134 protein-coding genes, 1 tRNA gene, 2 pseudogenes and 1 other annotated feature (1 of these 138 running past the window's edge) are annotated in these 115,343 nt (G+C 36.3%); of the genes and pseudogenes, 110 read left to right on the top strand and 27 right to left on the bottom strand.

Annotated features, from left to right (window positions below; genetic code table 11):
- Window positions 1-546, bottom strand: partial view of a DegV family protein gene (locus AR328_RS10730; RefSeq protein WP_066295011.1) — the 5' portion only. Its footprint begins 312 nt before the window's first position; only the first 546 of its 858 coding nucleotides appear in the window; its start codon is at window positions 544-546; the stop codon falls past the left edge of the window.
- 114 nt (window positions 547-660) lie between these two features.
- Here AR328_RS10730 and AR328_RS10725 point away from each other — a divergent pair, with 114 nt between their 5' ends.
- A complete protein-coding gene (locus tag AR328_RS10725; RefSeq protein ID WP_066295010.1) occupies window positions 661-1,491 on the top strand; it encodes a YitT family protein in 831 nt (276 codons plus the stop codon).
- A 20-nt stretch (window positions 1,492-1,511) separates the two neighbouring features.
- Window positions 1,512-1,943, top strand: a complete 432-nt coding sequence (locus AR328_RS10720) for a Gmad2 immunoglobulin-like domain-containing protein (protein WP_066295009.1) — start codon at window positions 1,512-1,514, stop codon at window positions 1,941-1,943.
- Window positions 1,944-1,965: 22 nt separating this feature from the next.
- On the opposite strand, the gene AR328_RS10715 is transcribed toward AR328_RS10720, so the two are convergent.
- The 3 genes from AR328_RS10715 to AR328_RS10710 form a co-directional block, all read right to left on the bottom strand.
- Window positions 1,966-2,166: a DUF3813 domain-containing protein gene (locus AR328_RS10715; RefSeq protein WP_066295008.1), complete on the bottom strand. Its 201-nt coding sequence runs from the start codon at window positions 2,164-2,166 to the stop codon at window positions 1,966-1,968.
- Window position 2,167: 1 nt separating this feature from the next.
- Window positions 2,168-2,320 carry a hypothetical protein gene (locus AR328_RS22820; protein ID WP_197414450.1) on the bottom strand — a complete coding sequence of 51 codons (153 nt, stop codon included), beginning with the start codon at window positions 2,318-2,320 and terminating at the stop codon, window positions 2,168-2,170.
- Window positions 2,321-2,442: 122 nt separating this feature from the next.
- Complete coding sequence (locus AR328_RS10710) at window positions 2,443-3,258, bottom strand: Cof-type HAD-IIB family hydrolase (RefSeq protein WP_066295007.1); 816 nt, start codon at window positions 3,256-3,258, stop codon at window positions 2,443-2,445.
- 245 nt (window positions 3,259-3,503) lie between these two features.
- Here AR328_RS10710 and yjfP point away from each other — a divergent pair, with 245 nt between their 5' ends.
- The 5 genes from yjfP to moaA all read left to right on the top strand — a co-directional run bounded on the left by yjfP (window position 3,504) and on the right by moaA (window position 7,519).
- Window positions 3,504-4,271 (top strand): esterase, encoded by a 768-nt coding sequence (gene yjfP, locus AR328_RS10705; RefSeq protein ID WP_066295006.1) that lies wholly within the window; start codon window positions 3,504-3,506, stop codon window positions 4,269-4,271.
- Window positions 4,272-4,368: 97 nt separating this feature from the next.
- Window positions 4,369-4,677: a metal-sulfur cluster assembly factor gene (locus tag AR328_RS10700; RefSeq protein WP_066295005.1), complete on the top strand. Its 309-nt coding sequence runs from the start codon at window positions 4,369-4,371 to the stop codon at window positions 4,675-4,677.
- Window positions 4,678-4,680: 3 nt separating this feature from the next.
- Complete coding sequence (locus AR328_RS10695; RefSeq protein ID WP_066295004.1) at window positions 4,681-5,019, top strand: DsrE family protein; 339 nt, start codon at window positions 4,681-4,683, stop codon at window positions 5,017-5,019.
- Window positions 5,020-5,315: 296 nt separating this feature from the next.
- Window positions 5,316-6,440, top strand: a complete 1,125-nt coding sequence (locus tag AR328_RS10690) for a TIGR04053 family radical SAM/SPASM domain-containing protein (RefSeq protein WP_066295003.1) — start codon at window positions 5,316-5,318, stop codon at window positions 6,438-6,440.
- A 62-nt stretch (window positions 6,441-6,502) separates the two neighbouring features.
- The gene (moaA, locus tag AR328_RS10685) at window positions 6,503-7,519 is read left to right on the top strand and encodes a GTP 3',8-cyclase MoaA (RefSeq protein WP_066295002.1); all 1,017 of its coding nucleotides are present in this window, start codon (window positions 6,503-6,505) and stop codon (window positions 7,517-7,519) included.
- Window positions 7,520-7,569: 50 nt separating this feature from the next.
- Here moaA and ric read toward each other — a convergent pair whose 3' ends face one another.
- Entirely contained in the window at window positions 7,570-8,265 is a 696-nt protein-coding gene (ric, locus tag AR328_RS10680; protein ID WP_066294998.1) for an iron-sulfur cluster repair di-iron protein, read from the bottom strand.
- Window positions 8,266-8,460: 195 nt separating this feature from the next.
- On the opposite strand from ric, the gene AR328_RS10675 reads away from it, so the two are divergent.
- The 3 genes from AR328_RS10675 to AR328_RS10665 all read left to right on the top strand — a co-directional run bounded on the left by AR328_RS10675 (window position 8,461) and on the right by AR328_RS10665 (window position 11,089).
- Window positions 8,461-9,726 (top strand): molybdopterin molybdotransferase MoeA, encoded by a 1,266-nt coding sequence (locus tag AR328_RS10675; RefSeq protein ID WP_066294996.1) that lies wholly within the window; start codon window positions 8,461-8,463, stop codon window positions 9,724-9,726.
- Window positions 9,720-10,250, top strand: a complete 531-nt coding sequence (mobB, locus tag AR328_RS10670; protein ID WP_066294991.1) for a molybdopterin-guanine dinucleotide biosynthesis protein B — start codon at window positions 9,720-9,722, stop codon at window positions 10,248-10,250. The genes AR328_RS10675 and mobB overlap by 7 nt, the downstream gene beginning before the upstream one ends.
- A 122-nt stretch (window positions 10,251-10,372) precedes the next feature.
- The gene (locus tag AR328_RS10665) at window positions 10,373-11,089 is read left to right on the top strand and encodes a YwiC-like family protein (RefSeq protein WP_082677190.1); all 717 of its coding nucleotides are present in this window, start codon (window positions 10,373-10,375) and stop codon (window positions 11,087-11,089) included.
- A 31-nt stretch (window positions 11,090-11,120) separates the two neighbouring features.
- Here AR328_RS10665 and AR328_RS10660 read toward each other — a convergent pair whose 3' ends face one another.
- Window positions 11,121-11,813, bottom strand: coding sequence for a Crp/Fnr family transcriptional regulator (locus AR328_RS10660; protein WP_066294989.1), 693 nt, complete (start codon window positions 11,811-11,813; stop codon window positions 11,121-11,123).
- 229 nt (window positions 11,814-12,042) lie between these two features.
- Here AR328_RS10660 and argC point away from each other — a divergent pair, with 229 nt between their 5' ends.
- From argC to clpB, 7 genes are all read left to right on the top strand, one after another.
- Complete coding sequence (argC, locus tag AR328_RS10655; protein ID WP_066294986.1) at window positions 12,043-13,074, top strand: N-acetyl-gamma-glutamyl-phosphate reductase; 1,032 nt, start codon at window positions 12,043-12,045, stop codon at window positions 13,072-13,074.
- 13 nt (window positions 13,075-13,087) lie between these two features.
- Window positions 13,088-14,320 carry a bifunctional ornithine acetyltransferase/N-acetylglutamate synthase gene (argJ, locus tag AR328_RS10650; protein WP_066294977.1) on the top strand — a complete coding sequence of 411 codons (1,233 nt, stop codon included), beginning with the start codon at window positions 13,088-13,090 and terminating at the stop codon, window positions 14,318-14,320.
- Window positions 14,321-14,332: 12 nt separating this feature from the next.
- Window positions 14,333-15,106, top strand: a complete 774-nt coding sequence (gene argB, locus AR328_RS10645) for an acetylglutamate kinase (protein ID WP_066294975.1) — start codon at window positions 14,333-14,335, stop codon at window positions 15,104-15,106.
- Entirely contained in the window at window positions 15,103-16,260 is a 1,158-nt protein-coding gene (locus AR328_RS10640; protein ID WP_066294970.1) for an acetylornithine transaminase, read from the top strand. The genes argB and AR328_RS10640 overlap by 4 nt, the downstream gene beginning before the upstream one ends.
- A 202-nt stretch (window positions 16,261-16,462) precedes the next feature.
- Window positions 16,463-17,416 (top strand): ornithine carbamoyltransferase, encoded by a 954-nt coding sequence (gene argF / locus AR328_RS10635; protein WP_066295240.1) that lies wholly within the window; start codon window positions 16,463-16,465, stop codon window positions 17,414-17,416.
- Between the two features lie 126 nt (window positions 17,417-17,542).
- Entirely contained in the window at window positions 17,543-17,722 is a 180-nt protein-coding gene (locus AR328_RS10630; RefSeq protein WP_066294967.1) for a YjzC family protein, read from the top strand.
- A gap of 93 nt (window positions 17,723-17,815) precedes the next feature.
- A complete protein-coding gene (gene clpB / locus AR328_RS10625) occupies window positions 17,816-20,413 on the top strand; it encodes an ATP-dependent chaperone ClpB (protein ID WP_066294965.1) in 2,598 nt (865 codons plus the stop codon).
- 34 nt (window positions 20,414-20,447) lie between these two features.
- Here the strand turns inward: clpB and AR328_RS10620 are convergent, their stop codons facing one another.
- Together AR328_RS10620 and AR328_RS10615 are read right to left on the bottom strand one after the other, a co-directional pair.
- Window positions 20,448-20,639 carry a DUF2929 family protein gene (locus AR328_RS10620; protein WP_066294961.1) on the bottom strand — a complete coding sequence of 64 codons (192 nt, stop codon included), beginning with the start codon at window positions 20,637-20,639 and terminating at the stop codon, window positions 20,448-20,450.
- A gap of 83 nt (window positions 20,640-20,722) precedes the next feature.
- Window positions 20,723-21,316: a polysaccharide deacetylase family protein gene (locus AR328_RS10615; protein ID WP_066294957.1), complete on the bottom strand. Its 594-nt coding sequence runs from the start codon at window positions 21,314-21,316 to the stop codon at window positions 20,723-20,725.
- Window positions 21,317-21,494: 178 nt separating this feature from the next.
- Here AR328_RS10615 and AR328_RS10610 point away from each other — a divergent pair, with 178 nt between their 5' ends.
- From AR328_RS10610 to AR328_RS10580, 7 genes are all read left to right on the top strand, one after another.
- On the top strand, window positions 21,495-22,424 hold the full coding sequence (locus AR328_RS10610) for a polysaccharide deacetylase family protein (RefSeq protein WP_066294955.1): 930 nt from the start codon (window positions 21,495-21,497) through the stop codon (window positions 22,422-22,424).
- A gap of 23 nt (window positions 22,425-22,447) precedes the next feature.
- Window positions 22,448-23,320 carry a polysaccharide deacetylase family protein gene (locus AR328_RS10605; protein WP_066294954.1) on the top strand — a complete coding sequence of 291 codons (873 nt, stop codon included), beginning with the start codon at window positions 22,448-22,450 and terminating at the stop codon, window positions 23,318-23,320.
- A 15-nt stretch (window positions 23,321-23,335) separates the two neighbouring features.
- Entirely contained in the window at window positions 23,336-24,523 is a 1,188-nt protein-coding gene (locus AR328_RS10600) for a glycosyltransferase family protein (RefSeq protein WP_066294953.1), read from the top strand.
- Window positions 24,524-24,543: 20 nt separating this feature from the next.
- The gene (locus AR328_RS10595) at window positions 24,544-25,752 is read left to right on the top strand and encodes a glycosyltransferase family protein (protein WP_066294952.1); all 1,209 of its coding nucleotides are present in this window, start codon (window positions 24,544-24,546) and stop codon (window positions 25,750-25,752) included.
- Window positions 25,753-25,803: 51 nt separating this feature from the next.
- Window positions 25,804-26,634, top strand: a complete 831-nt coding sequence (locus AR328_RS10590) for a hypothetical protein (protein WP_066294949.1) — start codon at window positions 25,804-25,806, stop codon at window positions 26,632-26,634.
- A 124-nt stretch (window positions 26,635-26,758) separates the two neighbouring features.
- Window positions 26,759-27,718, top strand: a complete 960-nt coding sequence (locus tag AR328_RS10585) for a BMP family ABC transporter substrate-binding protein (protein ID WP_066294947.1) — start codon at window positions 26,759-26,761, stop codon at window positions 27,716-27,718.
- Between the two features lie 25 nt (window positions 27,719-27,743).
- A complete protein-coding gene (locus AR328_RS10580; protein ID WP_066294941.1) occupies window positions 27,744-27,938 on the top strand; it encodes a ComZ family protein in 195 nt (64 codons plus the stop codon).
- A gap of 42 nt (window positions 27,939-27,980) precedes the next feature.
- On the opposite strand, the gene AR328_RS10575 is transcribed toward AR328_RS10580, so the two are convergent.
- Entirely contained in the window at window positions 27,981-28,364 is a 384-nt protein-coding gene (locus AR328_RS10575; protein WP_066294939.1) for a hypothetical protein, read from the bottom strand.
- Window positions 28,365-28,631: 267 nt separating this feature from the next.
- Here AR328_RS10575 and AR328_RS10570 point away from each other — a divergent pair, with 267 nt between their 5' ends.
- From AR328_RS10570 to AR328_RS10530, 9 genes are all read left to right on the top strand, one after another.
- Complete coding sequence (locus tag AR328_RS10570; protein ID WP_066294937.1) at window positions 28,632-29,564, top strand: beta-ketoacyl-ACP synthase III; 933 nt, start codon at window positions 28,632-28,634, stop codon at window positions 29,562-29,564.
- A gap of 80 nt (window positions 29,565-29,644) precedes the next feature.
- Window positions 29,645-30,883: a beta-ketoacyl-ACP synthase II gene (fabF, locus tag AR328_RS10565; protein WP_066294934.1), complete on the top strand. Its 1,239-nt coding sequence runs from the start codon at window positions 29,645-29,647 to the stop codon at window positions 30,881-30,883.
- Between the two features lie 117 nt (window positions 30,884-31,000).
- A complete protein-coding gene (locus AR328_RS10560) occupies window positions 31,001-31,798 on the top strand; it encodes a DUF2268 domain-containing protein (RefSeq protein WP_231734802.1) in 798 nt (265 codons plus the stop codon).
- A gap of 310 nt (window positions 31,799-32,108) precedes the next feature.
- Window positions 32,109-33,092: an ABC transporter ATP-binding protein gene (locus AR328_RS10555; protein WP_066294932.1), complete on the top strand. Its 984-nt coding sequence runs from the start codon at window positions 32,109-32,111 to the stop codon at window positions 33,090-33,092.
- Window positions 33,089-34,111, top strand: a complete 1,023-nt coding sequence (locus AR328_RS10550) for an ABC transporter ATP-binding protein (RefSeq protein ID WP_066294931.1) — start codon at window positions 33,089-33,091, stop codon at window positions 34,109-34,111. Before AR328_RS10555 ends, AR328_RS10550 begins: the two co-directional genes overlap by 4 nt.
- A gap of 144 nt (window positions 34,112-34,255) precedes the next feature.
- On the top strand, window positions 34,256-35,929 hold the full coding sequence (locus AR328_RS10545; protein WP_066294927.1) for a peptide-binding protein: 1,674 nt from the start codon (window positions 34,256-34,258) through the stop codon (window positions 35,927-35,929).
- Between the two features lie 131 nt (window positions 35,930-36,060).
- Window positions 36,061-37,011 carry an ABC transporter permease gene (locus tag AR328_RS10540; protein WP_066294926.1) on the top strand — a complete coding sequence of 317 codons (951 nt, stop codon included), beginning with the start codon at window positions 36,061-36,063 and terminating at the stop codon, window positions 37,009-37,011.
- A 21-nt stretch (window positions 37,012-37,032) separates the two neighbouring features.
- Window positions 37,033-37,938 (top strand): oligopeptide ABC transporter permease, encoded by a 906-nt coding sequence (gene opp4C, locus AR328_RS10535; RefSeq protein WP_231734812.1) that lies wholly within the window; start codon window positions 37,033-37,035, stop codon window positions 37,936-37,938.
- Between the two features lie 167 nt (window positions 37,939-38,105).
- Window positions 38,106-38,852 carry a YjbA family protein gene (locus AR328_RS10530; protein ID WP_066294919.1) on the top strand — a complete coding sequence of 249 codons (747 nt, stop codon included), beginning with the start codon at window positions 38,106-38,108 and terminating at the stop codon, window positions 38,850-38,852.
- Between the two features lie 180 nt (window positions 38,853-39,032).
- Here the strand turns inward: AR328_RS10530 and trpS are convergent, their stop codons facing one another.
- Window positions 39,033-40,022 carry a tryptophan--tRNA ligase gene (trpS, locus tag AR328_RS10525; RefSeq protein ID WP_066294918.1) on the bottom strand — a complete coding sequence of 330 codons (990 nt, stop codon included), beginning with the start codon at window positions 40,020-40,022 and terminating at the stop codon, window positions 39,033-39,035.
- A gap of 111 nt (window positions 40,023-40,133) precedes the next feature.
- Window positions 40,134-40,351, bottom strand: a binding site (T-box leader).
- A gap of 611 nt (window positions 40,352-40,962) precedes the next feature.
- Here trpS and AR328_RS10520 point away from each other — a divergent pair.
- From AR328_RS10520 to AR328_RS10500, 5 genes are all read left to right on the top strand, one after another.
- On the top strand, window positions 40,963-42,609 hold the full coding sequence (locus AR328_RS10520) for a peptide ABC transporter substrate-binding protein (RefSeq protein ID WP_066294916.1): 1,647 nt from the start codon (window positions 40,963-40,965) through the stop codon (window positions 42,607-42,609).
- Between the two features lie 132 nt (window positions 42,610-42,741).
- Window positions 42,742-43,677: an ABC transporter permease gene (locus AR328_RS10515; protein WP_066294911.1), complete on the top strand. Its 936-nt coding sequence runs from the start codon at window positions 42,742-42,744 to the stop codon at window positions 43,675-43,677.
- 3 nt (window positions 43,678-43,680) lie between these two features.
- Complete coding sequence (locus tag AR328_RS10510) at window positions 43,681-44,595, top strand: ABC transporter permease (protein WP_066294909.1); 915 nt, start codon at window positions 43,681-43,683, stop codon at window positions 44,593-44,595.
- Window positions 44,596-44,630: 35 nt separating this feature from the next.
- Window positions 44,631-45,698 carry an ABC transporter ATP-binding protein gene (locus AR328_RS10505; RefSeq protein ID WP_066294906.1) on the top strand — a complete coding sequence of 356 codons (1,068 nt, stop codon included), beginning with the start codon at window positions 44,631-44,633 and terminating at the stop codon, window positions 45,696-45,698.
- 2 nt (window positions 45,699-45,700) lie between these two features.
- Window positions 45,701-46,636, top strand: a complete 936-nt coding sequence (locus tag AR328_RS10500) for an ABC transporter ATP-binding protein (RefSeq protein ID WP_066294904.1) — start codon at window positions 45,701-45,703, stop codon at window positions 46,634-46,636.
- A 207-nt stretch (window positions 46,637-46,843) separates the two neighbouring features.
- Here the strand turns inward: AR328_RS10500 and AR328_RS10495 are convergent, their stop codons facing one another.
- Window positions 46,844-47,029, bottom strand: a complete 186-nt coding sequence (locus tag AR328_RS10495; RefSeq protein WP_066294902.1) for a hypothetical protein — start codon at window positions 47,027-47,029, stop codon at window positions 46,844-46,846.
- A 567-nt stretch (window positions 47,030-47,596) separates the two neighbouring features.
- Here AR328_RS10495 and spxA point away from each other — a divergent pair.
- The 5 genes from spxA to pepF all read left to right on the top strand — a co-directional run bounded on the left by spxA (window position 47,597) and on the right by pepF (window position 53,715).
- Window positions 47,597-47,992, top strand: coding sequence for a transcriptional regulator SpxA (spxA, locus tag AR328_RS10490; RefSeq protein ID WP_066294900.1), 396 nt, complete (start codon window positions 47,597-47,599; stop codon window positions 47,990-47,992).
- A 252-nt stretch (window positions 47,993-48,244) separates the two neighbouring features.
- Entirely contained in the window at window positions 48,245-48,907 is a 663-nt protein-coding gene (gene mecA / locus AR328_RS10485) for an adaptor protein MecA (RefSeq protein WP_066294898.1), read from the top strand.
- Window positions 48,908-48,964: 57 nt separating this feature from the next.
- Window positions 48,965-50,482 carry a cardiolipin synthase gene (gene cls / locus AR328_RS10480; protein WP_066294897.1) on the top strand — a complete coding sequence of 506 codons (1,518 nt, stop codon included), beginning with the start codon at window positions 48,965-48,967 and terminating at the stop codon, window positions 50,480-50,482.
- 102 nt (window positions 50,483-50,584) lie between these two features.
- Window positions 50,585-51,784, top strand: a complete 1,200-nt coding sequence (locus tag AR328_RS10475; RefSeq protein ID WP_066294894.1) for a competence protein CoiA — start codon at window positions 50,585-50,587, stop codon at window positions 51,782-51,784.
- Between the two features lie 113 nt (window positions 51,785-51,897).
- Window positions 51,898-53,715: an oligoendopeptidase F gene (gene pepF / locus AR328_RS10470; protein ID WP_066294893.1), complete on the top strand. Its 1,818-nt coding sequence runs from the start codon at window positions 51,898-51,900 to the stop codon at window positions 53,713-53,715.
- A 233-nt stretch (window positions 53,716-53,948) separates the two neighbouring features.
- Here the strand turns inward: pepF and AR328_RS22525 are convergent, their stop codons facing one another.
- The 5 genes from AR328_RS22525 to AR328_RS10450 all read right to left on the bottom strand — a co-directional run bounded on the left by AR328_RS22525 (window position 53,949) and on the right by AR328_RS10450 (window position 57,157).
- Window positions 53,949-54,098 (bottom strand): hypothetical protein, encoded by a 150-nt coding sequence (locus AR328_RS22525; protein WP_442854445.1) that lies wholly within the window; start codon window positions 54,096-54,098, stop codon window positions 53,949-53,951.
- A 328-nt stretch (window positions 54,099-54,426) separates the two neighbouring features.
- Window positions 54,427-55,314, bottom strand: coding sequence for a ClpXP adapter SpxH family protein (locus tag AR328_RS10465; protein ID WP_066294892.1), 888 nt, complete (start codon window positions 55,312-55,314; stop codon window positions 54,427-54,429).
- On the bottom strand, window positions 55,311-55,718 hold the full coding sequence (locus tag AR328_RS10460) for a globin domain-containing protein (RefSeq protein ID WP_066294890.1): 408 nt from the start codon (window positions 55,716-55,718) through the stop codon (window positions 55,311-55,313). The genes AR328_RS10465 and AR328_RS10460 overlap by 4 nt, the downstream gene beginning before the upstream one ends.
- A 194-nt stretch (window positions 55,719-55,912) precedes the next feature.
- On the bottom strand, window positions 55,913-56,551 hold the full coding sequence (locus AR328_RS10455; RefSeq protein ID WP_066294888.1) for a lytic transglycosylase domain-containing protein: 639 nt from the start codon (window positions 56,549-56,551) through the stop codon (window positions 55,913-55,915).
- A 3-nt stretch (window positions 56,552-56,554) separates the two neighbouring features.
- Window positions 56,555-57,157, bottom strand: a complete 603-nt coding sequence (locus AR328_RS10450) for a CYTH domain-containing protein (protein WP_197414449.1) — start codon at window positions 57,155-57,157, stop codon at window positions 56,555-56,557.
- A gap of 176 nt (window positions 57,158-57,333) precedes the next feature.
- Here AR328_RS10450 and AR328_RS10445 point away from each other — a divergent pair, with 176 nt between their 5' ends.
- From AR328_RS10445 to AR328_RS10430, 4 genes are all read left to right on the top strand, one after another.
- Window positions 57,334-57,705 (top strand): hypothetical protein, encoded by a 372-nt coding sequence (locus AR328_RS10445; protein WP_066294883.1) that lies wholly within the window; start codon window positions 57,334-57,336, stop codon window positions 57,703-57,705.
- 97 nt (window positions 57,706-57,802) lie between these two features.
- On the top strand, window positions 57,803-58,453 hold the full coding sequence (locus tag AR328_RS10440; RefSeq protein ID WP_066294881.1) for a GTP pyrophosphokinase: 651 nt from the start codon (window positions 57,803-57,805) through the stop codon (window positions 58,451-58,453).
- Between the two features lie 25 nt (window positions 58,454-58,478).
- Complete coding sequence (locus AR328_RS10435; protein ID WP_066294878.1) at window positions 58,479-59,273, top strand: NAD kinase; 795 nt, start codon at window positions 58,479-58,481, stop codon at window positions 59,271-59,273.
- A 35-nt stretch (window positions 59,274-59,308) separates the two neighbouring features.
- The gene (locus AR328_RS10430) at window positions 59,309-60,205 is read left to right on the top strand and encodes an RluA family pseudouridine synthase (RefSeq protein ID WP_231734800.1); all 897 of its coding nucleotides are present in this window, start codon (window positions 59,309-59,311) and stop codon (window positions 60,203-60,205) included.
- Window positions 60,206-60,239: 34 nt separating this feature from the next.
- On the opposite strand, the gene prpE is transcribed toward AR328_RS10430, so the two are convergent.
- A complete protein-coding gene (gene prpE / locus AR328_RS10425) occupies window positions 60,240-60,974 on the bottom strand; it encodes a bis(5'-nucleosyl)-tetraphosphatase PrpE (RefSeq protein ID WP_066294877.1) in 735 nt (244 codons plus the stop codon).
- A 298-nt stretch (window positions 60,975-61,272) separates the two neighbouring features.
- Here prpE and mgtE point away from each other — a divergent pair, with 298 nt between their 5' ends.
- From mgtE to AR328_RS10405, 4 genes are all read left to right on the top strand, one after another.
- Window positions 61,273-62,616, top strand: a complete 1,344-nt coding sequence (gene mgtE, locus AR328_RS10420; RefSeq protein WP_442854444.1) for a magnesium transporter — start codon at window positions 61,273-61,275, stop codon at window positions 62,614-62,616.
- Between the two features lie 74 nt (window positions 62,617-62,690).
- Window positions 62,691-64,553, top strand: coding sequence for a monovalent cation:proton antiporter family protein (locus tag AR328_RS10415; RefSeq protein WP_066294875.1), 1,863 nt, complete (start codon window positions 62,691-62,693; stop codon window positions 64,551-64,553).
- 103 nt (window positions 64,554-64,656) lie between these two features.
- Window positions 64,657-65,427 carry an enoyl-ACP reductase FabI gene (gene fabI / locus AR328_RS10410; RefSeq protein WP_066294871.1) on the top strand — a complete coding sequence of 257 codons (771 nt, stop codon included), beginning with the start codon at window positions 64,657-64,659 and terminating at the stop codon, window positions 65,425-65,427.
- A 138-nt stretch (window positions 65,428-65,565) separates the two neighbouring features.
- The gene (locus AR328_RS10405; protein ID WP_066294866.1) at window positions 65,566-66,138 is read left to right on the top strand and encodes a CotO family spore coat protein; all 573 of its coding nucleotides are present in this window, start codon (window positions 65,566-65,568) and stop codon (window positions 66,136-66,138) included.
- 55 nt (window positions 66,139-66,193) lie between these two features.
- On the opposite strand, the gene AR328_RS10400 is transcribed toward AR328_RS10405, so the two are convergent.
- On the bottom strand, window positions 66,194-66,811 hold the full coding sequence (locus tag AR328_RS10400) for a CotY/CotZ family spore coat protein (RefSeq protein WP_066294864.1): 618 nt from the start codon (window positions 66,809-66,811) through the stop codon (window positions 66,194-66,196).
- A 132-nt stretch (window positions 66,812-66,943) separates the two neighbouring features.
- Here AR328_RS10400 and AR328_RS10395 point away from each other — a divergent pair, with 132 nt between their 5' ends.
- The 7 genes from AR328_RS10395 to AR328_RS10370 all read left to right on the top strand — a co-directional run bounded on the left by AR328_RS10395 (window position 66,944) and on the right by AR328_RS10370 (window position 70,643).
- Window positions 66,944-67,300 carry a DUF1360 domain-containing protein gene (locus AR328_RS10395; protein ID WP_066294862.1) on the top strand — a complete coding sequence of 119 codons (357 nt, stop codon included), beginning with the start codon at window positions 66,944-66,946 and terminating at the stop codon, window positions 67,298-67,300.
- Window positions 67,301-67,686: 386 nt separating this feature from the next.
- The gene (locus AR328_RS10390) at window positions 67,687-68,163 is read left to right on the top strand and encodes a YhcN/YlaJ family sporulation lipoprotein (RefSeq protein WP_066294860.1); all 477 of its coding nucleotides are present in this window, start codon (window positions 67,687-67,689) and stop codon (window positions 68,161-68,163) included.
- 13 nt (window positions 68,164-68,176) lie between these two features.
- Entirely contained in the window at window positions 68,177-68,653 is a 477-nt protein-coding gene (spoVAC, locus tag AR328_RS10385; protein ID WP_066294858.1) for a stage V sporulation protein AC, read from the top strand.
- On the top strand, window positions 68,653-69,672 hold the full coding sequence (spoVAD, locus tag AR328_RS10380; RefSeq protein WP_066294856.1) for a stage V sporulation protein AD: 1,020 nt from the start codon (window positions 68,653-68,655) through the stop codon (window positions 69,670-69,672). Before spoVAC ends, spoVAD begins: the two co-directional genes overlap by 1 nt.
- 15 nt (window positions 69,673-69,687) lie before the next feature.
- Window positions 69,688-70,044: a stage V sporulation protein AE gene (gene spoVAE / locus AR328_RS10375; RefSeq protein ID WP_066294855.1), complete on the top strand. Its 357-nt coding sequence runs from the start codon at window positions 69,688-69,690 to the stop codon at window positions 70,042-70,044.
- A 102-nt stretch (window positions 70,045-70,146) separates the two neighbouring features.
- Window positions 70,147-70,281 (top strand): sporulation protein YjcZ, encoded by a 135-nt coding sequence (yjcZ, locus tag AR328_RS22220; protein ID WP_082677186.1) that lies wholly within the window; start codon window positions 70,147-70,149, stop codon window positions 70,279-70,281.
- Window positions 70,282-70,388: 107 nt separating this feature from the next.
- On the top strand, window positions 70,389-70,643 hold the full coding sequence (locus AR328_RS10370) for a stage VI sporulation protein F (RefSeq protein WP_066295237.1): 255 nt from the start codon (window positions 70,389-70,391) through the stop codon (window positions 70,641-70,643).
- Between the two features lie 40 nt (window positions 70,644-70,683).
- On the opposite strand, the gene AR328_RS10365 is transcribed toward AR328_RS10370, so the two are convergent.
- On the bottom strand, window positions 70,684-73,002 hold the full coding sequence (locus AR328_RS10365; RefSeq protein ID WP_066294852.1) for an ATP-dependent helicase: 2,319 nt from the start codon (window positions 73,000-73,002) through the stop codon (window positions 70,684-70,686).
- 149 nt (window positions 73,003-73,151) lie between these two features.
- Between AR328_RS10365 and AR328_RS10360 the strand changes: the two genes are divergently transcribed.
- Entirely contained in the window at window positions 73,152-73,415 is a 264-nt protein-coding gene (locus tag AR328_RS10360; RefSeq protein WP_066294850.1) for a hypothetical protein, read from the top strand.
- Between the two features lie 49 nt (window positions 73,416-73,464).
- On the opposite strand, the gene AR328_RS10355 is transcribed toward AR328_RS10360, so the two are convergent.
- From AR328_RS10355 to AR328_RS10345, 3 genes are all read right to left on the bottom strand, one after another.
- Complete coding sequence (locus tag AR328_RS10355) at window positions 73,465-73,887, bottom strand: GNAT family N-acetyltransferase (protein WP_066294849.1); 423 nt, start codon at window positions 73,885-73,887, stop codon at window positions 73,465-73,467.
- 9 nt (window positions 73,888-73,896) lie between these two features.
- Window positions 73,897-74,409, bottom strand: a complete 513-nt coding sequence (locus AR328_RS10350; protein WP_066294848.1) for a YjcG family protein — start codon at window positions 74,407-74,409, stop codon at window positions 73,897-73,899.
- Window positions 74,410-74,529: 120 nt separating this feature from the next.
- The gene (locus AR328_RS10345; protein WP_066294847.1) at window positions 74,530-75,270 is read right to left on the bottom strand and encodes an alpha/beta hydrolase; all 741 of its coding nucleotides are present in this window, start codon (window positions 75,268-75,270) and stop codon (window positions 74,530-74,532) included.
- Between the two features lie 341 nt (window positions 75,271-75,611).
- Here AR328_RS10345 and AR328_RS10340 point away from each other — a divergent pair, with 341 nt between their 5' ends.
- From AR328_RS10340 to AR328_RS10325, 4 genes are all read left to right on the top strand, one after another.
- Window positions 75,612-76,637: a TAXI family TRAP transporter solute-binding subunit gene (locus AR328_RS10340; RefSeq protein ID WP_066294845.1), complete on the top strand. Its 1,026-nt coding sequence runs from the start codon at window positions 75,612-75,614 to the stop codon at window positions 76,635-76,637.
- Between the two features lie 76 nt (window positions 76,638-76,713).
- Window positions 76,714-77,235 carry a DUF1850 domain-containing protein gene (locus tag AR328_RS10335; RefSeq protein ID WP_066294841.1) on the top strand — a complete coding sequence of 174 codons (522 nt, stop codon included), beginning with the start codon at window positions 76,714-76,716 and terminating at the stop codon, window positions 77,233-77,235.
- Window positions 77,222-79,174 (top strand): TRAP transporter permease, encoded by a 1,953-nt coding sequence (locus AR328_RS10330; RefSeq protein WP_066294840.1) that lies wholly within the window; start codon window positions 77,222-77,224, stop codon window positions 79,172-79,174. The genes AR328_RS10335 and AR328_RS10330 overlap by 14 nt, the downstream gene beginning before the upstream one ends.
- A gap of 189 nt (window positions 79,175-79,363) precedes the next feature.
- A tRNA-Val gene (locus AR328_RS10325) sits at window positions 79,364-79,435 on the top strand.
- A gap of 132 nt (window positions 79,436-79,567) precedes the next feature.
- Here the strand turns inward: AR328_RS10325 and AR328_RS10320 are convergent.
- Entirely contained in the window at window positions 79,568-80,680 is a 1,113-nt protein-coding gene (locus AR328_RS10320; protein WP_066294838.1) for a tyrosine-type recombinase/integrase, read from the bottom strand.
- 388 nt (window positions 80,681-81,068) lie between these two features.
- Between AR328_RS10320 and AR328_RS10315 the strand changes: the two genes are divergently transcribed.
- The 10 genes from AR328_RS10315 (at window position 81,069) to AR328_RS10270 (ending at window position 88,806) form a co-directional block, all read left to right on the top strand.
- Window positions 81,069-81,836: a DUF5986 family protein gene (locus tag AR328_RS10315; RefSeq protein WP_066294836.1), complete on the top strand. Its 768-nt coding sequence runs from the start codon at window positions 81,069-81,071 to the stop codon at window positions 81,834-81,836.
- A gap of 30 nt (window positions 81,837-81,866) precedes the next feature.
- The gene (locus AR328_RS10310) at window positions 81,867-83,048 is read left to right on the top strand and encodes a helix-turn-helix domain-containing protein (RefSeq protein WP_066294835.1); all 1,182 of its coding nucleotides are present in this window, start codon (window positions 81,867-81,869) and stop codon (window positions 83,046-83,048) included.
- Between the two features lie 138 nt (window positions 83,049-83,186).
- The gene (locus AR328_RS10305; protein ID WP_066294833.1) at window positions 83,187-83,477 is read left to right on the top strand and encodes a hypothetical protein; all 291 of its coding nucleotides are present in this window, start codon (window positions 83,187-83,189) and stop codon (window positions 83,475-83,477) included.
- A gap of 218 nt (window positions 83,478-83,695) precedes the next feature.
- On the top strand, window positions 83,696-84,064 hold the full coding sequence (locus tag AR328_RS10300) for a hypothetical protein (protein WP_066294831.1): 369 nt from the start codon (window positions 83,696-83,698) through the stop codon (window positions 84,062-84,064).
- A 160-nt stretch (window positions 84,065-84,224) separates the two neighbouring features.
- Window positions 84,225-84,614 (top strand): hypothetical protein, encoded by a 390-nt coding sequence (locus tag AR328_RS10295; protein ID WP_066294829.1) that lies wholly within the window; start codon window positions 84,225-84,227, stop codon window positions 84,612-84,614.
- 113 nt (window positions 84,615-84,727) lie between these two features.
- Window positions 84,728-85,207: a crossover junction endodeoxyribonuclease RuvC gene (locus AR328_RS10290; RefSeq protein WP_066294824.1), complete on the top strand. Its 480-nt coding sequence runs from the start codon at window positions 84,728-84,730 to the stop codon at window positions 85,205-85,207.
- Between the two features lie 93 nt (window positions 85,208-85,300).
- On the top strand, window positions 85,301-85,726 hold the full coding sequence (locus tag AR328_RS10285; protein ID WP_066294823.1) for a hypothetical protein: 426 nt from the start codon (window positions 85,301-85,303) through the stop codon (window positions 85,724-85,726).
- Between the two features lie 566 nt (window positions 85,727-86,292).
- Window positions 86,293-86,793: a hypothetical protein gene (locus AR328_RS10280; RefSeq protein WP_066294821.1), complete on the top strand. Its 501-nt coding sequence runs from the start codon at window positions 86,293-86,295 to the stop codon at window positions 86,791-86,793.
- 670 nt (window positions 86,794-87,463) lie between these two features.
- On the top strand, window positions 87,464-87,691 hold the full coding sequence (locus tag AR328_RS10275; protein ID WP_066294807.1) for a hypothetical protein: 228 nt from the start codon (window positions 87,464-87,466) through the stop codon (window positions 87,689-87,691).
- Between the two features lie 629 nt (window positions 87,692-88,320).
- Complete coding sequence (locus AR328_RS10270) at window positions 88,321-88,806, top strand: hypothetical protein (RefSeq protein WP_066294805.1); 486 nt, start codon at window positions 88,321-88,323, stop codon at window positions 88,804-88,806.
- 39 nt (window positions 88,807-88,845) lie between these two features.
- On the opposite strand, the gene AR328_RS22215 is transcribed toward AR328_RS10270, so the two are convergent.
- Together AR328_RS22215 and AR328_RS23030 are read right to left on the bottom strand one after the other, a co-directional pair.
- A protein-coding gene (locus AR328_RS22215; protein WP_156422672.1) for an IS3 family transposase occupies window positions 88,846-90,023 on the bottom strand; the annotation gives its coding sequence in 2 pieces (ribosomal slippage) (window positions 88,846-89,735 and window positions 89,735-90,023; 1,179 coding nt in all).
- A 235-nt stretch (window positions 90,024-90,258) separates the two neighbouring features.
- Window positions 90,259-90,483: pseudogene (locus AR328_RS23030) on the bottom strand (CoA-disulfide reductase); the annotation flags it as partial.
- A 159-nt stretch (window positions 90,484-90,642) separates the two neighbouring features.
- Here AR328_RS23030 and AR328_RS10255 point away from each other — a divergent pair.
- The 7 genes and pseudogenes from AR328_RS10255 to AR328_RS10225 all read left to right on the top strand — a co-directional run bounded on the left by AR328_RS10255 (window position 90,643) and on the right by AR328_RS10225 (window position 94,445).
- Window positions 90,643-90,963 carry a rhodanese-like domain-containing protein gene (locus AR328_RS10255; RefSeq protein WP_066294797.1) on the top strand — a complete coding sequence of 107 codons (321 nt, stop codon included), beginning with the start codon at window positions 90,643-90,645 and terminating at the stop codon, window positions 90,961-90,963.
- A 20-nt stretch (window positions 90,964-90,983) separates the two neighbouring features.
- Window positions 90,984-91,556, top strand: a complete 573-nt coding sequence (locus AR328_RS10250; RefSeq protein ID WP_066294795.1) for a sulfurtransferase TusA family protein — start codon at window positions 90,984-90,986, stop codon at window positions 91,554-91,556.
- 16 nt (window positions 91,557-91,572) lie between these two features.
- Window positions 91,573-91,962, top strand: a complete 390-nt coding sequence (locus AR328_RS10245; RefSeq protein ID WP_066294792.1) for a DsrE/DsrF/DrsH-like family protein — start codon at window positions 91,573-91,575, stop codon at window positions 91,960-91,962.
- A gap of 14 nt (window positions 91,963-91,976) precedes the next feature.
- Window positions 91,977-92,215: pseudogene (locus AR328_RS10240) on the top strand (glutaredoxin family protein).
- Between the two features lie 13 nt (window positions 92,216-92,228).
- A complete protein-coding gene (locus tag AR328_RS10235; RefSeq protein WP_066294787.1) occupies window positions 92,229-93,365 on the top strand; it encodes an MBL fold metallo-hydrolase in 1,137 nt (378 codons plus the stop codon).
- Window positions 93,366-93,377: 12 nt separating this feature from the next.
- A complete protein-coding gene (locus AR328_RS10230) occupies window positions 93,378-93,605 on the top strand; it encodes a sulfurtransferase TusA family protein (RefSeq protein ID WP_066294785.1) in 228 nt (75 codons plus the stop codon).
- Window positions 93,606-93,665: 60 nt separating this feature from the next.
- Window positions 93,666-94,445, top strand: a complete 780-nt coding sequence (locus tag AR328_RS10225) for a sulfite exporter TauE/SafE family protein (RefSeq protein WP_066294783.1) — start codon at window positions 93,666-93,668, stop codon at window positions 94,443-94,445.
- Here AR328_RS10225 and AR328_RS23025 read toward each other — a convergent pair.
- Window positions 94,442-94,621: a hypothetical protein gene (locus AR328_RS23025; protein WP_066294780.1), complete on the bottom strand. Its 180-nt coding sequence runs from the start codon at window positions 94,619-94,621 to the stop codon at window positions 94,442-94,444. The genes AR328_RS10225 and AR328_RS23025 overlap by 4 nt on opposite strands.
- A gap of 111 nt (window positions 94,622-94,732) precedes the next feature.
- Here AR328_RS23025 and AR328_RS10215 point away from each other — a divergent pair, with 111 nt between their 5' ends.
- The 20 genes from AR328_RS10215 (at window position 94,733) to AR328_RS10120 (ending at window position 105,627) form a co-directional block, all read left to right on the top strand.
- Entirely contained in the window at window positions 94,733-95,134 is a 402-nt protein-coding gene (locus AR328_RS10215; RefSeq protein WP_066294778.1) for a DUF2892 domain-containing protein, read from the top strand.
- A gap of 152 nt (window positions 95,135-95,286) precedes the next feature.
- A complete protein-coding gene (locus tag AR328_RS10210; RefSeq protein WP_231734798.1) occupies window positions 95,287-95,670 on the top strand; it encodes a hypothetical protein in 384 nt (127 codons plus the stop codon).
- A gap of 13 nt (window positions 95,671-95,683) precedes the next feature.
- Window positions 95,684-95,947, top strand: a complete 264-nt coding sequence (locus AR328_RS10205) for a metal-sensitive transcriptional regulator (RefSeq protein ID WP_066294775.1) — start codon at window positions 95,684-95,686, stop codon at window positions 95,945-95,947.
- Between the two features lie 121 nt (window positions 95,948-96,068).
- Entirely contained in the window at window positions 96,069-96,548 is a 480-nt protein-coding gene (locus AR328_RS10200) for a DsrE/DsrF/DrsH-like family protein (protein WP_066294773.1), read from the top strand.
- Between the two features lie 45 nt (window positions 96,549-96,593).
- Window positions 96,594-96,956 carry a rhodanese-like domain-containing protein gene (locus AR328_RS10195; protein ID WP_066294769.1) on the top strand — a complete coding sequence of 121 codons (363 nt, stop codon included), beginning with the start codon at window positions 96,594-96,596 and terminating at the stop codon, window positions 96,954-96,956.
- A 15-nt stretch (window positions 96,957-96,971) separates the two neighbouring features.
- Window positions 96,972-97,268: a rhodanese-like domain-containing protein gene (locus AR328_RS10190; RefSeq protein ID WP_066294766.1), complete on the top strand. Its 297-nt coding sequence runs from the start codon at window positions 96,972-96,974 to the stop codon at window positions 97,266-97,268.
- 60 nt (window positions 97,269-97,328) lie between these two features.
- Window positions 97,329-97,904 (top strand): sulfurtransferase TusA family protein, encoded by a 576-nt coding sequence (locus AR328_RS10185; RefSeq protein WP_066294764.1) that lies wholly within the window; start codon window positions 97,329-97,331, stop codon window positions 97,902-97,904.
- Between the two features lie 15 nt (window positions 97,905-97,919).
- Complete coding sequence (locus AR328_RS10180) at window positions 97,920-98,153, top strand: glutaredoxin family protein (protein WP_066294762.1); 234 nt, start codon at window positions 97,920-97,922, stop codon at window positions 98,151-98,153.
- Window positions 98,154-98,165: 12 nt separating this feature from the next.
- The gene (locus AR328_RS10175; protein ID WP_066294760.1) at window positions 98,166-98,558 is read left to right on the top strand and encodes a DsrE/DsrF/DrsH-like family protein; all 393 of its coding nucleotides are present in this window, start codon (window positions 98,166-98,168) and stop codon (window positions 98,556-98,558) included.
- 48 nt (window positions 98,559-98,606) lie between these two features.
- A complete protein-coding gene (locus AR328_RS10170; RefSeq protein ID WP_066294758.1) occupies window positions 98,607-99,734 on the top strand; it encodes an MBL fold metallo-hydrolase in 1,128 nt (375 codons plus the stop codon).
- 25 nt (window positions 99,735-99,759) lie between these two features.
- The gene (locus tag AR328_RS10165) at window positions 99,760-99,987 is read left to right on the top strand and encodes a sulfurtransferase TusA family protein (RefSeq protein ID WP_066294756.1); all 228 of its coding nucleotides are present in this window, start codon (window positions 99,760-99,762) and stop codon (window positions 99,985-99,987) included.
- Window positions 99,988-100,040: 53 nt separating this feature from the next.
- Window positions 100,041-100,817 carry a sulfite exporter TauE/SafE family protein gene (locus AR328_RS10160; protein WP_066294755.1) on the top strand — a complete coding sequence of 259 codons (777 nt, stop codon included), beginning with the start codon at window positions 100,041-100,043 and terminating at the stop codon, window positions 100,815-100,817.
- Between the two features lie 52 nt (window positions 100,818-100,869).
- Window positions 100,870-101,217 (top strand): DsrE/DsrF/DrsH-like family protein, encoded by a 348-nt coding sequence (locus AR328_RS10155; RefSeq protein WP_066294754.1) that lies wholly within the window; start codon window positions 100,870-100,872, stop codon window positions 101,215-101,217.
- 14 nt (window positions 101,218-101,231) lie between these two features.
- Entirely contained in the window at window positions 101,232-101,612 is a 381-nt protein-coding gene (locus AR328_RS10150; RefSeq protein ID WP_066294753.1) for a peroxiredoxin family protein, read from the top strand.
- 319 nt (window positions 101,613-101,931) lie between these two features.
- On the top strand, window positions 101,932-102,324 hold the full coding sequence (locus tag AR328_RS10145) for a rhodanese-like domain-containing protein (RefSeq protein WP_066294751.1): 393 nt from the start codon (window positions 101,932-101,934) through the stop codon (window positions 102,322-102,324).
- A gap of 225 nt (window positions 102,325-102,549) precedes the next feature.
- Window positions 102,550-103,212 carry a hypothetical protein gene (locus AR328_RS10140; RefSeq protein WP_066294749.1) on the top strand — a complete coding sequence of 221 codons (663 nt, stop codon included), beginning with the start codon at window positions 102,550-102,552 and terminating at the stop codon, window positions 103,210-103,212.
- A gap of 19 nt (window positions 103,213-103,231) precedes the next feature.
- Window positions 103,232-103,957 (top strand): cytochrome c biogenesis CcdA family protein, encoded by a 726-nt coding sequence (locus AR328_RS10135; RefSeq protein ID WP_082677184.1) that lies wholly within the window; start codon window positions 103,232-103,234, stop codon window positions 103,955-103,957.
- Entirely contained in the window at window positions 103,954-104,520 is a 567-nt protein-coding gene (locus tag AR328_RS10130; protein ID WP_066294748.1) for a peroxiredoxin family protein, read from the top strand. The genes AR328_RS10135 and AR328_RS10130 overlap by 4 nt, the downstream gene beginning before the upstream one ends.
- Window positions 104,521-104,546: 26 nt before the next feature.
- Window positions 104,547-105,146, top strand: coding sequence for an SAM-dependent methyltransferase (locus AR328_RS10125; RefSeq protein WP_066294746.1), 600 nt, complete (start codon window positions 104,547-104,549; stop codon window positions 105,144-105,146).
- Window positions 105,147-105,303: 157 nt separating this feature from the next.
- Complete coding sequence (locus AR328_RS10120; RefSeq protein ID WP_066294742.1) at window positions 105,304-105,627, top strand: hypothetical protein; 324 nt, start codon at window positions 105,304-105,306, stop codon at window positions 105,625-105,627.
- A gap of 83 nt (window positions 105,628-105,710) precedes the next feature.
- On the opposite strand, the gene AR328_RS10115 is transcribed toward AR328_RS10120, so the two are convergent.
- Window positions 105,711-106,535 (bottom strand): tyrosine-type recombinase/integrase, encoded by an 825-nt coding sequence (locus tag AR328_RS10115; protein WP_066294739.1) that lies wholly within the window; start codon window positions 106,533-106,535, stop codon window positions 105,711-105,713.
- A 397-nt stretch (window positions 106,536-106,932) separates the two neighbouring features.
- On the opposite strand from AR328_RS10115, the gene AR328_RS10110 reads away from it, so the two are divergent.
- The 10 genes from AR328_RS10110 (at window position 106,933) to AR328_RS10065 (ending at window position 115,298) form a co-directional block, all read left to right on the top strand.
- Entirely contained in the window at window positions 106,933-109,572 is a 2,640-nt protein-coding gene (locus AR328_RS10110) for a hypothetical protein (RefSeq protein WP_066294734.1), read from the top strand.
- A 542-nt stretch (window positions 109,573-110,114) separates the two neighbouring features.
- Window positions 110,115-110,423, top strand: a complete 309-nt coding sequence (locus AR328_RS10105) for a hypothetical protein (RefSeq protein ID WP_066294732.1) — start codon at window positions 110,115-110,117, stop codon at window positions 110,421-110,423.
- A gap of 53 nt (window positions 110,424-110,476) precedes the next feature.
- Window positions 110,477-110,767, top strand: a complete 291-nt coding sequence (locus tag AR328_RS10100) for a hypothetical protein (RefSeq protein ID WP_066294727.1) — start codon at window positions 110,477-110,479, stop codon at window positions 110,765-110,767.
- Between the two features lie 189 nt (window positions 110,768-110,956).
- Window positions 110,957-111,295: a hypothetical protein gene (locus AR328_RS10095; protein WP_066294726.1), complete on the top strand. Its 339-nt coding sequence runs from the start codon at window positions 110,957-110,959 to the stop codon at window positions 111,293-111,295.
- Window positions 111,296-111,584: 289 nt separating this feature from the next.
- The gene (locus AR328_RS10090; protein WP_066294722.1) at window positions 111,585-112,010 is read left to right on the top strand and encodes a hypothetical protein; all 426 of its coding nucleotides are present in this window, start codon (window positions 111,585-111,587) and stop codon (window positions 112,008-112,010) included.
- Window positions 112,011-112,119: 109 nt separating this feature from the next.
- Window positions 112,120-112,482, top strand: a complete 363-nt coding sequence (locus AR328_RS10085) for a recombinase family protein (protein WP_066294721.1) — start codon at window positions 112,120-112,122, stop codon at window positions 112,480-112,482.
- Window positions 112,483-112,549: 67 nt separating this feature from the next.
- On the top strand, window positions 112,550-112,813 hold the full coding sequence (locus AR328_RS10080; protein WP_066294717.1) for a hypothetical protein: 264 nt from the start codon (window positions 112,550-112,552) through the stop codon (window positions 112,811-112,813).
- A gap of 123 nt (window positions 112,814-112,936) precedes the next feature.
- On the top strand, window positions 112,937-113,188 hold the full coding sequence (locus tag AR328_RS10075; protein ID WP_066294716.1) for a hypothetical protein: 252 nt from the start codon (window positions 112,937-112,939) through the stop codon (window positions 113,186-113,188).
- Between the two features lie 172 nt (window positions 113,189-113,360).
- Window positions 113,361-113,558 (top strand): helix-turn-helix domain-containing protein, encoded by a 198-nt coding sequence (locus AR328_RS10070; RefSeq protein WP_066294715.1) that lies wholly within the window; start codon window positions 113,361-113,363, stop codon window positions 113,556-113,558.
- Between the two features lie 114 nt (window positions 113,559-113,672).
- On the top strand, window positions 113,673-115,298 hold the full coding sequence (locus AR328_RS10065; RefSeq protein ID WP_066294712.1) for a hypothetical protein: 1,626 nt from the start codon (window positions 113,673-113,675) through the stop codon (window positions 115,296-115,298).
- Window positions 115,299-115,343 lie beyond the last annotated feature (45 nt).

The raw sequence follows: 115,343 nt of genomic DNA, 5'->3' as shown, positions 1-115,343 counted from the left end.
CAAAAAAGCTGAAGCCTTTGAAACACGGCCCCCTTTTGCCAGATAATCGAGATCATGGACCGTAAATAAAGACTCCATATGCTTACAGCGGTATGTAATGTCTTCTAAAATAGTTTCTTTGGATGCATTATCCTTCGCTAATTTAACAGCTTCTTGAACGATTAAGCCAAATCCAAGTGAAGCACCTTTTGTATCGACTATAGTTAGTTTGAAGTCTGGGTATGTTTCCTTTACTTGTTCAAGCATCATTACTGCGGTTTGGTATGTACCTGATAATTCGGATGAAAAAGCAATATAAATGCCATCTTCATTATTTTTTGCCATGTTTGTAAATGCTTCTTCAAAGGCCAGAGGAGAAGCTTGTGACGTTTTTGGCACTTTTCCTTCACGGATGGCTTCATAAACTGTCTTAGGGTCTATCGTAACTAAATCTTCATATTCATGATCGTTTAAATGAACTTTTAATGGAAAAAGTGTTACATTATTTTCTTCAAAAAAATTTAAAGGTAAGTCACTGGCACTGTCTGTCAAAATTTTTACTGACATACATATTCACCTGCTTTCCATACTGTTTATTCATAAGTTTATAGAAATTAGGATAAAAAGACAATAAAAATACCATTTTTGGGTAATAACTAATAATTTAGATGGGTGATACTTATGTTTTGGTTAAAAACAAAGAAATTAATCGTTGTTTTGATTGGTGCATTTCTTGCAGCAATCGCAATGAACTTCTTTCTTATTCCGGCAAATGTTTATTCAAGCGGGTTTGCTGGTGCTGCACAGCTCTTATCCAGCGTTTTTGGAGGGCGAATTTCTACTGGAATTTTCCTCTTTATTTTAAATGTCCCGGTTGCTCTTCTAGGTTGGAAGAAGGTAGGGCGGTCATTTACGCTATATAGTTTTATTAGTGTTTTGGCCATGTCGATCTTTTTAGAAGTGATTCCTGTATGGAAATATACGGATGATATTTTATTAAATGCTGTTTTTGGCGGAGTAATTGGAGCTGTTGGAGTAGGAATAACTCTAAAGTGGGGGGCTTCAACAGGGGGAATGGACATTATTGCAATGGTCCTTTCACGAATGAATGATAAACCAATTGGCACGTATTTCTTTCTATTAAATGCGATTATCATTATAACAGCAGGCGCCCTTTACGGCTGGGAAAAGGCATTGTATACGATTGTAACGCTTTACGTGTCAACAAGGGTAATTGACGCGATTCATACAAGACATGAGAAACTAACAGTTATGATCATTACGAAGAAATCAGAAGAAATGAAGAAAGTCATTCATGAACAACTACTTAGGGGAATCACGATTGTACCAGCTAAAGGTTCATTTACAAATGAAGAAAAGGAAATGCTCATTATAGTGATTACTCGTTATGAATTATTTTATTTAGAAAGAATAATAAAAGAGATAGATTCAAATGCTTTTACTAATATTGTGCAAACTATTGGCGTATTAGGCTTCTTCCGCAAGGATTAATTTACCTTTGGAGGGATAAAATGCTTCAGACAATTATTGCCTATTTATTCATGATTGGCTCCTTTTCGACATATGCTGGAGAAATGATGACCCATTCTTTCATCGGCTATAAACAACTGGAGGAGGCAGCCATGGAAAACAATGCATTTCGAAAAATAGAAGTAAGCGGCGGGAAAGGCACTTACACAGTTACAGGAGAAGCGCGGTCAAGCAGCGGAGAGTTATTCTATCTCGTTGAGGACGGACATATTGAATTTATTTCCGAAAAGAAGCTGGCAGCAAAGGGGAAATTTCCTTCATGGTCAACAATTAAATTAGACATAAATATTCCCGAAGAGAAATTCCCTGAGAGTGGGACTATCGTTCTTTATTTGTATGAGCGAAATAATGAAGGAAAATTGATAAATGCACTTCCAGTAATCCTAGAGAAAGTTCAACAAGCTGACAATTAGAATGTCAGCTTGTTGTTTCTTGTTATGATTGAGGATTTGAAGGAATTTCGTCTAACGCTTGCTGCATGCCAGCTAACTGTTCCTGCTCTGCTCTTGTTGAGTTTGCATAAGCAGAACTTAAAGCGTTTTTGGCTACTGCAACTGCGCTTGCCTGTTCAGAGGGGAATGCCGCTATTGCCGTGTTTACAGCCTGTTGCGCTTCTTGAAATAGTCTATTCCCCATGTTAAATTCCCCCTAAAGAGGATTCTTTCACATTTGCCATTTTTTCGGCTTCAGCCTCTGCATATGTTGAGTGATAAGGGATACGTTCTGCATGCTTAGTAACGGAATCTACACCCTGCTGAACAAAGCGTTTCGATTTATTACGTTTTCCCAATCGAATCCCCTCCAAAAAAGAAATTGTTGAAACAGCTAATTTGCTGCCTCGTTGATTAGTATGCTCTAATCGAATCTTTTAAAAAGGGAAAAATCTTGGTCTTTTTCTAATATGAGGCATCATTACAGCTTCAAATTTAATAATTCATTTAAATAAACGGCAACACCGTCTTCTTCATTTGTTAAGGTAACTTCTTTCGCCACTGATTTAACCTCGTTTATTCCATTCCCCATTGCAATTCCATATCCTGCAAATTCAAGCATTTCCAGATCATTGTCCTCATCGCCGAAAGCGATTATTCTGTCGGCAGGAATCTGGAAGTAATCAGCCGCTCTTTTTAGCCCGACAGCTTTATTTAATCCGGCCTTTACGATTTCAATAACATGAAATGGGGCCGCCCAACTTCTATGGTCAATAACTTCCGCGTGAAGACTCGATAAATGATCACGAATCGTTTGTACATGCTCCTGATCGGTATGAATTAACATACTTGTAGGAGAGGCATTCAGAAAATTGCGCAGGTCACCAGTCGTCACATTCGGCTCTCCGAAGCCAAATATTTCAATAAGCTTTTTATCCTGATAATGGAAGTACACATCATCAATGACCTCTGCAATAATGTTATGAAAATGAAAGGAGCTGCACGCCTCAACAATTTCTTTGGCAATATTTACTTCTAGCGGGGAATGATAAACTCCCCACTTTTTATCCTTTGGATGGTGCACAAAAGCTCCGTTGAAATTGACAATTGGCGTATCAAGATTCATTTCTTTATAATATATTTCACTTGAACGAAAAGGTCTTCCAGTTGCAATCATGACAATATGCCCTTCTTCACGGGCTTTTTTAATCACTTTTTTTGTCTTTAATGATATTGTTTTATCATCCTTTAGCAACGTCCCATCTAAATCTAGCGCGATCAAATGCTTTTCTGCCATAATAACAACCCCTTCTTTATACAATTTTTTCTATTTCAAGTGTTAAGCTTTAGAAAAAAGAAAGTCCTCATGGTACACTAAATGAGAAATATTCCTTCTTTCGTACCCATCATACATAGTTCAAAACCAAATAATTAACTATAACCACTATGTTAACAAATTATTCGTTTGTTTTGAAATAATATAACGATTAATTTTAATCTTAACATAATATATAGATTGGCTTAACATTAGGAGGCTTTACAATGATTACTGTAAAAAATTCCAAAATTAACGAAATCCCCTTTCTGCATATTGCGGATTCTAATAAATGGGAAGAAAAACTTCCATCTATCATCTTTATTCACGGATTCACAAGCAGGAAGGAATTTAATTTGCACTATGCTTATTTACTAGCAGAAAAAGGGTTTCGCGTGATTCTTCCTGAAGCGCTCTACCATGGTGAAAGGAGTAATGGACTGTCGGGAAACGAACTAAATTTACATTTCTGGGAGATCATCATTCGAACAATTGAAGAACTGGATATCGTAAAAAGATCTTTTGAAGATGAGCAATTGATAGACCCTGAAAGAGTAGGTGTTGTTGGGACGTCGATGGGGGGAATCGTTACATTAGGTGCCCTTACACAGTATCCATGGATAAAAGTAGCGGCAAGCTTAATGGGAATGCCTTACTATGAGAAGTTTGCTTTGCACCAAATAGATGAACTTCAGCGTCATGGAGTTGATATTCCACTCACAAAAGACGAGATGGCTCAATTAATGAACAAAATTAGAGAACTTGATTTAAGTAAGCAAACTGATAAACTTGGAAATAGACCATTGCTTTTCTGGCATGGCAAACAGGATTCCGTCGTTCCATATACACCTGCCTTTCATTTTTATGAAATGATTAAGCCTTTATACGATAATCAGCCAGAAAGTCTATCATTTATTAGTGATGAGAAAGCTGGACATAAAGTGAGTACAACAGGGGTTATGGAAACAGTAAAATGGTTTGAAACGTATTTATAAAGTAAATTTACTGTCCGATGTGATGCCCGTCATTCATATTCAAGAATATTTTTGATAAGATATAATTAGAACCATAGAAGAAGGAGTGTTATAGCAGATGGATCAAGATGTAAAAGATAGTATTATGGGTGCTCTAGAGCTAGTAGTTGACCCTGAACTCGGTGTAGATATCGTTAATCTTGGATTAGTATATGATGTTAAGATGGATGAAGAGGGAAAGACGACTATTGATATGACTTTAACGTCCATGGGCTGTCCCCTTGCTGGAACAATTGTAGAAAACGTAAAGAGTGCTCTAGCAGATATTCCTGAAGTGAAAGAGACGGAAGTAAATATTGTTTGGAATCCGCCATGGTCAAGGGATAGAATGTCGCGCTACGCTAAGATTGCTTTAGGAGTTCGTTAAAGGATGAAGAATAAAGTCATTCTAGTTAGCTCTGATCAGCTTGGCAAAGGAGATAAGGAGCTTGGTGAAGGTGTCCTCGAAACCTTTTTTACATTGTTGAAGCAAAGAGAGGAATTACCAGCAGCGATTTTTTGCATGAATAGCGGGGTATTTGCGTTAACTGAACAATCCTTTGCCTCAGTTCATATTAAAGAGCTCGAGGAAAAGGGAGTAGAAGTAATTGCCTGCAAAACCTGTGTAGACTATTACGAAGTAGAAAATAAATTAATTGCCGGTAAAATTAGCGGGATGCCAGCCTTTCTTGACCTAGCATCCAAATACGAAGTCATTACAATATCATAAAACAGCAGGGGCTTATGCTCTTGCTGTTTTTATTTATAGAGAAAAACGAACATTTGCACGATAAACAGGATATATGCGCGATAACCAGGATATTTGCACGATACCCGGGTTTTATGCACGATAATCAAGATATATGCACGATAACTATTTCCTCTTAAGAATGGCCATCTCAATGTGAGATATCTCACTTTTATATATTGCATTTTCCCTTATACTACAATTGCAATCCATATTTAGATCAATATCCTTGCAATCAATTGCAATGGAAATAGCGAAATAAGAGAGGAAGGATTCTCATGTCCTTTAGCCGCGATTTTAATAAAGATCCTTTTATTGTAATTTGGGAATTAACGAGAGCTTGTCAATTAAAATGTCTTCATTGCCGGGCTGAGGCTCAATATAGAAGAGATCCCCGTGAATTATCTTTTGAAGAAGGAAAAGCATTAATTGATCAAATTTATGAAATGAATAATCCAATGCTCGTCTTTACCGGCGGGGACCCATTGATGAGGGAGGATGTTTTTGATATTGCTAAATATGCAGTGGACAAAGGTGTCCGCGTCTCAATGACCCCGAGTGCAACGCCGAATGTGACAAAGGAAGCAATTGAGAAAGCAAAGGAAGTGGGATTATCACGCTGGGCTTTCAGTCTTGATGGCCCAACCCCTGAGATTCATGATCACTTTCGAGGAACTGCCGGTTCGTTTGATTTAACAATTGAAAGAATTAAGTATTTGCATGAACTTGAAATTCCTGTTCAAATAAATACGGTTATTTCTCGTTACAATATTGATTACTTAGATGAAATGGCGAAGGTTGTAGAAGATTTAAAATGTGTTCTTTGGAGTGTCTTTTTCCTAGTACCAACTGGCAGGGGACAGGAAAGCGATATGATTTCACCAGTTGAACATGAAAAGGTATTTAAATGGTTATATGATTTAAGTAAAAGGGTATCCTTTGATATAAAGACGACAGCGGCACAGCATTATCGCCGTGTTGTTATTCAGAATAAAATGAGAGAGGAACAGGCACAAAACGGTGATATTCAATATTTAGATGCGTTGACTCAACAAGGATTAACTGGGTCTATTGATGGTCTAGGAAGGGCTCCTAAAGGCGTCAATGATGGGAATGGCTTCGTGTTTATTTCTCATATTGGGGATGTCTACCCAAGCGGACTCCTGCCAATTAAAGCAGGGAATGTTAGGGAGCAGCCTTTAGCTGAAATTTATCGGGAATCACCTGTTTTCAAAAACTTAAGAAATCCTGATCAATATAAAGGCAAATGCGGAGTATGTGAATTTAGGTATGTTTGCGGAGGCTCTCGTTCCCGCTCCTATGCAGTCACAGGAGATTATATGGAAAGTGAACCTTTCTGCGTATACATTCCTAAAGCATTAAGAAAAAAAGCAACATCTTAAAAATTAGTTAGAAAATATGCTACAATGTTTCAAAAGAGGTCATCCTCATTGGAGTTGATAGGATGGAAAAATCAATCGTTAAAGATCAATTGAATCGACCATTAAGAGATCTGCGGATTTCGGTAATTGACCGCTGTAATTTTCGCTGCACGTATTGTATGCCCGCGGAGAAATTTGGACCGGATTTTGCCTTTTTGCCGAAAAGCGAGCTATTAACATATGAGGAAATTGAACTTCTTGCAAAAATATTTGTAGGTCTTGGTGTAGAAAAAATTAGACTTACTGGCGGAGAACCGTTGCTTCGAAAGGATTTGCCGATTCTCGTGAAAAAGCTTGCAGAATTAGATGGGCTAAAGGATCTTGCGCTAACGACAAACGGAGTCTTGCTTCCAAGGCTTGCAAATGATTTAAAGGAAGCTGGGTTACAAAGGGTAAATGTTAGCTTAGATTCATTAAACGACGAGTTATTCGGAAAAATAAATGGCAGAAATGTTGCGGTACAAGAAGTCCTTAATGGGATTAAAGCTGCCAAAGAGGCAGGGCTCTTCATCAAAATTAATATGGTCGTCAAAAAAGGATTAAATGAATCTGAAATCGTACCGATGGCAAAGTTTTGCAAGGAAAACGAATTGCAGCTTCGGTTTATAGAATATATGGACGTGGGCAGCACTAATGGATGGAAAATGGATGATGTGATCACAAAGAAGGAAATCTATGAAATCTTGAAGGCGCACTACTTATTGGATCCAGTAGACCCTGATTATTATGGCGAGGTTGCCAAACGATATCGGTATGAAGGGACTAATGTGGATGTAGGGTTTATTCCATCTGTATCAGAATCCTTTTGCTCAAGCTGTACTCGGTCAAGATTGTCCGCAAATGGACAGATTTTCACCTGTCTGTTTAATGGGGATGGGCATGATATGAAAGCGTTTATGAGAAGCGGTGCGTCAGAAGACGAAATTAGAAACAAGATCATCGATATTTGGAGCGGAAGAAAAGACCGTTATTCAGATGAACGTACTGAAGAAACAGCAAGAAATCGCAAGAAAATTGAAATGTCCTATATAGGCGGTTAAAAAAACATCCCTGACTCGGTTTCTCCAGTCAGGGATGTTTTTAAATAGAATCAAAAATATCTCGGGAATAAAATGTTATTTTCTAGATGTACATGCATGAATGTTTGACCTTCGAGCGCTTCAAGACGCTTGTACACAAGTGTATATGTTCCGCAAGCATCTAGTGGAAGCTCATAATCAGAAGTCGTTTCTCTAAGTTGTCTTAAAATTTCCCCCGCATGGTCATGTTCCTTCTCGAGCTCTTTAATATACTTAATAATCTCTTCGCGGTTAGGAACTTCAGGATCTTCTAATTTTTTTAGCAAAGGAAAAACAGTTTCTTCCTCTTTAGCTGTATGTTCAATCAATTCTTTCTTGAATTCATTGAATAGCTCATACACCTTTAATAGCTCTTGGTGACGGTCACCATGTACCTTTGATACCTTTGTTACATATGGACTTAATTGGGCAAGTTCATCTAATAGAGGAACATGATAATGCTGAATGACATGGTTGATAATTTCTTCCGATGAACTGTCCGTCCATACTTCCATATTGTCCTTTTGATTTTCTTCTTTAACATATACCTCATTTAAGTCTTCCATTAATTGCTCCATATTAACAGAAAGCTCAGTTGCTGCCGTTATTAATGGAATGTTGCCGCCACAGCAAAAATCTATACGATACCGTTTAAATACATCGCTTGTTTTCGGTTGTTCATTCACTATATCCCTTACTAATGTTGTTTCTGAAAATGCCATAGTCATAATAAATCCTCCTTTGATCAAGCTTTATTTACATATACAGCATAAACGATATTTCATTTCTAGCAGGTGACTGGAATCACACTTTTGAATAGTAAAGACAAATATTAGGAATTAAGTGTGAGCTATATTATATTAATTCATTCCCAATACACCTATAATATAAGGATAATGATGTCTCTATAGGAGCTGATATAATTGGTTGAAAGAAGAAATCCGATTCCCGTTCGTGAAGCTGTTCAGCGGGTAATGAACTTTGAAAAAACAGGTCAAATAGAATACGTCTCAATAAATGATAGCTTCGGCAGGTATTTGGCTGAAGATATCACTGCCACAAATGATGTGCCTCATTTTGATCGATCTCCATATGATGGATTTGCTGTTAGAGCAATCGATACAAAAGAAGCATCACCAGACAATCCAATTGAATTTGAAGTCGTTGATCATATTGGCGCCGGATACGTGACAAATAAGGTTGTTGGCGCATTTCAGGCGGTTCGCATTATGACAGGGGCGCAGATGCCTGCAGAATGTGATGCCGTTGTGATGCTTGAGTTAACGAAAGGGTTTGGAAAAAACGGGAAAAATTATATGTCCATTAAACGCTCATTCAATTCAGGTGATAATATCTCATTCCGAGGTGAGGATACAAAAGAAGGGGAAGTCCTTATTAAAAAAGGGGCAAAAATAAATCCGGGAGTTCAGGCGATCCTTGCCACGTTTGGCTATGCAAAGGTTCCGGTTGCCAAAAAGCCGGTAGTTGGTTTATATGCTACAGGAACAGAGCTGCTAGAAGTAGATGATCAGCTGCAGCCTGGGAAAATAAGAAACAGCAACTCTTATATGATTGCTGCACAAATAGAACGCGCAGGCGCCGAGGTTGTTTATTTTGGTAAACTTCCTGATGAGTTTGATACATGCTATGAAGCGGTAAAATCAGCTTTAGATAAGGTGGATATGCTGATCACAACTGGCGGGGTTTCAGTTGGGGACTTTGATTACCTTCCAGCCATCTATAGTAAATTGAGTGCAGAGGTGCTTTTTAATAAAGTTGCCATGAGACCCGGCAGTGTAACGACAGTAGCACAGTTAGAAGGAAAGCTCTTATTTGGTTTATCGGGAAATCCTTCTGCTTGCTATGTTGGTTTCGAACTATTTACCCGTCCAATCATAAGGAAAATGCTATTTGTTGAAAAACCTCATCTTAGGAAAGAGAAGGCTGAGCTTACGGTTGAATTTGCAAAAGCGAATCCTTTTACCCGCTTTGTTAGAACGACTGTCACTGTAAAGGATGGGAAATTAAAAGTTTTTCCGAGCGGTGTAGACAAATCCAATATCGTAATGAGCCTTGCTGGTGCTAATTCCTTAATGATTCTGCCAGGGGGAACAAGAGGATTTCAAGCAGGCTCTGAAGTGGATGTATTGCTGATTGAGGATTTTGATGGAAGCGAGTGGCCATGGTAAAGTCTCCGTATGTTCTTCAAGTAGTTGGCTACCAAAACAGCGGGAAAACAACACTTGTAAATAAAATAATTACTCATCTTGGGAAACATGATTATATAGCCGCAACAGTTAAGCATCATGGGCATGGAGGAAAGCCTGATCTGGTTGAATCGAAGGATTCTAGCCAGCATATTTCTTCTGGGGCTCGCGCGGCTATTGTGGAGGGGGATGGCAGACTTATCCTCCAAGCAGAGAAAAAGACTTGGACTCTTGATGAGCAGCTTTCGATCCTAAATCATTTTAGCCCGGACTTTATTATAGTTGAAGGCCATAAGCGTGCAAGCTATCCGAAAATTGTCATCTTGAAATCGGTGGATAACGAGAAACTTCTTACAACCTTAACGAATATTAAAGCAGTTTTGTATTGGAATGAGGAAAATGCCGCGTTAAGAGATGCCTATCCTGCCATCCCGTTTTTTTCGATTCATGATATGAAAGGGGAAGAATGGATAACCAAGTTCCTTATAAATCAGCTAAGTAAATAAAATGGATATGCCTCAAAACCGTCACAATTTGGCGGTTTTATTCCTTTCTGTGATAATTTTCACTTAACGAAAATGAAATAGCCGATATAGTAAAGTCAGCATTCCAAAGGGAGGAGAAAATAGTGAAGCTATTTTTACCAAAACAGCACGGGGCTTGGGCGATGCTAATAATCCCGTTCTGGCTGGGAGTTGCTGCAAATGAGTTCATGTGGATACATATCCCGTTTTTCTTTGGCTGGCTATTACTATATTTAGCTACCTATCCAATGCTCCTTTTATTTAAAAGGAAAAAGATAAACTTCTATCGAAAATGGACGATTACCTATATAGTGCCGGCTTTAATATTGCTTTTGATCCCGTTATGGGAAAGACCTGCCATCGTGATATTTGGACTCGCCATGATTCCTTTCTTTATCCTAAATGCCTATTATTCATCGAAAAACAGGGATCGTGCATTAGGCAATGATTTGAGTGCGATTATTGTGTTTTCAATAGCGGGATTAGCTAGCGGCTATCTTCCTAAAGGGGACCTTGTCAGTGAGGTTTGGACAGTCTTTTTTGCCTCCATTTTATTTTTCACTGGCAGCACCTTTTTTGTAAAAACAATGATAAGAGAAAAGAAAAACCAAAAGTATAAATGGATCTCCTGGATTTTTCATATGGCAATTATTGCAGCCACGATTGTGACAGGTAAATGGGTACTGGCAGCAGCCTACATCCCAAGCTTAATTAGAGCCGTCGTTTTTTACGGCAAAGGTTTGACAATGGCCAAATTAGGTATTCTTGAAATTGTTAATGCTTCTTATTTTTTCATCATCGCAATAATTGCCGTGCAATAAAAAAAACGCTTCGAGTAAGCGTTTTTTTGAGTTATTCAATATTACAAATTTCAACTGGGCAGTTTTCACAATCTATTTCGTTTTTTAAATAGGTAAGGCTGTGGATTGTAATGATTCCTTTTTCTACTGAAATAATTTCTTTTTTTCGAAGTACCCCTAACATCCGGTTAACAACTTCTCGGGATGTTCCGCAAAAATTGGCAAGCTCTTGATTTGTTAATGGGATGCTTAACGTAATTCCATGTTCGGAAATTACTCCATAGCTATTGGATAGTCGAATTAATGTTGAATACAGGGCACCCTTTTTTCCATGAAGAATGAGGTCTCTAAATTTGGTTTGCGTTTTTCGATATTGCAGGCTTGTCCACTTCATTAATTCAAGAGCTAGCTGATGCTCCTGCTTTAATCTTTCCTCCAATTCATTTTGAGAGATAACTGCAACCTCTCCAGACTCGATTACCTTTGCACTCAGCATATACCTTGGCGCTGAACAGAAAAGTGTAAGCTCCCCAATAATATCACCTGTAGAACACATTCTTAAAGTAAGCTCACGCCCATCCGGAACGATTTTGCTTATTTGAATTAAACCGCTTTCAATAATAAACAGCTCGTTTGCTTCCATCCCTTCTTGAAATAGAAAGGTGCCTTTTTCAATTTTTCTATTATGATTAACAGTCAGTAATAACTCTTTAAGCTCATGAGAAAACCCAATTTGGGACTCCATATGATAAACCACCTTTTCCCGTAGTGTCTGTCCGTGGGAAAAACGAACCTTTAACGTTAGAATAATTCAATCTTTTTGGGATAATAACACTATTATATTGTAAAGATAAAAAACTTCAATAAAAACAGTTGATTTTATCCTCCATCCTTTCTATAATAAGAGAAATATCAATTCATAAATATAAATAAAAATGATTAAATATACATTTTGCTGAATGAAGGGAGAAGCTATGAACGTTTCAATTATTGGAACAACGGGATATGGGGGAGCAGAGCTGCTGCGGATATTACATAGGCATCCTGAATTTAAGATACAATCAATCCACTCATCTAAGAAGGACTTTCCAATTTGGAAAGAATATCCCCACCTTTTTGAAATCATTGACGACAATTTGCAAAACATTAATTCTAGTAAGATCGCTGAACAATCTGATATTGTTTTCCTAGCTACACCGTCGGGGATTTCCGGACAATTAGCTGCAGAATTTGAAAATAAGAATATATCCGTTATTGATCTATCTGGCGATTTAAGATTACCAGCTGTGACATATAAGAAATGGTACAAACATGAACCTGTAAATGAATCTTTATCTTCTAAAGCTGTCTATGGACTTTCGGAGTGGTACAAAGAAGAGATTAAAGCTTCCAGATTAATTGCCAATCCTGGTTGTTACCCGACTGCTACACTATTGGGCCTAGCTCCAGTCGTTAAAGAAAAGGTGATTAGTCCATCTAGTATTATTATCGATGCCAAATCAGGAGTATCAGGTGCTGGAAGATCATTAGCACGGAATACTAGTTTCTCAGAAGCAAATGAGAATTTTAGAGTTTATAAGGTGAATGAACACCAGCATACACCTGAAATTGAGAAACAGCTTTCAAGATGGAACAACGATATTAGTCCAATTACCTTTACAACTCATTTATTGCCAATTACGAGAGGAATTATGATCACAGCCTATGTTCAACTATCAGAAGATTTAAATACCTCCCAACTGCTAGAGTTGTATCAAGAAACTTACCGTGAAAATCAATTCATTCGCATCAGGCCGGAAAATACTTTCCCATCGGTCAAAGAGGTGGCTGGCTCCAACTACTGTGATATTGGTCTTCATGTCGATCCAAGGACCGGAAGATTAACGATTATTTCTGTTATTGATAATTTAATGAAAGGTGCAGCAGGTCAGGCTGTGCAAAATGCAAATATTATCTGTGGTTTTGAAGAAACAACGGGTTTAGATTTCATTCCCATGTATCCATAAGGAGGAAGAAGACATGCAAGCTGTTACTCAATCTGTATCCATAAAAGAGGTTAAAGGGGGAAGTATTATTTCTCCAAATGGATTTAAAACTTCCGGGGTGCATGCAGGTTTAAGGTATTCAAAAAAAGATTTAGGGATGATCATTAGCGAAATTCCAGCAAATTGCGCTGCTGTATATACGACAAGCCATTTTCAGGCAGCACCATTAAAAGTAACACAGGAAAGCATTGAAGTTGAAAGAATGCTGCAAGCTGTGGTCGTAAATAGCGCTTGTGCAAATGCTTGTACCGGGGAAAAAGGAATAAAAGACGCCTTCCAAATGAGAAAATGGACAGCTGAAAAGTTTGGTTTAAAAGAGCACTATGTAGCAGTCGCATCAACGGGAGTAATTGGTGAGTATTTGCCAATGGATAAGATTGAAGCCGGGATTCAGACTTTACAGCCGGGTATTGACTTTACGCATGCTGAAGACTTCCAAACAGCAATTCTAACGACAGATATTGTCATGAAGAATTGCTGCTATAGTACAGAAATTGATGGTTTAACGATTACAATGGGCGGTGCTGCTAAGGGCTCTGGGATGATCAATCCGAATATGGCTACAATGCTAGGATTTATCACTACCGATGCTAATATTGAAAGTGAATACCTTCACGCGGCTCTAGGACTTGTGACAGATACGACCTTTAATCAAATAACAGTTGATGGGGATACATCGACAAATGATATGGTTCTTGTCATGGCCAACGGTATGGGCGGAAATCAGTCTCTCACACCTAATCATCCTGAATGGGATAAGTTTGTGCAACTGCTTTCGAATACATGTGAAAGCCTAGCAAAGCAAATCGCGAAAGATGGCGAAGGGGCAACGAAATTAATCGAAGTGAATGTATTGGGTGCGGAAACTGATCTTGAAGCACGACAAGTAGCTAAGCAAATTGTTGGATCAAACCTTGTGAAAACAGCAGTATATGGAGAAGATGCGAACTGGGGAAGAATTATCGGAGCTATTGGCCAATCAAAGGTTCGTATAAACCCTAACACTGTCGACATTGCGATTGGGCCAGTTACAATGCTTAGAAATAGTGAGCCACAGCCATTTTCAGAAGAAGAGGCAAGCGAATATTTGCGAAAGCCTACCATTCATATTCATGTTGATCTTCATCAAGGAACTGGAGCAGGTAAAGCTTGGGGCTGTGACTTAAGCTATGATTATGTCAAAATTAACGCAAGTTACCGTTCGTAAGGGGGAAGTCGCATGAAAACAATCGTTATTAAATGCGGTGGAAGTGTGATGGATGAACTAACCCCAGATTTTTTTGAAAGTTTAATAGATTTGGAAAAGCAAGGCTACCAGCTTATTTTCGTACACGGGGGAGGACCTGATATTAATAAAATGCTTGATCTTTTTCAGGTCCCTCATGAATTTGTTCAAGGACTTCGTAAGACGACTTCACAGGCACTTGAAATTGTCGAAATGGTATTGTCCGGTCAAACAAACAGAAAACTAGTAGCTAAACTCCAGTCTTATGGATTAAAGGCGTTTGGTTTAAATGGAAGTGACGGAGGGGTCTTGCAAGGGGAGTTTATTGACCAGGAGCAGCTCGGATTTGTCGGTGATGTTACGAAGGTGAACAAAGAAGTAATCACCATGCTGTTAGAAGACAAATATATTCCTGTCATTACGCCAATTGCTGTTGCCGAAGACGGATCAAAGCTTAATATAAATGCCGATTTTGCTGCTGCAGCTGTAGCTAATGCATTAGAAGTTGAACATTGCATTTTTGTTACTGATGTAGATGGAATTATGATTGATGGAAACATCGTGCTACAAACAAATACGGAAGAGATAGATAGATATATTAGTGAAGGACAAATCACTGGCGGAATGATTCCAAAGGTTAAATCAGCTGTAGCTTCTATTGAAAAAGGAATCAAAAGTGTGATGATCGTTTCAGGAAAAAAGAAGTTTTTTGATGGTGTACAATGGATTGGAACAGAAATCAATGCCAAAGAGAGGGTATTAAAATGAGCCATTTATTTCCGACATATGCCCGTTGGGACGTTGAGCCAGAACAGGCAGAAGGCTGTATCATGATAGATAAAAACGGGAAAAAGTATTTGGATTTTACAGCCGGAATTGGAGTTTGTAACTTAGGTCATCGCCCTGAGGCAGTCCAAAAAGCAATCAGCAGCCAGCTGGATCGATTCTGGCATGTTTCCAATTTATTTATGCAAGGGGAGCAAGAGAAGGCTGCAAAACTGTTAGCTGAAGGCGCCAAGATGGATTTGGTGTTTTTTGCAAACAGCGGCGCTGAAGCGAATGAAGCGGCAATTAAGCTCGCAAGAAAAGCTACTGGCCGAAAGAAAATCATTACCTTTACGAACTCTTTCCATGGACGGACTTTTGCTACGATGTCGGCAACAGGCCAGGATAAAATAAAAACCGGTTTTGGCCCTATGCTCGAAACATTTGTCTACTTGCCTTTTAATGATTTAGATGCACTAAAAGAGGCGATGGATAACGAAACAGCTGCCATCATGCTTGAAGTTGTTCAAGGTGAGGGCGGAATTCATATTGGAGATGATGAGTTTTTACAAGGTGTTCAGGAATTATGTAAAGAATATAATGCGCTTTTCATTATTGATGAAATTCAAACTGGGATTGGACGGACAGGTGTTCCGTTTGCATTTCAGCAATTTAACTTAACACCTGATATTGTCACCTCTGCAAAAGGGTTAGGAAATGGCTTGCCAATTGGAGCAGTAATAGGGAGAAAGGAACTCGAAACAGTCTTTGGACCTGGAAGCCATGGATCAACCTTTGGCGGAAATCCGCTATCCATTGCTGCAGCTATTGCAACAATGGAAACTATATTTCAAGAGGAATTTTTACAGAAAGTCCTGAATAACAGCCAATATTTGTACGAGAAAATATGCAGTGATTTAGGCTCCTTTGAAGAGATTAATGAAGTTAGAAATCTTGGTTTCATGTTTGGAATTGAAACGTCTGTTGACTTGCCTGTTTTATTAAAGGAGCTTAGGGAAAATGGATTGTTAGCCTTGCCGGCAGGTAGTAATGTATTACGGCTTTTGCCGCCTTTAACAGTATCGATTTCCGAAATGGATGAAGCAGTAAATATAATTAAAACAGTTATGAAAAAACACTCTAAAACAGCCGTATAGGCTGATAATTTTTAAAATAAATTGCATAAAAATAGATTATATTAAATAAAAATACAAAGAAAAAATAATTTTATAGCTGCTTTGCTTATTACTTAATATGCTCTTATTAAATCAAATTCATCGATGCTTCGACGACAATAAATTGCTTGGGAAATATAAAAATGGAAAAAAATACAAAATAAAAGGAGTGATTGAATTGGCTATTTCAATTCAAACAGCAGATAACAAACTTAATATTAAAGGAAATGACTTTTTGGCTTTAGCAGATTTCTCCCCAGAGGTTATTAGCGGTTTACTTCAAAAAGCTAAGAAGCTTAAGAACGCAGCATTGCTTGGTGAACATATAGCTCCCTTACAGGGTAAAATTTTAGGAATGATCTTCGAAAAATCATCTACACGTACAAGAGTTTCATTTGAAGCTGGCATGATCCAGCTTGGGGGTCAGGCTTTATATTTAAATAGCCAGGATCTTCAATTAGGAAGAGGGGAGTCTATTGCTGATACAGCTAAGGTTCTTTCACATTATGTAGACGCCATTATGATTCGTACTTTTTCACATAGTACGATTGAAGAACTTGCCTTACATGCCACGATTCCAGTCATTAATGGGCTGACAGATTTATATCACCCATGTCAGGCATTAGCAGATTTATTAACTTTACATGAAACGAAAGGTGAATTAGCCGGGTTAAAGCTTGCATATGTTGGTGATGGAAATAATGTTGCCCACTCATTAATGATTGGCGCAGCAAAGCTAGGCGTCAATATTACGGTCGCCACGCCAGCTGGTTATGAACCAAATGCAGATATTGTTAATAAGGCAAAAGGATTTGCTGCTGCAAGCGGAGGAAGTGTAGCTATTACAAATAATCCGTATGAGGCTGTAAATGGTGCGGATGCCATTTATACAGACGTGTGGACGAGTATGGGGCAAGAGGCCGAAAATGAAAAAAGACTTAAAGTATTTTCAGATTTTCAAGTAAACGAAGGTCTTGTTCAAAATGCGAAAAAAGACTTCACTTTCCTTCATTGCTTGCCGGCACATAGAGGAGAAGAAGTTTCAGCAAATGTGATTGATGGACCGAACTCAGCTGTATTCCAACAGGCTGGAAACAGACTTCATGTTCAAAAAGCTCTTTTATCAGAAATTTTATAATAGTAAAAAGGCCTTCTTATTGTATAGAGGGCCTTTTGCTTTTTTTATGGTAAAAAGTTCTATCTTGATGAATTTTTATGATGGAAATAATAGTAGTGATTCTAGAAATAAAGGAGGAGTTCATGTATGGGGCAAAATCGTCAATTTAAACCGGGTCAGAAAGCACCTAATAATGGCGTTTATATTGAAATTGGAGAAACCGGAAGCACTGTTAATAATCCACAATTGCTAAAGCTTAAGGCAGGAGATAGATTTCCTGAAAACTCCAACCATAATCGCGTTTGGACATATCAAAGAAAACCTTAAGCACTAATTATTATTCAGGCCATCCATTTGAGGATGGCTTTACATATGTTATAATAAATTAAAGGTCAAAGAAGGTCAGAGGGGAGGGTTTGTATGGATATTAATAAAATGACGGAACGGATGCAGGACGGCATTTTGAATGCGCAAAATCTAGCCATAAGGGCACAGCATCAGGAAGTGGATGATGTTCATTTATTATTGGCTCTTCTCGGACAGGACAACAGCCTAATGGCATCTATTCTGGAAAAATTACATGTTTCAATTGAAAATATGAAAAAAGGTTTAGAACGGATCCTTAGGAAAAAGCCGCAAGTTTCAGGAACAGGTATTGAACAGGGAAAGCTATATATTACGGGTAATCTTCAACGAAGTTTAGCAGCGGCAGATGCAATTAGAGAAAAATTTAATGATGATTTTATTTCAGTGGAACACGTGCTATTAGCAATTGCGGAATCAACCTCTGAAGCGTCGGCAGCCTTCAAAAATGAGGGGATTGATAAACATAAGCTTAATGATGCGATTAAGGAAATAAGGGGGAATCAAAGAGTGACATCACAAAATCCAGAGGCAACATATGAAGCCTTAAAAAAATATGGGAGAGATTTAGTTGCAGAGGTAAAGGCCGGAAAGATGGACCCTGTAATCGGGAGAGATAGTGAAATTAGGAATGTCATTCGGATTTTATCTAGAAAGACAAAGAACAATCCAGTTTTAATCGGAGAGCCGGGGGTAGGGAAAACAGCCATAGTCGAAGGTCTTGCCCAAAGAATTGTACGAAGAGATGTTCCAGAAGGGTTAAAGGATAAAACAATATTCTCCTTAGATATGAGCTCTCTTATTGCCGGAGCAAAATTTCGAGGAGAGTTTGAAGAGCGTCTTAAAGCGGTTTTAAATGAAGTGAAAAAAAGCGAAGGAAGGATTCTCCTTTTTATTGATGAGATCCACACCATCGTCGGAGCAGGGAAAACCGAGGGCGCAATGGACGCAGGGAATATGCTAAAACCGATGCTCGCCCGAGGCGAATTGCATTGTATTGGTGCGACTACCCTAGATGAACACCGAAAATATATTGAAAAGGACCCGGCATTAGAAAGACGGTTTCAGCAAGTTCTTGTTCAGGAGCCAGATGTGGAGGATTCTATCTCGATCCTTAGAGGGCTTAAAGAAAGATATGAAATTCACCACGGCGTCAATATACATGACCGAGCTCTCGTTGCAGCAGTTACTTTATCGGACAGATATATAACAGACCGCTTTCTTCCTGATAAAGCAATTGATTTAGTTGATGAAGCTTGTGCTATGATTCGCACGGAAATTGACTCTATGCCACAGGAACTTGATGAGGTTACGAGAAAAGTCATGCAGCTTGAGATCGAGGAAGCCGCATTAAGGAAAGAAAGTGATGAAGCAAGTAAAGCTAGACTATTGCTTTTACAGAAGGAATTAGCCGATTTTAAGGAAAAAGCCAATCATATGAAAGCGAAATGGCAGAACGAGAAAGAAAGCATTCAGAAAATCCGTGAAAAAAGAGAGCGGCTGGAAAAACTGCGCCGTGAACTCGAAAAGGCTGAAAATGAATATGATTTAAATAAAGCAGCAGAGCTTCGGCACGGAAGAGTACCTGCATTGGAAAAAGAATTAAAGCAGCTTGAGCAGGAAGTCAATGAGAAAGATGGGGAACGCTTATTAAGAGAAGAGGTAACAGAAGAGGAGATAGCGGACATTGTTGCAAGATGGACAGGCATTCCAGTAGCAAAGCTTGTTGAAGGGGAGCGCGAGAAGCTCCTAAGACTAGAAAATATTCTTCATGAAAGAGTGATTGGGCAGAATGAAGCAGTTGAACTTGTGTCCGATGCTGTTCTTCGTGCAAGAGCAGGGATTAAAGATCCAAATCGTCCAATAGGCTCTTTTATTTTCCTAGGTCCGACAGGGGTAGGAAAGACCGAGCTTGCGAAAGCTTTAGCACAAAGCCTGTTTGACAGTGAAGAGCATATTATTCGGATTGATATGTCTGAATATATGGAGAAGCATGCTGTTTCAAGGTTGATTGGTGCTCCTCCCGGCTATGTCGGCTATGAGGAAGGCGGACAGCTGACTGAAGCAGTTAGGAGAAAGCCATATTCTGTTATCCTGCTTGATGAAATTGAAAAGGCACACCCAGAAGTCTTTAATATCCTTCTGCAGATGCTCGATGATGGCAGGATTACGGATTCGCAGGGAAGAACAGTTGATTTTAAAAATACAGTGATTATCATGACATCTAATATTGGTTCACAGTATTTGCTTGAACGCGTTAGTGGAGAAGAGTATATAAATGAAGAATCTCGAAATAAAGTGATGAGCACATTAAGAGGACATTTTCGTCCTGAATTCTTAAATCGGGTAGACGAAATCATCCTATTTAAGCCTCTAGCTTTGACAGAAATCAAGGAAATCGTGTCCAAGTTAATTAAACAGCTTCAAGAGAGATTATCAGACCAGCATATTGGCTTAAATATTTCAGAGACAGCCAAAAAGTACATTGCTGAAAATGGATTTGATCCTGTTTATGGGGCAAGGCCGTTAAAGCGTTTTATCCAAAGAAATGTAGAAACGATTTTAGCCCGCAAAATTATCGGAGGGGAAATTAAAGATTACAGTGAAGTATCGATAACGATTGAAAACGATGAATTAACATTAAAAATCCAATAAAAAAAGGGAGTGACTTATAAAGTCACTCTCTTTTTTAATGAATACCTTCTTTTTCCACTGGTCCTTCAGGAAGGATAGTTGAAATGACGAAAATTAAAATTGTTGCACCAACTGCAAGAATGGATCCTGTTTTGAAATCAAAAGCTAAACCGACCATGGAGCTTACTACATAAGTTAACATTTGAACAAGAAGAAAAGTCCAGAAAAACGTCCAAAAGAATCTCATCGTATTCACCTCTACATTATTAAATCCCTCTCATATTACCATAATCGGATAAATTAATAAATGAATAGAGGAAAAATTATGTCTTAAGAAAGTAATTCGCTAATCGTACACGTTTTTATTCCGCTTTTCAATGCATGATTCAAGATGATGGGGAGAGCTTCAAGTGAAGATTTTGTTGGATGCATAAGAATAATAGAGCCATTCTGCAAATGAGGGACAATTCTATCGATAATTTCATGATGGATCTTGAGTTTCCAATCCAAAGTATCTAACGACCAAAGAATCGTTTTCATTTTTTCCTTCGAAGCGGCTTTGATGACTCTTTCATCAAAATATCCATAGGGAGGCGTGAAAAAGGCTGGTTTAATTTTCAGATGTTTTTCAATAACATTATTCGTGCTCGTAATCTCATTATGAATTTCTTCATCCGAAAGTGTTGTCATATTCGGATGTGAATAGGCATGGTTTCCAATCTCATGGCCGGCAAGCTGTATCATCAATGCAGATTCGGGATTGTTCTTGACCCATCTGCCCTCAAGGAAAAAAGTAAGGTTAATTTGATAGTCCTTCAAAATTAATAATAAAGCCTTCAAATATTCATTACCCCATGCAACATTGACTATAAAGGCGATTTTCGCTGAATTAGAATCGCCTTGATAGATAGGAATATTCTCCATTAAACCTTGTCCCCTCTTCATCTTATTTCAATAGATTATGCTGTCCAATAGGAATTTGTTTGTATGAGTTAACAGGTTCTTAATTCTTTTACTTGTTTAGTCAGATGTACTACACAATTTATATGGCTTAACATACTGTGGATTAGAATATTTGAAAGCTTGTACTGGGGACGATTAGATGATGGAATTACAGAAGATAGAGATATTCGTTGATGGCTTCCCATTGGAAACACCCTATTATTATTGGAAATCCGCTATGATGGTTCCAGCCTTATTATTTAAACACTTTGGTGCATTCGTTGAATTTAATGAAGTAAACGGGTCAATTATCTTTCAAAGTGAGGAAAAGATATTTACTCTATTTAACAAAAAAGTCGCCAAAGGAACTAGCTGCATGTACGGAAATAGCTATGTGCCTTTTTTTCATGTAGCCAAAAAATTAGGCATGAATATTGAAATATATGAAAATACAATCTTTGTTCATTTGAATTCAACAAATTGCCTTCCCGTCATGTATAAAGGAGAAACGGTCAAAAAATTAGTCGCCTTAACTTTTGACGATGGACCAGCTAGCCTTTATGCCCCAAAAATATTAGATATTCTAAAGGAGAAAAAAATTTCCGCAACTTTTTTCGTTATTGGCGATCAAGTTAACATGTTTCCTCATGTAATAAAAAGGATCCAACATGAGGGACATGCCATTGGGAATCATACATGGAGCCATCCTAACTTGCTGGGGCTGACAACTTCACAATTATTAAAAGAGCTCCAGCTCACAGATGAAGTGATTTTTGCCCATACGGGGATAAGATCCACGCTATTCCGGCCCCCATACGGCTACTATGCAAAAAGCGACCTTCAAATAATTAGTAAAGCAGGATACAAAGTGATTATGTGGTCGATTGATACTGTTGATTGGTCAGGAATACAGAAGGAAGAAATTATTGAAAAAGTAAACATGGAAGAATCACCAGGTGCGATCATCTTGCAGCATTGCTTTGGAACGACTACTGGCGTTCTTGAGGGTACAGTAAGGGCATTGCCTTTCATAATCGATAATTTATTAAAAAAAGGTTATGAATTTGTCACAATCGACCAATTCATTTAAGAAGAGATAAGGAGTGTGTTACAGTGCGTAGAGTAAAAGCATCTCAGCCTCTTAAATTAAACGAAATCAAGCCAGATGTCATTCAGTCAGGGCTACCCTTAAAGGCAAGAAAGAGAAATTACGATTTTTATACAGTTTGTTATGGTGACACACTTGGCCAAATTTCAAAAAAGTTTTCTATTCCGATTGAGCAGTTAATAGGAGATAATCAATTAAAAAGTGATTATTTATATGCTGGACAACTTATAAAAATAAAAAGAACAGATTCAACAATGGCTAGATCCATGCCTTCGGTCTTAATTTCAAAAGGGTTTACAAATAAAAAGGAAATTTCCTTAACCTTTGATGCAGGTGCGGGCGCTGAACAAACTGGGAAGATTTTAAACGTTCTTAAAAAGCACCGTATTCAAACTACGATGTTTTTAACTGGAAAATGGGTCGAGCAATTTCCGGAACTTTCGCGGCGTATTCTCCAGGATGGACATGAAATTGCCAACCATTCATACAGCCACCCAGATTTTACGAAAATTACTCAAGAAAAAATGACTGAAGAATTACAGAGAACAGAAGAGTGTTTCGAGAAAAATCTTGGGACGAAAGGAATTCCGCTATTCCGGCCCCCATTTGGAGCATGGGATCAATCCGTCCTAGAAACAGTCGGGAAAATGAATTTACCTTATACTGTCTATTGGAGCATCGACACGATTGATTGGCAGGAACCGCCAGTTGAAAAAATGGTCGAGCGAATTATGACAAAGGCAAAAGGAAATGACATCGTCCTTGCTCATTTAAATGGGAAATTAACGGCAGAAGCGATCGACACTGTTATTCCAATGCTTTTAAACAAAGGATTTAAAATTGTTAAAGTAAGTAAGATGTTAAGAAATTTGATATGAAAGAGGGTGATTACATTGCGAATTTTATTTTTAGAAAGTGATCCAATGTGGATCTATGGGCTGCCAAACGGGTTTTCGGACGCTGGACATGAAGTGATGATATCAGGACCATTGATGGACGGGATTCTCAGTGAAATGATTACAAGCTTTAAACCTGATTTGATTTTTACGATGGGACACACTAGAGAACATTCGCTTCAAAAAAGATTATTAATTAAAAAGCATGTACTAGATTTAGGTATTCCTCATATTTATTGGGCCACAGAAGACCCCGGATACACTCATACTTTTTCACTTCCGCTAATTGAAACAATTCAACCTGATTTTATCTTTACAATTTGCCCGCCACGTGTCGACTTTTATAGAGAAAAAGGATATAAAGCAGCTCATTTAGATTTTGGCTATCATCCAAAAGTGCATTTTTCGACTGATTCAATATCTAAATATGTAGCCTCACTTGCTATAGTGGCAAATGGATACCCCATGCTTTACAAAAAAAGTCCTCGTTATTTCCGTTTTGAATCCCTTAGAACCTTGTTGAGCCCTTTTGTACTGGAAAATCTCCGAATTGATTTTTGGGGGCGATATTGGGATTCAATGGACAATATCATTGGTAAAAAGATACCTAAAGAATGGATCCATGGATTTTTACCCTATATAGATGCCAATAAGGTGTATAGCTCAGCAGATATTATTTTAGGGGTCCAAAACTTGGATTCCCAAGTGACCCAAAGGACTTATGAAATATTAGGATCAAGCGGGTTTTTATTAACAAATAACACCACAAAAATTCAGAGCCTTTTCACGCCAGGTCAGGATCTTGTAGTGACTTCCTCTCCTGAAGAAACGATTAAACTAGTAAAACATTATTTAAACCATCCAGAAGAGCGAATTGAAATACAAAAGGCAGGTGCCGAGGCGGTAAAGAAATATTCCTATATTGAGCGTGCAAAGTATATTCTTGAAATAATCACGAACGCCGGTCTCATTTCTAAAGAAATGTCTGCTCCAGGCGAAGGAAAATGGAGTTATTACGTCGACAACTTAAGAAAAAATTACGAAATTCATATCGTAAAGCCGAAGGAAACCCTTACGTCGATTTCAAAAAAGTATGGAGTTAGTGTGAAGCATATAAAAAAATTAAATAGACTGGCAAATGAAAAAATTTATATCAAGGATTATTTAAAAATAAGAGAGAAGTAGAATAGAAAGGAGGAAGAGCAATGAGAGTTCTTTTTATTGAAAGCGGTAATCTGTGGCCTCATACACTGCCAAAAGGCTTTTATGTAAATGGGCATGATATTATGATATCCGGCCCCATTACCAAGTGGAATCTGTCTAAAATGCTTGCAGAATGGCAGCCTGATCTTGCTGTTACTATTGGATGGGGATACGAACATACATTAAAAAAACAAATATTAATCAGGGAACAGTTAAAAACTAGGAATATTCCATTAGTATATTGGGCTGTCGAGGATCCCGCCTATACAAAAAATTGGACGTTGCCATTAATCGAAAATATGAAGCCGGATTTCGTATTTACCATTTGCATGGAAACATCATATGAATACAAACAGCAAGGAATTCTATCTGCATTTTTAGATTTTGGGTTTGAAGAAACCATACATTTTCCGACTCGTAAATATCCGGAATATAGTGCCAAAATTGCGGTCGTTGCTAACGCTTATCCAGATATATTATCGAAATATCCAGACCATTTTCGTCATCAATCGATTAATCAATTAATAAAGCCACTTCTTAAAAATCAGTTTAGAATCGACTTTTGGGGCAATCACTGGGATCAAATGGGCTCATATTTAGATTTTGACATCCCAAATGACTGGATTCACGGGCATCTTGCCTACAGTGAAACAAATAAATTATATAGTTCTGCCGACATTATCATTGGTCTGCAAAACTACCCAAATTTAGTTACTCAGCGCACATATGAGATTCTTGGATCTGGAGGATTTCTTTTAACACAAGAAACACCAGGTGTCAGAAGTAAGTTCAAACCTGGAATTGATCTTGCTGTATCATCATCATCTAAAGATACTGTTAAAAAGGTAAAGTATTATCTCGAAAATGCGGATAAACGAAGAGTAATTCAAAGACAGGGACACAAATCTGTTCAACCGAACTCGTATAAAGCTCGGGTAAGGGAAATGATTGATATACTAGTGGAGAATAAAATTATTGATGCAGAAGCTGCGGCTGCCACTGAAAGCCCTAAATTTATTTATTTTCAACAAAAAATCGATCAGCAATATTTAATGTATACAGTTAAATCAGGTGATACGTTATTGAAAATCTCCCAATCCTTTGGGGTATCAGTTGAAGATCTTAAAAAGTTAAACTCTCTTACAAATCATTTAATTTTCGAGAATCAAATATTAAAGATAAAAAAGGAAGAAACAGACAAAAAGAAATAAATAGTAGTGCATGTGCATAGGATACACTGAGAAAGGTAAGGGAGGCTTTGTATGGACAGGGCAGTCATAATTGGGGCATTTCAATTTTTAGGTTTTCATTTTTGTCGGTCTTTGCTGGATCTAGGTTTTGAAGTGGTAGGTGTTCGATCAGAAAATGAAGAAAAAGATGCTCATCTTATCGAAAAACGAATGGAAATTGGCCGCAACGCAAATTTTTCGGAAATAAATATGTCTGAATTGCTCTCTCAAGTTGAGCTTCATGCACAAACATTAATTCTTATTGATTACTATAGTTTTTCTGCTGCTGGACAAAGGGTTTTATCCAAAGAAGATCATGTTCTTGAAAGATTTATAATAAACAACAAACAGAAAATAGCTGAAACCGATACTAGAATCATCTCTCTTTTGCCTGTACAATGGCTGCATCAAAAGAATAAAAATATCCAGCACATTTTGGAAAATGAAATAATCAGTCACCGCATCTTTCTCCCCACAATCTACGGACCTTGGCAGCCAAACTCCTTTTTATTTCAACAATATTTAATGAAATTATCAAATCCAGACCGGGAATTATCCATTCATGACTGTGAATGGGTTCATGACACTTTGTACATTGGAGATATCGTGGAGCCCATTTTGAAATTGGCTGAAACAACCTCTGCCGATGCTTACACCTTGAAAAGTGATATTCCACATTATTGGAAAAAATGTGCTGAATATCTTTCCATTCCAGCTGATGTTTTAGAAATGATTCCAAATAAGGACGCGCCAGAGCGGTCTGAAATAAAGATAAAGACCGTAAAGAACCGCACCCTTTTTTCTGAGGGAATCGAGAATCAGAAAAGACATCTAAAGATGATTGATGATGGCGGAATTTATTAGAATAGGAATAAAGTCTTTCAAAACTTCGGTGATAAGGGTAGAATGAAAATAGCTGGAAGTTTATTCTGGATTTTTTTGTTTAGAAAAACGTTATGGCTATTTCGGAGAGGCGGAACAAAGGAAGATGCAAAAATTATTTGTACGATTTGGGATCCTTCTTTTAAGCCTTCTTTTATTGGCCTCGTGCGGACAAGCAATGTCCTCAGGTAAACTAAAGAAAGCGGGCTTACTAATCCCTGATACGATAAATGATCAAGTATGGGGAACAAAAGGCTATAAAGGAATGTTAAAGATTCAATCCCATTATAATATCGAGGTTTACTATAAAGAGGGTATGAATTCTCAATTAGTCGTCGAACGTGCGGTTAAAGAATTCGACCAAAAAGGTGTTAATATTATTTTTGGCCATGGCAATGAATATGCGGAATACTTTAATCAGATTTCACCTAATTATCCCCATATTCATTTTGTCAGCTTTAACGGAGATGCTGAAAATACCAATACGACAAGTTTAAATTTCGAAGGGTATGCAATGGGTTTTTTCGGTGGGATGATTGCAGGACATATGACAAAGACTAATGCTGTAGGAATTATTGCAGCCTATGAATGGCAGCCTGAAATCGAGGGCTTCTATGAAGGGGCAAATTATGAAAATCCACAAGTAGATGTCATGATCTCGTATGTAGGCAATTGGGATGATGATCGAAAAGCAATAGAACTATTAGATAAGATCATGGCTAGAGGTGCCGATGTTATTTATCCAGCCGGAGACGGCTATAACGTTCCTGTCATCGAGCAGGTTAAAGAAAGGGGCTTTTATGCGATCGGGTATATTTCCGATCAGTCAGATTTAGGTGAGTCCGCCGTTTTAACTAGCACGATTCAGCATGTGGACGTTCTTTATGAATTAGTGGCAGAATTGTTCAACAAAGGGGAACTTAAATCAGGAAATCTGTCATTCGATTTTCAAGATGATGTAATTACCCTCGGAAAATTTAGCTCAGACATTGATCAAGAATTTATTAACAAAATAAATGCAGCCATTGCAAAGTATAGAGAAACTGGGGAATTACCAAGTAAATAAAGAAGAGAAGGAGTTACATAAAATAATGCAAACAACAGACAAAACAATGGAATTCATGCATATTGCCATGAAATATCTTCCAGAAGCAAAACAGCAATTAGAAGAAGCAGGAGTAGAATTATCATTGGAAATGATCCAGCCATTCATGAGTCTTTTTACAAAGGTAATGAATGAAGCATATGAAATGGGAAAAGCTGATGCGTTGGCAGAAAATAAATAATGAAAACCGGTCTTCATAAAGAGGGCCGGTTTTTATTATTCACTAATCTTTCTTTTTGAAAAACTGATCAATAAGAGGAGTGACTTGCCGATATAATGGTTTTAATTGCTTAGCAGAACTAACGAGGGTGTCTATATTTTCCATTAGCTCAAAGAAATTGATGTTATTAACGACATCATTGAGCTGGTTAGAAAGGGAACGATCGTTATTATTTCCTTTTGGTGAAGGATGATGTCTTTCCCCAAGCATCAAGCTATCAAGACGACTATGACCATTCCTTCTATTAGAATGTTCATACTCTATTTCTTCATATGTTTCTTCAATTTCCATGTTCTCGCTCGAAGGCTGTTCGAATGAACGGAACATTAATTGGTCAAGCCGGCCAAGTTTTTTGAAATCGTGTTCGCTTTTCAATTCATTATTCACCGGTTCTCCATCCCCTTTATATATAAGCTTTTATATTAATTTATGTGAATGATGCATCAATGTTTAGACGAAGGCGGATAAATACTTATAAATAGACCTTTATTAAATCTTGCTTATTTACCTATATATTTGATAAAATTAGTACCAAGTCATAATATTTGATAATAATATAAACGATTGTATATTGTATAAAAGCTTTATGATTGAGCCAGTGTATATTTGTTATGGCTTTTACATTGATAAAGTAGATAATAAGGGGTGGACTCCATGAATGCAGGGATTATTGGAATTGGCAGATGCTTGCCAGAGAAAATACTTACTAATGCGGATTTAGAAAAAATGGTTGATACATCAGATGAATGGATTAGAACTCGTACCGGTATTGAAGAAAGAAGAATAGCGGATGATGATACTGATACATCTGATCTTGCTTTCGAAGCGGCAAGGAAGGCGATTGAGAACGCAAATATTTCACCTGAAGATTTAGATATGATTATCGTTGCAACAGTTACACCTGACCGTCCTTTTCCATCTGTAGCCTGTATACTTCAGGAAAGGCTAGGGGCAGTCAAAGCTGCCGCAATGGATGTTAGTGCTGCATGTGCTGGATTTATGTATGGAATTGTTACAGCAAAGCAATTTGTTGAGGCCGGTACTTATAAGCACGTATTAATAGTAGGGGTTGAAAAGCTTTCAAAAGTCACTGATTGGGAAGACCGCAATACGGCTGTCTTATTCGGGGATGGGGCTGGTGCCGCTGTCATTGGCCAAGTTTCTGAGGGCAGAGGAATTCTATCGTTTGAGCTAGGTGCAGATGGGACAGGCGGTAAGCATTTATACCAGGAAGAGTACATCATTATGAACGGACGCGAAGTATTTAAATTCGCAGTCCGCCAAATGGGCGAAAGCTGTGTAAACGTACTTGAAAAAGCAGGTCTTACGAAAGAAGATGTTGATTTCTTAATCCCGCACCAGGCCAATATCCGGATTATGGAAGCATCAAGACAGCGTCTTGATTTGCCCGAAGAAAAAATGTCAAAGACGATTCAAAAATATGGAAATACATCTGCGGCGTCTATTCCTATTTCCATCGTTGAGGAATTAGAGGCAGGAAAGATTAAAGATGGAGACTTACTTGTGATGGTCGGTTTCGGCGGCGGATTAACATGGGGTGCCATCGCTATGCGTTGGGGAAGATAAGCAGAATTCCACTAAATACTCTAATTATTATGGGTAGAATGTTCGTTAAATATTTATAAGAGCAAAGGAGATATCAACTAATGAATAAACGTAGAGTTGTTGTTACGGGCATCGGTGCTGTAACACCGCTAGGGAATGAAGTAGAAACTACTTGGAAAAATATCCTTGCAGGTGTATCTGGTGTAGGGCCTCTAACGAGAGTTAATGCGGATGAATATCCGGTAAAGGTTGCTGCAGAAGTAAAGGATTTTAATGTCGAAAATTTCATGGAGAAAAAGGATGCTAGAAAAATGGACCGCTTTACACATTATGCGGTTGCAGCGGCTTTAATGGCAGTGAAGGATGCAAATTTATCGATCAATGAAGAAAATGCTGATCGTGTTGGTGTTTGGATTGGCTCGGGAATCGGCGGCATGGAGACATTCGAAAATCAGTTCGAAACTTTTCTAAATCGAGGGTATAGAAGGGTTAGCCCATTCTTCGTCCCAATGATGATACCTGATATGGCAACAGGGCAAGTGTCCATCACTCTTGGGGCTAAAGGATTTAATTCATGTACAGTTACAGCGTGTGCAACGGGTACAAACTCAATTGGCGATGCCTTTAAAGTCATTCAGCGCGGTGATGCAGACGCAATGGTAACAGGTGGAGCCGAAGCACCAATTACGAAAATGTCTGTAGCGGGATTTTGTGCAAACACTGCATTATCAACAAACCCTGATGCGAAAACAGCAAGCCGCCCATTTGATAAAAACCGTGATGGGTTTGTTATCGGCGAAGGTGCTGGAATCGTTGTTCTGGAGGAGCTTGAACATGCTCTTGCCAGAGGTGCAAACATCTACGCTGAAATAGTTGGGTATGGTGCTACTGGTGATGCATACCATATTACAGCGCCGGCGCCAGAAGGAGAAGGCGGAGCTCGAGCGATGAAAATGGCGATCAATGATGCAGGTTTAGCGCCAGAGGATATTGATTATATAAATGCCCATGGAACAAGCACGGATTACAATGATAAATATGAAACAATGGCAATTAAACAGGTATTTGGAGACCATGCATATAAATTGGCTGTAAGCTCAACTAAATCTATGACTGGTCACCTCCTTGGTGCAGCTGGCGGAATAGAAGCCATCTTTACAGTGTTAGCTCTGAAAGAAGGCGTATTACCGCCAACGATTAACTACGAAACACCAGATCCTGAATGTGATCTAGACTATGTTACAAATGAATCTAGAAAGCAAGAAATTAAAGCAGCAATCAGTAATTCATTAGGCTTTGGCGGCCATAACGCAACGATTGCATTTAAAAAATACGAATAATGATAAAAGAGGAAGGTCAAATCTGCGGATTTTGATCTTCTTCTTTTTTATTTAGAGAACAAAAGAAAATCCAATTCATAAACTAAATATTATCATGGGAAGGGCGGTGTTCACATAGTGGGGGTAATTCGTACGGACCTGTGGCTTGAAGAGGATTTCTATAACTATGAGAAAATATGTGCGAGGCTTGCGAAATCATTTTCTGATAACAGCCCTAATAAAATTTATAAATACTTAAGTCAATTTGGTATGTACAAACCGAATAGGCAAAGCTATGAAAATTTTACTGAACTAAAAAAGCGGAATTACTGGGAAAAAACTGAGGAGATTTTTCGAAAATACAAGAAAAAATGGAAGGGTTCAGATATTCCTATCTATATTTTTCCAATGGCATCCATAAATTCGTTATTTTCCAGGTCGAAAAAAGCAAAATCCGGTGTAGCCTTTAACGATAAAATATTCCTTTTTCTTTCACCATTTGAAAATGATCTGGAACTGGAGGCTTTATTCATACACGAGTATCATCATACATGCAGGCTAAACCATCAAAATAAAAAGATAGAGGATTCCACATTGATCGATTCTATCATATTAGAAGGGCTAGCAGAGCACGCAGTTAAAGAATACTGCGGGAAAGAATATGTAGCCCATTGGAGCGAAAATTATTCTAAGAAAGAAATTCTGTATTTTTGGGAAAGGTTTTTAAAACAGCAAATTACTACGAAGAGGTTGTCAAAATTGCATGATGATATTCTATATGGCAGGGGAACATATCCTAAAATGCTAGGGTATTCCGCTGGTTTTGTAATCGTTTCCATGTACAAAGAGGAAAAGGATTTAACATTGCAGCAATCATTTAGATTAGATTCAGAATCTTTCATTACTGGCCTTTTAAAAGAAAAAACAGCTGAATAAATGCCTGATTTAAGCTGGATCTAAACATGATTCAGCTTTTTATATTTTACTGGATATAAACAGTGCAATTTTTAATTTTTGAATTTTACATTAAATATATTGTGTATAAAAAATGGAATATTATAAAAAATTCTTGAATTCGTAATCTTTCTGTAATAATATACAATTAGGCACCCGAATAATTCCATTTAAGATAATATTTATAAAATATGTAAAAAAGGTATTTTTGAATATTAACTAAGGATGTTTGGAGGCTCTTTTCTATAAAGACAAGTTGCCCAAAATTATCGATTTTTGGACGGAGGGTATTATGACAGCATTACTGGAATTAAGAAACTTAAAAACTTACTTTATGAAAAAGAAAATAAATATTCCGGCTGTTGACGGTGTTGATTTAAAAATACATAAAGGTGAGACGGTTGCACTTGTAGGAGAATCAGGGTCAGGAAAGAGTATTACTTCCCTTTCAATTATGCGCCTAATCCCAAGTCCGCCCGGAAAAATTGTGGACGGCGAAATCCTTTTTGACGGAAAGGATTTAGCGAAGCTTTCCGAAAATGAAATGTGTAAAATCCGTGGGAATGACATCTCAATGATTTTCCAGGAGCCTATGACATCGTTGAATCCAGTTTTGACAATTGGGGAACAGATTATTGAGGTTTTGATGTACCATCAAAAAATGTCAAAAAGCATCGCGAGAAATCGAGCAATCGAAATGCTTGAACTCGTAGGATTTTCTCGTGCTAAAGCGCTCATTGATGAATATCCTCACCGGCTTTCAGGAGGCATGAGGCAGCGTGTCATGATTGCCATTGCCATGAGCTGTAATCCAAAGCTTCTTATTGCAGATGAGCCGACCACTGCTCTTGACGTAACAATCCAAGCTCAGATTCTAGATTTAATGAAAGACTTAAGCCAAAAATCAGAAACGTCTATCCTAGTCATTACCCATGATTTAGGTGTTGTTTCTGAAATTGCCGATCGTGTAGTTGTTATGTACTGTGGTCAAGTGGTAGAAGAAGCTAGTGTAGATGATCTATTTGATGAACCGCTGCACCCTTATACAATTGGATTAATGGGATCGATTCCCTCACTTGATGGAGATATAGATCGCCTTTATTCAATCGAAGGAACGGTTCCGCCACCAGAGCACTTTCCGAAAGGATGCCGTTTTGCACCCCGCTGTCCACATGCGTTTGATCGATGCCATAGTGAAGCACCTGAGTTAAAGCCAATTAAAGGCTCAAGATCGGTACGCTGCTTTTTACATGTGGAAAAGGAGGCTGCAGTATGAGTGCAACAAAACCTTTAATTAAAAAGGAGCAAGCATACACGAAAGATCCGGAATATATATTAGATGTTAGGGACTTAAGAAAGCATTTTCCTATTAAAGCGGGCTTTTTGCAGAGGACGGTAGGCTCTATTAAAGCTGTAGATGGATTAAGCTTTAATGTAAAAAGAGGAGAAACGATTGGAATTGTTGGTGAATCGGGCTGCGGAAAGTCAACTGCAGGAAGGACACTAATTCGACTGTATGAACCGACTAGCGGAGAGATTATCTTTAAGGGTCAGAATATTTCAAAAATGAATGAAGGAGATCTTCGCCGGACAATCAGAAAAGATATTCAGATGGTTTTTCAGGATCCATATGCGTCGCTGAATCCCAGGAAAACATTGAAATCTATTCTAAGTGAGCCAATGATTACTCATAATTTATACGGCGGGAAGGAAAGACAGGAGAAAATTCAAGATCTCCTTGATAAGGTAGGGCTTAATCCTCTGTTTATTAATCGATACCCGCATGAGTTTTCCGGAGGACAAAGACAAAGGATTGGCATTGCCAGGGCCCTTGCTGTAAGTCCTGATTTAGTCATTGCGGATGAGCCCGTGTCCGCACTCGATGTGTCCATTCAAGCGCAAATTATTAACTTAATGGAGGATTTGCAAGCTGAATTAGGATTAACATATGTGTTTATATCCCATGATCTAAGTGTCGTTCGTCACATTAGCGACAGGGTTGGAGTCATGTATTTAGGAAAAATCATGGAATTTGCGGGTAAAAAGGATTTGTATGACGATCCGCTTCATCCTTACACACAGGCACTTATGTCAGCCGTTCCAGTACCAAAGAAAAAAGGTGTACAGGCAAGGGAAAGAATTATTCTAAAAGGCGACTTGCCTAGTCCGGCAAATCCGCCCCAAGGCTGTGTTTTCCACACCCGCTGCCCAGCAGCAACGGAAATTTGCAGTCAGAAGGTACCTGATTATAAAGAGGTTAAACAGGACCACTTTGTAGCCTGCCATTTATATTAATTTCTGTTATTAAATGCTTGATAAACTCATTCTATGAGATTTATGCATTTAGTATATAAATCTTTGAAGGGGGGCGGTATGTTTACACTCGTTTCTCTGAAAAAGGATTTAAGATTTAAAAAATAAACCTAAGGGGGAAAATGAATGAAAAAGCCAGCGTGGTTACTAGTAAGCCTTATGCTAGTATTGTCTATGTTTTTAGCGGCATGTTCCGGCGGACAGCAGACAACCCAGCCAAAAGAAGAAACACCGGCAAAAGAAGAAACGCCTGCAAAAGAAGAACCGAAAAATGAAGGGCCCGTTACTGGTGGAGACCTAGTAGTAGGTTCAACAGGTGCACCAACAATGTTTAACCCTTTATATTCAAATGATGCATCTAGTTCGGATATTGAGGATATGATTTTTAGCAGTTTAACAGGTTCAGATATTGAACTTAATACAATTACACAAGGCAATCTTGCTGAGTCTTTAGAGGCTTCAGAAGATGGGAAAGAATTTACTGTAAAAATTGTGGAAAATGCAAAATTCCATGATGGTGAGCCATTGGATGCGGACGATGTTGTATTTACATACAGCATTCCATTAAGCCCAGATTATGATGGTGTTCGTAAATCTTATTTCGAAAACATCGAAAAAATTGAGAAAATCGATCAATATACAGTTAAATTCACTTTAAAGCAAGTAGATGCTCAATTCCCTGTAGTCAGTCTTGGATTCGGAATTCTTCCTGAGCATATCTTGAAGGATGTTCCGATTGCTGACCTTGGTGAGCATGAGTTTAACACGAAAAACCCAATCGGTTCAGGTCCATTCAAGTTTGAAGAGTGGAAAGACGGCGAGTATGTAAAAGTTGTAGCTAATGATGATTATTTTGATGGCCGTCCATATTTAGACTCTGTCACTTACAAGCTTGTTCCAGATGCAAACGCAATCCTAGCTCAGCTTCAAGCTGGAGATATCGATTATTATGCTGGTATAGCACAGCCTGACGTACCAACAGTTGAAAGCTTTGCTGATGCTTCTGGCCTTCGTTTAGAATCAGGCTTAGCTCTTTCTTACACTTATCTTGCGTTGAACCAGCGTGATGATAAGTTCAAGGACAAGGCAGTTCGCCAAGCTATTACACATGCAATTGACCGTAAAGCAATTGTTGAAAACGTAATGGCTGGATTAGGTGAAGTGGCTCACGTTCCAGAAAGTCCATTAAGCTGGGCATATAACCCAGATGTACCAAAGTTTGAATACGATGTAGAAAAAGCAAAACAAATGTTAGCAGATGCTGGCTGGACTCCTGGTGCTGACGGCATTCTAGAAAAAGACGGCAAGAAATTCTCGGTTGAAGTAAAAACGAACCAAGGAAACAAAGTTCGTGAAGATATCGTTGTTATTCTTCAGCAACAACTTAAAGAGGTTGGTATTGAAATTAAGCCTCAAATCGTTGAATTCAGTTCATTAATTGCTGATATCGACCCAGGTGTATGGAATTTCGAAGCAATCGTATTAGGCTGGAGCTTAGGTATTGATCCAGACCCAAGCGGTATCTTCCATACGAAAGAAATTGAACAAGGCCTTAACTTTACAGGCTACTCAAATCCAGAGCTAGATGTATTAATGGATGAGCAGCTGCAAGAGCTTGACAAAGATAAGCGTAAAGAAATGATTGGTAAGATTCAAGCTGGTCTTGCTGAAGATCAAGCATATACATTCCTATATTATCCGAAAGAATTCCGTGCACTTCCTGCAAATCTAGAAGGCTATGAATTCCATCCGAAAAACCAAATGTACAACATCCACAAATGGTGGTTAAAACAAGAATAGAGTCAAACTTATTTAAGAAGTAAGGGATTGGGAACCCTTCCCTTACTTCTTTTTAAATACCGAAAATTCTACTGGTTAAAAATAGCCATGTATTTGAATAAACTGAAATCCTTCGAAAGGGAGAATAGGCGATGATTTCATACATTTTTAGAAGAACTTTAATGGCTATTCCCTTATTATTCGGAATTACCATTTTATCATTTGCCATTATAAAAGCTGCACCAGGCGGACCTGTAGCAATGCTTATGGATCCAAAAATGAAGCCGTCAGATAAAGCAAAATTTGAAGAAAAATATGGTTTAAACGATCCTATTCATATTCAGTATGTTAAATGGCTAGGAAATATGGCAAAAGGGGATTTCGGAGAATCTTTAATTAAACGGGGAACCCCGGTTAGTGAACTTATTCTTAATAGACTTCCAAATACGCTATTATTAATGGTTGTTTCATTTGTAATTGCAGTGCTCATCGCGATCCCAATTGGCATATACTCGGCAATGCGACCCTATTCGCCGCTGGATTATTCGTTTACGGTTGGTTCTTTTCTCGGAGTTGCAACACCAAACTTCTGGCTGGGACTCATTTTAATTATGTTTTTTTCAGTTAAATTAGGGTGGTTCCCAACAGGGGGAGTAGCAACATTAAATCAGCCATTTAGTATATGGGACCGGATACACCATTTAATTCTTCCAGGCTTCGTTCTTGCAACAGCGGATTTAGCAGCATTGACACGTTATACAAGATCTTCCATGCTGGATGTCCTAAAGCAGGATTATATTCGTACAGCGATGTCGAAAGGGTTTAAAGAAAAGAAAGTGGTTATCAAGCATGGAGTTAGAAATGGGATGATACCAATCATTACCCTTTTCGGTTTAATGCTTCCATCATTTGTTGGCGGAGCGGCAATTACAGAGAAGGTTTTTGCTTGGCCAGGCCTAGGTCAATTATTTATTGACTCTGCGTTTCTTCGCGACTACCCAGTCATTATGGCGTTAACGGTTATTTCAGCGGTATTTGTTGTAATTGGAAATTTGCTAGCGGATATTTTGTACGCAATTTTCGATCCGCGCATCGAGTATTAAGGAGGGGTTTTTTTGTCACAAATAAATGTTGAAATTTCACAAGATGATTTAAAATTAAACCCCCATTTGAAAAGCAAGCCAGATACTCTAACCAAAATATTTTTCCGTAAATTTATGAAGAATAAGTTAGCTGTTATTGGAGCCATCGTGTTGTTTATAATTATCATGTCAGCCATATTGGCTCCAGTCATTGCACCATATAAATTTGAGGATATGAATTTATTGCACAAGCTAAAAGCGCCGGGTGCGGAATATTGGCTTGGAACCGATCGCTATGGACGTGATATTTTCACAAGGCTATTATATGGAGGACGGATTTCTTTACTAGTAGGCTTTGGTTCTGTTTTAGGGGCTCTAATAATCGGAGTTAGCGTTGGGGCTATTGCTGGTTATTTTGGCGGTATTATAGATGCAATGCTCATGAGATTAGTTGATATTGTCATTTCAATACCAAGTCTCTTTTTATTAATCACAGTCGTCTCTATTTTTAAGCCAAGTACGTTTAACTTAATTCTTGTTATTGCTTTAATAAGTTGGACAAGTACTGCAAGACTTGTGAGAGGGGAGTTTCTATCGTTAAGAACAAGGGAGTTTGTGCTTGCCTCGAAAACGATAGGGACTAAATCCTACAAAATTATTTTTAGTCACATATTGCCAAATGCGATGGGGCCAATTATTGTTTCTGCATCTCTATTAATTGGAAATGTCATTTTGACAGAAGCGGCTTTAAGTTATTTAGGTCTCGGTATTCAGCCTCCTACTCCTAGCTGGGGAAATATGCTTCAAGATGCACAAGATTTTACAGTTTTGAAAACAGCACCTTGGTATTCCTTTTTCCCGGGATTGCTCATATTGATTACTGTTCTATGCTTTAACTTTATCGGAGATGGACTTCGAGATGCGTTAGATCCAAAAACCCAAGATTAAAGATGAAAAGTCTCTGCCTGATTTTTACATAGGGGAGACTTTATTTTTTGTTTATTTATCGTTATTCTGATTGAAATATTTCCCTACCTCTTACTATTTTAGGAATAATTTTACTTCCCGCTGCCCATACTGAGTGACAAATAGCTTGTTGAAGCGGGGGGTAAAAGATGTTATATCTTCACGATGTTTGGGTGAACTGGTTTGAAGGAGAAGAAAATGGATACAATGTTTGCCACTTTCATGAATGGCGTAAAGATGATGGGGTAGAACTATTAGACCAAGTACCATTAATCAAAATTGATCCTGTTCTATTTAACTATATTGAAAATGATTTATCGGAATTGCCTCAACAACTGTTAGATGATATTTATCAAAAGGCGTATTTAAGGAAAAATCATGAGCGCGTCCAATTAGACTATTGCTTTGTTGTATCAGATGGGGAGGGAATATTAGCCGTTGATACGATCGGCTACAATATTCCTATTCGAAAAAGCAGGCTCATTCCTAGACAGGAACAACTAGCCTATGAAATGCTTTCTAATCATGATGTCATCCCATATTCATTTAATGATCAAAGGGCCTTAAAGAATTTTCATATTCTTTCTCCCTCACCTGAATTGATGGCAGGATTGACTAGAAAGGAAAGACAATTAAAGCAACTATTATTTATGGCGCTAGATCAGCTTTATTCTTCCAAAAACGTAGCAGAAGTCCGTTATTGGTATACGGAGTGGAGTCCAGAAAGCTATAAAGCTATTCAGCAAATGGCTTTTGAGGATGCTTGGCTTCAGTTATTTGAACAGAGTAAATATGGATGGACAAACAAGCATGAGCAATTCTGCGAGAATTTAATTAAAGGGCAGCCGTTTTTTGAGAAATTATGGGAAATGGAGCACGGTCCTAAAGTAAATTAGAAGGAAGCAAAAAAAATCTATCATCAATGTGATAGATTTTTTTTGCTTATAGAATTGTCTAGCTGCAGCGCCTACCCCCTCGAGGTCACAAGCCAATCCTCCCAGAAAGGCAAAGGACACCTTTCCGTGAGGCTCGTCTTGTGCTTGTCGGGGGTGAGCAAGGCGCTTCCGCATTTCTGATTATCTTCTTTTTCTTCCAAGTCCCATTGCATTTTCCATCTTTTTCAGCATTTTATTTGCAACAGCTGCAGCTTTTTCAGCACCTTGATCAAGAATGTCATCCAGCTCATTTGATTCCATAAGGGCATAGTATTTGTCTTGAATTGGTTTGATTTCATTGACAACTACTTCAGCTAAATCAGATTTGAAATCCCCGTACCCTTTTCCTTCATACATATTTTCAATTTCACTAATTTCTTTTCCAGAGAAAATCGAATAAATAGAAAGAAGATTAGATACACCAGGTTTATTTTCCTTATCAAATTTGACGATTCCTTCAGAATCGGTCACAGCGCTTTTTATTTTCTTTTCAATTTGCTTAATATCATCAAGAAGGGTAATAGATGCCTTCTTATTTGGATCGGATTTACTCATTTTTTTAGTTGGCTCTTGAAGTGACATAATGCGAGCGCCAACTTTAGGCATTCGTATTTCTGGAATAGTGAAAATCTCATTATATTTTTTATTAAATCGTTCAGCCAAATCACGAGTTAATTCGATATGCTGTTTTTGATCCTCGCCAACAGGAACGAGATCAGAGCTATATAGAAGAATATCTGCAACCATTAAAGGCGGATACGTTAATAATGCGGAAGGAACCGCATCTCTTCCAGCTGCTTTGTCTTTAAATTGTGTCATTCTTTCAAGCTCGCCAATATAGGAAATACATTGCATCATCCATCCGGCTTGTGCATGTGCAGGTACTTCGGATTGGATGAAAAGGGTAGCTTTTTCTGGGTCAATCCCAACGGCTACATAGAGTGCAGCTAAGCTTCGAATATTCTTCCTTAATTCCATTTTGTCTTGCGGGACTGTAATCGCATGCTGATCCACAATACAAAAATAACAATTATATTCATCTTGCAGTTCAACAAATTGCTTAAGGGCACCAATATAGTTCCCAAGTGTTATGGTACCGCTTGGCTGTATGCCAGAAAAGATCGTTTTCATTCAATTTCCTCCTTTAAATTTGGCTGAAAAAGAGTCAGTACAAAAGAGTAACGTTCGAAATAATATTTTGAAAAAATTTTCGGACAAAAAAAAGACCATTCATCCCTAATAGATAGGGACGAATGGTCCGCGTTGCCACCCTAATTACTCAATATGAGTCACTCTTTACTATGCTTAAAGCGCATAGAACCCTCTGTAACGTGAGGATACGTCATTCGTATAATTGAGGGGCTCAAAAGTCCATTCGATCTACATGGTTACCTGTTTACACCAGCCACAGGCTCTCTCGAAACCATAGTAAATGTACTACTCTTTCTCATTGCCGCTAACATTTATTTTATTACTCTTAAGAATATAACAAATGAAATAAATAATCAAGAATATAACATAATAAGTAAAATAGAAAACATTATATTCAGAAAATATTCAGAAAGTTCGTTTTTCTAAGAGAGAAAAAAATCGACATAATAACACAAAAAAATCATATTTTTTTAATTTTTTTATTGGTGTAAGAAATCCCGTGTTATAAGTATTTTCTGTAAAAATAAAATGCTAGATTGCTATAATCCTAATAAAACAACTTGCAATAATTTTTTTATGAATTTATAATTAATTTAGCAAGTGGAATCTTTACAAAATGATTACAATTATTACGAAGTGTTTACAGTATAAATGTGAGGTTTTTTATTATACTAAAAAAGTAAGTTTACCTACTAAAAATAAAGATGCTAAATTCCAGCTCTCTGATTAGTTGTCAGAATTTAGGGATAATCATTTTATTATAAGTACAAACTTACTTTTTTATTTGCTATCACAATGTCTGTTTATCAAACTCGATTTAATTTACAGACTTTTTTGGTAATCTACCCACGATGTACACTTGTATTTGGAATCAAAAGTAAAGAAAACGTTTGCAGAAAAAAATAGGGGGTTTCACACCGTGAAAAAAAGATTATCGATCTTTTTTAGTATGCTGTTAGTACTAAGTATGTTCCTTGCTGCTTGCGGAGGAAAAGATAATGCTGACAGTGGAGACAAAGGCGCAGATAAAGACGCAGCAAAGTCTGATGTGCCGCAAGAATTAAGAGTTAATATCAATACTGAACCACCATCTTTACACCCTGGACTTGCAAAGGATTCAACTTCTGGTACAGTTCTTCGCCAAACTCTTGAAGGCTTAACACGCATTGGGAAAGATGGCAAGCCAGAAAATGCAATGGCAGAAGATGTACAAGTATCTGATGACCAAAAAGTGTACACGTTTAAAATCCGTGACGCAAAATGGTCAAATGGAGATCCTGTCACTGCAAATGACTTCGAAGCTGCTTGGAAATGGGCTTTAGATCCAAACAATCAATCAGAATATGCGTACCAGCTTTATTACATTAAAGGTGGAGAAGCAGCTAACACTGCTGGCGGTTCACTTGATGAAGTAGGAGTTAAAGCTTTAGACGAGAAAACGCTTGAAGTTACTCTTGAAAACGCAACTCCATTCTTCTTAGAGTTAACAGCATTCTATACTTACCTTCCATTCAACAGCAAAATTGCCGAAGCAAACCCAAATTGGGCTAATGATGCTGGTGAAAACTATACAACTAACGGTCCTTTCGTAATGACTGAATGGGCTCATAGTGATAAAATTGTTCTTGAAAAGAGCGAAACTTATTGGGATGCAGATGCAGTAAAATTAACTAAGATTGAAATGATCATGATTAATGATCCAAATACAGAATTATCAATGTTCGATAATGGTGAGCTTGATTGGGCTGGTGCTCCAACAGGTGCGCTTCCAACTGATGCAATGCAAGCACTTAAAGACGAAGGCCGTTTAACAACACAATCAATCGCTGGTGTTTACAAGTACAAGTTCAATACTACAGTTGCACCATTTAACAATGTAAATATCCGTAAAGCTTTTGCTTTATCAATTAATCGTCAAGAACTAATTGACAACATCCTTCAAGGTGAGCAGCAGCCAGCTATGGCGCTTGTACCGCCATCAATGTTTAAAGAAAATGAAAAAGGCTATTTCAATGATAATGATGTTGAAAAAGCAAAAGAATATTTACAAAAAGGTTTAGAAGAAATGGGTCTTAAAGATGCTTCTGAGCTTCCTGCAGTAACGCTTTCTTACAATACTTCTGAAGCACATCAAAAGATTGCTCAAGCAATTCAAGATATGTGGAAGAACAATCTTGGTGTAGAAGTAAATCTTGATAACCAAGAGTGGGCTGTATACCTAGATAAAGTACATTCACTTGATTATCAAGTTGCTCGTATGGGCTGGTTAGGCGATTTCAACGATGCAATCAACTTCCTTGAAATGTTCCGTGACGCTAAAGGCGGAAACAACGATACTGGATGGGAAAACAAAGAATATCAAGAATTACTTGCAAAATCTGCAACTGAAGGAGATCCAGAAGTTCGTCAACAAATGTTAAAGGATGCAGAGGCTATCTTTATGGATGAAATGCCAATCGCACCAATTTACTACTACACGAACAACTGGGTTCAAGATCCAAAGTTAAAAGATGTTGTCGTATCTGGCTTAGGTGATGTACAGTATAAATGGGCTTATTTTGAATAAGAATAAGTAGTTAAACTAAAGGTATATGGGGTATCTCCCTGTATACCTTAGTTTTCTGTTTTGCTGCAGCGCCTGAAAATGGCGCTTCCGCTTTTCTAGATGACAAAAGTAAAAAATTGGAGGTGTTAGTCAATGGCTAAATATATTGGAAAGCGCTTACTGTATATGCTTGTTTCCTTATGGCTGATCGTAACAGCGACGTTTTTCTTCATGCGCATTGCACCCGGAAACCCATTTACATCTGAGAAGCAGCTGCCTCCCGAAATTGAAGCGAATTTAAATGCTCACTATGGTTTGGACAAACCTTGGTATGCTCAATACGGGGAATATTTACTAAGAGTTGCAAAATGGGATTTCGGCCCATCATTTAAGTATAAGAGCCAAACAGTAAACGATTTAATCAATGATGGATTCCCTGTTTCTTTCGTGCTTGGAATGGAAGCAATCTTTTTAGCAATTGCATTTGGGGTTCTATTAGGGATTATCGCTGCATTAAGGCATAATAAATGGCCAGATTACACGGCTATGGTCATTGCTGTTTTGGGGATCTCTGTTCCGTCCTTCATTATGGCTTCCGTTCTTCAATATGTATTTGCGATTAAACTGGGCTTATTCCCAGTCGCCCGCTGGGAAACCTTTATGCATACTGTTCTTCCAGCGATAGCATTAGGTTCGACACCAATGGCATTTATTGCACGGTTAACTCGTTCAAGTATGCTTGAAGTAATGAGCAATGATTATATTAAAACAGCAAAAGCAAAAGGTTTAAGCCAAGGAGTTATTACAGTAAGGCATGCAATTCGTAATGCACTTTTACCAGTTGTCACGTATTTGGGGCCTTTAACTGCTAGTATCTTAACAGGAAGCTTTGTTATCGAAAGAATTTTTGGTATTCCAGGTTTAGGTGCGCATTTCGTTACAAGTATTACAAACCGCGATTACACTGTTATTATGGGTGTAACAGTCTTCTATAGTGTATTGCTACTTGTATCTATTCTCCTTGTTGACATTGCATACGGATTCATCGACCCACGCATCAAACTTGCTGGCGGGAAGAAAGGAGAGTAAACAATGCAGATTTCGAAAGATAAATTTCAACTTGTCGGATCCCAATTAGAAAACGCTGAAAAAATTTCAAAGCCAAGTCTTTCATTTTGGAAAGATGTTTCCATCCGATTCCGAAAAAACAAGCTTGCTATGTTCGGGTTAGTTCTATTACTTTTACTAATCATTATGGCGGCTTTTGGACCACATATGACAGAATATGATTATCGTACAAATGATTTAGCAAATAAAAACCAACCTCCATCTTCAGAGCACTGGTTTGGTACAGATGATCTTGGTCGTGATGTATTCGTACGTACTTGGGAAGGTGCCAGAATTTCTATCTTTATTGGAGTTGCTGCTGCACTTATTGATTTATTCATCGGTGTAATTTGGGGTGGTATCGCTGGCTATAAAGGCGGACGCACAGATGAATTTATGATGCGTTTTGCTGATATCCTATATGGAGTTCCATACTTATTGCTAGTTATCCTATTAATGGTAGTACTAGGGCAAGGACTTGGGACAATGATTCTAGCAATGACCATTACCGGCTGGATCAATATGTCGCGTATTGTCCGTGGACAAGTATTGTCATTGAAAAGTCAAGAGTATGTCCTAGCCGCGAAAACACTTGGTGCAAACACGTCAAGAATTATGGGTCGACATTTAATACCAAACGCGATGGGACCAATTATGGTTACTATGACGTTAACTGTTCCATCTGCCATTTTCACTGAAGCGTTCTTAAGTTATATTGGCCTTGGCTTAACGCCGCCTCTAGCCAGCTGGGGAACAATGGCTAATGACGGTTTGCCAGCTTTACGCTATTATCCATGGCGTCTATTCTTCCCAGCTACGTTTATTTGTTTAACTATTTTTGCCTTTAATGTAATTGGGGACGGATTACGTGACGCACTTGACCCAAGACTTCGCAAATAAACTAGAAATGCCGGAGCTAGAAAAGGAGTGAGAAAATGGAAAAAATACTTGAAGTGAAAGATTTAGAAGTCTCGTTCCAAACATATGGAGGAAATGTGAAAGCGGTCCGCGGGGTTAGCTTTGACCTTTATAAAGGAGAGACACTCGCTATTGTTGGTGAATCAGGGTCCGGTAAAAGTGTTACCTCCCAGACAATTATGAAATTAATTCCGATGCCTCCAGGAAAAATTACTGGTGGACAGATTCTTTTCAACGGTGAAGACATTGTTCCAAAAACAGATAAAGAAATGGAAAAAATCCGCGGAAAAGAAATCAGTATGATTTTCCAGGATCCAATGACTTCCTTAAATCCAACAATGAAGATTGGCTATCAGATTATGGAAGGTCTCATTAAGCATCAAAATATGTCGAAGCAGGCTGCTAAAGCACGTGCTGTGGAACTGCTTAGTCTTGTTGGTATTCCAATGCCGGAAAAACGTGTCAACCAATATCCACACGAATTTTCGGGTGGGATGAGACAGCGTGCGATGATCGCTATTGCACTTGCTGCAAACCCGAAGCTATTAATTGCTGATGAGCCAACTACAGCTCTTGATGTAACAATTCAAGCACAAATTCTTGATTTAATGAAAGACTTACAGAACAAGATGGATACGTCTATTATCTTTATTACCCATGATCTTGGCGTTGTTGCAAACGTAGCAGATCGGGTAGCTGTTATGTATGCCGGACAAATTGTGGAGATGGGTACTGTTGATGAGATTTTCTATGACCCTCGCCATCCTTATACATGGGGGTTACTTGCGTCAATGCCGAGCTTGGACAATGATGATAAAGCAGATCTTGCTGCAATCCCAGGGACACCGCCAGACTTAACCAATCCTCCAAAAGGAGATGCTTTTGCAGCGAGAAATAAATATGCGCTTGCGATAGACTTTGAAGAGGAACCGCCAATGTATCAAATTTCTGAAACGCATTTCGCTAAAACATGGCTTCTTCATCCAGATGCACCAAAGGTAGAACCGCCTGCAGCAGTTCAAAAACGGATGCGCACATTATCCTCCACATTTAAACAACCAGTCTTAGTGAAGGAGGGTAACTAAACATGGCTGAAAAATTATTAGAAATAAAGAATTTAAAGCAGCATTTCAATGTTGGGAGACCAAACATGGTTAAAGCTGTCGATGGCATTACTTTTGATATTTTCAAAGGTGAAACATTAGGACTCGTTGGTGAATCAGGATGTGGAAAATCAACTACAGGCCGAACGATTATTCGCCTGTATGATGCTACTGATGGCCAGGTCCTCTTCAATGGGGAAGATGTACACGGCAGGAAATCAGCAAAAGAATTAAAGAAATTCAACCGAAAAATGCAAATGATATTCCAAGATCCTTACGCGTCACTTAACCCTCGTATGACCGTTGCAGATATCATTGCTGAAGGCATTGATATTCACGGATTAGCGAAAGGCAAAAAAGACCGGATGGAAAGGGTCTATAGCCTATTAGAAACGGTTGGTTTAAATAAAGAGCATGCTAACCGCTATCCTCATGAATTCTCTGGCGGTCAAAGACAGCGTATTGGTATTGCACGAGCATTAGCTGTTGAACCAGACTTTATTATCGCTGATGAGCCAATTTCTGCACTTGACGTTTCTATTCAAGCTCAAGTGGTTAACTTAATGAAAAAGCTGCAGCGTGAAAAAGGATTAACATACCTATTTATCGCTCATGATCTTTCAATGGTTAAATATATTAGTGATCGTATTGGTGTGATGTATTTTGGAAAGTTGGTTGAGCTTGCGAGTGCAGAGGATCTATATAATAGTCCTATCCACCCTTACACACAATCATTATTGTCAGCGATTCCGCTTCCAGATCCAGATACAGAGCGTACACGCAAACGTATTTCGTATGATCCGAAGGTCCATAACTATAGTGAAAACGAAAAGCTTGAAATGCGTGAAATTACACCGGGACATTTCGTGTATTGCTCAGAAAAAGAAGAAAAACAATACAAAGCACAATATGCTAAATGATAAAAACGATCTCTTGGATGAGATCGTTTTTCTTTTTAAGAAAAACTAATCCTTTCACGCTTTTCCGCTTTTCTTTAATAAAGAGCTCCTTTTTAAAAGTATACAACAAATTAATTAAAAATACTATTGAAAATTTTTAATTAATTTATATTTTAAAAAAACAAAAAGGGACTGAGTTTCAGTCCCTTTTCAGATCTATATATGAGTTTATTTCTTTTTTCCTCCAACTGCTTTCCAGCCCGTTTGGAATTTTGCACATTGATCAACGAATTCATTTTTATTTTTTCCGCCGAAGAACTTCTCGCCAATCCCATTCGTAATGACACCAAGTGTTGCAGTTAATCCAATTATTAGAAGTGCTACAATCGTTAAGTCAAATATGTATCCTGTCATTGTAAACCCCCCATTTCCCATTTTCACATATAAAAATTATGAACCGCAATCATCATATCCCCACACTCTTATTGTATTAGAAGTTGGGATGCAATAAAAGGGGAAAAAGAAATTATCTTACATTTAATATAAATAAATAATTTTTTCAATTCAACGAAGTTAATTGAGAATTAATGAGGGTTGGAAAGGTTTCACAATTTAAAAAAAGGGTAAGTAAAAGTTAAATAATAAAAAAGTCATTCTAATTACAGCGACCACTTAATGATTCGCGAATTGTGTATTTTATGTGGCGGGTAAAATAATAATTAATTTTATGAAACTTTTTTCATCTTCATTCGTCTTATATACTAGATTTGCAAAAAAAGTGATTTGTTTAATGAATATTGTAGACTTTAATCTAATTATAAAAAGTTATATCCAAACACGTATTCTTCGTGTATAATAATTAATATAAATTACTTTTTTAAAGTTATTGTAATTTAGGGATTAGCTATATGTTCATTATTAAACAAATAACCAATCAAATATTGATTATATGTCTAAATTTTAAGGGAGTGAAATTGTAAAATGGTTACATTATACACTTCACCAAGTTGTACTTCTTGCAGAAAAGCGAAATTATGGCTAGAAGAGCATGATATAGCTTATAAAGAAAGAAATATTTTTTCTGAACCGCTGTCAATTGATGAAATTAAAGCAATCCTTCGCATGACAGAGGATGGAACAGACGAAATTATTTCAACGAGATCGAAAATTTTTCAGAAATTAGATGTTAATTTAGAAGCGATGCCTCTTCAAGATTTATTTGAATTAATCAAAAAGAATCCTGGGCTGCTTCGCCGCCCGATTATTATTGATGAAAAGAGACTGCAAGTTGGATATAACGAAGATGAAATCAGACGCTTTCTTCCTAGAAAAGTCCGTACATTCCAGCTTCGTGAAGCACAGCGCTTAGTAAATTAATAGGACAGGGCCTTCTTTCTAATGAAGAGGGTCCTTTTAATATATTTTTAGATAAGCAATAAGTTTGTGAAAGCAAAAGAATTTTGCTAAAATGTGAAGACAATTTGTTTTACCCAAATGAAGCAAATAATAAAGTATTGGGTGTTTAATGGTTTTTAAAAAGTTGTGACATTTTAATTCCCTTTATATCCTTTTTATCATAAAATACAAGTACAAGGTGCAATATCCTACTCCGGAAGGGAGAGTTGCAAAATGGAAATTGAAAGAATAAATGATCATACAGTGAAGTTTTATATTTCTTATGGTGATATAGAAGAAAGAGGCTTTGAGCGTGATGAAATTTGGTATAACCGCGAACGCAGCGAAGAACTTTTTTGGGAAATGATGGAGGAAGTCCATGAAGATGAAGAGTTCTCTGTGGAAGGTCCATTATGGATTCAAGTTCAGGCATTAGATAAAGGGTTAGAAATTCTTGTTACAAAGGCACAGCTTTCAAAGGATGGCCAAAAATTTGAATTGCCCGTACCAGATGAAAAATTAAAGGATATTCCTGTTGATGAGCGAATTGAAGATCTGCTTGATCAGCATTTTAATCCAAATTCGGATGAGGAATTAGAATATGAGGAAAATCTTGATTTTCTATTGAGTTTTAAAGACTTTGAGGATATTATTTCACTATCTAAGCAGCATGGTCTTGATTCCATTCCAACAAAATTATATTCCTTTGAGGGAAGATACTTTTTATTCGTTGAATTTCCTGAGGACATCTTCAGTGAAGAGGATGTTGACAATATGCTTTCGATTTTATTGGAGTATGGCATCGAAACTCAAATTACCATTCATCGCGTTGAGGAATATGGAAAACTAATCATCGCTGAGGATGTATTTGAACAATTAAGATTGTATTTTAAATAGAAAATCCGATTTCAGTTTTGAAATCGGTTTTTTTTATGGCAACTGGCAGGTGAGAAGGTGAAGAACACAGTTAGAATTATCTTATTTCTAGGAATAATGGTCGGTCTTGTTTATCTGTATGATCATTATGTCATGCAAACAGGCGGCTATTTAGGCTATATCAGTATTTTGATGTCGTTTTCAGTGATATTTATTGCTTTTATTATATTTTTAGAAAATCGGCATCCTGCTCAAACATTGACGTGGCTCGTTGTTTTAGGAAGTTTTCCGCTAGTCGGGTTTATTTTCTATGTTTTATTTGGGCGAAATTATAAGAAAGAAAAAACGTTTAGACAGAAATACATTCTCGATAAACAAGCTTTTATAAGGGTGGAAGGTGAGAATGATCCTTCAAATGAGGACAAAATGAGACAGTTGGGGGATCATCAGAGAAAATTGTATCATTTGGCACAAAAATTAGGACATAGTCCAATATCCTTTGCCACACAAACAAAGGTACTAACGAATGGGGAAGAAACCTTTCAGCATATTTTAGATGCATTAAAAGTAGCGACTCACCATATTCATTTAGAATATTATATTGTACGTCATGATGAAATTGGTCAGGAAATAAAAAATCTCCTTATACAAAAGGCTCATGAAGGAGTTAAAGTCCGTTTTCTCTATGATGCCGTTGGTTCATGGAGATTATCAAAGAAATATATAGAGGAATTAAAGAGAGCAGGCATCGAAATCGTGCCCTTCGGACCTGTTAGACTTCCATTTCTCAGCAGCAAAATAAATTTCCGCAACCACCGTAAAATTATCGTTATTGATGGAAGTATTGGATTTGTTGGCGGATTAAATATAGGTGATGAATATTTAGGAAGAGATGAGAGCTTTGGTTTTTGGCGCGATACTCATTTATTTATGAGGGGAGAGGCTGTGAGAAGCCTGCAAATGATTTTCCTTCAAGATTGGTATTATATGACAAATGAAAGCATCCATTCACCGGAGTATTTATCTCCTGATTTGGAGGAAAGTATTCACGGAGGCGTACATCTAATTGCTGGAGGCCCTGATAATGAGTGGAGCGTTATAAAAAATATCTTTTTCTCCATGATTACATCAGCTGAAAAATCAGTATGGATTGCTTCGCCATATTTTATTCCGGATGAAGATATATTTTCTGCACTGAAAATTGCGGCCCTAAGCGGAATTGACGTAAGACTTCTTGTCCCGAAGAATCCTGATAAAAGAATTGTTTTCTATGCGTCACGTTCTTATTTTCCAGAATTGCTAGAGGCGGGTGTAAGGATCTTTGAATATGAGAATGGCTTTATGCATAGCAAAATAGTCATCGTTGACGAAGAACTGGCGTCCATCGGGACAGCTAATATGGATATGAGAAGTTTTCATTTGAATTTCGAGGTAAATGCCTTTTTATATCGAACTAGAAGTACTGACAAGCTTGTTAAAGAATACCTAAATGATATCCAATACTCTAGTGAGATTGATTTAGATAAATTCAAAAAAAGGAAGATAGGGTACCGTATCATTGAATCAACTTCAAGACTGTTATCCCCATTTCTATAAAGGAGCTGCGCCTTAAAGGTCAGCTCCTTTATTTTTTATGAAATTTAAAGGTAAATGAAGTAATTTGTCGAATAGTATCCGTAAAAGAAAGGAGATGATCTTTTGCTAGTTTCAAAAACAAAGCAAGGAGAATGGTTTAGTTTAGCAAATAATCAAAGTCATGAAATGCTTAGAGAGTTAAGAAAAACTGAAAGCTTCTATTGCCCAGAGTGCGACGAGCGGGTCCTATTAAAAGTCGGCAAGATAAAAATTCCTCATTTTGCCCATGAAAAAGGAGCAGTCTGTTCAGAGAAGTACGAAAGAGAATCCGAATACCATTTAAAGGGGAAGCTTTCCTTATATAAATGGCTTCAACAGCAGGGGCTGTCTCCTCAGCTAGAGCCATATTATAAAGAAATTGCCCAAAGGCCTGATATTGGATATACGTATAATGGTCTTTCATACGCATTAGAGTATCAATGCTCTACGATCCCAGAGGAACTGTTCGTGAAAAGAACTGAAAGCTATTATTATGCTAATATTACTCCTATATGGATCATAGGAGGCAAAAATATTAAACGGAAAAGTCAAAATCTAGCTGCACTTTCGAGATTTGATTATCTTTTCCTAACACAAAGCTCATCCGGAACTTGGTTTCTGCCCGCCTATTGTCCAGTTACAAATAACCTCATTCTTATTCACCACATCATGCCCATTTCAGTTAAACATTCCTTAGCACAATTTTCTATCACGACTTTAAGCAATTTAACGATATCAAATCTATTAAATCCAGGGAGCAGGCACTCAAATCGATTAGATGATTGGATTAAAGAAATTAGAAAGGCAAAAAACATTACGATTCCTCTATATGGGTCCGTCCACAATAAATTCCTCCAAGAACTTTATACTCATTCCCTTACACCTTCACTGCTTCCGCCTGAAATCGGCTTACCAGTTCCACATCTGCATTTTATTGAAACTCCAGCAATTGAATGGCAAAGCTACTTATTTATGGATGTCCTAAAACAATATAAATTGATTTCGATGGGGCAAATTTTGCATTCTTTTAAAAGGAGAGTACGAAATCGCGATATAAAAATTAGACAGTTTCCCCAAGCCCGAGAAGGAAGCGCACTTGTAGCTGTGAAGGAATATATCGATTTACTTGTCCAAATAAAAACACTCAAGCCCGCAGGTCAAAATTCATTTAAGATGGTTAAGCCAATTATCGTAGATGAAACAATAGGAAACCAGTATGAAAGTGAGAAAATTTTTTATCAATCATATAAGGGAATTATTAGTAAGAGTTTAAGCTGGGTATGATAAAAATATCGATTCAGAAATACACTGTACATAGAAGGGATTTCATACATGTAAAGCGAAATATTAATTTGCACCCTTTTTCGGTACACGAAATATTGAATGGAGGATGGAAAATGTCGAGTGAAACGGCTGTAAAAAAACTTCCTGCGAGAAGTGAAATCAATGTTGAGGACACTTGGAAGCTAGAGGATATTTTCTCTAATGATGAAGCATGGGATAAGGAATTCAATGATGTAAAAGCACTTATACCTGGAGCAAGCAAGTATCAAGGGAAGTTGGGGGAAAGTGCTAATTTATTATATGAGGCATTACAATATCAAGATCATTTACTTGAGCGTCTTGGCAAGCTCTATACATATGCTCATATGAGGTATGATCAGGATACAACAAATTCTCATTATCAGGGGATGGATGACCGAATAAAAAATTTATATTCACAGGCTGCGAGCAGTCTCGCCTATATTGTACCTGAAATTCTTGCCGTTGATGAGGAGAAGATTAATGGTTTCTTAGAGGAGAAGGAAGAACTCCAGCTTTATAGGCAATCGTTGGACGAAGTTAATTTACAGCGCCCTCATGTGCTGTCTGCTGAACAGGAGGCATTGCTTGCACAAGCTTCAGAAGTGTTTTCTGCTTCCAGCAATACATTTGGGATGCTTAATAACGCTGATTTAGAATTCCCTTCTATTAAGGACGAAAATGGGGAAGAGGTTGAGGTAACGCATGGCCGTTACAGCAGATTCCTTGAAAGTGAAGATCAAAGGGTAAGGCATGATGCATTTAAAGCTGTTTATGATACGTATGGGAAATTTCGCAATACGTTTGCAAGCACATTAAGCGGAAATGTTAAAATGAATAATTTCAATGCGAGGATTAGAAACTACAGCTCGGCTCGCCATTCAGCATTAGCTGCTAATAATATTCCAGAATCAGTTTACGATAATCTTGTTCAAACAGTTAATGACAATCTGCATTTGCTGCAGCGCTATGTAAAGCTTCGTAAAAAGGTTCTTGCTGTCAATGAGCTTCATATGTATGATCTGTACACACCCCTTGTTAAAGACATCAAAATGGAGGTTAAGTATGATGAGGCTAAAGATCTGATCCTTAAAGGTTTAGCCCCTCTTGGCGATGATTATATAAACGTGTTGAAAGAAGGCTTTGAAAATCGCTGGGTTGATATTTACGAGAATAAAGGAAAGCGCAGCGGGGCTTATTCATCTGGTTCATATGGGACCCATCCATATATACTAATGAACTGGCAGGATAATATAAATAATTTGTTTACACTGGCACATGAATTTGGCCACTCTGTTCATAGTTATTACACGAGAAAAACTCAAAAATATCCATATGGCAATTATTCAATCTTCGTTGCAGAGGTTGCTTCAACATGCAATGAAGCGCTATTAAACGATTATTTATTAAAGACAGTGGACGATGATAAGAAGAGAATTTATTTATTAAATCATTATTTAGAAGGCTTTAGAGGCACCGTATTCCGTCAAACGATGTTTGCAGAGTTTGAGCATCTAATTTATCAAAAGGCGCAGAATAATGAAGCTCTAACGGCTGAGGCGCTGACAAATGATTACTATGAGCTGAATAAGAAATATTTTGGTGAGGAAAATCTAATCATCGACGAGGAAATTGGATTAGAATGGTCCCGGATTCCTCATTTCTATTACAATTATTATGTTTATCAATATGCGACCGGCTTTAGTGCAGCTACCGCATTAAGCAAGCAAATCTTAGATGAGGGACAGCCTGCAGTAAATCGATACATTGACTTCTTAAAGGCTGGAAGCTCCGATTACCCAATAGAGGTGCTGAAGAAAGCTGGAGTGGATATGACTAGCTCTAAACCAGTCGAGGACGCTTGTAAAGTATTTGAAGAAAAGCTCAATGAAATGGAAAAATTATTAGGGTAAATAGAAATGCGGAAGCGCCTTCGGAACAATAAAGGACAATTGTTCCTGCGATGAATATTCGCAGAAGCTTTCCTTTGTGGTCACCCCCGACAAGCACAAGACGAGCCTCCCGGAAAGGTGTTCTTTACCTTTCTGGGAGGATTGGCTTGTGACCTCGAGGGGGTAGGCGCTGAAGCTGGACAGAAAAAAGGAGAATGAGGTTCTAAACTTCATTCTCCTTTTATATAACAGATTCAAAAACCTTTAAACTTCTTCCGGTCATTAATCGTGATAATGAGAATTAATATCGATAAAAATAATAGCGGTGAGCTTATATAAATGGGAAACATCTTCATAAGCGCGAAGAAATTTAAGATAAAGGAAAGAGAAATAAAGATAATCATAAGAACAAAAGGAAGCTTTTTCACTTAGAACTCCTCCTGTTAGAGTGTTAGCTAGTATAGGCATAATGGGTATTATATTATATTCAGTCGTCCATCTATTATGTTGAGTATTTGACAATATTGTGAAATAAGGCACAAACTTATTGTGCACTCCCGAAATTCATGTTATATTACAGACATGAAGTTGATCACACACAAACACCTACCCCTTGTTTGACCGTGAAAGATTTCTCCCATCCCCTTTTTCGTATTATATATAAAAAAAGACCGCGCAGACTAAATTAGTTTGTACGGTCTTTTTTTGGGTATAGAGTTATAAGAAATGAGTTCAAATTTCATCTGAAGAATTAAACTTCCAAAACATACCGTACTTAACGGGAATCTGTTCGACTACTTGCTTTAATTGCAGCTTCTTCATTTCGCGGTCAACTTCATTAATCGTCATATTGTAGACAACTGCAATTTCCTTAGAAGCAACAAATTTAAAATACTTTAGAAAGATTTCTAAAGGGGGCGGAGCTAAGCGTTCAGGCTTATCCAGCAGCATTTCCTCTAAAATTTGCTCATACACCTCATAAGGATAAACACCTGTAATTTTTATTCCTTCATCCTCGATATTTTCATTAAAAAAGACGAGGGTAGGAATTTCTTGTACATCCATTTCTGCGGTAATTTTCAAGTCGCATTGAAAGGCTTTTGCGGCACTATCAGAGTGGATATCAGAAATAAATTCCGCTACATCCAAGCCCACATTTTCTGCACAATCTCTTAATATATCCAAGCTAGAAACATTTTGCTTTTCCAAGAATAACACTTCCTGCAATTTTCGCAAAAACCGTATTCCTGCTCTTCTGCCTTGCAGCTCTGCAGCTTTTATTGCAACCGATGCAAGATGTGGAGATGAAATGGGGTTTTCAAACCAAAGGTTTCCGTCACATGACATTCCTGAACGGCTTGCAGTTTTTTCCCAAAGCTCAGCTATGCTATCGTAGCTATGCTTTCTGCCTATATTCAATGTCGACAATCTTCCGCTTATGACATGCTTAATGGAAAAATAACGACCATACTCAATCATGAGTTTTTTTAAGATGGGTTCAAGAGCCCAGCATTCAGGACAAAGAGGATCAATGAACAAGTACAATTCAAGCGGCTTTTTCTCATTGCCATGACAATGAGGTGATGGCGACTTTGATTCGAATGATTCTTGATTGTTCACAAGTTCTCACCTTTCATCTTTTCATTTTCAGATGTATTAATCATATGCTGTGCAGTTAAAAAGAGTCTTGCATAAAAATCTTCTCGTATTTGTCCTTCCAGCCCAATCTCGTCCATCGCTTCTGTCATGCATGAAAGCCATGCTTTGGCTCTCGTTTCAGTTATTTCGAAAGGCAGATGCCGGGCACGAAGCATTGGATGCCCATGTTCGGACGTATACAATGGGGGGCCGCCTAAATATTGGGTTAAGAATTGCTTTTGCTTTCTTGCTGTTTCAGTAAGATTATCTGGAAAAATAGGAACGAGATCAGGATGTTGTCCCACTCGATGATAAAAAGCTTCCACAAGTTGATGGAGCTTCTCTTCTCCAATCGCATCGAACGGTGTATGCATTTTCTCGACCATAATAAAAAATCTCCCTTATTTGAGTTATATAATGTTAAGCCTGTTAGCAGACATTTAAGATAAATGATTAGCAATTGATCAAGTAATCTATTTTCATTCTATCAATGTGTGATTTTTAACTCAAATAAATAGCTTTCAAAAAATTTCAAGGGAGTTTTTTGAAGAGGTGCACTCCCTTAATTTTCACTAAAAGCTTAGGATAGAAATGCACTCTTGATTTTTCGAACGTAATTCATCGTTTCTTTGAATGGAGGAATCCCTCCGTGTTTATCGACATTTCCTGGTCCAGCATTGTAGGCTGCTAAAGCTAGTTCAATATTTTCATCATATTTATTCAGCATTTGACGTAAATATTTCGCTCCGCCAAAAACATTTTCTTGTGGATCAAAAACATTTTTCACACCTAAAGACTTTGCAGTTTCTGGCATCAGCTGCATTAATCCAGATGCGCCTGAATGGCTGATTGCATATTGATTATAATTAGACTCCTGCTTTATGACAGATCTCAGCAATTTGGCTGGAATACGATAAAGCTCTGATGCTTTTTCAATAATTTCATCAAAAGCTGTTTCCGTTCCGGAACCCGATAGCTTCGTAAGCATGAATGGAGGCAATGATTGCCCATTTATCACCGCTTGAGGGTTGCTTTCGGTTTGACTGGCAAACTTCTCAAATTGTATTTCATTAGCAGTTGAATCAGGCAAATTAGTTTCTTGCAATAATTGATTCAACAGATCTTGAAATAGTTGGCTATTTTCTGATGGAGCTTGAGAACTGTTAAAGTTTTTTAGGGCTTGCAAGTCAAGCATAATTTTTAATTGCTCTACATTCATTTCCTAGTTCTCCTTTTTAAACCTTGCTTGTTGATTATATTTTTCATTATAAAATCGCATAATTTTATTGTCAGTTTTGCGGATTGGGATATCTAAATGTAATAGCAATTCTGAAAATACTTCCAGGCCTTTTTCTCTATTACTTACTTCATATTCTATCTCAAAATCCTCTTTATTTAAATAATAACTATGATCCAATACGATCAGTCCATTTTTATAGGCTGTTTCGGCTCGATTCGTTGTTAATGAGCCAAAATACTGCATGAGGTTAGGATCGATCTTCATTCCTTCAATTAAATTTCTAATCGATTCCACCATTGTTTTTCCCGTTTGGAACATGTTCTCAGCCATCTCATCAGTCAAATATTCATTCGTCTCAAGAAGTCCGTCCCCGTAAGGCTGCTTAAGTGTTAGTTCATATCGATTATTCTTTCGTCTTATTCTTAGAGCACAGCCGGCCTTTTTTAGAGCAAAATCCTTCGTATCAAAATAATGATTTTCCTGTGTGAAAAAATTTTCATCGTTAAACTGAAAAAACTTTATTAACTTATTGAATTCTTGTTTTGTTAAGATGTTTTTTAATTCTATTTCAATTGATTGCGACAAATTTTTCATTCCTTTCAGATGTTCACTGTCTAATTATCCACTTACTAATTGTTTACTGCAATTTTTTTAAGCATAAGAAAAGCAAATACTTGAAAATGATTATGCAAAATACTTATATTAGGGTTTTATTGCCCGATAATCTGCGATAAAATAAGATAAGTTTGGAGGTAGAAATAATGACAAAGAAAATATCGATAATTGATGCAAGTTTCAGAGAGAATGAAAGGGAAGTTGAATTCATAGCAGAGGAAGGTTACTCCGTTATTGATTTAAAGCCAATGGAGCAGATGTTAGTTGATTCAGATAATCTTTCCTTTGTTTACATAACAGACATGAATGATGAGTATACATATTTAGCAATTCCAGAATCCATTTGGTCGAAGCTTAAGGAAGCATTAGACTCGGAGTTTAAAGTATATGTTACAGATAGCAAAGATCGGATCCATCTTCCTGGATTTATAGAAGAGTTCAGCTACTTAATTGAAAATATTAAGGGGAATAGTAATTACGGAGAAGAGATGGTTAAAAAGGTCGAAAGCATTTTTTAATTAATTGAATAATCATCCGCCCATACATAATCTAGCCTAAATTTCCTTTAAAGGCAGATTTTAATTAGACAATATTTTCGGATGAGGTGTTGATGAAGTGAAAAATTGGGATCAATTTTTGGCTCCATATAAGCAGGCTGTGGAAGAATTAAAGATCAAGCTTAAAGGAATGCGTAAACAATTTGAACAAGAAGGTACACACTCGCCGATCGAATTTGTAACAGGAAGAGTGAAGCCTATTGCAAGTATACTTGATAAGGCTAATCAAAAAAGCATTCCTTTAGATATATTAGACACGGAGCTGCAAGATATTGCAGGACTTCGGATGATGTGTCAGTTTGTTGATGATATTAAAAAGGTTGTTGAATTGTTAAGAAAGCGAAATGACTTCGAAATAGTGGAAGAACGAGATTATATTTCCCACAAGAAAGTAAGCGGCTATCGGTCTTACCACGTTGTCATTCGCTACCCCGTTCAAACAATTAATGGTGAAAAGCAGATTTTGGCTGAGATTCAAATTCGTACACTTGCGATGAATTTTTGGGCAACTATTGAACATTCGCTAAATTATAAGTATAAGGGGCAGTTTCCAAAGGATATTCAAATGAGACTTCAAAGGGCAGCAGAGGCAGCTTTCATGCTTGATGAAGAAATGTCGCTAATTCGAGGGGAAATCCAGGAAGCTCAAGCTTTTTTTTCAAGAAATAAAGAACAGCAAGGCAACAACCCTGATTCACATAAAGGTTAAATGTTGATAAAGGAGAATTATTGCGATGAAATTTGCCATTACATCGAAAGGCGATAATAAATCAAATGCACTCATGCATAAAATGAGAACGTATTTATTGGATTTTGATCTTGTTTATGACGAAGAGAAGCCTGATATTGTCGTCTCAATTGGTGGGGATGGCACTTTGTTGTACGCTTTTCATCGTTATACCGGCCGACTGGACAAAACAGCATTTGTTGGAATTCATACAGGGCATTTAGGCTTTTATGCGGATTGGGTGCCTGAGGAGATTGAGAAACTAGTTATTGCCATTGCGAAAACCCCCTTTCAAGTGAGTGAATATCCATTGCTGGAAGTGATCATTCGTTATCAGCACGGGGGAAGAGAAACCCGCTATCTTGCCTTAAATGAATCTACAGTCAAGGCGGTTGATGCTACCCTCGTTATGGATGTAGAAATACGCGGTCAGCATTTTGAACGGTTTAGAGGGGATGGGCTATGTGTATCAACCCCTTCTGGGAGCACCGCCTATAATAAGGCATTAGGCGGTGCCATTCTTCATCCTTCCTTATCTGCCATTCAGCTTGCGGAAATGGCGTCTATCAATAATAAAGTGTTCCGGACTGTCGGATCACCGCTTGTTCTTCCTGCACACCATACATGTATGCTAAAGCCGGTTAATGGCCCAGACTTTCAAATTACAATTGATCATTTAAATCTGCTTCATAAGGATGTAAAATCAATTCAATTCCGTGTCGCCGATGAAAAGATTCGCTTTGCCCGTTTTCGTCCGTTCCCATTCTGGAAAAGGGTCCATGATTCATTTGTGGCTGACTAATATAGTTATGAAAGAAAAAGGTGGACAAGAATAGATTGTCAACGTTTGAACTAATGTGGCGTATAACCTCGGAAGACGAAAATAAAAACATTAAAGGTTTTTTACATGAAAAGGAAATTTCGAAAACGTCTTTAACCGATATTAAATTTAAAGGCGGTTTCATTGCTGTAAATGGAAATGAACAAACGGTCCGTTATACACTTAAAGAAGGAGACATCCTGACTATTGGATTTCCTGAAGAAATTCCAAGTGATGGGATTAAAGGGGAAGAGCTCCCGCTAAACATATTGTATGAAGATGACTTTTTACTAGTAGTAAATAAGCCTGCCGGCATTAGTACGATCCCTTCTAGGGAGCATCCTGCCGGCAGCCTTGCAAATGCCTTGATCGGCTATTATCAGCAAATTGGTTTAAACGCTACAACCCATATTGTGACAAGACTTGATCGTGATACATCAGGCATTGTTCTAGTTGCTAAGCATCGGCATATCCATCATTTGTTTAGCAAACAGCAAAAAGCTGGAATGATAAACAGAGAATATGAAGCAATTGCTGAAGGACTTCTGACAGAAGATTATGGTGTTATTAGGCAGCCAATAGCAAGAAAAAAGGATAGTATCATTGAAAGAGAAGTGAATCCAGAAGGGCAGTATGCCTGCACTCATTATGAGGTTATTCGAAAATATCGGGACTTTACCCATATAAAGCTAAGACTTGAAACAGGGCGAACCCATCAAATCAGGGTGCATATGTCATATTTGGGCCACCCTTTGCTTGGGGATGAGCTTTACGGAGGAAAGCTGGAATTGCTTTCACACCAAGCCTTGCACTGCAGCAGAATCTCATTTGTTCACCCGATGACTGAGGAAAGGCTTACTTTTATGCAGGATTTGCCAGATGATTTGAGAAAAATACTTTTAGAAGGAGGGTGACTGTTAGTATAGTCACCCTTTCCCTTTGTAAGAGCTAAATTTTCCGAAACTTTTCTTTCACTAGCGGCATGGTCGATGGGACAGATACGATTTCCATTTCCGGATACTGAAGTGCAGATAGTTTATTGCCAAATACAGCCCCAGTGTCGATATTGTATGTATTATTAACGATCCTGACATCCTTTACAGGTGTGTGACCATACACAATTACCGCTTTTCCATGATAGGCTTGGGCCCAATCTCTTCGGACAGGCGAGCCGTCTGGATTTTTTTCTCCGGTAATATCTCCATATAGCACGAAGGTCTTTACCTTTTCAGAATGCTGGCCTATATAGTCTTCTCTTATGCCTGCATGGGCAATGACTAGCTTCCCTTCATCTAGAACGGCATAAAGTGGAGCATTCTCATATAGGTTCATAAACTTTTCTCGAATTGCCTGTTGATTTTTCTTATCGAGAGAATCATATTCGGCAGCGGTCGTTTCAAGGCCGTGGGTAAGCTGTACCTTATTCCCCAGGAAGAAGCGGTATAGCTTGTTGCAATGATTTCCAGGCACATAATAGGCGTTGCCTCCGCTAACAAGCTTGCAAACAATTTCCGCCACTTTTAAAGAATGTGGACCACGATCTGTTAAATCTCCTACGAAAGCTAATTTTCTGTTTTTGTTATGAATGGGAATCCCTTTCCCCCAGCTGTAGCCAAGCTTAATGGTCAGCTCTTTAAATTCATGAAAACATCCGTGAATATCTCCAATAATATCAAGCTTCATATGTATCTCCTTTTTTATTTTTATCATATCAATTAATACAATTCTTATCCTAATAATCTATTCAAAATAGTTAAATATTATAGTTACATAAAAATGGTTAGCCTAGGTTAATTGATGATATGAATAGGGTAAAGAGGGGAAGGTAATGGAAAGAAACCTTTGATATTTATTTCATAAATCGAGCGACAAGGTTGTTAAAATTTGCTAGTATTATGGAGTATTCAGGCTTATATGCTTGATATGAGAAAGGGGGCTGTGAAATATGGATGAAGCTTTAAGCGAAAGGTCCACCCATCATATGGACAGGGAATTGCTCATTAATTCTTTACAAAATGAAGATATAGAAAAATTCCGGGATGAATTTCTAGAGCTGCACCCTTATGATCAGGCTTCATTTTTTAAGGAATTGGATGAAGACACACGAGAAAGAATTTATCATTATCTTTCCCCTGAGGAAATGGCTACATTATTTGAAAACTTAGAAATAGATGATGAGAGCTACCAAGATGTCTTAGGAGAAATGAATCCAAACTATGCGGCAGAAATGATTTCAAAAATGTACGTTGATGATGCAGTTGACGTATTAAATGAGCTTGAAAAGGATCAAGTTGTCAGCTATTTAACAATTATGGACGAAGAAGCAGCACAGGAAATAAAGGATCTGCTTCATTATGAGGAATATACAGCTGGAAGTATCATGACAACTGATTTTGTTTCCATTGCGGCCAATCAGACGGTCCGTTCTGCCATGTATATATTAAAAAAAGAAGCGCCAAAGGCCGAAACAATTTATTATATCTATGTTCTTGATGAAGACGAGAGACTGGCAGGAGTCATTTCACTTAGAGATTTAATTGTAAATGATGATGATACAATGATTTCAGAAATAACGAATGAAAGAATCGTTTCGGTATCTGTTGGCGACGATCAGGAAGAGGTAGCGCGAAAAATTAAGGATTATAATTTTCTAGCGCTTCCTGTTGTTGATTTTCAAAACCATCTGTTAGGGATTATTACGGTTGATGACATTATGGATGTTATGGAAGAAGAGGCATCTGATGACTACTCGAAGCTTGCTGCCGTATCAGATATGGATACAATTGACCGCAGTCCTTTTTCAGCTGCTCGAAAAAGGCTGCCATGGCTCATTATCCTCCTGTATTTAGGAATGGGGACGGCAAGCCTTGCTGCCCGTTTTGAAGCAACACTGGAGAAGGCAGCCATATTAGGGGCATTCATCACTTTAATTGCCGGAATGGCTGGAAATACCGGAACACAGGCACTAGCCGTTGTTGTTCGAGGGATAGCTACAGGTGATTTGGAAAAAGAAAGCAAGCTGAAATTAATTTATCGAGAAGCCGGTACGGGCTTAATCACTGGCACCATTTGTGGAATCCTTGTTACGGGGACCATTTTTATTTGGAAAGGGAATTTTTATTTAGGCATATTAGTCGGGATATCTATTTTCTGTACATTAATTATTGCCACTTTAGCCGGTGCAATTATTCCGTTAGCTATGCATAAATTCAAAATTGATCCAGCGGTTGCTTCAGGTCCCTTCATAACTACAATTAATGATATTATCAGTATTCTAATTTACTTTTCAATCGCAAATATGTTTTTAGGGTTTTTGCCTAAATAGGTTCCAGACACCGATTATCGTCAGTGATGTTTATGCTTTTGAGTTGGACTCTTGCTGATTAAAGGAGTGATTCGATGGAAGAACATGGTGTTTCGTTAGCATCTTTGGTCATTGTAATCGTAATAGCTTTCCTGACACCGATATTATTGCATCGGTTCAAGATCCATTTCATACCTGTTGTCGTTGCGGAAATTTTGATGGGGCTTGTGATTGGGAAAAGCGGCTTTAATCTTGTTCAGCCAGATATGTGGCTTGAGACGCTTTCAACACTTGGCTTTATTTTTCTCATGTTTCTTAGCGGCCTAGAAATTGACTTTACTGCATTTTCTAGTAATAAGAAGCGGGAAAAGCTGCCGAGCGGGAAATTAGAGCCGAATTCATTTTCTGTATCTTTTATTGTATTTTCCGGGATATTTCTTATTTCGTTTGGGCTTTCCTATTTGTTCGTAATAGCCGGTTTTATTGAAAATGCTTTTTTGATGACCTTAATTATTTCTACCATTTCATTAGGTGTTGTCGTCCCAACTTTGAAGGAAGCCCATCTCATGAAGACTGGCATTGGGCAAATTGTTCTATTGGTTGCCGTTATTGCTGATCTGGTCACGATGATTTTACTTGCCGTATTTGTTTCTCTTTATGATGGCGGAGAAGGCAATGTGTGGTTATTGCTTATCCTTTTTGCTGCAGGAATCCTCTTATATTTTATTGGAAATCGATTCAAAAACGGTAAATTTTTCGAGGCGATGTCAACTGGAACTATTCAAATAGGTACAAGAGCTGTTTTTACTTTAATCATTCTGCTCGTTGCATTATCTGAATCAGTAGGGGCAGAGAATATTCTCGGCGCTTTCCTTGCAGGAGTGCTTGTTTCCTTGCTAGCTCCTAATCAGGAAATGATTCATAAGCTTGACTCTTTCGGTTATGGCTTCTTAATTCCAATATTTTTCGTAATGGTCGGTGTTGATCTAAATATTTGGTCATTATTGAGCGATGAAAAAATGCTCCTGCTCATACCGCTATTGCTTATTGCCTTGCTAATTTCGAAGCTTGTGCCTGTTTACTTATTAAAGAGATGGTATGATATGAAAACGGTTATGGCTTCCGGGTTCCTTTTGACATCGACATTATCATTAGTTATTGCCTCTGCAACGATTGGCGAGAGAATAGGAGTAATAACGGCAGAAATGAGCGGAACATTAATCCTAGTTGCCGTTATTACGAGTGTATTTACCCCTGTTGTCTTTAAAAAATTATTCCCAAGGGAAGCAAATAGTCAAAAATCATTAACTGTGGCATTTATCGGTGCAAATCAGCTGACCCTCCCAGTATATCGGGAACTAAATTCAAACCATTATAAGGCAACCCTTTTTCATAAAAAACAAGAAAAAGCAGATAAAAATTTAGCAGATTCCTTATTCGATATTGTGGAATTAGACAACTATTTAATTGAAACGCTTGAAGAGCAGAATGTTTTACACTCAGATATTGTTGTCATCTCAACAGGAGATGAGGAATTAAATGCAACACTTGCCATTGCCGTTAAGGAACAGGGAATGGAGCGGGTCATATGCCGCCTTGAAAGCCCCGACCTTCAAGAAAGTATGAAAGAGCATGGCATCGAGATTTTTTCAGTATTAATGTCACAAAAAACCTTGTTGAGAGCATTAATCGAAACCCCGAGTGTGATGGATATATTAACAAATCAGGAAAATGCCCTATATGAAATCGAAATGCTTAATGATCAATTTGATGGTATGACTTTAAGAAAGTTTCCGTTTACCGGGGATGTCATTTTTGTGAGGATCTTTCGAGGGCATGATTCCATTGTCCCCCATGGTGAGACAGAGCTCCATTTAAATGATCGTTTAATAGTCACTGGCACAAAAGAATATGTCGATGAATTAAAACGTGAGCTTGAATTTTGCGAATGGTGCTAAAATAGAACCAAATTCAACTACTTTCTTTCCTTTTTCTAAATATTATAGTAAAATTAGTACTAGGTACTAATAACTTGTAATAATATTTAGGAGGCTGGAAAAAATGACCCTTTCTTTAAATGGAAAAACCTTTGTTGTCATGGGAGTAGCCAATAAGCGCAGTATCGCATGGGGGATTGCCAGATCCCTTCATACGGCAGGCGCCCGTTTAATTTTTACTTATGCGGGTGAACGGCTAGAGGGAAGTGTTCGTGAGTTAGCAGAATCCCTTGAGGGGGCAAATTCCCTTGTCCTGCCTTGTGACGTAACAAATGACCAGGATATTGACAAATGCTTTGCAGAAATTAAAGAGCAGGTTGGAACGATTCATGGGCTTGCACACTGTATTGCATTTGCTAATAAAGAGGAACTTCAAGGTGATTACATGAATACAACGAGGGACGGATTTTTGCTGGCACATAACATTAGTTCCTACTCTTTAACTGCTGTTGCAAAGGTTGCGAAGGATTTAATGACAGAGGGAGGAAGCATCGTTACGTTAACATATTTAGGGGGTGAGCGTGCGATCAAAAACTATAACGTCATGGGTGTTGCGAAAGCTTCTCTTGATGCGAGTGTTAAGTATTTGGCTAATGACCTTGGTAAAGCTGGTATTCGCGTCAATTCTATTTCTGCAGGTCCAATTCGTACCCTTTCTGCAAAAGGAGTAAGTGATTTCAATTCAGTTCTTAAGGAGATCGAAGAACGAGCTCCACTACGGAGAACAACTACACCTGAAGAGGTTGGCGATACGGCCGCATTTCTTTTTAGTGACTTATCCCGTGGGATTACTGGTGAAAATATTCACGTTGATTCCGGCTACCATATCCTATAGTATAACGATCCCGTTTCCATGTGAAACGGGTTTTTTTCTCTAAAGTAATTATAATGACACCTTTTTCCTCCAAATGGCAACGAAAATAGATTATTTGCATACTTATAAATGAACCCATTTGTGATGGAGGTAGATAAAATGCCAAAAATGAATAAAAAAGAGCCTTTTTTTCATATTACTCAACCTGGAATACAAAGGCCCGTTCCTAATATGCAGGAAACTTTTTCAAGTAAAGCAGCAGAAAGAGAAAAAAAGAGGACAGCTTCCGCTAATAACGTCAAGGATTTAAATGATCAAGAAACTTTGGGGACGAAGGAGCATGAAGAATTGGCCGAAAATGAAAGGAAGGAAGTTGTTGTAAAGGAAAGCGGGAAGGCAACAGAATTAATTGAAAATTACGAAGCTGAAAATAGGGAAAATGAATCTGAATCTTCCTTGGCCCCACATATTAGAAAAAGACCAGAGCCCTCTTTTAAGCGGTTAAAGAGCTTTAAAGAAATGAATACCGAGGAACGTATAAATTATTTATTAAACTTTCCTATACAGCTTCCACCCGTCCCTTGTGTGTTTGAAACAGAAGCAGGCAGCTTTCGAGGGGTATTGATTGGAAAAACAGATGAACTGATTGAAATCAAATTATTAGATGGAAAAACGAGAGAGCTTCAAATTCAATCAGTCAAAGAAATCCGAATGGTTGGAATAAGAAAATAGCATAAAAAAATAGCCAGCCGTATTTAAACGACTGGCTTCTTTTTTATTCATTTTTTTATTCGCAAATATTTAAATCTACGTCAGCAATACATTGGACTGCGCAGAAGCAGCCAAGATCAACTGTAATGCAGTCTCCTGTACTGCGGAAAAAGTCAACATCGCATACTGCATGTAAGTCGATTTTGCCATCTTTTACAAGGTTTACTGGCTTAAATCTTTGCATTTGCATTTGCTGATTTTGATTCTGTCCTTGTTGGTCTTTATTCCCTTGGCCTTCCATTTTAACTGGTTCTAGAACACGAAGGACTGCACAGCAGTTGTCAAATACATCTTCAACCCTGAAGAAGATGGATACACATGCTTGATCTTTGTCTTTACCACCGTCTTTTCCCATTCCCATGCCCATTCCCATACCCATTCTTCTATTATTGGTGAAAAAAGCATGGAAAGGTGTTCCATCAGCAGTGCTAAGGACAATTACACGTGTATCCGGGCGCATTGGTCTTCCCTTTGCAGAAGGTGAGATAGCTCCAAGCGGTTCTAGAAAGCAGTTAGAAGGGCATTGGCATTCTTCTTCTGCATTTTCTTGAATATCTTTTATCGCACGGACTACTTCACATACACAATTCTGATTGTGCTGTTTTAAGTTGTCGTCTTTTTTTCCACAACCCATTATAGTTTCCTCCTTATTTGATTCTTGTGATACTACACTAATAACATATTGCCGAAGTGCCCTATGGGTTACGGACAAACGCCTTGTTTTATAAAAAAATAGGCAATTTTTTTACGAAAGGATGGAAATAGCTTGGAATTATCATTAATGGAATTATTGATACTAGCCTTGGCAAGCTTTAGACTAACGAGGTTATTAGTCTATGACAAAATTACTGAATTTTTGAGAAGTCCATTTTTTGATGAATTTGAGGAGAAGAACGAAACAGGAGGCGTTGATATTTATGTTTCTCCGAAAAAAGGCGGCATTCGCGGATTTATGGGTGAATTGCTAAGCTGCTATTGGTGTACGGGTGTTTGGACATCTATTTTCGTATGTGTTGTGTATATATACTTTTTATCAATTGCTATTCCTATCCTTATTATTCTTGCTGTGGCAGGGCTTGCATCAATTATTGAAACAATTGTTCAAAAATTGCTAAATGAATAACCAATATAGGCCTCTGATTTACACAAGCTTACACCGCTGCTCATATATTATATGAAAGGAGATAGTAAATGCCAGCGATAAGCAGGAAAAGGATGTTCAAAGGTGAACTTAAAAAAGACTCATAAGGGGTGAGATTAAACATGTATAAAAAAAGTTCTGAACCAATAAAGAATCAAGCAAGTCAAACAGTTAAGAAAAAAAGTGGTTGTGGATGCGGGAAAAAAACGAAGAAAACGAAGCAATAGTACAGTCGGAATTTCCGGCTGTTTTTTTATTATCTTATTTACATAATTTGGTGACTCGTGAATTCATAATTTTACTATGAATCGAGGACAATAAATGAAGAAATACTTTATGATTACGGACGAGTAAGGAAGGGAAGATTTATGCGGACAAAAATTTGCATCATCATTTTCATAATGGCTGCCGGATTAGCAGGCTGTGGCATAGGGAGTGACGAGACAAAAAAGAGTGAGCTTGCATTAATTAAGACAACTAATCCTAGTCCAGCTTTACTTGAAAGCAACACGAAGGAAAAGCTTGATTTAGTGGAAAGCATCAAACAAGACATCAGTTCTATGAAAGAAATATATGATGTTGCGGTCATAAAAGGAAAGAAGGATACTTTGGTTGTTTATAAAGTAAAGCAAATGTACCGATTTAAGATGAAAGGAATTGAGAAGAGGATATCAGATAAGTTGGAGAAAAAATATAAAGATGAGAATTTTACAGTCTCCAGTGATTATAAAATTTTCCTTGAAGCTGTAAAACTAAATGAAAAAATGGAAGATCCTAACTTCACAGATAAGAAAGCAAATCAAAAATTAGAAGAAATAATTAGACTTAAACAAGAAATGGCGTAGAAAGGAGAATAAGATGGGGAAGGACAAGAAGAAACTTACACCAGAGCAACAAAAATATCAAACATTGCAGCAGAAGCATGAGCTTAAACGCCCGGTCTTAAAAAATTGCTTTAAAGCATTCTGGGTAGGCGGCGTCATTTGTGCAATTGGACAGGCGATTACTTATTTCTATATATATTTTTTCAACTTTACCGAGCAGACGGCTGGAAGTCCAACTGTTGCTACAATGGTATTCTTATCTATGCTTCTTACAGGTCTCGGCGTTTATGATCATATTGGCCAATACGCTGGAGCGGGAACGGCTGTACCTGTAACGGGGTTTGGAAATGCAGTAATTTCTGCGGCGATTGAACACAAAACGGAAGGGTTTGTTCTTGGGGTTGGGGGAAACATGTTTAAACTAGCGGGTTCGGTTATTTTATTCGGAGTCTTTTCAGCCTTTGTTGTTGCCTTAATTAAAACGATATTAATTCAATGGGGTGTTTTGTAATGCTTAGAGGAAAGCAGTCTTGGGTATTTCAGAATCGTCCTATTATCGCAGCAACCGGTGTATCAGGGGGGCCATTTGAAGCAAATGGAAAACTTGCTAATGATTTCGACGTTCTTCACGATGATTTATGGATGGGGCAGGATTCATATGAGAAGGCCCACAGAGTGTTAATTGAAGAAGCCTGTGAAGCAGCTTTAAAAAAGGGCAATCTGCAGGATGACGATGTTCATTTCTATATTGCGGGAGATTTAATAAATCAAATTACCCCGACAAGCTTTAGTGCAAGGACGAATCAAATTCCGTATTTTGGGATATTCGGGGCTTGCTCAACTTCCATGGAGGGTTTAGCACTCGCTTCCTTTATCTTAAATAATCAAGGGGCCAAATATATTCTTACAGGTGCGGCGAGTCATAATTCAGCAGCGGAAAGACAATTTAGATACCCTACAGAATACGGAGGGCAGAAGCCTCCAACAGCGCAATGGACGATAACAGGTGCTGGGATGGCCCTTGTAAAAGTAAATGAAGGCAATGAAAATCTTCCCTATACAACTTCCGCAACAATTGGAAAGGTCGTTGATATGGGTATCACTGACCCATTTAATATGGGAGGGGCGATGGCTCCAGCAGCAGCCGAAACGATTAAAGCCCATTTCAAGGACTTACAATTAGATCCATCATACTACGACTTAATTGTAACAGGGGATTTAGGGAAAATTGGACAGAGTACTACTTATGAATTATTAACGAATGCAGGCTTAAAAATAGAGAGAAATAAATTTCAAGATTGTGGATTGCTTATATATAAAGAGGATCAGCCTGTCAATTCAGGGGGCAGCGGTGCAGGCTGTTCAGCAACGGTTCTTTATGGACATTTGCTGAATCAAATGAAACAGGGTGTATATAGGAGAATTCTAGTAGTGGCAACTGGTGCACTTTTGTCACCCTTAACGTTTCAGCAAAACGAGACTATTCCCTGCATTGCACATGCTGTTTCAATCGAAATGGATAACAAGTAAAGGAGGGATAAACAAATGCTGCCAATGTTTTTTTGGGCTTTTGTCGTTGGAGGAATAATCTGTGTGATTGGCCAGTTATTATTTGATGTTGCTAAATTAACACCAGGACATACATTAAGCCTTCTTGTCGTAATAGGAGCTATTCTGGATGGTGTTGGACTTTATGAACCATTAATTGATTTTGCCGGTGCTGGTGCAACGATCCCCATTACAAGCTTTGGGAACTCCCTCGTTCATGGTGCCTTGAATGAAGCGGAAAAGCACGGCCTTGTAGGCGTATTAACAGGGATGTTTGAGGTTACGAGTTCGGGTATCTCCGCAGCTATCGTATTCGGGTTTATAGGGGCTCTTATCTTTAAGCCAAAAGGATAAAAATCAAATTTATAAAATAAGACAAAGATAGGAGCTTGCCCACACACCTCATCATCATTTGTCATATTGTGTTAAAGACTAAATAAAGTGAGGTGTAGGGACATGGGCTTCGGTTTTGGAGGATGCGGTTTTGGAGGCTATGGCGGATACGGCTACGGTGGCGGCTTCCGCTCAAATTTCGTCTTAATTGTCGTTTTGTTTATTTTGTTAATTATTGTTGGTTGCAGCTGTATATAATACTGCTAAAAAACAGGCAAATGTTTAACATTTGCCTGTTTTTTTTCACGTTTTACGCCCAATTTCATACTATATAAAGTAGTTTAGGAAAGGGCGTGAACCTAGAAATGGATAATAATTTTTTTAAAAATATTGAGCAGAAAACTGGCGTTAATATGAAGGATGTATTTGATTTAGCTAATTCATTACAAAATGCAAATTTTAAAGATGAAAAAACAGTGAGAAGTGTCATTCGAAGAGTATCGCAAATTGCAAATAGGCCAGTAAATAAAGAAACAGAGGACAAAATTGTACAGTCAATTGTCGCAGATGGAAAACAGCTTGATTTTGGCACCATTTCACAAATGATCAATAAAAAATAAGGAAAAAGAGGACCTGGAGTTTAAATATCCAGGTCTTTTCTTAATGTAAAGATATATTCAAAGCCATTGAGTGCCTTTGCATACCGGAAAGAAATCTCGATGGGGCAGCCTGTTTTCCGCGTCTTTTTTCGGGAATTGAAATGTATAAATATTCCATAGCTCTTGTCATTGCTACATACAGAAGTCTACGCTCCTCTTCAATAGAGGAAGAATCTCCGTTACGAGATGCTTCTAAAGCATAATCATGAGGCAAATTTCCATCAACGGCTCCTAATATATAGACGACCTTATACTCTAGTCCTTTTGCACGGTGTATCGTGCTTAGCGAAATGGCATTTTGATTTTTTTTGCTGAATTCCTTCATTTCCTTATTCATGGCTCGCATATGGTCTGCATGATTTAATAAATCCTCAATTGATGAAAAGTTCCTTGCAGCAACCTTAAGATCTTTAAGATCGTCAGAGCCTTTCTCCATCATATTCCCGTCATTGCCCCGCTTTTTAATAAAGTCTTGAAATCCAAGCTCCTTTTCAATGGCTTCAATGGCTGAAACAGGTGACATTTTTGATAAAGATCGGATCACTTTTATACTCTTTGACAATTTCTTTTCTTGAAAAGAAAAGCCTGTTTTTATATATTTCAGGCATTCAAGAAGAGAGCAATCCTTTAATATACTTTCTGCGATTAAATCCTTCATCGCTGTTTGCTTGACAAAAAGAGCTGGAAGAATATTTTTAATCGCATCTTGATGATCTTCATTAATAGACAGCTGTAGAAAGCTCAGCATGCTTTTTATGACAAAACGATCGTAAAAAGACTCTGCATCCATTTCAATCCTGAACGGAAGGCTGGAGTTAGCCAATCGTTCGAAAATGGCGCGGCTTCCGGTATTCGTGCGAAATAAAACAATGATGTCACTTGGCTGTAAGCCTTCTGCTATTTTTTCCTGCATATCAGTAACAATTGCGGTTGCTTCTTCTTCTTCATCATATGGGTAGAAAATGACAGGCGGATTTGTTCCAGAAATTTGAGCTTGCATTTTCTTCACATGGCGATTTTTGTTTTGTGATATGACTTCATTTGCAGCAGAAACAATTTCATGTGAAGAGCGGTAATTTTGACTTAATATGACGATTTCTGCTGTAGAAAAGTCTTTTTCAAAGTCTAGCAGGTATTGGGGATTACTGCCGCGAAATGCATATATAGATTGGTCATCATCCCCAACTGCGCATACATTTTGCGTTTGTGATGACATCATTTTAATTAATTCATATTGTATTTTATTAATGTCTTGAAATTCATCAATTAAAAAGTATTGAAACCGCTTTTGGTACTTGGCTAGAATGGACGGTTCATTTTGAAATAATGTATAACATCCAAGCAGCATATCATCGAAGTCAAACCATTCATTTTTCCTTTTCTCTTCCTCATAAAGCTGATAAAGAAGAGCAACCTGCTCTTCCCATGCAGATTCAGGCCTAACCTTGTCATCGGGTATGATGGAATTTTTCCAAAAGCTAATTTGCTGGAGGGCGAGATCAAAGGCAAATTCCTTCTCATCTATGTTTAATGTTCTGCCAGCCTGTTTTATAAGCTGGTCCCGCTGCCAGCTCTTGCTTAGAAGTTTAGAAGCAGACCATTCTTTCGGAGAATGAAAGGCTAAAATCCGATAGAACAGACTATGAAAGGTGCCAGATACAATCTGCTGAATCTTATGTTGGTCAATGTTTGGATAGGTTAGAAGTCTATTCTTCATTTCTGCGGCAGCTTTCGCTGTAAAAGTAACGAGCATAATTGATTTTGGGTCAATTCCATGCTCACTAATCATGAAAGCAGTTCTTGCTGTCAATACACGAGTTTTTCCGCTGCCGGCTCCTGCAAGAACAAGGAGCGGTCCATTAACTCGGGATACGGCCTCCGCCTGATTATGATCAAGAACGACACCCGCTTCATTCAATTCACGTAAATAACGAAATGATCCATTCATTACATATCCTTTTGCCGGAATAAAAGGAGTTTTTGTTTTCAATGTCTGTGCTTGTTTATAATTGTTTCCCGACGGAGTTTCTGCTGTTATGGATCTCGATTTTGGAATTCTAAATCCATTTTGTTCCTTATATTCATGTTGTTCGTTATGTGTTGAAATAAGGAGGGGTGGGGGATCCACACACTTCTTATCTTCATTATGAATATGATAAAAGTAAGGTTCCTTTTCAATCCCTATGTAGAACCGAACAGGATCACCACAAGATCGGCAATGGAGCTTTCCCTTTTTGCTATTTTCATATATGGATTGGTATAATTCCCTGTTCATATGAGTTAAATCAATGATTGCATTATTAAACTTCGCTGTTTTCATCTAGTTATCCTCAACTTTGCCTTTTTTTAGACAAACTCTATCATAACAAAAAAGCCTAGACTAACGAAAGTTTTTTAAGAAAATGGTCATAAATAGAAAACTATTTTCGTAATTCTATAGAAATTGTTTGTACAAAGAAGGAGGATAAAATGGGGTATATTATTCCAGTTAACCATTATCAATATAGCCAATATGCGGAGAGAGCGGCGATCAAAAAGTATGACCCATATCGATTCGTGCCTATTAATCGAATAAAGCCTTCAGTTAATTCTCCAGAGAAAGAGCAGTCACACGAGCTTATCCCCACTGACAAAAAGGCATCAGGAAAAAATCAGAAAACGCCTAATAATCAAATGGAAAGATTATATGGGGAAATCACTGGGAAGGGACTTCTTTATAGTGATTTTGCCTAGTGTTAAGTATTTACGAAAAAAACTTCTGTCAAAGTGACAGAAGTTTTTTTTACAGATTTTTTTTCATTGTCCGATGGGGGATGCCAGCATCCAAAAACTCATCAGAGATGATTTCATAGCCTAATCGGGTATAAAAAGGAATGGCGTGTGTTTGTGCATTCAGCTTTACAGACTGAATGTCATGCTCTTTCGCATAGTCCTCAATTTTCTGCATAATTAATTTTCCCGCACCAGTTTTTCGCTTGTCTTTAAGAACACAAATTCTTTCCACTTTCCCAATCCCATCAATTGTTCGAAATCTGCCTGCTCCTATTGGAGCTTCACCGTCATACTGAACAAAATGAACGGCTGTGTCATCATATTGATCAATTTCTTCTTCTGCCGGGACTTGCTGTTCATGAATAAAAACAATTTTGCGAACAGATAAGGCATCCTGTAATTCTTGATGATTTTCTACGACTTTTACAATCATTTTAGTACCCTATTCCCTTCCAAGTCGAAATGTTTCATATACAGTCCATGATCCGTTTTCAAGCTGATACAACAGGTGAAAACGGTCAACGCTGTCCTCATAGTTAAATTGGTTCATTCTTAGCGTGCCGTATACATCTGAATGCTCATCATTAGAGAGTTTTTGTCCAACTGTAATATGGGGGACAAAAGCATATTCGGAATTATCGATATTAATTTTCGTGTTTAATTCATTTTGAAGCTCTTTCAGTTCATCTGCTCCTTCAATTTTTAAATAGATTGCATTGTTAACCGGTTTAAATGAACTAAACTTTGTCGTTTGGATATTAAAAGGCTGATAGTTGTTAGCAATTTGATTCAAAGTAACTGTAAGCTGGTCCATATTTTCTTCTGTTACATCGAATGCGGATTTTAGTGTAATATGCGGAGGAATTAAGGAATAATTCGGATCATACCTCTTTCGGTAAGAATTCGCAAAGTCCTGAAGCTTTTTTGATGGAAAAATAACAATACCTAATTTCATCACATTACCTCCATATCAGAATTTGAATGTATTATATTATAAAATATTGAGAAAAATAAAATATTTATATAATTATAACAAATTTTTAATAAACAAAGTACTTAACATAAGAAAAAGTAATTAATCTTGTAAAGAATTAGGAAACATTTGTTGTAATGCTCGTTTTAAATCTGGCTGCCAATAAGTCCATGTATGATTTCCATCAAATTCTTCATAAAAATAAGGGAACTTCAATTCATTAAATAACTTTGATAATTCACGGTTAGGTGTTAAAAAGTCTTCTATCTCACCTTTTGTTGTTTTGACTGTCGTTTCTTCCTTGCCAATGACATGATAAATATGTAGGAGGTGAGGCTCTTTAACAGCTTTAACGGCATCCATTACATCCTCATTAACCATTGGGGATTGTAAAATCACCTTACCAAATGTATGTGGATATTGAATAGCCGCCAGCAGAGAAACAGTTGCTGCTAAGGAATCTCCAATCAGTGAACGGCCCATCCCCATTTGATATGTTGGGAATTCATCATCGAGAAATGGAACAAGCTCGTGTGCAAGAAAGCGGATATATGCCTGATGCTGCTCACCACTCGGATGATATTTTCTTCTTCGATCTTCTACGTTTTTATAAGGAATGCCTATAATAATAATATTTTCAATATCCTTATTTTCCAGCAATTCATCTGCAGTCCTGCCAATTCTCCCTAATTGAAAATAATCACGCCCATCTTGCGCAATAACGACCGAATATTTGTATAAAGGAGAAAATGAAGCAGGCAAATAGACTAAAAGCTGAATATCCTCACCCAACTCTTGACTAGCAAAGGTAATATCTTTAATTGTTCCTCTGGATTGACTCATGCATGCTCCCCCATATCATAAATATATAACAATTATTTTCATGATATTTTAACACATGATAGTAAGAAATACTTTTATTAACACTTTGTTGACAGGAATTTAATTCAGCAGTTTGTATGTCTGTTATAATATGGATTCATTTTTGGATTTCATGCTAAAAAATATAAAAGTATTATTAAAACCTCTTTTAGAATGAATTACTTACATACGGAATTAAAAACGGGAAGACTCAGAAAAACAATAGTTAAATCAAAGTTAATTTTAGATTATTGACAATTTTATTAAGTGTTGTGTTATTATATAATCTGAAAACTAGAAATCTATAAAAAGGGGGAAATAATTTGAAAAAGAAGAGTTTTCTTTTAATGACGGTATTATTGTTAACGCTTTCTATGTTTCTAGCAGCTTGCGGCGGCGGAGCGAAAGAAGAAGAAGGTGAAAAGACTGATGGAGGCAACGCTGGTGGAGATAGTGGTACTGAAACAGCAGAAAAGCCTGAATACATTAGTATTCTAACTGGAGGTACAGGCGGAACTTATTTCCCGCTTGGAGGATCTTTTGCTAATATCGTTACTGACGAAACGGGCATTAAGGCAAATGCTGAAACGTCTGGTGCATCAGCTGAGAACATGACAACTTTAAAAGCTGGAGATGCTGAAGTTGCCTTTACACAAACTGACATCGCGTCTTATGCAAAAGAAGGCAAGTTAATGTTTGAAGGCGATAAAATTGAAAATATTAGTGCAATTGGAACTCTATACCCAGAAACAATCCAAATTGTTACTACTGCAAAATCTGGAATTAAATCTGTTGAGGATTTAAAAGGTAAAAAGGTATCTGTTGGAGCTCCAGGTTCTGGTACAGCAGCAAACGCTGAGCAAATCTTAGAAATTCATGGAATTACTTTTGATGATATTAAAAAGCAAGACCTTTCATTTGATGAGTCTACTGCTGGTATCCAAGATGGCACCATTGATGCAGCTTTCGTTACAGCTGGAACTCCAACTGGTGCTGTAGAAGGACTTTCTGCAACTGAAGATGTAGTAATTGTTCCAATTGCTCAAGATAAAGTTGATGCAATAATTGCGAAATACCCGTACTATGCAAAGGAAGAAATTCCGGCTGGCACATACAAGTTAGCTGAACCTGTAGTAACAGTGGCAGTTCAAGCAATGCTTGTTGTTTCAAATGATCTTTCTGATGAAGTAGTTTACGATATTACTAAAGCTATTTTCGAAAACTTAGACAAAGTTACTCATGCTAAAGCAAAATTAATTAATGTTGAAAACGCTTTAAACGGAGTTGGAATTGATGTTCACCCAGGTGCACAAAAATACTTCGATGAAAAAGGCGTTAAAGCTCAATAATTGAGTAGTTGGCCGGTAGTGAACTTCTTGGGAAGTAGTGCTGCCGGTCAAATTCACTTTAAGAGAGTTAAAACGTATGGAAAAAAGAAATTCAGCGATTAAGCTGATCCTCATCCTATCATCCATCGCAATTATGTTATTCATTCCATTTAGAGAAGGACTTGTGTTTGAATACCAGGACTCAGGGAAAACGCTTGCCTATATCCCTTTTTCAAAGGAAGAAAGGTTTCAGATAATATATACCCATTCTATTCATTTAACAGATGTGGTAGAAAGCTATGAAACAACAGGTCAGTACGAGATTAAACAATACGAATTAATGTATGAGGATTTTTCAATTGGCATGCCGGAAAATGCATCGGAAGGCGAAGTGTTTGAACAAAGAAATGGTAAATATTATTTAAAAAATATGAACCGTATTTTCCCTTATTTTGACATGAGGATTGGAAGGATAAGGGCTAATCATAGAGTTGTTTATAATAATGTAGAATATCCCCTTTCCAAATACATTGAACCTGGAACATGGATCCGTATTAAGATTGAAAAAATGAATTTGTTACAGCTATTGAAAGGAGTGAATATCCTTGAGTCAACATGAAACGTTATCTCAGGAACAACAGCAGGAGCTACTGGAAAAATATGACCCTGAAGCAGGTACGAGAAAGCTAAAAGGATGGATCGGCTGGGTCGTCTTTATTGGATTGCTATCTTTCTCTTTATTCCAACTTTATACAGGGGTTTTTGGAATATTAACAGCACAACTTCAGCGTTCGATTCACTTAGGATTTGCTCTAGCCCTTATTTTCTTATTATTCCCTGCTAGAAAGAAAGACAAAGGGAAAAAGCATAAGCCAGCATGGTATGATTATATTCTTGCCCTTGCATCTATTGCAGTGGGTGCCTACTGGCCGCTCATGATTGATGTCCTTGTAATGAGGGTTGGCCGTCTGACTGACCTCGACTTTATTATTGGATTAATGGCTATTATACTCGTATTAGAAGCAACTCGTCGTGCAGTCGGGATGCCAATTACAGTTATTGCTACTTTGTTCTTGCTTTATGCAATTTACGGACAACATATGCCTGGCTTCCTTGCGCATAGAGGTTTAGATTTAAAGCGACTTGTCCAAACAATGTTTTATACAACAGAAGGAATTCTTGGTACGCCACTAGGTGTATCATCAACCTTTATATTTTTATTCTTGCTCTTCGGTTCATTCCTTGTTAAAACGGGAGTTGGCCAATACTTTAATGATTTAGCTCTTTCAATTGCTGGAAAAAGTATTGGTGGACCTGCAAAAGTAGCTGTTTTCTCAAGTGCTCTACAGGGGACAATTAGTGGAAGCTCTGTTGCTAACGTAGTAACCTCTGGATCATTTACGATTCCAATGATGAAAAAGCTTGGCTATAAAAAAGAATTTGCCGGTGGGGTAGAGGCAGCAGCTTCAACTGGCGGACAGCTTATGCCTCCTGTAATGGGTGCCGCAGCTTTCTTAATGGTAGAGTTTATCGGCGGGATTACCTATTGGGAAATTGCAAAAGCGGCGGCCATTCCTGCTTTGCTTTATTTCACTGGTATTTGGATTATGACTCACTTTGAGGCGAAGCGAGTAGGACTTCGAGGCTTGACAGATGAAGAAATGCCAAACCGAAAAGAAGTATTGAGTAAAATCTACTTGCTGTTGCCGATTATTGGAGTTATGGTCCTTTTAATGAGCGGAATGAGTGTTATTCGTGCAGCACTATGGTCAATTGTTATTACAGTTGGTATTAGTGCCATTAGAAAAGAAACACGAATCACATTTAAGGATGCGATTGATGCACTTGTTGACGGAGCGCGAACGGCACTTGGAGTAGCATCAGCTACAGCGGCAGCCGGTATTATCGTCGGGGTTGTGACGAAAACAGGACTAGGCCTTAAACTTGCTAACGGATTACTTGATCTTGCTGGCGGTGCTATCATCCCTACATTAATGTTAACGATGCTTGCAGCGCTTGTACTAGGAATGGGTTCACCTACAACAGCAAACTATGTCATCACATCAACGATTGCGGCACCTGCAATTATTTTACTAGGTGTACCTGATTTACCAGCTCACTTATTCGTATTCTATTTTGGTATTATTGCGGATATTACACCACCTGTTGCCTTAGCTGCATTTGCTGCCGCTGGTGTATCAGGAGGGGACCCAATAAAGACTGGGGTCAGTGCGTCAAAGCTGGCAATTGCCGCATTTATCATTCCATACATGTTTGTACTGTCACCTGAACTCTTAATGATTGATACAACTTGGTATGGGGTCATCTGGGTAGTTTGTACAGCTTTAGCGGGTATGACAGCCATTGGCGGCGGAGTCATTGGATTCTGGTTCAGAAGGCTTAATTGGTTTGAAAGAATCATTGCAATAGTAGGCGGACTTCTATTGATTGATCCATCAGGATTTACAGATATAATTGGTATTGTTTTATTTGCTGTCGTTGTTGCCTTACAATTTATTTTTAAGCGTGACAACACTTCCAAACCGCAAATTGCATAAGAGAGAAGGGAAGCATCTTAATAGAGCTTCCCTTCTAATGGTCAAAATTGGATGATAATTAATATAGGATTAAAAAATAATATTGACTTTTCTTCAATAATTAATATAATAATATATATACTATAATATTCGATCTGATAGTTCAGCGGGAGAACACTACCTTGACAGGGAAACTATCCTTTATATTACGAGCGATTAGTTCAGTGGGAGAACATCACCTTGACAGGGTGAGGGTCGGGGGTTCGAATCCCTCATCGCTCATAGGTTTAAGGCACTTTCTAAGAAATTAGAGAGTGCCTTTTTATTTGTCGAGAATGTTATAACATTTAATCGATTTTCTGTATTATTTATTTCACGGTGGGATTTTGGCGGGGGAGTTTTTAATCCCTCACTTTATTCAAATAATCGTTCAAATTTCTCAATTGCTTCAGTCTCCATTGAAGGTAGTAAATGTGCATAAGTGTCCATTGTTATTTTAATTGAACTATGACCAAGCCTTTCTGAAACTACTTTCATTTGAACACCTGCTTTTAACATTAGAGTAGCATGTGTATGGCGTATTGCATGGAAAGATAAAGTTTTATTTACGGGGCTTGATTTTAGTGTATGACGGAAAATACGTGAAAAGTTATCAACAGATAAGAACTTACCGTTTTGAGTAGCAATAACTAAGTCATTGTCTTCATACTTATTCGTTTCTTGTTCAATCTTTTGCATTTCTTTATGTTTAATAATGTCTTGTTTCATTTGTTCCGAGAAGGCAACAAATCTTCCAATTGAGGTCTTGGTACCTTCTTGCATATATCGATCTGTACCCATAGCCGCTCTAACTAATCTTTTTCTGACATTTATTGTTTTTCTATCTAAATCAATATCACGCCACTGTAAGGCCAATAATTCCCCACGTCTAAGCCCGGTGTGTGAAGCCAATCTAAATGCAAAAGCATAACGAGTGTAGCCCTCAGCAAACTCTAAAAGTTCTTTGAGTTCCTTTTCATCAAGTACTTCAATTTTTTTGTTCGTCTCTTTTGGTTTTTCAACCCCATTACATGGGTTATACTTGATTTCTTGTCTTTTTAATAGGTCGTTATAATACTTGTTCACAATGTTATATGCTTTTTTTACCGTAGCACTGCTTAAGTTCTTATCATATAAACTGTTTAAAAATAATTGGACATCAGTGGCCTTAATTTGATTAACGGCTTTTTTGTTAAAGAAGGGCTTAATGTGGGTATCAAGTTGCATTTGATAAACACTTCTTGTGTTATCAGATAGGTTTCTTCTACCATTTAGCCAAACTTGTATATGTTCAGCCATATTGTCTTCAATTTCATAATCCCCACTTAATTGTCTTTTAAGTTTTTCTCTATCTGCAGTTTCTGCATCTCTAGCATCATCTCTATCTTTAAACCCACTTTGTTTCCTTCTTATTCCCTTATATTGATACTCAAAGTACCATAACAAATCTTCCTTTTTACTTCTATCCTTGTGTTTGTATTGTGGCATTCGACCATCCCCCTTTTTAATTAGTTTAGTAGATTGTATCACTCCGGAGTGATATTGAGTAGGAGGTATTTTTATGATACCAGCCTATATGTTTTCAATAAATAAACACTTATTTAAGGCGTTATTACGATGAATAATTAGATTCTATCATTACGGAGGGATTTAGGGAAGAAGGTACTTTTATGTTACCACTTCCTAACTTATAAAATATAAGCATTCAATCTATGGTCATATTTAATTTAAAATATTTTCTAGTTGATAAATATATCGATTCGTCTTTTGGGTATATTAAAAATAAAAAATATTAATAAATGGTTTACTTTTTATAAAAAAATGTAGTAAGATTAAATCAAATAATACATAGTCCAAAAATGAGAGGAGATAGTAAATGAGTATTAGTTCAGACATGGGTCAATCGGTTATTGGGAATCTCGTTAAAGCATTTACAGGAACAACAAATGAAGTTGTAAATGAAGTTAGGCAAGAGTACGGCTGGGACACAGGGAACTTTAAAAATGGAGGATCATGGGATACTAGGTTCAATAGAATCAAACAAGTTGCATTACAGAATGAATTATTGGTTCTAACTAGAAAAAGAGGAATATGGTCATTTATTTGTGTTCTAAATCTTGATTCTGGCACTTTATATGTCTTTTCAAAAGACAAGAATTTAGAAGGGGTTATTAAAAAACTCGGAAGGAAAAATATTCATTACTTCCAAGCCTTTGTATCCCTAAATAGTGACCCAGTTGATATGGACAATCAGCAAATGTCATTATTTTCTGTTTTTCCTGAAGATTACGAGATGCGTAGAATCAGAGAGGCTCAGAAAATACTAGGGGAAGAATATCCGTTAGTAAACCAAGTGATTTTTGTAGTTGCTAAGGAAGAAGAAAGAAAGATAGTTGGGGTTGAAGCGAAACTATTTAATCGATATTTTGAGTTAATTGATGTTCAAGATTGGTCTTCGCACGTTCCTGACGATGAATACGGAAGCATTCTAGTTATAGATGATGAAACCATTGACAATACTGAAAATATTGGTATTATTCCTAAGGTGAAACTAGAGGTTAAAAACAGAAAAAATCATTTTGAAAAAGAAATTCCAAGTAAAAAGCAGCATAAAAGAAATATAAAAGAGGAAGGAAACAGTTAAATGGTCCTGTTCTCATAAGGAGGTATCAGGGTGTTAGAACGCCAATTTAACGGTTCAAGACTAAGAGAAGGAAGAATATATCGAGGATATACTATTACCGACCTTGCAAACGAACTAGAAGTAAGTAAACAAATGATTTCAAAGTATGAAAATAACAAAGCAGTTCCTACTTTTGAATCCCTAATACAAATAAGCAATTTATTAAAATTTCCAAAAGAATACTTTTATGAGAATTCGATAGAAGTCAAAACTGGTAACACTTACTTTCGTTCTCTGTTAACAACTGGTAAAAAAGAAAGAGAAATGCAGTACGACCGTGTTAAATATTTAACAATTATTCGAGCATTACTTGAAGAGTATGTTGATTTTCCAGAATTGCATGTCCCAGACTTTTCTGAAAGGGATTCTGAGAATGTTGAAGAGATTGCGAATCGATTAAGAGTAGAATGGGGCTTAGAAGATAAACCTATTAAGGATATTGTCTTTTTATTGGAGACAAAGGGATTTGTCATTTCTTCTTTAAATTTGGATAAGAGAACAATTGATGCTTTTGGATCGCAACATGAAGTCAATGGAAAACAATATTATTCAATTGTTTTAGGAAACGATAAAGGTTCTTTTTACAGACGCCAGTTTGATGTGGCTCATGAATTGGGGCATAAAGTCTTACATGATCCTTATTTAAATTTAGATGACTTGAGTAAGGATGAGTTCAAACAAATTGAGCAAGAAGCCAATGATTTTGCAGCAGCATTTCTTTTACCTAAAGAAAGTTTCTTGAGAGACGTCTCAATTCATCCGAACGATTTAATGTATTATAAACTTCTAAAGAAGAAATGGTGTGTATCTATTGGCGCAATGGTTATGCGCGCTTATAAATTAGGTGCAATTACAGAAGGAACGTACCAATACATGCAAAGGTCTATAAGTCAAAAAGGTTGGAGAACCAAAGAACCACTAGATGATATAAAAGACATTAGAGAACCAGTATCAATGAAACAAGCAATAGAACTACTTATTGAAAATAACTACATTACTGGTGATGAATTTATGCAGAAACTATCCCAACATTATGGCCTAAGTTTATATAGGGAAGAAGTTGAGGAATTGCTTGGATTAGAGGAAGGTTATCTTAAAACAGAGTCTGTTCCTTTAAAGGATAATATAGTAAGTATTAAAGACAGACTAGAATCAAAGAAACAAATCAAATAAGTGTTAAACAAGTAAGACATAATAAATAAAACCTAGCTGATATATCAGCTAGGTTTTATTTATGTAAGAAAAGAAGGTAACACACTCTCTATATAGAACATCATGACAATAATGAAGTTTACGAAAGAGGGTAGAGATATGAACGTAAGAAATGAAACGGAAATAGTACAAGTAAATAAAGACATGGTTGTGGCACAACAAGATGATAATTTTGTTGCAGTTATCAAGATTAAACCTTCAAGGGGAAATCAGACTAAGTATGCCATAGTGATTCCTAAAAATAGCCCTACGAAACATCAAAGGACACTGTTTAGGAAAGAGAATAATGATTTAAATTTTTTTATGAAACTTAAGGTTGCAATCACTCTCTTTAACATTTACAAAAGGGAAATGAAAGAAACACAAAAGGGTCAAGAAAAAAATATTTAATTATCTCTAATGAGCAAGTAAGGATAAATTTTTCCTTACTTCTTTTTTGTTCCTTTATAACTCACTAAAATATGTAATTGGTTCTAAGCTGGTTCATTGCTTATGATTAATCTGTTTCGAATACAGTTACAATTCTTTTTTAAAAAAATAAAGGTTAGAACGTATATGCGTGTAAATGAATATATGTAAAGACTTTACAAAAGAAAGGATTGAATATAATGGCTAGCAAGGGAAAACAAAAGAAATTGGATTTTGTGAAGGCAATTCACGATGATTATACTTTTATTATTGCCAAGCATCCCCGTTACGGATGGATGCACCATAGCGAAGAGGAGTATATATATTTTTTGTATATTACCCGCTCACAGAAGAGATTTGTAGACAACCGCACAGCTAATGTCGGTGAATACAATATTTTATGTTTTCAAAATTTCTTTTCTTCATATGAGAATCTCATGAATGTTATTGAACCAGTATTGAGTGAATATATACTGGATAACAAGAAGTTATTTCAAATAGCGATGTTATGTGAGGAACTTATAGAACCTAACGAAGATCCACTCCATAAAAAAGCAAGTGGAGAATGATATCTCAGCAAGGATTGTCTCCTTGCTCTTTTTTTTGTTTATTTTTAATTATGACTATAAATATTTATTTGGATAAAAAAATAATAAAGGTTTTTCTTGCCCTAGAAAGAAGTAGCAAGTATGGGAAACCAATGGAGAGTAAGGAAAGGAGAGGAGAAGAATGGATAAGTTTGAATATAGTGTTCAAGATTTAATAAGTATTAATGAATTATATAATCATGCGGCAAGTGTTATGTTCCATAATTTAAATAAATTTGTTTACATTGAAATCATTGATAGTGAGGGTGAAAAGAATTGTTTTACTCTGACTAAAAGAGACTTTAAGGCAGTTCAGACTGACTTTTTTATTTGTGTACTTAACGATATTATTGTAGATGGCTTAGACGATGAGTTAATCATGAGTGTTAAATTAAATCCGAGTGTTGAAAATTTTCCAGTTGAAATAATATTTACTTATCAAAATGAAATTCATGAAAGGTACTTTTGTAATTTTAAGGAATTGGGTTTTATTTATAACTCATTGAAAAAGCAAAGATCAGGCATTAGGTAGAAGATATGAAGGTGAAGTAATACTTAGATAGAATTTTGCTCACAAATGACAGGGCCTGCACCAACAAGCTAAATAATTTAATGTGTTGGTGTCTATGTTAGGAGGTGCTGCATATGCAAACAATAATAGCCGTGAAGTCCCCTACAATTATGGCAATAGACGCCTCATTAACATCCTCCGGTATTGCTATTACAAAATTCAACAAAGAAATTGTCATGCTCCATACAATTAAGACTACTGCTAATATGCCTATTCATCAAAGGATTCTCTTTGTATATATAAATTTAGACAAAATTATTGAAGACTACAAGGTTAAAGTTATTTTAATGGAAAGTAACTATACTGGAGGAAGTAAGGAAGTAAATTGGATTATAGGAATAATCTATTTAATTGCTGCAATGAGAGGAATTAATGTAGTGACTTACGCTCCTGCTTCTATTAAAAAGGCTGTTACAGGGAATGGAAGAGCAAGCAAGAAAGAGATAAAAATTGCCATACATAAAATATTCGGGGATTTAAAAACAAATGAGCATGTTCGCGATGCATTGGGAATCATTCATTGTTATTTTATAAAAAAGGTTGAAGCGATATAAAAAAATTAAAATATAAAATAGTCATATAAAGAGTAGACATTGCGTTTGCTCTTTTTTCTTTTTGTAAATAATACCAATTAAGGAGTGATTATCTTGTATAAACACGATATACATAAAGGATTTACTTATTTATTTTTCTTTATGATAACGATATTTATTCTTATACCATTTGTTCCGATATCTTTTCAAATTGACCAGTTCACTTACATGAATGCTTTAATTTTTTCTATAATTGGTTCATTTTGTTTTAGTGAAATATATATCGGATTACATGAATCAATTAAGGAAAAGGGATTCCTTGCTATCTTTGTTCGATATCTATTTATTCTTCCTGTTTTTGCAATAAATTGTTCTTTAGTCTTATTGGGAAACTGGTTTGCAATGCAGCACAAAATAGTGGATACATTAAATTTTACATGGTTTGCAGTTGTTGGAGGCTTTATATGGTTTATTAGTTTCCATTCGGCAAAGTTAGTTCCAAATTTGCCAGCAATGGCATTTAAGAAAAAGGAGCAATAATCCCGCTCTTTTTCAAATGTCAAAATATAAAGGTTTGTGTCTTTTTATACTATTCATTTGGCCCTGACTGTATTCTTAGATCGACGTATAATAATAGAATACCAATAAATTTCTAAGATTAGGGGGCGTTTGATATAGAACTACTTATACCAAGTAAAAAGACGAGGCTGAATACTCATTTATTTCATTTCTTATGTAGATTGTTTGTTATAACTTTGTTTGCTCCTTTGACCTTACAATTCTGGGAAAACAGTGCTATGGCATATTTTATCATTGCATACTTGACTATGCAGATAGGTGGATTTATTTATAAGCGAATGTACGTTCTAACATATCAATACTTGGTCAATGAGAAATATAATAATAATGGAATGCCACCAATATTTTCTTGGATTATGCTTACGCTCATATTGTTTGTCTCATTAGTGTCCGGGGTGATACTTTTCTTTCAAGGGAATAGAGTATTTTCTACTTTTTTTATGCCATTTTTTTTCTTTATGGGGGCATTCTGCTGGAACTTAGTAATCTATTCTGTCTTGGCATCATTAAGAGAGAGGTGAGCCAAGTTGCATAATATAAACGAAAAGGATATTAATACTAATTTAAGGATTATTTCTGTACTATTTGTTTGGTCTATAATTTTTTGTTCAATTTCTTCAGTTATGCTATACCCTATTAATTATTTAACATTAAAACTTGACCCAACCTACTATTTTTTATCCTTTGCTGCAGTATTCATTAGTAGTGGCGTTCTATTTCACCGATTTTATTTATATATGTATGATCATGTTGTAATCTTAGCAAAAAATCAAAATGAAAAATTTTGGAATACGATTGCTATTAATATATTTAACTTAACAGGAGCATTTGCTGGATTCCTAATTTACTTGTTTACCAATAGCCCCGTATATGGAGGGATTACAATTTTGGTTTATTTGTACGGTTCTTTAAGTTGGTACATCCCTCTAAATTATTTTAGAAAGGAACTTAAAGAAAAAAGGGAAAGGAAATATAATACTGTCTTTATAGACGAGAATGGGAATAAACGTCTCTATTTCAAAGTTTAAAAATGTGTCATGCTAGTTACAAAATAATAATGAAAATTAGCCGATAAGAATCAATAATAATGATTATTTTTAGAGGGTACAGAGGGAATAGCTGATAATATTTTTAATATAAAAGAAGGTAATTATCTGTAAATGTTGAAATAAATAGTGTCAGGATAAATCATTCCCCTTAGAATCTTCTGACAATGTCCTCTAATTCTTTTGCCGCTTTCTTGTGTTTACTTCTTTTTTGATTGTAATAATAATACACAAAAGATCAAATGGTTTTGTTAACTATTTGATCTTTTCTTATTTTTAGAAGAAAAATTTTTGCTTTCTTGTAATTAAAATTTAGTAAAAATTTATTAACGAAAAAAATAAATTCAATGTACGAAAAAAATCCATACAATAGGATAATATTAAATGTTTACTATCAAGGAAAATGAAAGAAAACGAACAAATTTGCATTACATTAACATTTATTAAGTTTGACTGTTTTAGGCTATATTCAACAGCTTTCGGCTGTTTTTAGGGATTTATAATTATAATGGGAATGTAAATTTTCGGTTCCTCAATGAACATTTTTTTTGAATTTTAAATGACTAATCACTCTTAAAATAAAGGTTTTTTTGAAAAGAAATATAAAGAACAGGTATGAAAAAAACTTTTATGATAGAGAGGGGTTTTCTAAATGACAAAAGAATTAGAAGTATTAGTAGATAGTATTGATCGCATTGCAAATGGCTGTATTATTGCAGTAGCAATCTTTTTTGTAATCACTTTAATTAAGTTTTTCATTAATAATAGGATAAATGATAATTTACCAGAACAAATGGCAAAAAAAATTGAGACAATACTAGAGTGGACAAGTTTAATGACATTCAACATTGGAGTAATGTGGGCTATTTTGAACAACTAAACAATTATTTAACAACTATTTGTAAAAGGAACTGAAAAACGTTTGCAATCATTTTGATTATGGTCATTGTATTTAACCACCGTTGCCATACTTTTTACAATTAAGTAAAAAAGATTGTACCAGTAAATGACATACACTTACCACTGAATATTTTTGTGTAATTAATGTTACTCTCACGATAGATTTACACTATTATTGCGTAGTAGACTCTTACTACGCAATAATTATCATCATTTTTAGATGCAATTGTGGTGAATGTACCTAAAACTGAACGGATTAGGTTTGTGCAAGAAAGAAAGCAGAAATAAAAAGAGATAAACAGTTATCCATTTTTTAATATTCCAACGCAATTTTGCGGTGTGTTTTTATAAATAAAAACAACCATTAACTCTTCGAAAATCTAAAGAGTGCCACAAAAAATTTTTTTTATCTAACTTCTTCCTCGTTCCTAAAAAGTTAAACAGACTATATAACATATATTTGTAAACAATGAGACAAGTGAAGAAGCTTGCACAAGATATTGAAGATCGTTTAATTGGTTGTATTAATAAAAGTATATAGAAGGATAATAAGGGAAGAGGATAACTAATTATTCTGTTCCCTTTATTATTTAAGAAAGAGGTATGGTAATGAAAAGATATACTTACATAATGTGGGGGTTATTAATTTTCCCATTGTTAACGATACCACTAATAGGAAAGAAACATTTTTTTCGATTTTTACCATCAGCGACTTTTGTTTCTTTGCTTTTAGCGCTAATGAGTGAAATAGCGCAATCTAGAAGATGGTGGAAGGTGAAAATCAATTTAATACCTGATCTAACCACTAATGTTTCCTTTGTATTGAGCTCCTTTTTTGTAGGAACGTTATGGGTATTTAAATATTCATATGGGAATTTTTTTAAGTATCTAGGAGCAAACATTATTTTGGATTGGTTATTTTCATATCCTTTTACCACCTTGTTTCAAAAACTTAATGTATTCAAATTAATTCGGTTTAGACAACATCAAATCTTTCTAACATTTATTTCATTTTCACTTATCATTTATTGGTTCCAGAAAAAAGTTGAGGAGTATGTAGGTAAGTCAAAAGTTGAAGAGTTAAAAACCCCGTAGCAATGGTCTTACCCCTGTCAAGTAGACAGCCTAAAAAACCTAAGCTGCCAACGCGTGTCGATACTCAATCGGCGCGCGTTTGTTTAGTTTCTTTTGAATACGTTTGTAATTATAGTGATAGATGTATTCTTCAATCGCTTGTCGTATCTCCACTTCTGATTTACACTGTTTTATATACAACTTCTCTGTTTTGAGATGCGAAAAGAAGGATTCGATGCAAGCATTATCCAAGCAGTTTCCTTTGCGAGAGTGGCTGCCCTTAATGCTGTATGCTTCTAATCGATTATTGTATGCCTTAGACGTATACTGAAAGCCTTGATCCGAATGGAGAACAGCTTCAGCTACGTCTTTTTTCTTTGTCCATTTTTCTATTGTATTTAAAACAAGTTCAAGATCGTTTCGCTTCGATAGTTCCCATCCCACAATTTCATTATTAAATAGATCCTGAATGACCGATAAGTAAAAGAATTGGTTACCATCTGAAACATAAGTAATATCTGTTACCATTTTTTGATTAGGTCCTGTTGCCTTGAATTTTCTCTTAAGGCGATTCGGGAATATAACCGAAGGGGTATGACCATGACGCTTTCTTTTCTTTCGAATGACAGACTGGATGTCCATTTCCTTCATTAATCGATACACTTTTTTATGATTTATCATATAATCATTTTCATTTAACAAAAAGGTCATACGAGGGTAGCCAAATTCAGGATGTAGAAAATGAATTCCCATCATGTGTTCTTTTATATCCTGATCTTGTTTGGCCCTTTCATTTCTTTTTGTATAAGTGGCTCTCCATTTATAGTAGCTAGAACGCTTAACGTAAGCTATTTCCAGTAGCCAAGTAATAGGGTATGTACTTTTTAATCCTTCGATAATTTCATACTTAATTAATTGAGGGATATCTCCTCCTTTACTAGATTTGGATACTGCTTTTTTAAATAAAGTACCTGTGCCTTTAGATAATCTCTTTCCTCTTCAACTGATTTAAATTTAGTACGTGGTCGCCCATTTAATGGATTACTTATTCCACTACGCTCATCAAAGGCTTGTCCATTTTTCCATTTCTTCACCCACACTTTTAGTTGTGTACAGTTTCGAATTCCCAACTCGTCCGCCATTACTTTATAACTTTTAGACCCATTAATATATTTCATAACTGCATTTAATTTAAACTCTTCTGTATAAGTCTGGAATTGTTGTCCCTTTTTAGCCATAGAAAAATCCCCTCCAAGTAATAGTGTAACACCCAAACAATAATCATGGGTTTTTTACACTGTCTACTTAAAGGGGATAATAGCACAATACAGGGTTTTTATATACCGAAGAATACGTTTTCCAACCACGATCTAAATTGAGGGCTTTATATCCTAAATTAATTAAAATTCTAGTGGCAGTACATATTTTACTGTTCTCTTCTTGATTTAATTTAAACACTTCACTAAGATTTCAAATATCTAAATTAAACTTTTTACTCATACTCTCAACCGTTTGAACCAACATCTTGCTCAGTCCCTTAATCGTTTCCCCAATATAGTTAGGCAATCCACAGTTGGCAAATGAAATGTGTATCCCTTTTTCAAATAAAACAATCGTTGATGTTTCATCCAGCCTTCTCAATCTTGCGGCAGTTGTTGCTTCTTCAGCAACTCCACCTACTATTACTACGTTTTTTATGCATGTTGATATCTCTATTAATTTTTATACTTTGATGTGTTAAAAGTCACACCTTGGAACTTGTTTTGGTTTTATATGGAGGGGTGTTAATAAACATATTTACCAGAAAAAAGAGAATTCTAAGTATGACTTGTATACTTCAACATAAGGAGTGACGAAATGAATACTAAGTCAAAAGTTGCTGAGATTTTACCAAAAGAAGTATCTGAAAAAGTTAGGCAAGGAAAAGCGCAAAGTATTATCGATGTTCGTGAACATGAAGAAGTTGTACAAGGGAAAATACCTGGTGCTTACCATATCCCTTTAGGAGAGCTTGAAAATAGATTACATGAAATTGACAAAGACAAGGAGCATTTTATGGTATGTCGATCGGGGAGTCGGAGTGGGATGGCTGCTGAGTTTTTGCAAGATAAGGGGTATAAAGTGAAAAATATGGTTGGTGGAATGCTAAATTGGGAAGATGAAGTTGAAAAACCGTAACCCAAGAAGGAGGAATCTCAATGGAAGTTACAGTTAACAGGGTGTTAGATGCAAAGGGACTAGCTTGCCCGATGCCAATTGTAAAAACAAAAAAAGAAATGAACACCCTTGAACCAGGTGAAGTGATGGAAATTCAAGCTACCGATAAAGGTTCAACAGCTGATTTAAAGGCTTGGGCTTCTAGTACCGGTCATCAATATTTAGGAACTGTAGAAGAGGGCGAGACATTAAAACATTATCTTCGAAAAGCTCGTTCAGAAGAAGAAAAACCTGAAGCAAAACATCCGGATGTGGTTCATTTAGATGAATTATTAAATAAATTAGATGGTAATGAAAAAGTAACTGTTTTAGATGTGAGAGAACCGGCTGAATATGCATTCGGTCATGTTCCAGGCGCCATAAATATCCCTCTTGGTGAATTAGAAAATCGGTTTGAAGAACTTAACAATGTAGACAATCTACATGTCATTTGTAGGACGGGGAGTCGGAGTGATTTTGCTTCACAAAAGTTAACCGAAAAAGGTTTTAGAAACGTTAAAAATGTAGTTCCTGGAATGAAAGACTGGACAGGTCCGGTCGATAAAAATCATTAAACAAGGAGGAATAAAAATGAAAGTAGCTATCATTGCCTCAAACGGTGGGATGTTTGATGCCTATAAAGTATTCAATATTGCAACGGCTGCAGCTGCTACTGATGCTGAAGTGGGAATCTTTTTTACATTTGAAGGCTTAAATCTCATTCATAAAGAAGGTCATAAAAATTTGCCAATGCCTAAAGGAACAGAACATTTTCAAGAAGGATTTAAAAAAGCGAATGTTCCACCAGTTGAAGAGCTAGTTGCAATGGCGAGTGAGATGGGTGTAAAAATGATTGCGTGCCAAATGACAATGGATGTTATGAGTTTAGAAAAAGAGCATTTTGTAGAAGGGATTGATGTTGGCGGTGCAGTTACATTCCTATCCTTTGCTAAAGATGCAGACGTGACCCTTACGTTCTAAAGGAGTGAAGAATGATGAGTAAGAATGTTACTGTCTATACCACAAACACACTTGTCCCTATTGTGTAATGATAAAAAACTTTTTAAATGAGCAAGGTGTGGCATTTAAAGAAGTAAATGTGCAAGAAGATCCTGCTGCAGGAGATAAATTGGTTGAAACAACAGGTCAGATGGGAGTCCCTCAAATTGAAATCAGTGGTGAGTGGGTTTTAGGGTATGATACCGAAACGGTTACTCAACTTTTAGAAAAGTAAAAGGAGGAGACACATGGGAACAACAACATCTGTGAAAACAATATCTGTTAAAGATTTAGCTCGGAAAGTAATTAATCATGAAGACCTTTTCATTCTTGATGCACGAAATACAGATGATTTTGACGATTGGAAAATCGAGGGACGAAATATAGAGGTCATAAATAAGCCATACTTTGATCTTTTAGAAGGGGTAGATTCAATATTAGAGAAGTTACCAAAAAATAAAGAAATTTATGTCATCTGTGCAAAAGGTGGATCTTCTGAATTCGTTGCAGAACAAATTATGGGAGCTGGATTTACAGATGTTTATTCGGTTGAAGGTGGTATGAAAGCCTGGAGTGAACACCTTGAGCCAATAAAAATAGGTAGTTTAAAAAATGGAGGAAGCATCTATCAATTTGTACGTATTGGAAAAGGCTGCCTTTCCTACTTAATTGAGTCTGACGGGAAAGGGGCAATAATTGATACTAACAGAATGTTGTCTCCATATGAAGAGATGATAAAGGAACATAATATTACGTTAACACACGTTTTAGATACTCATTTGCATGCTGACCATATTTCTGGTGGTAGAGAACTTGCTGAAAAACATGGTGCAACCTATTATTTACCACCAAAGGATGCTACAGAAGTCACATATAACTATTCACAAATTAATGATGGCGATGAATACAAGGTTGGACAGACAACCATAAAAGCCATTTACTCTCCTGGGCATACCATTGGTAGTACATCTTTTGTCGTTGATGATCAATATTTGTTAACTGGTGACATTTTATTTATTGATTCCATTGGTCGCCCTGATCTAGCTGGTAAAGCTGAAGACTGGGTAGGAGATTTAAGAAATACCCTTTATCAACGTTACAAAGAGCTAGCTGATAATCTTCTAGTGCTACCTGCCCATTACATGGGAATTAACGAAATGAATGATGATGGAAGTATTTCAGAAAAACTTGGTGTGCTTTATCAACAAAATCATGGATTAAATATTAATGATGAAGCTGAATTCAGAAAAACGGTGACAGAAAATCTTCCGCCACAGCCAAATTCATACCAAGAAATTCGTGAAACAAATATGGGTAAAATCAAACCTGAGGAAGAACAACAAAGAGAAATGGAAATCGGTCCTAACCGATGTGCCGTTAGATAAGGAGGTAATACCATGGAAGCTAATAAAGTGTTAGATGCAAAAGGGCTAGCTTGTCCTATGCCAATTGTAAAAACAAAAAAAGAAATGGATGCATTAAGTTCAGGGGAGGTCCTTGAGATTCATGCAACAGATAAAGGGGCAAAAAATGACTTGACCGCATGGGCACAATCGGGTGGACACGAATTGCTAAAAGATGAAGAAGAAAATGGTGTTTATAAGTTCTGGTTAAAAAAAGGATAGAATTTAGGGGAAGGTACCTTTAAACGGTTACCCTCCCCCTTTGATTGGAGGAAAAAGAAAGTGGATATTGCATTTATCGTGGTTATATTCCTTATCGGTTTTATTGGATCCTTCATATCCGGAATGGTTGGAATTGGTGGATCGATTATTAAGTATCCCATGCTTCTATACATTCCGCCACTGTTTGGATTAGCTGCATTTAGTGCACATGAGGTGTCTGGAATTAGCGCCGTACAAGTTTTCTTCGCCACAATAGGGGGAGTATGGGCTTATAGAAAAGGCGGGTACTTGAATAAAACGTTAATTATATACATGGGTGTTGCCATATTAATTGGTAGTTTTATTGGTGGATATGGCTCAAAGCTCATGACCGAAAGTGGAATTAACTTTGTATATGGAATTCTAGCTTTAATCGCCGTTGTGATGATGTTCTTGCCTAAAAAAGGAATCGACGAGATCCCTCTTGATCAGGTGAAGTTTAATAAATGGCTCGCAGCTGTTCTAGCTTTAATAGTTGGGATTGGTGCGGGAATTGTTGGTGCTGCTGGTGCATTCATTTTAGTTCCTATCATGCTCGTAGTGCTAAAAATTCCAACTAGAATGACGATAGCGACTTCTTTGGCTATTACGTTTATTTCGTCAATTGGTGCAACTGTTGGGAAAATTACAACGGGTCAAGTTGAATATTATCCAGCGTTAATCATGGTTGTTGCAAGCCTAATCGCTTCACCACTTGGTGCTAATTTTGGGAAAAAAATTAATACCAAAATCCTACAATGGATTTTGGCACTACTCATATTAGCTACTTCAATTAAAATTTGGTCTGATATTTTATTTTAAAACACCTTATTACTTTCAACGTATGTCTCAAGTGCAGGATGATATTCCCTTTGGAAATGATTATCTGGACATGATTTAATTACAATTGAGAGTAATGAGTTCGTTTTATCGCTGACTAAATTTTTATTACAAGTAGGACATTTCTCATTGAAAAGAGATTTTAAAAAACGTTTCATATAAGGTTCCTCCTATATCCTTTAATTCCTATAATTATACTAGGTATTATAGAAGATTTATTTTAAAAACTCAATGGGTTTATATACCAATCAACGAGAGGATGGGAATACGTGAGAGATCTATTTCCACCAACTACAATTAAAGTAAAGTTAAACACTGATGATGGAATCAATAATGAAATAGAACGAAAAACTGCCCATAATATCAACAAATACTACCGAAAAACTGAAGAAGAAATAGATAGACGTATTAAAGAATTAAATTATGAATGGGATACCGAAAGAGTTTTAGAACTTAACTTTGCATCAATTGTATTGATATCATCTTTACTTGGATTATTAGGCAATAAAAAATGGATGGCATTGTCTGGAATTACAAGTGTGTTTATGATCCAACATTCTTTACAGGGATGGTGCCCACCTTTACCGATTATTAGAAGAATGGGAATAAGGACAGCAGTGGAAATTACGAAGGAAAAGGAAGCTTTAAGAAAGCTTAAATCTTTAAAATGAAGAAATTCATCCTTAGGATAAATGCCTATAAAAGCTCATGAGATATTATTCATGGGCTCATTTTATATATTTGTTTTTAGAGTGTTGACAATATACCCAGTACGGTATATTATAAGTCTTGTCAGCCGCTGAAAGTTAGGAGGACAGTCAACATGGCGATTGTAATGTTTGTTTTATTAATAGTTGTCGGTTACCTGATAGCTATAAGATATTTTCCAATCATAGGACTAAATTATATAGATAATAAGAAAGAACTAGATTTAACAACATTGATTAAAGTAGATGTTAGGGACTATAATGAGTCCTATAAAAATCCCGTAAAGGGAGCAATCAATGTTCCAGTTGCATACCTGAAAAGGTACTACTTGGAAATACCAAGTAAAAATCTGATAGTAGTTGCTTCGAATCGCCTTGAAAAGAATGTTGGTATTCGATTCTTACGTACAAAGGGATTTAAGGTGGTTGGATACACAATTACTAATGAAGAACAAACTGTATCAAAGGGAAATCAATTAAATAAAGAAACTTATTGTTAAGGGGGGAAAACAGATGGAATACAACGATCAAATGAAAAACAGAGTAAAGCGCATTGAAGGACAACTTAGAGGAATCTTAAGAATGATGGAAGAAAATAAAGACTGTAAAGATGTTATCACTCAGTTATCTGCAGCAAGAACAGCAATTGATCGGACAATTGGAGTTGTCGTCAGTTCAAATTTAGTGGAATGTGTTCGAAACGCCGAAGAAACTGGTGAGAGAAATACAGAAGAACTACTAAAAGAAGCTGTCAATCTGCTTGTAAGAAGTAGATAGAAATAAAGAGGTTGACTCTCTTTTATTTTTAATAATATAATACCCATGGGGGTAGAGATAAGTGTAAAAAAATTATACAGATAAATACCCTAATGGGTAACAACAAAGAGGAGGAACAAGCATGACAGAAAAGAAAAAAACCACAATCGTATTATTTAGTGGTGATTATGATAAAGCAATGGCAGCTTATATTATTGCAAATGGTGCAGCTGCCTATGATCATGAAGTAACAATTTTCCACACATTTTGGGGGTTAAATGCTCTTCGAAAAGATGAAAATATTCAAGTTAAAAAGGGATTCATGGAAAAGATGTTTGGCAAAATGATGCCAAGAGGTGCTGACAAAATGGGTCTGTCAAAAATGCATTTCGCAGGTTTCGGTCCTAAAATGATTAAAGATGTGATGAAAAAGCATAATGCAATGCCACTTCCAGATTTAATTGAAATGGCAAAAGAACAAGATGTAAAGCTCGTTGCATGTACGATGACAATGGATTTATTAGGACTTCAAAAAGAAGAACTTTTAGATAATATTGAATATGCAGGTGTAGCTGCGTATTTAGCAGATGCAGAAGATGGAAATGTAAATCTATTTATCTAAACACGTTAGGGGGATTCTCCCCTACATAAAAAGGAGGGAGTAAGTTTGGAATATCTAAATTATATAATTATTGGACTCTTTCTGTTATTTATCATTAAACGAATCATCCCGGTTAAAGGTGTTAGACAAATTTCAACAACAGATTTAAAAAATGAATTAAAAGATAAGAATAAACAATTTGTTGACGTTCGTACTCCTGGGGAGTTTAAGGGAAATAACATCAAAGGGTTTAAAAACCTTCCGCTCCAACAACTTGCGCAAAAAGCGGAGAAGGAACTATCAAAAGACAAAGAAGTAGTTGTTATATGTCAAAGTGGAATGAGAAGTCAAAATGCTACTAAAATATTAAAAAAATTAGGATTTACGAACGTGACAAATGTAAAAGGTGGTATGAGTGCCTGGAGATAAAAAGGAGGAGAAAAAATGAAGCAGTTATCCGCTAAAGAAGTAGAAACATTATTAGTAGAAGGTCAACCATTAAACCTAATTGATGTTCGTGAAGTGGAAGAAGTGGAAACTGGGAAAATCCCAGGAGCGATCCACATTCCACTAGGGTTATTAGAATTCCGTTTGCATGAATTAGATAAGTCACAAGACTATATCATGGTTTGTCGTTCTGGTGCACGTAGTGGGCGCGCCTGTCAATTTCTTGAAAGTCATGGGTTTAAGGTAACCAACATGACAGGCGGAATGCTTGCATGGGAAGGCGAAACAAAATAAGGTGATTTTTTTTAGAAGTTAATATACCCATAAGGGTAATAAATAGGAGGTTTTTATATTATGAATTCATTAAAAACAGATCTTTTATTAGATGCAAAGGGCTTAGCTTGCCCAATGCCTATCGTAAAAACAAAAAAGGCAATGAATGAGTTACAAGCTGGTCAAGTCTTAGAGGTTCAAGCAACAGATAAAGGGTCAAAAGCTGACCTGGAAGCATGGGCAAAAAGCGCTGGACATCAGTATCTAGGCACAATTGAACAAGGAGATGTGTTAAAGCATTACCTTAGAAAATCTTCCAATGATGGAACAATTGAAAGAAAACATCCTAATGTTACAAGTAATGAAGAGCTTGAAAAGAAGCTTTTAGCAAATGAGAATATTGTAGTTTTAGATGTGAGAGAAGCAGCAGAGTATGCTTTTAACCATATTCCTAATGCAATTTCAATTCCTTTAGGAGAGTTAGAAAATCGATTCTCAGAATTAAATACAGGAGATGAGATTTATGTGGTTTGCCGAACAGGAAACCGTAGTGATCTTGCAGCTCAAAAGTTAGCTGAAAAAGGTTTTTCTAATGTAATTAATGTTGTGCCAGGGATGAGTGCTTGGTCAGGCAAAACCAATAGTGTAAATAAATAAGGAGGGAAAATTGATATGAGCACAGTAACGGTATACACAACCACACGCTGTCCGTATTGTGTTATGTTAAAGAACTTTTTGGAAGATCAAAATATACCTTTTAGAGAGATAAATGTTGAAGGAAATCTAGAGATTATGAACCAAATAGTCGCGAAGACGGGTCAAATGGGAGTTCCTCAAACAGAGGTAAATGGTAAGTGGGTTGTTGGTTATGATCCAAATAATATAATGCTAGCATTAAGAAACTAGGAGGAATTAAGAATGAATAAAGTAGCAATTATAGCAAGTAATGGTGGATTATTTGATGCATATAAAGTGTTTAATATTGCAACAGCTGCAGCAGCATCGGATCAGGAAGTAGCGATTTTCTTTACATTTGAAGGATTAAACTTAATCCATAAAGAGTCATACAAACAGCTTCCAATGCCGGAGGGAAAAGAACACTTTGCCGAAGGTTTTGCTAATGCAAATGTTCCAGCCATTCCAGAATTGGTAGCAATGGCACAAGAAATGGGTGTTAAGTTCATTGGTTGTCAAATGACAATGGATGTTATGGGATTAGAAAAAGACTCATTTATTGATGGAATTCAAGTTGGTGGAGCAGTAACCTTTTTAGAATATGCAAAGGATGCAGATGTAACACTTACTTTTTAATCTTAAATATTTTTTTAAATTAAATTATACCGTAGGGGGTAAAAATATATGACTGTAAAAGCTATGACTTCAAAAGAAGTAACTCAAAAAGTATTTAATAAAGAAGAATTGTTTATTCTAGACGTTCGTAACGAAAGTGATTTTCAAGATTGGAAAATTGAAGGTGAAAACTTTGACTATCTAAATATCCCGTATTTTGAATTACTGGATGGAGTGGAAGAAATCTTAGAGAAGCTTCCTTCTGATAGAGAAATAGTGGTTGTATGTGCTAAAGAAGGGTCATCTGTTATGGTGGCAGAGATGCTTTCTGAAGAAGGATTAACAGTTTCCTACTTACAAGGTGGCATGAAAGCATGGAGTGAACACTTAGAACCAGTTAAAGTTGGGGAATTAAGAGATGGAGGCAAAGTGTATCAGTTCGTTCGTATCGGAAAAGGATGTCTATCATACATGGTTACTTCAAACGGTGAAGCTGCGATTATCGATGCAACTCGTATGACTGACATTTATCTTGATTTTGCAAATGAAATTGGAGCAAAAATTACGCATGTTTTTGATACACACCTTCATGCTGACCATATTTCAGGAGGAAGAGTGATTGCTGAGAGAACAGGTGCAACATATTGGTTACCTCCAAAAGATGCGACAGAAGTAACATTTGAGTACGAGGCTCTAGAAGGTGGAAATGTAGTGACAATCGGAAATACGGCGATTGATATTCATGCGCTATACTCTCCAGGTCATACGATCGGTTCTACATCTTTTGTTGTTGATGAAAAGTTCCTTCTTTCAGGAGATATATTATTCATCGATTCAATTGGAAGACCAGACCTTGCTGGTATGGCAGAGGATTGGGTAGCAGATTTAAGAGAAAGTCTGTACTTACGCTACAGAGAGCTATCAGAAGATTTAGTTGTTCTGCCAGCACACTTTATGATCATTGATGAATTGAATGACGATGGTAGTGTATCAGAAAAATTAGGAACACTGTTTGCAAAAAATCACGGTTTAAACATTGAAGACGAAAATGAGTTCAGAAAACTAGTAACAGAAAACCTACCACCACAACCAAATGCGTATCAAGAAATTCGTGAAACAAACATGGGGAAAATCAACCCTGATGAAGAAAAACAACGTGAAATGGAAATCGGACCAAACCGTTGTGCGGTTAGATAAAAATTAATTTTAGGAGGAATAAACAATGGAATCAACTAAAGTTTTAGACGCAAAAGGATTAGCATGTCCAATGCCAATTGTAAAAACAAAAAAAGCTATGAATGACTTAGCAACAGGAGAAGTTCTAGAAATTCATGCAACAGATAAGGGTGCTAAAAACGACCTGACAGCTTGGGCAACATCTGGTGGTCATGAATTAATTAAACATGAAGAAGAAAATGATGTATTTAAATTTTGGATTAAAAAAGGTTGAAAAATAAGGGGGAGCCTATGTAGGGTTCCCTTTTTTCAAAAGGAGGTAACAAGATGGATTTTGGATTTATTATTACAATATTTTTAATCGGATTTATCGGATCATACATTTCTGGAATGTTAGGTATTGGTGGGTCAATTATTAAATACCCAATGTTATTATATATTCCACCATTATTTGGCTTAGCCGCTTTTAGTGCTCATGAGGTTTCTGGTATAAGTGCGATTCAAGTATTCTTTGCAACCATTGGTGGAGTTTGGGCATACCGAAAAGGTGGATATTTAAATAAAACGTTAATCATGTATATGGGTGCTAGTATTTTAGTAGGTAGTTTTGTTGGAGGATTTGGATCAAAGTTAATGTCAGAAGGAGGCATTAATTTAATTTATGGGATACTAGCTTTAATTGCAGCTGTGATGATGTTTATTCCGAAAAAGGGGATAGATGATATCCCTTTAGATCAGGTGAAATTTAATAAATGGCTCGCAGCAATCTTAGCCCTTATTGTTGGTGTAGGTGCTGGAATCGTCGGGGCAGCAGGAGCCTTTTTATTAGTGCCAATCATGTTAGTGGTATTAAAAATTCCAACAAGAATGACAATCGCATCATCACTAGCAATTACGTTTATATCATCAATAGGTGCAACTGTCGGTAAAATTACAACTGGACAGATTGATTATTTCCCTGCTTTTATTATGGTCGTTGCAAGTTTACTTGCTTCCCCATTAGGAGCAATAGCTGGAAAAAAAGTGAATACAAAAATACTACAAATTATTTTGGCGTTATTAATTGGAGCTACTGCTGTTAAGATTTGGTTAGATATCTTATAAAAATAGGGGAAAATAAAACATAAAATTAGCTTATCTGAAAGAAGGGCTAAAAATGACAAATAAGAAATACATCTATTTTGTATCGTTAAGTTCAAATGTTCCCTATGTACTAAAGAAATCGATTGAAATGGTCAACCCAAAAAATGAAGTCACCATATTTTTTGATCTTGATGGAGCCCGTGTTTTAGATAAACGTTATTTAAAAAAAGTGACGAGAACGCATGGAGTGGATCTAGTCTCACTTTTTAAAATAGCTTTAGAGGCAGGGATTAAATTGTATGGTTGTCAAATGAACGTGTTAATTGCAGATGGTTTGGAATTAATAGATGGAGCAGAGCTTGCAGGCGTTGTTACCTTTTTAGAAGCAGCCTACCAAGCTGATGCTGTTTTAAGCTATTAAGAGGGGGACTAAACATGAATAAGAAAAAGGTTGTAGTATTAGCACTTCATGATGAATTAGAGTCTGCTTACCCACCCTTAAATGTTGCCGTTGGAGCTGCTTCATCCGGGGCTGATGTGATCTTAGCCTTCTCACGAAAAGGAGTAAACATTTTAGACCATAAATACATTCCTATTCCATCGGATGGAATTGAATACTTGTCTAATGCGCTATCTGATTTTAACGCACCTTCAATTAACGATTTACTTGAGATAGCTGTTGAATCTGGTGTTAAATTTTATGTGGTGGACTTAGATATAAAGGACCATACGCAATTTAAGTATCCAGCTGAGCAAGTCCCCATTAAATGGGTTTTAAATGAGGCAGTTTCAGCGGATTTATTTGTACATTTTTAAATATATAGGAGGAATAACGTTGATTAAAATTACAGATGCTGCGATATCAAAAATAAGACAAGAAGTTAAAGATGTAAAAAAACCGGTTATTCGTCTTGCAATGGGCATTGGTTGAGGGGGACCTCAGCTTCGCCTGGCTCTGGAAGAGTCAGCTTTAGAAAATGATGAAATCATTGAACAAGACGGCATAAGTTTTTTAGTACATGAAACAAGTAAACCATATTTTAATAATGTCAAAATTGATTATACCAAGACCATATTGGGTGGCGGGCAATTTATTGTCCTTACACTATAAGTACATCTGAAAGCAGGAGTTTCTTTGAAGATTAAAACAATAGCATTATATCTACCCATTGTCATTTTAGTATTATATTTTGTCTATACCCAGTTTGAAAATAAAAGTATTAAAACAATTTCAATTAATGAGTTGGAGCAAAAATTACAGGATCCCAAATCAAGTAACATAATCTTTGTTGATGTGCGTGAACCCCATGAATATGAAGCAGGTCATATTAAAGGGATGAAAAACATTCCACTAAGCACATTAAAATCCGATTATAAAGGTCTGTCTAAAGATGCGGAAATCGTTCTATTGTGTAGGAGTGGGAAACGAAGTCTTCAAGCTGCAAACATTTTAAAAGATATTGGTTATGGGAATGTTGTAAGTGTAAGTGGCGGTATTCAAGAATGGCAGGGAGAAATTATAAAATAAGTAATGGAGTAGACTGATAATATGAATAAAGATCATAACAACTGTGGAAAAGGTAGTTGAGGAATTCCTAACAAAAAATCACGGTCATTTTTTCCACCGATATGACCAGGGATTTTAGTTTGGCTCCTGGTAGGAGTCATCGTCTTGATTCAAAGAATGTTTTAAGAAAAGGGGCTAAACAGCCCCTTTTTGTGTAAACATCAAGCAATTTTTTAGGAGGTACCCATGGATATCATTCAAATCGGTTCTTTTACGATTCTCTTTAAATGGTTTCTTCTTGGAGTGGCAATTCTATTTGGAATAGTTCTTATAAAAGTATTGCTCCTACGCTTACCGAATAGGGAACAAAATAAGGCAATATTTGACTTATTAACTAATAGCGTGTTTTTAGGCTTTTTTATTTGGAAAGGTAGCTTACTTCTTACGGAGCCTTCATTAGTCATAAAAAGTCCTTTGTCGTTGTTGTATTTTACAGGAGGAAGAAGTGGCTTAATTTTAGCTATTATTTTTTCAATCTACTACTTTATTTATAGAGCAAGGAAATTAGATATTTCAATGCTAGTTACTTTGAAATACGGCTTACTATTTAGTTTTTCAGTGCTGTCTGTCTATCACTTTTTATTCGCCACCTTTGTAGAGGATAATTTCATTTATCATGTTCTTATTGGCATTTATTCGTTGACTAATTTGATACTCATTCTAGTTAAAAGGATTCTATCCTCATATAAGTCATTTTTTTCTGTCATCGTCTTATTTTCATTCTACAAAATAATACTCTCATTGGTTCTAATCAATGAAAATACTGTCTTTATTTTCTCGATGGAGCAGTGGTTTTTTATAGGATTAATAATCTTGTCTCTTTACCTTTGGGACAGAAAACTACAGTAGAAAGAAAGGTGGGTAAGAATTGGAGAATATCACAATATTTTTTGCATTAACTGCAGGGGTACTTTCATTTTTTTCACCTTGTGTGTTTCCATTAATTCCTGCATATGTTGCCCATTTAACCAATGGGTCAGTAAAAGATGGAAAAGTAAATACCCAGAAGAGTGTCCTATTGTCTCGTTCAATAAGTTTTATTTTTGGATTTAGTATTGTATTTGTGTTATTAGGAGCTTCAGCAAGTGTTGTAGGACAAATATTTTTAGATAATAAGAAATTGATTCAAATGATAGGGGGATTCCTCATCATTATTTTTGGATTGCAGATGCTTGGTGTATTTAAAATAAAGCTTTTAATGACTGAAAAACGGTTTGATTATAGTAGGAAGTCCAAAGCTAGTTCTCTAAAATCATTTATCCTTGGTTTAGCATTTGGATCAGGGTGGACACCTTGTGTAGGACTTGCTTTATCGTCCATTTTATTACTGGCTAGTTCAACAGAAACGATTTATTCTGGTATGTTTTTATTATGGATATACGCCTTAGGACTAGGTATTCCTTTTCTTTTGTTATCTTTTCTTGTGACATACTCTTTAAATGTGATTAAAAGAATCAATAAGGTGTTACCAAAGCTTTCGTTAGTTAATGGAGTAATTCTTATCATAATGGGGTTTTTATTATTCACTGGTCAAATGGAAAAAATCAGTGCTTATCTCTCTACATTCACGATTTTTAAAGGAGTGGGATTATGAACAAACAAATACTCGTCTTAGTAGGTTTGATTGGTCTTTTAGGTTGGGGAGTATATGACTATGCATTTTCAGAAAAAGACAATATGGATGAAACCTCCCTTAACAATCGAATAGAAAATAATGATTTAATTAGTGGAATAAAAGAAGGGAATTTGGCACCTGAATTTCAACTCCAGACTTTTGAAGGAAGAGAAGTAAAACTGTCTGACTATAAAGGAAAGAAAGTCATTTTAAATTTTTGGGCTACTTGGTGTCCTCCTTGTAAAGCTGAAATGCCTCATATGCAAGAGTTTTATCTAGATCAACAAAAAGAAAATGTAGAAATCCTAGCAGTTAATTTAACGACTGCAGAAAAGAACACAAACGATATTGGAAAATTTGTAAAAGATTATGGATTAACTTTTCCAATACTGCTTGATACTAAAGGCGATACAGGAGAAACATATCAAGCTTTTACGATCCCAACAAGTTATATAATTGATTCGCAGGGGATTGTTCGAAAGAAAATTGTCGGACCGATGAATAAGGAAATGATGGAGCAATTAATAAAAAGTGTCGACTAAAAAATTAAACCAAAGGAGAACAAGCTATGAATTCCTGGAATGATCGATTTAAAAATGAGAATTATGTTTATGGAACTAATCCAAACGTATTTCTTGCGGATGTCCATGAAAAATTAAACCTATCAGGAGATGTATTGGCTATTGCTGAAGGAGAAGGTAGAAATGCAGTCTACTTGGCGCAACAAGGAATGAATGTAACTGCATGGGATTATGCGCAATCCGGACTGGCTAAAACAGAAAAGCTTGCCAAGGATAGAAACGTAACAGTTCAAACAAAGCTTGTAGACTTAAATGAAGCTAACTGGGATAAAGATCAGTGGGATGGATTGATTTGTATTTTTGGTCACTTTCCAGAGGCATTACGTACAAAAACACTTGAAGGTGTCAAAGAATCAGTTAAGCCAGGTGGTTATTTTATTTCAGAGGTGTATTCGGTATATCAACTACCATACAAAAGTGGTGGACCACAAAATATAGAATTGCTATACAAACCAGAAGAGTTTCTAAGCATATTTTCAGATTGGCGGATTGTTCACTTTTTTATGGGCGAGGTTGTAAGGAATGAAGGAGAACTTCATAATGGTTTGTCACATGTTATTCAGTTTGTGGGGCAAAAAAGAGAATAAAATAACTTTGGAGTCTTTTTGCATTTATCAGTAGGACAGAAATCATTTCTAGTTGGCGGTTAATTAGATGATAAAACCTTTAATGAAAATTAAGACTTGAAGATGATTAGATTCGCGTTAATATAGTAAGTACTAATAAATTAGTTGGGGTGATTACGTGTTTTTAGGGGTAGTATTTGATTTAAAAAAGTATAATCAATACGCTGAAAGTATTAAAATACATGGAGATTTATTTTATAAAAAGACAATGGTTATAAGTCTAAATGATGTTTCGCTATTGAATGAGTTTCTTAATATGGAAAAAGAAAACAATAATATTCAAAGAGTAATAATCTATGATTATGAAGAATTTAGGGAGCTTAAAAATTTTAAAATCTTCGAAAATACTTGCTCTAAGCACAGACTAGAGTTCAGCATTTTACGACAGGATTTGCATTCAGATGTTCCAGTTGAGTTGGGCTATATGTTACAGGTAATTTGATTTAAATATGTATTCATTCAGAATATTTCTACCATATATCAAAAGAGCTCCATTATTTTGAAGCTCTTTTGATATTATTACTTTCAGTCAGTCAACCACAAATTTGTGACTGCCTCATTTTTATCTTCCTCATTCGGTGCAGCATACCTCATAACCATATCAGCATTTGCATGTCCTGATAATGCTTGGACGATGCTAAAGTCTTCACCGTTTCTAACTAGTTTTGTAATAAATGTGTGTCTAAAAGCATGTACATTAATATCGTATCTTTGAAAAATATGTTGAACAGTTCTTTCTGAAATTCGTTTATATCTATTCGAAAGAAACAATGCTTCATGCTGATCCTCTCGGGTTTCTAAATATTTTAAAATGGCTCTCCTAGTCTCTGAAGATAAAGGAATTTTCCGTTCTTTATTACCTTTTCCATATCTAATGGTTACGGACCCTTTCCGTTCAGTTATTTCTATATCTTCACGATCAAGTTGTACTAATTCATTCAGTCTGATTCCTGTGTTTATTAATAACTGAACAATTGCAAAGTTTCGGACGTTTCCAGAACGATCAATCTCACGAATAATCTTGTGTATTTCATTCCGGTTTAGCGACTTTGGTGCTTCATTTAACATATTAGGTGGAGAGATTACAGATATGTCCTCAATCGTTTCTTCTTTTTTAGCCCATCGGCTATAATGTTTAATCGAACTCCAATGTTTGTTAATCGTAGTAGCTGCAAATCTTTTGCTAACAAGATAATTAACATATAATTGTACATCAGTTCGTGAGTAATCTTCTAAACTAGTACCGGCACCATCTAGCCACGTTTTGAATTGAGAAAGGCAAAAAGTGTATGTTTTTATCGTTTGTTTAGACTTCCCTCTTAGTCCTTCTACGAGATATATGTCTAACATAGAATCACCCCATTTTTTAGATTAATTTATTCCACGACAAAATTTTCTTGAGTTAATAGCCCTTTCTGTTATAAAAAATAATCAAATATTAATCTTTTATTACGTAGAATAGTAATTCCACGACGTTTTTCCACGACATTCTCCTTTCCTTTCTTTTGTAGGGTTTTAAGGCATTTTCATTTTCATGATTCAATGTAACTGGCCAAAATCCTGTAAAAAGTAAACTTATATCATAAAATACTTACGCTAAAAATTTGAAAACAAAAATTAGGTCAAATATTATGTAGCTGTAACCATTGAAGAAAGATTTAGAGGAGTTGATAAAAACAAAATTAAGAGAATTTCATTAAAACACTATTAAATACCATGCTCCTCCTTATAGAAAGGGGGGATCACAATGGTTAAGGAAGATACAATTTTTAAGAACAGAATTAAGGTATGCTTAGACTGGGAAGGATTTATACAAAAGCCTAAGAAAGAGGATATTATAGATATCTCTTCTAGGATTGCAAAGCAAAGGGTAGAGGTTACTATTGAAGAATTAATGAAATCTATTACGTTACCAAATGCTCAATCATTTACGCCTGCTTACTTCCAAACAGAAAAAAGGTTGAATGATAATTGGGCTGGTCAGCAATTATTTGCAATAGATATCGACAGAGGATTACGAATCGATGAGGCTATTAAACATTCTGAAGATATAAATGTTAAACCAATTTTTATTTACTCATCATTTAGTCATTTAGAGAACCAACATAAATTTCGAATGGTTTTTTTATTAAATGAAGAAATCCAAGATACCAGAGTAAGAAAAATAATACAAAAAAGTTTGACCACGTTGTTTCCTGCTGCAGATCCAAATGCAAATGATGAGGCAAGATTCTTTTTTGGTGGAAAGAAAATTGAATTTACTAGCAATTCTATGCTGACAGTTCCCCAACTTTTAGATGCTGTGGTAATAAAGTTAAAAACAGGGACAAACTCATCAAGGGAAATAAAGAAGTTCTGTGAGGTAACTAATCTTAGTTTATACAAGGGTTATCCCTACTATAAAGTCATTAATGATAGTGTTGCACCAGAAGGGAATAGTTCAATTTATGTCTCGTTGAATAAAAACCGCACTAACCCTATTAATTACTATAGGACGCGTGCAGAAATTAGTCATAGTGATTACTATTTAGTATTTGAAAAAGATTCAAAATTCAATAGCGAATATTCTAACGGTTTATTGCAGGAAGAAAACGTGAAGTTAATTCGGAACTTTCCATTCGGAACGTTGGAGGATAGATGTAAACTTTATCGTGAGGCAGTTTCTGGAGAATATTGGTTATACCATCATGAAATGTTTGGTTTAATGACTAACCTACTTAACATTGAAGGTGGCAAGTCTAAAGTTGTTGAGATTATCAATTCAAGAAGTGAGTATCTTCAGAAGAAAGAAGATTGGTCATTGATGTTGAACCAAATTAAGAAAATGAACTATCTTCCGTCTAGGTGTGAATCATTTTGTCCATTTGCTAATGAATGTACTCATACCAAAAACATGATTGAACAGGGAAAATTACCGCGTGGAAGTGTTCAAGTTCTAAATCAGTTACATTTTCAAGAAGTTGATGAAGTATATAAAAATTTGGAGGATCTGTGTGGGGAACTTCTAAGGAATAATGAGAAGGGAGTTTATGTCATTAAGGCTCCAACAGGTATTGGAAAAACGGAATTGATAATCAATAGTGCCAAGAATTATACTTTCAGCGTTGCATTTCCTACTCACAAATTGAAGGATGAAGTCTCTCTACGACTTAAAGAGCAAAATGTTCAGCACTTTAAAGTTCCGGAATTACCAACACTTGAAGCCCATTTTAGAGATAAAGTAGAACATTTATACAATATTGGTGCATATAAGGCTGTTAATAAATATTTGCGTAAATTATCATTAGAAAATGATGAAGTCAGAATGTTCCTTGAGGAGTTGGAAAAAATTAAGAAAACTAAAGGTGGGATCCTCCTTACAACACACCAAAGGGCAATTTACACTAATGATGATTCAAATTCAACCATTATTTTCGATGAAGACCCAATTCCTTCATTGTTTCCTATTTCCCAAATGAGGCAATCCGATTTAGTTTATGCTTTTACAAAACTACAGGAAAATCAAGATAATAAAGATGTAATCATGGCACTACAAAAGATGATAATTGATGCTCCGTCAGATGTAGTACATGAGCGTTCCTCATTTCTGCTTCCTTCAGTTAAAGAAATGGAACATACCGTTATTGAAGATTCAAATATTCATTCTGATATATTAGGATTTTTGAATTGCGATTATTTTATAAAAAAGAGAGTAAATGATAAAGAGTGGGTTTATTTTATAAACAGGAACCAGCTTCCTGAAAATAGAAAAATAATTATATTAAGCGCCACTGCGAATGAACAAATTTCCAAACTTGCATTTGGAAACAATGTCCAATTTTATGATTTAGGTGAAGTAAAGCCAAAGGGTAGTATACTACAAGTTACATCTAAAAGTTTTAGCAGGTACACGATAAAAGAGAATGAAAAAGACTTAATAAAATTGGCAGAAAATCTTATACAACGATATAATCCCTGCAGCGAAATTATTTCATATAAAGATTTCTTCCAAATTGAAAGAGAAGAAAACCTTTATTTCGGAAATACTGAAGGAATTGATTCAATGAAAGGTAAGAATATTACGGTTATTGGTACACCACATATTAATCCTATTGCATACTTGTTAATAGGTGTTTGTCTAGGCTTTCGCATGGGTTTGGAAGAAAGCCGTATGGAATATAGACAAGTTGAACGGAATGGTTTGCGATTTTACTTTACTACATATAATGGTGAGTCTTTATTGAGGGAAATTCAGTTTTACCTGATAGAAAGTCAATTGATACAAGCGATAGGACGGGCACGTGTCAATAGATATCCGGTCAAAGTGCTTATTCTTAGTAATTTACCGGTTCTAGGCGCTGATTACAAATCTTTTTCTCAAAATGAAATACAAGAAATAATGAAATAGTCAAAATTAGAAAACGCCCAGCTTCAATTAGTTGGGCGTTTTCTAAGTGGCTATTCAATTAAGTAAATGGTATATCCGCTTCATCAATGTGAAAAGGAGCATTATCCTCTAATCCAATATACCAACTTAAAACAGGAGGCATACTTATAAACTCGCTTAAATCCATTGAAGTGTTTACCCATGGGGGCGTCTTAATTATTTATGGATGACAAATTATGATGGGTGTGTTAGATACTTTATGAAATTGATGTCGCAAATTTAACAATATGCCGGGGGATATGTATATAATGCGCAAATTTTTATCTACGAAATAGCACAAGAAGGAAAAAAATTTTTAAAAAAAGTTTTAAAAAAATAAAAGTGTTGATATGTATGGATTTTCAATTCGGAATGGTAATATTTATATTTCCAATTTTTATCTACGAACAATTATCGAGGGTTGTCAACAATAAAAAGGTGTAATATACTCCTTATCAACCGTAGCAAACAAAAATTATAGGTTTGTTAAAAGGTAGTTTTCAAGATTGGAGGTGTATAAAAAAATGAGAGAAATTATTAAGGGGAAAATTTACGAAACAAAGAAAGCAACATTTATTGCTGAGTATAGTAATGGGTTACCTAGTAGTGATTTTAGATATGTATTTGAGGATTTATATTTAACTAATGCTGGTCAATTCTTTGCACATGCGCAAGGTGGTGCAAAGACAAAGTACAGTCAATCAAGTGGGAATTCAACTTGGAGGATTGAAACTCTTATTCTTCTAAACAATGATCAAGCGTACGAATGGTTAAAAAAACATAAAAAAATCAACGAAATTGAAATTCACTTCACAAATGAATCCAAAGGTTGATATTTAAAAAACTATTTAAGGATGTAGAATACCATAAAAAGGAGGAGATGCATGTGTACAAAAAATCAAAAGCATTTGGCTACGTTTTAGTTGAAAAAGAATTTGCTGAAAGTAACCATGAGCATTATAAAAAAGTCCTTAAAGGATTTGAAAAGGTTTGTAAAGAAAGAAATCTAAAACTAGTAAAGGTTTATGAGGATAGGTTTACTGATGCGAATGCACCTCAGCCTACTAAAGAATTTCTCAATCTCTTAAGAGTAAAGGATAAGTATGATTATCTCATAAACTTTTCTCTGGGACATTATATGATCATGTCACCAGACGGTCATCTCGAAATTATATAGATATTTGCAGTATCTATAAAAACATTATCAAATTAGTAATACGTTGGTTACACATATACTACCACAAGGTTAACCCATTGTGAAGTGGAAGTAGAAGAAAACTTTAAGAAAACTATCAATTATATAGCTCTTACTCAGACGGCTTGGGTAAGAGCGATAAAATAAGAATTTATACAAGGAGGAGATCAAATGAAAAAGGCAGTGGGATATGTCTTGGCTGACTTCAAGAAATCCGATAATGAACTAATAGGCTCACTATGTGATGAGGTAAAAAAACATTGTAAGGAAGAGAAAACGGAATGCATTGGGTTCTTCTTTATTGATGATGATATTAATAACCCTATTACACTAGAATCTTTTGCATCTGAAGAATTAATCACATTCGTCAGTCAGGAACTAGGTATTAATGTTTTTCTAGTTCATGATAAGCCTATGTATTCAGAGGAAATACGTTGGAAGAATGTTGGACCATTAGATAATCATTTGAACGAACTTATTGAAATTATAAACCGTGGTGAGGGTATATGAAAAAAGTTATTGGATATGTAACTGTCAAAAGGGATTAGGTGAATCATCCGTACCACAAATTTGTCATGAAAAGTTTGTCCAATGTTATGTTGTTATGTGTTCAAAATGGGGGATTTAGTAAAAGTTTATGAGTATGTTTGCTTTTCCCAAAAAGAACCAAGAATTGCTCAGATTCAAATGCACAATGATTTAACAAGGCGCAATGACATTGATTTATTACTCTCGTATGCTTTGGGAAACTTTTAGTGACGGACATTTCTAGAAGCATACAAAGAAAGATGGTGGCAAAATGAGTAATGCAATTGCTTATGTAATGACAGCAACACAACAATCAAGTTTTGATCATGGAAAAAGACTTAAAGATAAAATCCATGATTTTTGCAGGGTCTATGAAATCAATCTCCTCAATTTATTTGAGGATATCGTAGATTACAAGTTTCACAACCCAATCAGAAAGGGTTCTGCAGGAAAAGAAATGATGAACTTCATTGAAAAGAATTCAGATTCAATTGATTTTTTCCTAATAAACGATTTAACAGATTGTGTTGAGGAAGAGGAATGGGAGCAATTAAAAGCCTTCTTTTCAAAGCATAATATCGAAGTTGTTGAGTTGCTCATGTGGGAAAAAATAAGGCCAGTTATGGACCTTAGGCTAAGAGATGAACTCGAAAAGGAAATAGAAGGCCTACAAAAATTTAAATTCACCAAAAGGTGAAATAGAAAGTAGTTATCGGATATGGAAATAAAAGTAACCAAATTAAGAGGGGGCATTCATATTATTACTTTACAACACATCCCTTTATGACGAAAGGGAGGATGATTAAATGTTCAGACAATTAAAACTAGCAGTAGGCTACATTAGAACTGCATCATTAGAAACAGATGTGGAAAATATTGTTCGATTAAAGCAAGAGAGGATTTCAAGGTATTGTACAACCCGATCAATATTAATAGAAGAGATTATTGTTGACAGAGGCTCAAGTGGTCTATCACCTTTGGTAATGAGAATAGGTGGAGGTATGCTTATTGATTATATTATGAAGGGTGAAACAGATTGTATTGTTGTTCATCACCTCTTTGAATTGAGTAGGGATATTGAGGAACTTCATTGCCTTTTGAAAATATTTAAAGAGAAGGGAATAACGCTTATAGACCTTTCGATATTAGATTCGGAAAAAATGCTTTGAAAAATTAAAGACAAGGGTGAGGCAATATAAAAATCTTATCCCTTCTTATAAAAAAGGAGGAATTTTAATGAATAAAAAAATGAGAAGTTATCATAAAGGAGAAATTACTGGCGGTTTTGGAATAAAGGTGGGGGGACAAGAAGTTTGGTTTGACGAAGGAGAACTTGTATATGTTCTTGCTGAGATATTTGACGAAGAAGATTCTGATTGTATCTTATGGTACGCAATAATGAAGCCTACTAGTAAGGAAGTGCTAAGGATAAACTCAGATTTCGTCAATGTGAAAAATCATGGGAATGTTATGAGATTCCCGCATTTCAATGAGGAATAGTAATAAATAACATTCTCAATGTTTCGCCATACGTATTAAAAAATAACAAAAAAATATATGAAAGGGTGCCAATATAATATGTAATCATACCATATCCCTTCCAATAAAAAGGGAGGAATTCTAATGTACTATGAAATGAACAAATTCCATATTGGAAAAATTAAAGAGGGTTTTGAAGAAAAAATTAAAGGCATTGACGTTTGGCTGGAGGAAGGCGAACTTATTTATGTTTTATCGGAACTATTTGACCCGGAAGACCCAGATGTCATAATATATTTTGTCATAATGCTGCCTGTTGTTAAGGACGTCCTAACGGTAGATGCTGATTTTGTGAAAGTGTTAAGTCGTGGAACTGTCTCAAGGTTTCCATTTTAGGGTCAGATAAAAACAAAGGTAAACAGTGATTTTCTACATTGTTCAAATATGATTTGGAAGTTTTAATTATAATTAAAAATAAGTAAAGGTCAGCATTTATAACACAATTCAGAGCATATTTTTCACAACACAATTCATCATACGTCTGGCCTCCATTTAGGAGGTTGATAGTATGTATAAAAATGAAAACGAAATTCCATTAGTATTGACTGTAAAGGATTTAGAGGACATTTTAAATATTGGGCAAACTACTGCCTACGAGTTAATGAATAGTGGTCAGTTTCATGTTGTCAAAGTGGGTAAACAACTAAGGGTTTATAAGTCAGTGTTTTTGAAATGGCTGACAAAGGGAGAAGAGATTGCATTATAATGTGCAGTCTTTTTTTATTATTCTATTAAATAAACAAACATAATTGGATTGAACTTTATTTCCATATTATTCATAATGGTAGTAAACAAAAGTACATTACAGAAGGAGTATTACATGTTACAGATTATTTCGGGTAAATTTTTTAATAGTGATACAGTTTATTCAACACCATGTAAGGCTGTTTTATACTCAAACTACTATTGGCCGTTAAAGATTGAAACATGTATTGGAACATTAGAACCTATTGACAATAGGAGTGAAATAAACACTTATATTTTTCATTACAATAATCAAATAGAAAAGGATATGCATTCAGGATTTAACTTGGTAAGAGTTGGTGATCCGGAAATTGTACAGCAGTTTATGCTGCTATGTAGTTTTGGGTTGCAAGCAATATTTTCTACGGATAAAGATGAAGTTGAAAGATTATGTAGAACAAGCTCTAGTCATTTTACAGAGAGATATCAACCATCAAAATTTTTGAATAGATTTTTTGATTCCAAAATTAATGGTAATCAAGAAGAAGTTAACTCTTTTATAGAATTAGTCAAAAGTATCATCGGCCTTAACAGAGAAACTTACAAGGCTGTAATTAATGGATTTTATAACTTTTTTAATTCATTTATAAACCTTAATACAAACATTGAAGCATCATACGCATCTTTAGTTTATTGTCTGGAATCCTTTTCGCAAAACTTTGATGAATATGAGCCCCAATGGGAAGATTACAGTCATAATATTAGGGTAGGTTTAGAAGAAATTTTTGAAGGTATAGAGGAAGGGCCGGTTCAACAAATAAAAAGCGTACTCTTACAAAATTCCTTCTTAAAATTACAGAAGAGATTTATAGAATTTATAAAAGACAATGTAAATGACAGTTACTTTGTAGAAGAAGCTGTGGATATAAATAGACCTCTAAAAAAATCAGAATTAGACCAAGTTCTATTTAATTCTTATGACATGCGGTCAAAATATGTACATGAATTAAAGCCATTACTGAAGCATCTAACATTTCCAGATTTAAGTAATGGTGAGGTTTTTACTTGGGAACATAATGTGTATTTGACATATAGTGGATTAGTTCGTTTGACTTTGCACACAATAAAAAATTTTATATACAAGCAACAGACTATAGAAAAAGAAGAATATGACTGGAATGGAGATCTACCCGGTTCTATAAATTTATACTTATCACCAGAGTATTGGATTGGAAGTAAGGAAAGTTATGGACCAATTAAATCTTTAGAAGCACTTCTTAACCTTACGGTAACCTCACTTTATTCAGGTGATTATAAATTACCAGATATGAATAGTGTTTTAGAATTAATTGAAGAAAGTATTAATTCTTCTAAAAAGCCAGAAAAACATTTAATGTTTTCTTTCTATATAATATTAAATGATTTTTATCTTAAAGAAGATAAGAGAGATAATTATGAAAAAGTAATTAGACAAAACAAGGAATTGTTGACACATTGTAATATTGAAAATATGGTTTTGGCATTATTTAATGACGATTATTGGATATGGAGTGCAACAGATTGTGAAACTATTTTTAAGAGGTATCTTAAGAAAAGATATTTAGTTAAAAATATTAGTCTACCGTCAACAATCGAAGTATCATTATTAATTTGTATCGCCAATTTATATTTTGACCAAGATAATCTAGAGAAATATAAAGAACTTATAAAAGTAAGCGTCAAACTATACCCACATTTTAACGGAAAATATATTATGAGATAATCTCCTCATAAATGATTCGGAGGAGGATCTCTTTGGAAAAAACAG

It is taken from the genome of Bacillus sp. FJAT-29937 (assembly GCF_001509555.1).
Classification (GTDB): domain Bacteria; phylum Bacillota; class Bacilli; order Bacillales; family Cytobacillaceae; genus Cytobacillus.
Note: the sequence above shows the minus strand (reverse complement) of the source record. Positions and strands in the feature narration are given on the sequence as shown.

Coding starts and splice junctions, on each gene's coding strand:
- AR328_RS10115 (WP_066294739.1), bottom strand. CDS start 106,535: ATGTTAGACATATATCTCGTAGAAGGACTAAGAGGGAAGTCTAAACAA.
- AR328_RS10570 (WP_066294937.1), top strand. CDS start 28,632: ATGAATGCAGGGATTATTGGAATTGGCAGATGCTTGCCAGAGAAAATA.
- AR328_RS10075 (WP_066294716.1), top strand. CDS start 112,937: ATGTACTATGAAATGAACAAATTCCATATTGGAAAAATTAAAGAGGGT.
- AR328_RS10365 (WP_066294852.1), bottom strand. CDS start 73,002: ATGAAAACAGCGAAGTTTAATAATGCAATCATTGATTTAACTCATATG.
- AR328_RS10615 (WP_066294957.1), bottom strand. CDS start 21,316: ATGGAGAATATTCCTATCTATCAAGGCGATTCTAATTCAGCGAAAATC.
- AR328_RS10500 (WP_066294904.1), top strand. CDS start 45,701: ATGGCTGAAAAATTATTAGAAATAAAGAATTTAAAGCAGCATTTCAAT.
- AR328_RS10435 (WP_066294878.1), top strand. CDS start 58,479: ATGAAATTTGCCATTACATCGAAAGGCGATAATAAATCAAATGCACTC.
- spoVAC (WP_066294858.1), top strand. CDS start 68,177: ATGGGGAAGGACAAGAAGAAACTTACACCAGAGCAACAAAAATATCAA.
- pepF (WP_066294893.1), top strand. CDS start 51,898: ATGTCGAGTGAAACGGCTGTAAAAAAACTTCCTGCGAGAAGTGAAATC.
- AR328_RS10320 (WP_066294838.1), bottom strand. CDS start 80,680: ATGCCACAATACAAACACAAGGATAGAAGTAAAAAGGAAGATTTGTTA.
- AR328_RS10710 (WP_066295007.1), bottom strand. CDS start 3,258: ATGGCAGAAAAGCATTTGATCGCGCTAGATTTAGATGGGACGTTGCTA.
- AR328_RS10170 (WP_066294758.1), top strand. CDS start 98,607: ATGACTGTAAAAGCTATGACTTCAAAAGAAGTAACTCAAAAAGTATTT.
- AR328_RS10580 (WP_066294941.1), top strand. CDS start 27,744: ATGCAAACAACAGACAAAACAATGGAATTCATGCATATTGCCATGAAA.
- moaA (WP_066295002.1), top strand. CDS start 6,503: ATGGAAAAATCAATCGTTAAAGATCAATTGAATCGACCATTAAGAGAT.
- AR328_RS10510 (WP_066294909.1), top strand. CDS start 43,681: ATGCAGATTTCGAAAGATAAATTTCAACTTGTCGGATCCCAATTAGAA.
- AR328_RS10190 (WP_066294766.1), top strand. CDS start 96,972: ATGAAGCAGTTATCCGCTAAAGAAGTAGAAACATTATTAGTAGAAGGT.
- AR328_RS10140 (WP_066294749.1), top strand. CDS start 102,550: ATGGATATCATTCAAATCGGTTCTTTTACGATTCTCTTTAAATGGTTT.
- AR328_RS10095 (WP_066294726.1), top strand. CDS start 110,957: ATGAAAAAGGCAGTGGGATATGTCTTGGCTGACTTCAAGAAATCCGAT.
- AR328_RS10530 (WP_066294919.1), top strand. CDS start 38,106: ATGTTATATCTTCACGATGTTTGGGTGAACTGGTTTGAAGGAGAAGAA.
- AR328_RS10590 (WP_066294949.1), top strand. CDS start 25,804: ATGGACAGGGCAGTCATAATTGGGGCATTTCAATTTTTAGGTTTTCAT.
- AR328_RS10725 (WP_066295010.1), top strand. CDS start 661: ATGTTTTGGTTAAAAACAAAGAAATTAATCGTTGTTTTGATTGGTGCA.
- AR328_RS10345 (WP_066294847.1), bottom strand. CDS start 75,270: ATGAGTCAATCCAGAGGAACAATTAAAGATATTACCTTTGCTAGTCAA.
- fabF (WP_066294934.1), top strand. CDS start 29,645: ATGAATAAACGTAGAGTTGTTGTTACGGGCATCGGTGCTGTAACACCG.
- spxA (WP_066294900.1), top strand. CDS start 47,597: ATGGTTACATTATACACTTCACCAAGTTGTACTTCTTGCAGAAAAGCG.
- ric (WP_066294998.1), bottom strand. CDS start 8,265: ATGACTATGGCATTTTCAGAAACAACATTAGTAAGGGATATAGTGAAT.
- AR328_RS10695 (WP_066295004.1), top strand. CDS start 4,681: ATGAAGAATAAAGTCATTCTAGTTAGCTCTGATCAGCTTGGCAAAGGA.
- yjfP (WP_066295006.1), top strand. CDS start 3,504: ATGATTACTGTAAAAAATTCCAAAATTAACGAAATCCCCTTTCTGCAT.
- AR328_RS10105 (WP_066294732.1), top strand. CDS start 110,115: ATGAGAGAAATTATTAAGGGGAAAATTTACGAAACAAAGAAAGCAACA.
- AR328_RS10370 (WP_066295237.1), top strand. CDS start 70,389: ATGGATAATAATTTTTTTAAAAATATTGAGCAGAAAACTGGCGTTAAT.
- clpB (WP_066294965.1), top strand. CDS start 17,816: ATGGATATTAATAAAATGACGGAACGGATGCAGGACGGCATTTTGAAT.
- AR328_RS10125 (WP_066294746.1), top strand. CDS start 104,547: ATGAATTCCTGGAATGATCGATTTAAAAATGAGAATTATGTTTATGGA.
- AR328_RS10495 (WP_066294902.1), bottom strand. CDS start 47,029: ATGACAGGATACATATTTGACTTAACGATTGTAGCACTTCTAATAATT.
- argC (WP_066294986.1), top strand. CDS start 12,043: ATGAACGTTTCAATTATTGGAACAACGGGATATGGGGGAGCAGAGCTG.
- AR328_RS10090 (WP_066294722.1), top strand. CDS start 111,585: ATGAGTAATGCAATTGCTTATGTAATGACAGCAACACAACAATCAAGT.
- AR328_RS10350 (WP_066294848.1), bottom strand. CDS start 74,409: ATGAAATTAGGTATTGTTATTTTTCCATCAAAAAAGCTTCAGGACTTT.
- mecA (WP_066294898.1), top strand. CDS start 48,245: ATGGAAATTGAAAGAATAAATGATCATACAGTGAAGTTTTATATTTCT.
- AR328_RS10355 (WP_066294849.1), bottom strand. CDS start 73,887: ATGATTGTAAAAGTCGTAGAAAATCATCAAGAATTACAGGATGCCTTA.
- AR328_RS10275 (WP_066294807.1), top strand. CDS start 87,464: ATGACAAAAGAATTAGAAGTATTAGTAGATAGTATTGATCGCATTGCA.
- AR328_RS10180 (WP_066294762.1), top strand. CDS start 97,920: ATGAGCACAGTAACGGTATACACAACCACACGCTGTCCGTATTGTGTT.
- yjcZ (WP_082677186.1), top strand. CDS start 70,147: ATGGGCTTCGGTTTTGGAGGATGCGGTTTTGGAGGCTATGGCGGATAC.
- AR328_RS10200 (WP_066294773.1), top strand. CDS start 96,069: ATGACAGAAAAGAAAAAAACCACAATCGTATTATTTAGTGGTGATTAT.
- AR328_RS10210 (WP_231734798.1), top strand. CDS start 95,287: ATGGCGATTGTAATGTTTGTTTTATTAATAGTTGTCGGTTACCTGATA.
- AR328_RS10715 (WP_066295008.1), bottom strand. CDS start 2,166: ATGGGGAATAGACTATTTCAAGAAGCGCAACAGGCTGTAAACACGGCA.
- AR328_RS10595 (WP_066294952.1), top strand. CDS start 24,544: ATGAGAGTTCTTTTTATTGAAAGCGGTAATCTGTGGCCTCATACACTG.
- AR328_RS10235 (WP_066294787.1), top strand. CDS start 92,229: ATGGGAACAACAACATCTGTGAAAACAATATCTGTTAAAGATTTAGCT.
- AR328_RS10455 (WP_066294888.1), bottom strand. CDS start 56,551: ATGAATGTAGAGCAATTAAAAATTATGCTTGACTTGCAAGCCCTAAAA.
- AR328_RS23025 (WP_066294780.1), bottom strand. CDS start 94,621: ATGAAACGTTTTTTAAAATCTCTTTTCAATGAGAAATGTCCTACTTGT.
- AR328_RS10150 (WP_066294753.1), top strand. CDS start 101,232: ATGAATAAGAAAAAGGTTGTAGTATTAGCACTTCATGATGAATTAGAG.
- AR328_RS10230 (WP_066294785.1), top strand. CDS start 93,378: ATGGAAGCTAATAAAGTGTTAGATGCAAAAGGGCTAGCTTGTCCTATG.
- AR328_RS10245 (WP_066294792.1), top strand. CDS start 91,573: ATGAAAGTAGCTATCATTGCCTCAAACGGTGGGATGTTTGATGCCTAT.
- AR328_RS10620 (WP_066294961.1), bottom strand. CDS start 20,639: ATGAGATTCTTTTGGACGTTTTTCTGGACTTTTCTTCTTGTTCAAATG.
- AR328_RS10720 (WP_066295009.1), top strand. CDS start 1,512: ATGCTTCAGACAATTATTGCCTATTTATTCATGATTGGCTCCTTTTCG.
- AR328_RS10070 (WP_066294715.1), top strand. CDS start 113,361: ATGTATAAAAATGAAAACGAAATTCCATTAGTATTGACTGTAAAGGAT.
- AR328_RS10460 (WP_066294890.1), bottom strand. CDS start 55,718: ATGGTCGAGAAAATGCATACACCGTTCGATGCGATTGGAGAAGAGAAG.
- AR328_RS10610 (WP_066294955.1), top strand. CDS start 21,495: ATGATGGAATTACAGAAGATAGAGATATTCGTTGATGGCTTCCCATTG.
- AR328_RS10155 (WP_066294754.1), top strand. CDS start 100,870: ATGACAAATAAGAAATACATCTATTTTGTATCGTTAAGTTCAAATGTT.
- AR328_RS10205 (WP_066294775.1), top strand. CDS start 95,684: ATGGAATACAACGATCAAATGAAAAACAGAGTAAAGCGCATTGAAGGA.
- spoVAE (WP_066294855.1), top strand. CDS start 69,688: ATGCTGCCAATGTTTTTTTGGGCTTTTGTCGTTGGAGGAATAATCTGT.
- AR328_RS10555 (WP_066294932.1), top strand. CDS start 32,109: ATGACAGCATTACTGGAATTAAGAAACTTAAAAACTTACTTTATGAAA.
- AR328_RS10585 (WP_066294947.1), top strand. CDS start 26,759: ATGCAAAAATTATTTGTACGATTTGGGATCCTTCTTTTAAGCCTTCTT.
- argJ (WP_066294977.1), top strand. CDS start 13,088: ATGCAAGCTGTTACTCAATCTGTATCCATAAAAGAGGTTAAAGGGGGA.
- AR328_RS10515 (WP_066294911.1), top strand. CDS start 42,742: ATGGCTAAATATATTGGAAAGCGCTTACTGTATATGCTTGTTTCCTTA.
- AR328_RS10505 (WP_066294906.1), top strand. CDS start 44,631: ATGGAAAAAATACTTGAAGTGAAAGATTTAGAAGTCTCGTTCCAAACA.
- mgtE (WP_442854444.1), top strand. CDS start 61,273: ATGGACAGGGAATTGCTCATTAATTCTTTACAAAATGAAGATATAGAA.
- AR328_RS10065 (WP_066294712.1), top strand. CDS start 113,673: ATGTTACAGATTATTTCGGGTAAATTTTTTAATAGTGATACAGTTTAT.
- AR328_RS10390 (WP_066294860.1), top strand. CDS start 67,687: ATGCGGACAAAAATTTGCATCATCATTTTCATAATGGCTGCCGGATTA.
- AR328_RS10290 (WP_066294824.1), top strand. CDS start 84,728: ATGCAAACAATAATAGCCGTGAAGTCCCCTACAATTATGGCAATAGAC.
- AR328_RS10175 (WP_066294760.1), top strand. CDS start 98,166: ATGAATAAAGTAGCAATTATAGCAAGTAATGGTGGATTATTTGATGCA.
- AR328_RS10335 (WP_066294841.1), top strand. CDS start 76,714: ATGGAAAAAAGAAATTCAGCGATTAAGCTGATCCTCATCCTATCATCC.
- AR328_RS22525 (WP_442854445.1), bottom strand. CDS start 54,098: ATGATTATCTTTATTTCTCTTTCCTTTATCTTAAATTTCTTCGCGCTT.
- AR328_RS10660 (WP_066294989.1), bottom strand. CDS start 11,813: ATGGAGTCCCAAATTGGGTTTTCTCATGAGCTTAAAGAGTTATTACTG.
- AR328_RS10085 (WP_066294721.1), top strand. CDS start 112,120: ATGTTCAGACAATTAAAACTAGCAGTAGGCTACATTAGAACTGCATCA.
- AR328_RS10690 (WP_066295003.1), top strand. CDS start 5,316: ATGTCCTTTAGCCGCGATTTTAATAAAGATCCTTTTATTGTAATTTGG.
- AR328_RS10295 (WP_066294829.1), top strand. CDS start 84,225: ATGGATAAGTTTGAATATAGTGTTCAAGATTTAATAAGTATTAATGAA.
- AR328_RS10160 (WP_066294755.1), top strand. CDS start 100,041: ATGGATTTTGGATTTATTATTACAATATTTTTAATCGGATTTATCGGA.
- AR328_RS10400 (WP_066294864.1), bottom strand. CDS start 66,811: ATGGGTTGTGGAAAAAAAGACGACAACTTAAAACAGCACAATCAGAAT.
- AR328_RS10255 (WP_066294797.1), top strand. CDS start 90,643: ATGAATACTAAGTCAAAAGTTGCTGAGATTTTACCAAAAGAAGTATCT.
- AR328_RS10415 (WP_066294875.1), top strand. CDS start 62,691: ATGGAAGAACATGGTGTTTCGTTAGCATCTTTGGTCATTGTAATCGTA.
- AR328_RS10640 (WP_066294970.1), top strand. CDS start 15,103: ATGAGCCATTTATTTCCGACATATGCCCGTTGGGACGTTGAGCCAGAA.
- AR328_RS10550 (WP_066294931.1), top strand. CDS start 33,089: ATGAGTGCAACAAAACCTTTAATTAAAAAGGAGCAAGCATACACGAAA.
- AR328_RS10250 (WP_066294795.1), top strand. CDS start 90,984: ATGGAAGTTACAGTTAACAGGGTGTTAGATGCAAAGGGACTAGCTTGC.
- AR328_RS10185 (WP_066294764.1), top strand. CDS start 97,329: ATGAATTCATTAAAAACAGATCTTTTATTAGATGCAAAGGGCTTAGCT.
- AR328_RS10545 (WP_066294927.1), top strand. CDS start 34,256: ATGAAAAAGCCAGCGTGGTTACTAGTAAGCCTTATGCTAGTATTGTCT.
- AR328_RS10630 (WP_066294967.1), top strand. CDS start 17,543: ATGGGGCAAAATCGTCAATTTAAACCGGGTCAGAAAGCACCTAATAAT.
- spoVAD (WP_066294856.1), top strand. CDS start 68,653: ATGCTTAGAGGAAAGCAGTCTTGGGTATTTCAGAATCGTCCTATTATC.
- AR328_RS10165 (WP_066294756.1), top strand. CDS start 99,760: ATGGAATCAACTAAAGTTTTAGACGCAAAAGGATTAGCATGTCCAATG.
- AR328_RS10080 (WP_066294717.1), top strand. CDS start 112,550: ATGAATAAAAAAATGAGAAGTTATCATAAAGGAGAAATTACTGGCGGT.
- AR328_RS10315 (WP_066294836.1), top strand. CDS start 81,069: ATGAGTATTAGTTCAGACATGGGTCAATCGGTTATTGGGAATCTCGTT.
- AR328_RS10405 (WP_066294866.1), top strand. CDS start 65,566: ATGCCAAAAATGAATAAAAAAGAGCCTTTTTTTCATATTACTCAACCT.
- mobB (WP_066294991.1), top strand. CDS start 9,720: ATGGTAAAGTCTCCGTATGTTCTTCAAGTAGTTGGCTACCAAAACAGC.
- AR328_RS10445 (WP_066294883.1), top strand. CDS start 57,334: ATGACAAAGAAAATATCGATAATTGATGCAAGTTTCAGAGAGAATGAA.
- AR328_RS10305 (WP_066294833.1), top strand. CDS start 83,187: ATGAACGTAAGAAATGAAACGGAAATAGTACAAGTAAATAAAGACATG.
- trpS (WP_066294918.1), bottom strand. CDS start 40,022: ATGAAAACGATCTTTTCTGGCATACAGCCAAGCGGTACCATAACACTT.
- AR328_RS10110 (WP_066294734.1), top strand. CDS start 106,933: ATGGTTAAGGAAGATACAATTTTTAAGAACAGAATTAAGGTATGCTTA.
- argB (WP_066294975.1), top strand. CDS start 14,333: ATGAAAACAATCGTTATTAAATGCGGTGGAAGTGTGATGGATGAACTA.
- AR328_RS10270 (WP_066294805.1), top strand. CDS start 88,321: ATGAAAAGATATACTTACATAATGTGGGGGTTATTAATTTTCCCATTG.
- prpE (WP_066294877.1), bottom strand. CDS start 60,974: ATGAAGCTTGATATTATTGGAGATATTCACGGATGTTTTCATGAATTT.
- AR328_RS10130 (WP_066294748.1), top strand. CDS start 103,954: ATGAACAAACAAATACTCGTCTTAGTAGGTTTGATTGGTCTTTTAGGT.
- fabI (WP_066294871.1), top strand. CDS start 64,657: ATGACCCTTTCTTTAAATGGAAAAACCTTTGTTGTCATGGGAGTAGCC.
- AR328_RS10300 (WP_066294831.1), top strand. CDS start 83,696: ATGGCTAGCAAGGGAAAACAAAAGAAATTGGATTTTGTGAAGGCAATT.
- AR328_RS10540 (WP_066294926.1), top strand. CDS start 36,061: ATGATTTCATACATTTTTAGAAGAACTTTAATGGCTATTCCCTTATTA.
- AR328_RS10700 (WP_066295005.1), top strand. CDS start 4,369: ATGGATCAAGATGTAAAAGATAGTATTATGGGTGCTCTAGAGCTAGTA.
- AR328_RS10360 (WP_066294850.1), top strand. CDS start 73,152: ATGGGGTATATTATTCCAGTTAACCATTATCAATATAGCCAATATGCG.